This is a genomic window from Paraburkholderia sp. SOS3 (assembly GCF_001922345.1).
Classification (GTDB): domain Bacteria; phylum Pseudomonadota; class Gammaproteobacteria; order Burkholderiales; family Burkholderiaceae; genus Paraburkholderia.
In genome coordinates, this window is sequence record NZ_CP018811.1 from 802898 (window position 1) to 916894 (window position 113997).

The following is a 113997-nucleotide window of genomic DNA, read 5'->3' on the forward strand; positions in this document are numbered from 1 at the left end:
ATGCCGACCGTGAGCGCGCTGATCTGGAAGAACATGATCCTGCACCCCGTATACGGCCTCGTGGCCGATGCGATGCGTGCACTCGGCCTGACACCGATCGACTGGTTCGCGACCTATCCGTTGACATCGGTGATCATCATCGTCGCGTGGCAGTGGCTGCCGTTCGCGTTTCTGATTCTGTTCACCGCGATCCAGTCGCTCGATCAGGAGCAGAAGGAAGCGGCGAAGATCGACGGCGCCGGGCCGTTCGCGATGTTCTTCTTCATCACGCTGCCGCATCTGCGACGCGCGATCGCCGTGGTCGTGATGATGGAGACGATTTTCCTGCTGTCGATCTTCGCTGAAATCTATACGACGACCGGCGGCGGCCCCGGCAACGCCACGACCAACCTGTCGTACCTGATCTATGCGCTGGGCCTGCAGCAGTTCGACGTCGGCCTCGCATCGGCGGGCGGCATTCTGGCGGTCGTCGTCGCGAACATCGTGTCGTTCTTCCTCGTGAAGATGCTCGCGAAGAACCTGAAAGGGGAGTACGAAAAATGAGTCAAGTCGCCGCTACACCCGTTACGAGCGCAACGACAGCGCCCGCGGCCTCGCCGTTCGCCGTCGTGCGCCGCAGTATTCCCGGCGTTCTCGCGTGGCTGATCTCGATCGCGCTGTTTTTCCCGATCTTCTGGATGACGATCACGGCATTCAAGACCGAACAGCAGGCGTACTCGTCGTCGGTGTTTTTCACGCCGACACTGGAGAGCTTTCGCGAGGTGTTCGCGCGCAGCAATTACTTCGGCTTCGCGTGGAACTCGGTGCTGATCTCGGTCGGCGTGACGATCGTGTGTCTCGCGCTCGCGGTGCCTGCCGCGTATGCGATGGCATTTTTCCCGAGCAAGCGCACGCAGCAAACGCTGTTGTGGATGCTGTCGACGAAGATGATGCCGTCGGTCGGCGTGCTCGTGCCGATTTATCTGCTGTGGAAGGACAGCGGTCTGCTCGATACGGTGACGGGGCTCATCATCGTCTATACGCTGATCAATCTGCCGATTGCCGTGTGGATGGCGTTCACGTACTTCAACGAGATTCCGCGCGACATTCTCGAAGCGGGCCGCATCGACGGCGCCGCGACATGGCAGGAAATCGTCTACCTGCTGATGCCGATGGCGTTGCCGGGACTTGCTTCGACGGCGCTGCTGCTCGTGATTCTGTCGTGGAACGAAGCGTTCTGGAGCATCAACCTGTCGAGTTCGAACGCGGCGCCGCTGACCGTGTTTATCGCGTCGTATTCGAGCCCCGAGGGGCTGTTCTGGGCGAAGCTGTCGGCGGCGTCGCTGCTCGCGGTCGCGCCGATCCTGATCGTCGGCTGGCTGTCGCAGAAGCAGCTCGTGCGCGGTCTCACGTTCGGGGCGGTCAAGTGACGAACACGCAGACGCAAACCCGGACGGAATTTCATATGGAAACAGCGCTCGCATTGATCTGCGATTGCGACGGCGTGCTGATCGACAGCGAAGCGGTCGCGGCCGCGATGCTCGTGCGCGAACTCGAAGCGCGCTGGCCCGACGCCGATGTCGCACCCGTCGTGATGCCGCTGCTCGGCCTGCGCATCGAGCGCGTGCTCGAAGGCACGGCCGCGCAGCTCGGCAGGCAGTTCGCCGACGGCGATATCGGCGCGATTCGAGCCAGGGTCGAGGCGGCGGCCGTGCAGGCGCCGACGGTCGATGGCATCGGCGAAGCGCTCGCGGCGATTCCGTTGACGAAAGCGTGTGCGAGCAACAGCTTTCGCCCGTACGTCGAAGCGGCGCTCGCGCGCACCGGTCTCGCGAAGTTCTTCGGCGGCCGGCTGTTCTGCGCGGATGCGGTCGAGCGGCCGAAGCCCGCGCCCGATGTCTATCTGGCGGCAGCGCGCGGCCTCGACGTGACGCCCGACGCATGCCTCGTCGTCGAAGACAGCGTGACGGGCGTGACCGCGGCGACGGCGGCCGGCATGACGGTGATCGGCTTCGTCGGCGGCGGCCATGCGAACGATGCGCAGGTCGGCGCATTGCGCGCAGCCGGCGCGCGGCACATCTTCGACGACATGCGGCAACTGCCGGAACTGGTCGCGGTCTGGACGCAGCATCGCAACATCACGCAACAGCAGCAATAGCAAGCAACATTGGAGACACATCATGGCTAGCCTGGCATTGCGCAATATCAGCAAGCGCTACGACGACAACGAAGTGATGCGCAACATCAACCTCGACATCGCGGATGGCGAGTTCGTCGTGTTCGTCGGTCCGAGCGGCTGCGGAAAGTCGACGCTGATGCGGATGATCGCGGGACTCGAGGACATCAGCAGCGGCGATCTGAGCATCGACGGCGCGCGCGTGAACGAGGTGCCGCCTGCAAAGCGCGGCATCGCGATGGTGTTCCAGTCATATGCGCTGTATCCGCATATGACGCTCTACGACAACATGGCGTTCGGTCTGAAGCTGGCCGGCGCGAAAAAGCCGGAGATCGATCAGGCCGTGCGCAATGCGGCGAAGATCCTGCACATCGACCATCTGCTCGAACGCAAGCCGAAACAGCTGTCGGGCGGCCAGCGCCAGCGCGTCGCGATCGGACGCGCGATTACGCGCAAGCCGAAGGTGTTTCTGTTCGACGAGCCGTTGTCGAACCTCGATGCCGCGCTGCGCGTGAAGATGCGCCTCGAGTTCGCGCGTCTGCACGACGAGCTGAAGACGACGATGATCTACGTGACGCACGACCAGGTCGAAGCGATGACGCTGGCCGACAAGATCGTCGTGCTGTCGGCCGGTAATCTCGAACAGGTCGGCACGCCTAACACGCTGTATCACGCGCCCGCGAACCGCTTTGTCGCCGGCTTCATCGGCTCGCCGAAAATGAACTTCATGGACGGCGTCGTGCAGACGGTTGCGCCGGACGGCGTGCTCGTGCGCTATCAGACGGGCGAGACGCAACGCGTCGCGGTCGAACCCGGCAGCGCGAAGGAAGGCGACAAGGTGACGGTCGGCATCCGGCCCGAGCATCTGCACGTCGATTCGACCGAATTCGGCATATCGGCGAATGTGATGGCGGTCGAGTCGCTCGGCGATGCCGCGTATCTGTACGCGGAGTCCACCGTTGCGCCCGAGGGTTTGATCGCGCGGATTCCGCCGCTCGAACGGCATGCGAAAGGCAAGGCCGTCAAGCTCGGCGCGGCGCCGGACCATTGCCATCTGTTCGACAGCGACGGGCAGGCATTCCGTCGCAGGATTGCGCAGGAACTGGCGGCGTGAGCGACCGGGGCGCGCGCGGCTTTAGCGCGCGCTCTATATATATAGTCAAACGAACCAATTGAACGACGCGGTCAGCACGAACGGCCGCGCGGACCGGTCGGACCGCGAACCGTTCGCAGGTCAAAGCGGTGCCGGCGCGGCCAGGCGCACGCTGCAACAAGGCCGGACGGGCGACATCCGGCTGTTCATCTCGCTCCCCCTTTCGCGGTGAGCTTCATTACCAACGCCTTTCCGTCTTATAACGTTGGATGACGGCTATTCACGCCGCCTTATTCAAACGATAAAAAAGATTGATTTTTGCTGCAGCACAAAACGCTCCACCATCGACGGGCGTCAACTGCATCCCGTTCGGTACTACCTGCATCGCATGTGTCTCCGTAACCCGAGCATCGACGTCCCAACAGAAGCCATTAACGGAGACGACTCTTGCGACAGCCAGTCAACGCTCAAGACGGCGATGCAAAACGCCATTCAAGCCGCCAGCCCAGCCGATGGATGCAACTCGCGATCGGCGTCATCTGCATGGGCCTCGTCGCGAATCTTCAGTACGCATGGACCCTGTTCGTCGAGCCGATGAATGCCGCGCATCATTGGGGTCTCGCATCGATTCAAACCGCTTTCTCCATTTTTATCGTCACCGAAACGTGGCTCGTGCCGATTGAAGGCTATCTGGTCGACCGCTTCGGGCCTCGTCCCGTCGTGATCGGCGGCGGCATTTGCGCGGGCCTCGGCTGGATACTCGATGCGTACGCGCCGAACCTCGGCGTGCTCTATCTCGCCGCGGTGATTTCGGGCGTCGGCGCGGGCTGTGTGTATGGCACCTGCGTCGGCAATGCGCTCAAGTGGTTTCCGGACCGGCGCGGTCTCGCCGCCGGCCTGACGGCCGCCGGCTTCGGCGCGGGCGCCGCGCTGACCGTGATTCCGATCGCGTCGATGATCGAGCATTCGGGCTACCAGCACGCGCTGATCTTCTTCGGCTGCCTGCAAGGCGGCGTGATTCTGCTGCTCGCGACCATGCTGGTGCGCCCGCAGCCGCCCGAGTTCGCGCGCAATGTCAGGCGCATCGTCGCGACCAAGATCGACTATACGACGGGCGAAATGGTCCGCGCGCCGGTGTTCTGGGTGCTGTATGCGATGTTCGTCTGCGTCGCGACGGGCGGCATCATCGCGACCGCCCAGATCGGTCCGATCGCGAAGGAGTACGGCTTCGCCGAAACGCCGATTGCGTTCTTCGCCGCGACCTTGCCGCTGCTCACGCTCACGCTGTCGATCAACAACGTCTGCAACGGCTTCACGCGCCCGATTTGCGGCGCGATCTCCGACCGCATCGGCCGCGAGAACACGATGTTCCTCACGTTCCTCGGCGAAGGACTCGCGCTGCTCGGGCTCATGCACTTCGGTCACAACCCGTATCTGTTCATGACGTTCTCCGGGCTGATCTTCGTGTTCTACGGCGACATCTTCTCGAACTTCCCGGCGACCTGCGCGGACACGTTCGGCGCGAAATACGCAGCAGGCAATGCGGGCACGCTGTACACGGCGAAGGGCACGGCCGCGTTGCTGGTGCCGGTCGCCTCGCTGTTGTCCGAGCATGGCGGCTGGAACACGGTGTTCATCTTCTGCGCGTGTATCGCGATCGCGGGCAGCGTGTCGGCGAAGTTCGTGCTCACGCCGATGCGGCAGCGGTGGATCGAGAATTCGGCGAAGGAGAGCGAGCGGCTCGCCTATGCCGCCGGCTCCAATGCGGCCAACGCTCGTAGTACCTACCGGCCGACGCCACTGGGGTCCAACGAGTAATGGACGACGCAACCTTGACGTTGCCGGCGTCGCCGGCCTCTTCGGAGGCGCGTGCGGCGCCTTTTGCGCTCTCGCTGCAGCCGCTGAATCCTGGCGCGTCGCTGCGCGATCTCGCGTATGCGAAGCTGCGTCAGGCAATCGCGGAAGCCGACATTTACGGCTCGCGCGAACCGATCCGGCTCGACGAACGCACGATTACCGAAGCGCTCGGCGTAAGCCGCACGCCGATCCGCGAGGCGATGACGCTGCTCGAGCAGGAGGGTTTTCTGCGCGCGGTGCCTCGGCGCGGCGTGTTTATCCGGCGCAAGACGCGCCGCGAGATCGTCGAGATGATCCAGATGTGGGCGGCGCTCGAAAGCATGGCGGCGCGCCTCGCGACGCTGAAGGCCACCGACGACGAGATCGCCGACCTGCGGCGCCTGTTCGACCGCTTCCGCGACGCGCAGCAGGCGCCTGCGCGGCATATCGACGAATACTCGGAGGCGAACATCACGTTTCACGAGGCGCTCGTGAAGCTGTCGAAGTCGCATTCGATCGCGCACACGATTCGCAACGTGTTCGCGCATGTGCGTGCGATCCGCAAGCTGACGATTTCGCAAAGCGACCGCGCGTCGCGCTCGATTACCGATCACATGCAGATCATCGAGGCGCTCGAAGCGCGCGACACCGAAGGCGCGGAACGGCTCGCGCGGCAGCACTCGCTCGAGCTCGCGACCTACGTGGACGGGCATTGCGACTTCCTCGAGTGAGGCGGGGTAGAAAGTTCGAGAATGGATTGACCAGCGCGTGTCGGTCGCGCGCCGAAACGGCCCTGACGGGCCTTTGTTTGTGGCAATGTGATATATCACATTCCAGATATCGTCAGACGTCTTGTTGTGCTGCACAAAAAGTCAGCGAAAGGAGCAGGCCACTGAAATTATTGGAGTTTTTATGGGAAGGCCGTCAGCGAAAGGTGAGATTTGTCGGCTTTCATGCTGCGTAAGCCAACGCCCTAAGGGCAAAAAGCTATTGAATCCAACTTGGTGTGTGATATATGGTATATCACAGTGCTGCGAAGAGTCCGACCGAAGGTCCTCGGGCACCGATTGCCAACACACGAGACGCGACGGCCTAAACAGTCATAACGATCTGGAGATGAGTGAATGTCTACTGTTGAAATTGCGCGCCCTGATGCCACGACCGCTCAGGGGAGCGACCAAGCCGCCACGACCGACGGCTTTCACCTTGTCATCGATGCGCTGAAGCTCAACGACATCGATACGATTTTCGGTCTCGTCGGCATTCCGATCACCGACCTCGCGCGTCTCGCGCAGGCCGAAGGAATGCGTTTCATCGGCTTTCGTCACGAGCAGAACGCGGGTAATGCGGCCGCGATTCACGGCTATATGACGCAAAAGCCGGGCATCTGTCTGACGGTGTCGGCGCCGGGCTTCCTGAACGGTCTGACTGCGCTGGCCAATGCGACGACGAACTGCTTCCCGATGATCCTGATCAGCGGCTCGAGCGAGCGCGAGATCGTCGACCTGCAGCAAGGCGATTACGAAGAGATGGACCAGCTGAACGCAGCGAAGCCGTATGCGAAGGCCGCGTACCGCGTGCTGCACGCCGAAGACATCGGCGTTGGCGTGGCGCGCGCGATTCGCGCAGCCGTGTCGGGTCGTCCGGGCGGTGTCTATCTGGACCTGCCGGCCAAGCTGCTGGCGCAAACCATCGACGCCGTGAAGGCGAAGCAGTCGCTCATCAAGGTCGTCGACGCCGCGCCGCGTCAACTGCCGGCCCCGGACTCGGTCAAGCGCGCGCTCGACGTGATCAAGGGCGCGAAGCGTCCGCTGATTCTGCTCGGCAAGGGCGCCGCGTACGCGCAGGCCGACAAGCAGATTCGCGAGCTGGTCGAGAAGAGCGGCATTCCGTATCTGCCGATGTCGATGGCCAAGGGCCTGCTGCCCGACACGCATGAGCAATCGGCGTCGGCCGCGCGCTCGTTCGTGCTGCAGGAGTCGGACTGCGTCGTGCTGATCGGCGCGCGTCTGAACTGGCTGCTCGCGCACGGCAAGGGCAAGACCTGGGGCGCCGCACCGAAGCGCTTCGTGCAGATCGACATCGCGCCGACCGAAATCGACAGCAACGTCGCCATCGAGGCGCCGCTGATCGGCGACATCGGTTCGTGCGTCTCGGAACTCGTCGCCGGCATGGGCACGAGCTTCCCGAAGCCGCCGTCGGAGTGGATCTCCGCCGTCACCGAGAAGAAGAACAAGAACCTCGAAAAGATGGCCGCGACGCTGGCAAAGAATCCGTCGCCGATGAGCTTCCACAGCGCGCTGCGCGCCATCCGCGACGTGCTGAAGACGCGTCCCGACATCAACGTCGTCAACGAAGGCGCGAACACGCTCGACTACGCGCGTGCCGTGATCGACATGTACGAACCGCGCCGCCGTTTCGACTCGGGCACGTGGGGCATCATGGGCATCGGCATGGGCTTCGCGATCGGCGCGGCCGTGACGAGCGGCACGCAAGTCGTTGCGATCGAAGGCGATAGCGCGTTCGGTTTCAGCGGCATGGAACTCGAAACGATCTGCCGCTACGACCTGCCGGTCTGCACGATCGTGTTCAACAACAACGGCGTCTACAAGGGCACCGACGTGAACCCGACCGGCGGCAAGGACGTCGCGCCGACCGTGTTCGTGAAGGGCGCGCGTTACGACAAGATGATCGAAGCATTCGGCGGTGTCGGCTTCAACGCGACGACGCCCGAAGAATTGACCAAGGCACTGCAGGAAGCGATCAAGTCGGGCAAGCCCACCCTGATCAACGCAGTGATCGACGAAGCGGCCGGTACCGAAAGCGGCCGATTGACCAACCTTAACCCGCAAAGCGGCGTGAAGAAGTAAGCCCCGGCCCACTGGAGAAGACGAATGAGTAATAAACCCCTTGAAGGAATCAAGATCATCGACTTTACGCACGTTCAGGCCGGTCCGGCGTGCACGCAGTTGCTTGCGTGGTTCGGCGCGGACGTGATCAAGGTCGAGCGTCCGGGTTCGGGCGACGTCACGCGTAACCAGCTGCGCGACATTCCCGATGCCGACGCGCTGTACTTCACGATGCTCAACAGCAACAAGCGCTCGTTGACGCTCGACACGAAGACGGCAGCGGGCAAGGAAGTGCTGGAAAAGCTGATCAAGGAATCGGACGTGCTGGTCGAAAACTTCGGCCCGGGCGCGCTCGACCGGATGGGTTTCTCGTGGGAACGCATCAACGAACTGAATCCGAAGATGATCGTCGCGTCGGTGAAGGGCTTCAGCGACGGCCACCACTACCAGGACCTGAAGGTCTATGAAAACGTCGCACAGTGCGCAGGCGGCGCCGCTTCGACGACCGGCTTCTGGGACGGCCCGCCGACGGTCAGCGCCGCAGCGCTCGGCGACAGCAACACCGGCATGCACCTCGCGATCGGCATTCTGACCGCGATCATCGGCCGCCAGCAGACGGGCAAGGGCCAGAAAGTGGCCGTGTCGATGCAGGACAGCGTGCTGAACCTGTGCCGCGTGAAGCTGCGCGACCAGCAGCGTCTCGATCGCCTCGGCTACCTCGAAGAGTATCCGCAGTACCCGCACGGCACGTTCAGCGACGTGGTGCCGCGCGGCGGCAACGCGGGCGGCGGCGGCCAGCCGGGATGGGTGCTGAAGTGCAAGGGCTGGGAAACCGATCCGAACGCATACATCTACTTCACGGTTCAGGGCCACGCGTGGGAGCCGATCTGCCGCGCAATCGGCAAGCCGGAATGGATCGACGATCCGAACTACAAGACGGCCGAAGCGCGTCAGCCGCACATCTTCGATATCTTCGCGACGATCGAAGGGTGGCTCGCCGACAAGACGAAGTTCGAGGCCGTCGACATCCTGCGCAAGTTCGACATTCCGTGCGCGCCGGTGCTGACGATGAAGGAACTCGCGAACGACGAATCGCTGCGCGCGAGCGGCTCGATCGTGGAAGTGGACCATAAGGTGCGCGGTACGTACCTGACGGTCGGCAGCCCGATCAAGTTCTCGGATCTGAAGCCCGAAATTACGGGGTCGCCGCTGCTCGGCGAGCATACCGACGAAGTGCTGGCGGAGCTCGGTTATAGCAACGACCAGATCGCATCGATGCGCGAAGCGCGTGCGGTTTGAACGCCGCATCGGTAACACGCAGCAGGCAACACGCTGTAGGTAACACGCTGTAGGTAACAAGCATCAAGCAGCAAACGGCCGCCGTTCCTTTTTGCATCAGAAGCAGAAAACCGGAACGGCGGCCGAACAATGAACGAGAGACACTGGGACATCGTGCTCGCAACGCGGGCATCGCCCACAGCCCCGGACGACAGACTATGGCCCCCACCATCGATTTTGAACAGCTGGTCAATGCAATCGGCGACGCCGTCATCGTCTCCGGTCCGGACGGCGCGATCACGCTATGGAACCCCGCAGCCGAGCGCATGTTCGGCTTCACGCAGGAAGAAGCGCTGGGCAAGTCGCTCGATCTGATCATTCCCGAGCGGCTGCGCGGCCGCCACTGGGAGGGCTACAGCAAGACGATGGCGACCGGGCAGACCCGCTACGGCCACGATCTGCTGAAAGTGCCGGCTGTCGACAAGGCGGGACGCGCGATGTCGATCGCGTTTACGGTTGCCCTATTGCATGCGCCCGATGGCGCGGTGAGCGGCATCGTTGCGATCATCCGCGACGAAAGCGTGCGCTTTGCCGAAGACCGTGCGCTGAAGAAGCGCGTGGCCGAGCTGGAGGCAAAAGCGGGCGCCTGATGCGCTAGCAGTGAAGCACGGTCCATTGCCCCCGATGGACCACTGCGCGGGCCGGCATACGGGCCGCACCTGAAAGACCGCCGAACGACCGTACCTCGGCGGCTGACCGACCATTTGACAACAGGATTTCGGACCTTGCGAAGGCATGCCGCCGGCGCAAGGCGCGAGCGGCTGCGCGCGCGATGCGTGCAATCGCGCGGCATTCCGCGCGCCGCAGAACAGGATTTGAAACGTCGATTGGGAGCATTGCCATGCCGATGATGATTGGAGTACCGCGGGAGCGCTATCCGGGCGAGCGTCGTGTCGCATTGACGCCGGAGGTGATCGGGCATCTGTCGAAGCTCGGTTTTAACGTAACGGTCGAGACAGGCGCGGGCGAACTCGCTGCGTTTTCCGACGATTCGTATCGCGCCGCCGGCGCGCAGATCGCCGAAAACGCAACGGCGCTGCACGCAGCAGCCGACATCGTGCTGAAGGTGCGCGCGCCGTTGCCCGAGGCCGCGGGCGGTGTCGATGAAATCGCGCTGCTGCGCGAAGGCACGACGCTGATCTGCTTTATCTGGCCCGCGCAGAATCCGGAGCTGCTCGAGCGGCTGTGCGCGCGCAACGTCACCGTGCTCGCGATGGATTGCGTGCCGCGCATCTCGCGTGCGCAGAAGATCGACGCGCTGAGCTCGATGGCGAATATGGCCGGCTATCGCGCCATCATCGAAGCCGCGCATCAGTTCGGCCGCGGATTCATGGGGCAGATCACGGCGGCAGGCAAGATCGCGCCGGCGAAAGTGATGGTGATCGGCGCCGGCGTCGCGGGGCTGGCCGCAATCGGCGCGGCACGCAGTCTCGGCGCGATCGTGCGCGCCTTCGACACGCGGCCGGAAGTACGGCAGCAGGTCGAGAGCATGGGCGCCGAATTCCTCGAGCTCGACTACGAGGAAGACGGCAGCGGGACCGGCGGCTACGCGAAGGAAATGAGCGCCGCGTTTATCGAAGCGGAAATGGCGCTGTTTGCCGCGCAGGCGAAGGAAGTCGACGTGATCGTGACGACCGCGCTGATTCCGGGCAAGCCCGCGCCAAAGCTCATCACGAAGGACATGGTGCGCAGCATGCGCTACGGCAGCGTGATCGTCGATCTCGCGGCCGAGCAGGGCGGCAACTGCGAATTCACGCAGCCTGGCGTGACGGCGCAGGCCGAAGGCGTGACGGTGATCGGCTACACCGATCTGCCATCGCGGATGGCGACGCAATCGAGCCAGCTGTACGGCACGAACCTGCGGCATCTGCTTACCGACATGACGCCGGAAAAGAACGGCGAGATCGTCGTCAACCTCGATGACGAAGTGATCGCCGGCATGACCGTGATCCGCCACGGCGAAAACAAGTGGCCCACGCCGAAGCGCGCGGCGCCGGCGCCCGCGCCTGCTGCGGCAGCGAATGCAGGGGCGCCGCAGCCGAAGCAGGGGGGCCACGGTGCGGGCGCCGCGGTGACCGAGGAACAGCGGCGCCGCGCCGCGACGCTCGGCATCGTCGGACTGATCGTCGCCGCCGTGCTGATCGTCGCCTTGGGCGCGGTCGCGCCGCCCGCGTTCGTCGCGCACTTCACCGTGTTCGTGCTGGCGATTTTCGTCGGCTACCAGGTGGTGTGGAACGTGACGCCGGCGCTGCATACGCCGCTCATGAGCGTCACCAATGCGATCAGCGGGATCATCGTGATCGGCGCGCTGCTGCAGGTCGGCACGCCGAACTCGCTCGTCGTCGTGCTTGCGGGTCTCGCGCTGCTGATCGCCACGATCAATATCGCGGGCGGGTTTCTCGTGACCCAACGCATGCTGAACATGTTCCAGCGCGGCGAATAAGGAGACCGACATGCAAATCGGAACAAGCAGCGGAATCGGCAGCATGGCCTATCTGGCCGCAAGCGCGCTCTTCATCTTGAGCTTGCGCGGCCTGAGCCACCCCGCGTCCGCACGGCGCGGCAATCTGTATGGCGTGGCCGGCATGGCGATCGCGATCGTCACGACGCTATGGCTGTCGGGCGGCGCTGCGCTGCCGGTCGTCGTCGCGCTGATGGCGATCGGCGTCGCGGGCGGTGCGGTGCTCGCGCGGCGCGTCGAGATGACGCAAATGCCGCAACTCGTCGCGGCCTTGCACAGCTTCGTCGGCCTCGCGGCGGTGCTCGTCGCGATCGCGAGCTATCTGTCGCCGGCCGCGGAGAATGCGGCGAGCTTCAGCGGCGCCGGGCAATCGATCCACGACGTCGAAATCTATCTTGGCGTGTTTATCGGCGCCGTGACGTTCACCGGATCGATCGTCGCGTTCCTGAAGCTGCAAGGCACGATCGGCGGCAAGCCGCTGATTCTGCCGATGCGGCATCTGCTCAACATCGTCGGCATACTGGCGTGCGTTGCGCTCGGCTATCTGTTCCTGACGGCGCCGCAGCCTGCGCAAGGCATCGGACCGCTGCTGACGATGACCGCGATCGCCGCGCTGATCGGCGTGCATCTCGTGATGGCGATCGGCGGCGCGGACATGCCGGTGGTCGTGTCGATGCTCAACAGCTACTCGGGTTGGGCGGCGGCGGCGACGGGCTTCATGCTCAGCAACGATCTGCTGATCGTGACCGGCGCACTGGTCGGATCGAGCGGCGCGATTCTGAGCTACATCATGTGCCGCGCGATGAACCGCAAATTCGTGTCGGTGATTTTCGGCGGCTTCGGCACCGTGTCGACGACGGCCGCGGCCATCGAAGGCGAAGTCGTGCCCGTCTCGGTCGATGAAGTCGGCGCGCTGTTGCGCGATGCGACGGAAGTCGTGATCGTGCCCGGCTACGGCATGGCGGTCGCGCAGGCGCAAACGACGATCAGCGAGATCACGCGCAAGCTGCGCGACAAGGGCGTGAAAGTGCGCTTCGGCATTCACCCGGTCGCCGGTCGCCTGCCTGGTCATATGAACGTGCTGCTCGCGGAAGCGAAGGTGCCGTACGACATCGTGCTCGAAATGGACGAGATCAACGACGACTTCAAGAGCACCGACGTCGTGCTCGTGATCGGCGCGAACGACATCGTGAATCCGGCCGCGCTCGAGGATGCGGGCAGTCCGATTGCCGGCATGCCGGTGCTCGAGGTGTGGAAGGCGAACACCGTGATCGTGTCGAAACGCAGCATGGCGAGTGGCTACGCGGGCGTCGACAATCCGCTCTTCTACAAGGAGAACACGCGGATGCTGTTCGGCGACGCGAAGCGCAGCGTCGAGGCACTGCTCGCGCAGTTGAGCGCGTGAAGCGGACCTATGAATCTGGACACATGAACCCGCAGACATGAACCCGGGCACGTGAAGTCGAGCACGCGTCATGGAGCGGATAAGGCCGGGCACTGAGAATCCTTATCCGCTTCGCAAAAACAGGCCCCTTTTGACTGGAGATTCTCATGCACATCGAAACGCTTGGACGATATCAACTCGTACTGTCGGCGATGCAGTCGATTCAGAACGGCGGCTGGACCGCGTACGCAGCGGTGCGCACCATGTCGACGCAGACCGCTGAGGATGCCGAGATCCTGCCGTATCAGCGCGTGGAGAGCGACACGCTCTATGCGAGCGAGGCCGCGGCGATCGAAAGCGCGCGCAGCGCGGCGTTGCAGGCGATCGCATCGGGCGCGAAGGTCGCGGCAAGCGGCGCGATGTGACGATCGCGGGCGCGCTTCGCGTGTGCCCGTGCGCGTCGCGCGAGACGCGCGAATAGTGTGGGCGATTGCCTTGGGCGCGGGCTCGTGAGTGCCTAAGCTGTCCGATGTGCTGCGCCCGTGCGGGCAGCGCTACCGACGGGGCCGCGCCATGACCATTGCGCAGAGAATCATCGACTCGCACCTCCATTTCTTCGATCACACGCAAAACCGGCATCCGTTCTTCGAACGCCGCGATCCGGGGTTCGAAGCATTCGTCGGCAATTACGATGCGCTGCCGCGCTGCTATCTGCCGGCCGACTATCTCGCCGATGTCGCCGGTGCGGATGGCGAATATCGCGCCGAAGGCGCGGTCTGGCATGAGTTTCTTTCGACGGACGCCCACAAGGAAGCCGCCTGGGCGCAACAGATCGCCAACGAGAGCGAGCGCTCGGGGCTGCGTATCGCGTTGTGCGCGCTTGTCGAGTTCCTCGACCCCGAACTCGAATCGAAGCTCGACCAGTTCGCGAGCCTGCCGAACCTGACCGCGGTTCGCGAGCATGTGATCTGGGACGACACGAACCCGCTCAGGCGTTTTTCGACGCATCCGCACGTGATGCGCGACCCGGCATGGCGCGAACGGCTCGCTTTGCTAAAGCGCTATGACCTCAAGTGCGGGTTATATGCATTCGCGCATCAATTGCCCGATGTCATCGAAGTGGTGCGCGCGAATCCCGACATCGGCTTCACGTCCGCCTTGATGGGCTGGCCGCTCGATCTTTCGGACGCAGGCTTCGCGAGCTGGAAGCGAAGCCTGACCGAACTGGCCGCATGCGATAACGTACGGATGGACATTTCCGCGCTCGAATGCCTGTTCGGCATGCAATGGCAGGTGGACGAAGCAGCGCGATGGGTATCGACGACAATCGAAACGATCGGCGTGTCGCGCTGCATGTTCGGCAGCCATATGCCGATCGCGGGGCTTTCTGTCGGTTTCGCCGAGGTCTATCGACGCTATGCCGAGATGCTCCGGGCGTTCTCGGCGAACGAAGCCGACGAGATGTTCTACGGCGTCGCGAACCGCTGGTTCATGCCGTCCTCCTGAGCGTCAGGCGCGTTGTGCACGCTGTCCTGCCGTTGCGCGATAAACCGTTCGCATGCGTCTGCATCCGACCACCACGGGAAGAACGACGGCGGATCATCGAAGCCGTTGACGATCGCGCTCGCGATCGCCGGCGACCGCACCGCTGCATCGAGCAGGCGCAAACGATACTGCGGCGGCGGCATCAGCAGCGAATTCGTCCACTGCGTGACCGCCTGCGCGTACGTCCAGTAGCGTTCGAAGGTTTGCTCCATCCAGTCGCGTGTGAACGGCGCATCGCCATGCGCGAGAATCGCGTCGAGATAAACCTTGCTCGCGTGCGTGGCGCTGCTCGAGCCTTGACCCGAAATCGGATCGTTGGTCACAACCGCGTCGCCAAGCCCGAAGACGTGGCGCCCCGATGGCAATTGCAGCACCGGCTTGCGCACGACGGGCGCGAACGCGCCGCTCAGCACGCCGCGCGCGTCGGTCAGTTCCGCGCGCTTCGCGCGATCGGCCTCACGCGGCAGCCAGGTACGCAACAGCTGTTTGGCCGCATCGAGATGTTCGCCCGGCGTGAGCGCTTGGCGCCCCATATCGAAGGGCCCCTGCGGAATGCCTTCGAAGAACATGATGTGGCACGGTCCGCTTAGCGTGAGCGCCGGCATCACGAAGTATTCGCCGACCGACGGGACGACGTTGAATGAAACCCGCGCGTAATCGTCCGCCTCCGTGAGTCCGTGCACATAGGTCAGCGAAAGCACTCGCTGCGGCGCATCGAACGTCGAACGCGATGCATCGCGTTCGAACAGTTGCACGACCTCGCCCTTACCGGCGGACACGATCACGAGATCATGCGTATCGGCCAGCGCTTCGAGCTCCGCAACGCCGGCTTTCTGGACCAGCACGCGCGCACCGCGCGATTCGAGCTGCGCGAGCCACGCGGACATCTTGATACGCTGATCGACCGACTGTGCCGGCCGATCGAGCCGCGCCTTCCAGTCGATCAACGGACCGCCGCCCGGATCGGGGCTTTGCAGCGAGAACGAAATGCCGTCGACCGGCGGACACGTTGCGTCCCAATCGTCGATGCCCAGATCGCGTTCGATCTGCAGCGCCGCGCCGAACATGCATTGCGAGGACAGCACATTGCCGCCGCGAATCTGATCCGGCGTGCGATCCGATACGACGGTCACCTCATAGCCCTTGTCGAGCAGTCCGAAGGCGAGCGGCAAGCCCGCCTGGCCCGCGCCCACAATCGCGATTCGATGCATTCGACTTCTCCTCCGTTAGTCAGCGTTCGAAGCTACCTAACAATGGGGCATCGGCGATACAGACGATACGAAAGCATCGACAGGCCAGCGAACCCGCGGCGATGTTATGAGGAACGCTGAACGGCCGAGCATGCCGGCCGTGCGAGGTGCGAGGTGCGAGGTGCGAGGTGCGGCATCCGGCAGGCGGCCGCAGAAGAAAGACTAACGCGCGGTTTCGTGGACCCCGGCATCGACCGCCTCGTCGAGCGCGGCGCGCGCGCAGGTCTCGTCGGTCACGAGCCCGGAGAGCCAGCCGCCCTTGAGCGCCGCAATGATGGCCGTGCGCTTGCGTTCGCCGCAGGCGAAGCCGATCGTGGGCCGCTTCGGCGGGGAAACAGGACGAATACTGGTTACGCGCCGTTCGGTAGGCGATTCGATACGCGCGCCGTCCGCCGAAATCGGCAAGCCGTGCAGTTCGGCGACCGCGCCGACCTGCATCAACTCGGCGACTTCATCGGACGTGATGAACCCGTCTTCGTACAGCGGACACTGCGGCCCGATATTGCCGATGCCGACGAACGCGACATCGGCTTCGCCCGAAAGCGATTCGACGATTCGATAGAGCCGGTGATTGCACCACTGCGCGCGTTCCGCTTCGCTATCGGCGATCAGCGGAGCAGGCAACAGAAAGTATTTGCCGCCGGTCTTTTCCGAGATGTGAAGCGCGACGTCGTAACGATTCGACGAGCCGTCGTGCGCGATCGCGCCGACCATCGACACGAGCCGATGCTGCGGCCGCTCGAGTTGCGCGACCTGGTCGACCACGGCCTTCAGCGTTCGCCCGCTGCTGACCGCGACGACCATCGGCCTTTCCTCGCCGAGAAACCGCTCCATGACCTGCGCGCCGGCGACCGCGAGCTTGCGGTCGATTTCTTCCTGCGTATCGTTGTCGACGGGCACGACTTCGCACATCGACAGCCCGTAGCGTTTCGATAGCTCATCGGCGAGCGCGAGGCACTCGGCGAGCTGATGATCGACGCGCACGCGAATCAGGTTCTTCTCGACCGCGAACGCCACGAGCCGCTGCGCGACGGGCCGCGACACCTGCAGCTTCTCGGCGATCTCGTTCTGCGTGTTGCCGGCCACGTAGTAGAGCCAGGCGGCACGCGTCGCGAGATCGAGTTTTTCGCTGGACTTGGGCACGATGAATGGATGCGAGGGCTTCAGCCTGACACGCGATTCGAACGGAACGTCATGCTTGCGGGTCGCTCGTCGCCGTTTGCGCGAACAGCGGTTTCAGTTGCCGGTACAGCGCGCGGTAATGCTCGAGGCGCCGGCGCAGCACCGCATGCCGCTGTGGATTCGGCGTGAACTCGATCTCGACAGGCGGTTTGGTCAGCACCTGCGCGGGGTCGCCGCCGGCCGCGAGCCAGCCAAGACGAGCCGCGCCCAAAGCCGCGCCCGTTTCGCCGCCGCCATGTTTGCGCGTATTCGTATTGAGCGCGTCCGCGAGCAGTTGGCCCCAGTAGTTGCTGCGCGCGCCGCCGCCGAGCAGCGACAACGCGTTCGCTTCGGTGCCGGCCGCTTTCAACGCGTCGAGCCCGTCGGTCAATGCGAGCGTGACGCCTTCGAGCACCGCGTAACCGAGCAGCGCGCGATCGGTCGCATGCGTCATGCCGAAGAACACGCCTTGCGCATACGGGTCGTTATGCGGCGTGCGTTCGCCCGACAGATACGGCAGAAAGATCGGCGCATGCGTGAGCGCTGCTTCGGGCAGCGCTTCGATTTCGGGCAGTAGCGACGTCTCGTTCGTGCCGGTCAGCTTGCAGACCCAGCGCAGGCAGCTCGCTGCCGACAGTACGACGCTCATCTGATGCCAGCGATGCGGAATCGCATGACAGAACGCATGCACGGCCGACTCGGGGTTCGGCCGGAAGCTGTCGCCGATCACGCACAGCACGCCCGACGTGCCGAGCGACACGAAACCGTCGCCCGGTTGCGTCGCGCCGATGCCGATCGCGCTCGTCGCGTTATCGCCGCCGCCGGCCGCCACGACGACCGGTTCGCGCAAGCCGAGTTCGCGCGCGAGCTCGGGCTTCAACATGCCCGACGGCGCGCTGCCTTCCGCGAGAGCCGGCATGTGCGCGCGCGAAAGATTGCACGCGGCGAGCAACGAATCGGACCAGTCGCGCTTCGCAACATCGAGCCACAACGTGCCGGCCGCATCCGATGGATCGGACACCTTGCCGCCCGTCAGTTGCAGACGCAAGTAGTCTTTCGGCAGCAGCACGCATGCGGTCTGCCTGAAAATCTCGGGCTCGTGCCGCGCGACCCACAGCAGTTTCGGCGCGGTGAAGCCCGGCATGGCGAGGTTGCCGGCCACACGATGCAGTTCGGGCGCGCGCTCGGTCAGCTCCGCGCACTCTTCGACGCTGCGCATGTCGTTCCAAAGAATGGCCGGCCGCAGCACGCGGTCTTGCGCATCGAGCAGCACGGCGCCGTGCATCTGGCCCGACAGGCCGATGCCGCGAATCTGCGCGAATTCGCCGGGGTGCCGCTCGCGCAGCGCGAAGAGCGCGGCGCGCGTGCCTTCCCACCAGTCGACCGGATTCTGCTCGGACCAACGCGGATGCGGGCGCGACACGGTAAACGGTGAGCCCGCGGTGCCGATCACGCGTCCGTCGGACGCGAGCAGCAGGACTTTTACTTCGGACGTGCCGAGATCGATGCCGAGATACATGTGCGCGGTACCTTCGTCGATAAAGATGCGCTACTTTAGCCGCATGCGGCGGCCGATGCCATGCGCGTTAGACCTTAAACGCGTCCTTGAACGTGCTCTTAAACGCGTTTCTCGAGCCATGCGTCGACACGCGCAAGGGCCGCGCGCACCGTGTTCTCGAGCTGCGGCGTCTGCGCCATGCGGCCCCACAGCAGCCGGTCCGCGCAGTACGCCTTGAGCGGGTCGGCGGCCGCGAAGAAACTGCGCGCGACCTTTTCGTCCATCACGCCGTCCTGGTATGTGTACGGCAGCTTGCCTTGCTGCCAGCGGTCGAGAAAGCGGAAGAACAGCGCGGGCAGCATCGCGGTCGCGGCCGGTGTCTTGCCGCGCGCGAAGGTTTCGGAAAGCGTCGGCGCGATAAAGCCGGGAATCTTCGAAAAGCCGTCGGCCGCGACGCGCTGGTTCGTGTCCTCGATAAACGGATTGCTGAAGCGCTCGAGCACGACATCGCGATAGCGTCCGAGGTCGATCGGGCTCGGCGTGAGACACGGAATCACGTCTTGCGTCACGTAGTCGTGCGCGAACTGCTGGATCTCGCGGTCGATCGTGCCTTCGTGGATATAGCGCAAGCCGATCAGCGTGCCCGCCCACGCGATGCAGCTATGCGTCGCGTTCAGGATGCGGATTTTCGCCTCTTCATAAGGCACGACCGAGTCGACCAGTTCCGCGCCGACTTTTTCCCACGCGGGGCGCCCCGCGCAAAACCGGTCTTCGATCACCCACTGGATAAACGATTCGCCCATCACCGGGCACGCATCGTCGATGCCGGTCGCCGCGCGCACGCGCTCGCGCACATCGGGCGTGGGCCGCGGCGTAATGCGGTCGACCATCGAACTCGGGCTCGCAGTGTTCGCATCGAACCACGCGCGCAGCGCGGTCGCGCCGCGCCGGTCGAGAAACGCGGTCATGCCCGCGTGAAAGCGGTGGCCATTGCTGCGCAGGTTATCGCAGGTCTGCAGCGTGACCGGACCGGCGTCGCGCTGCATGCGCGCTTCGAGAATCGCGGCGAGCGCGCCGTAGATGGTCGTGCGTGCGCCGTTCAGATCGGCCGCGAGGTCGGGGTTCGCCGTATCGAGGTGATCGTGTTCGTCGAGGTAATAGCCGCCTTCGGTGACGGTGAACGAGATGATCTTGCATGCCGGATCGGCACCCGCCTCGATGAGCGCTTCGAGATTTGCCGACCAGGGCAGCACGCGCGTGATCGAATGAATCGCCTCGTAGGCGCGCTCGCCTTGCGGGGTGACGGTCTCGAGCGTATAGGCGCCGTTTTGCGCAGCCAGCGCGTCCATCACGGCATTCATGTCGCTGCGGATATTGCCGACGGAAAGCGACCAGTGCGGCTCGCCTTCGACGCGCGCTTCGTTGAGCCGGTGCAGATACCACGCCTGGTGCGCGCGGTGAAACGAGCCTGCGCCGATATGCAGGATCACGTGCGCATTCGCGCCGCTGCCGCTCGGGACGCTGTTCATGATGTGTCTCCTAAGTCTTTTCTGCGCGTGGCCGTGGGTGGGCGCGGCCCGCGTCGATTTCGTGCTGTATGTGTTGCCGGTGCTGCGAAGCGGGTCAGTGCGCGAACGAGCCATGCGTTACGCGCCCGATGGAGCGGACGCGCAAACGGACCGGTAGCCGAGCCGGTAAGCAGATTCGCAAACCGGATTCACAAACCGGCTCGCACGCGGAGCATTTGCTCAGTTTGTGAACTTATGATCGTATTCGCTGCGATGAAAGTCAAGGCGGCGCGACGAGGTTTTCGTGCGGCGGTGCGGCATGAAGGCGCAGACAGGCAGGCGTGCGCGGGGCTAAAGCACCGTACGGACGTGCCACAGTTCGGGAAACAGCACGACGTCGAGCATCTTGCGCAGGTACGACACACCCGGCGTGCCGCCCGTGCCTCGCTTGAGGCCGATGATCCGCTCGACCGTCGTCACATGCCGGAAGCGCCATTGGCGAAACTCGTCTTCGAGGTCGACCAGTTCTTCGGCCATTTCGTACAGATCCCAATGCCGGGACGGATTGCGATACACCTGCAGCCACGCGGCCTCGACGCTCGCGTCGTATTCGGTCGGCTTCGTCCAGTCGCGCGCGAGACGTTCCGGCGCGATCGCGAGGCCGCGCCGCGCAAGCAGGCGCACCACCTCGTCGTAGAACGACGGCGCGTCGAACAAGGCGCGAATCGCTTGCATCGCTTCGGGCCGTTGCGTATGAAGCGTCAGCATTTCCGCGTGCTTGTTGCCGAGCAGAAATTCGAGTTCGCGATACTGGAACGACTGAAACCCCGACGAACCGCCGAGGTACGGCCGCATCGACGTGTATTCGGAAGGCGTCAGCGTTGCCAGTACGTCCCACGCCTGGACGAGCTGCTCGAAGATGCGCGACACGCGCGCCAGCATCTTGAACGCGCGCGGCAGCTCGTCGCGATGCACGGCGGCGAGCGCGCCGCGCAGTTCGTGGAGCGCGAGCTTGAGCCATAGCTCGCTTGTCTGATGCTGGATGATGAACAGCATCTCGTTGGAGTCGGGCGACAGCGGGTGCTGCGCGGACAGCAGCGTATCGAGCGACAGGTAGTCCGAATAGGTCATCGATCCGGGCGCAGCGCCGGCTTTGCCGGCCTCCCGGCCGGCGTCCTCGCCGGTGCGCTCGCCGTTGTCGTTGCCGTCGCCGGCAGCCATATGCGGCGCGTGCGGACTACGCTGTGCATGCGCCCTGGGCTGCGCGTGCGGCTCGCTCGGGCGCTCGTCGTCCTGCAGCTTCATCGGGTCGGTGACCATCGTATGCTCCTCGTCTGCGGCTTGGACTTGCTGCTTGGACTTGCTGCCTGGACTTGCCGCGCGATCTGCCACGCTGCGCTGCTTGCCCGTTCACGTCACCGCGGTGCGCTGCGCGAATTCCGCGGCCCGCCAGGTTTCGTTCGCGAGCACGTCGCGCAGCGTCTCGACGGCGTCCCATACATCGACGTAGCGTGTGTAGAGCGGCGTACAGCCGAAGCGCAGCACATGCGGCTCGCGATAATCGCCGATCACGCCGCGCGCGATCAGCGCCTGCATCACTTCATAGCCGTTCGGATGCGCGAAGCTCGCCTGCGAACCGCGCTGCGCATGCTCGCGCGGCGTGATCAGACGCAACGGAAACGCATCGCAGCGCGTTTCGACGAGTTCGATGAAGAGGTCCGTCAACGCCAGCGATTTCCGGCGAATCTCGCGCATGTCCGTTTGCAGGAACACGTCGAGGCCGCATTCGACGAGCGCCATCGAGACGATCGGCTGCGTGCCGCTCAGAAAGCGGCCGATGCCGTCCTCGGGTTCGAAAACCGGGTTCATCGCGAACGGCGCGCGGTGTCCCCACCAGCCGGAAAGCGGCTGCGCGAAGACATTCTGATGCCGGTGCGGCACCCAGACGAAAGCGGGCGAACCGGGACCGCCGTTCAGATACTTGTACGTGCAGCCGAGCGCGCAGTCCGCGCCGACGCCGTTCAGATCGAGCGGCACCGCGCCCGCCGAATGCGCGAGGTCCCAGAGCGCGAGCGCGCCTTTCTGGTGAATCAGTTGCGTGATAGCGGCCATATCGTGCATATAGCCGCTGCGGTAGTTGACGTGAGTCAGCATCGCGACCGCGGTGTCCGCTTGCAGCGCGGCAGCCAGTTCGGACGGATCGTCGATCAGACGCAGCTCGTACGCGCCGTCGAACTGTGCGACGAGGCCTTGCGCGATATACAGATCGTTCGGGAAGTCGCCGCGCTCGGCGACGATCACGCGCCGTTTCGGATCGCGTTGCTGCTGAAAACGCAAAGTGGCCGACAGCAGCTTGAACAGGTTCACCGAAATCGAATCGGTGACGACGATTTCGTTGTGCGCGGCGCCGACGAGCGGAGCAAGCTTGTTGCCAAGGCGCTTCGCGAGCGCAAACCAGCCCGCCGTGTTCCAGCTGCGCACGAGTCCTTCGCCCCATTCGGCCGCGATCACGACCTGCGCGCGCTGCGCGGCGGCCGCGGGCGGCACGCCAAGCGAATTGCCGTTCAGATAGATCGTGTCGGCAGCGAGCGCAAACTGCGCGCGCAGCGGCGCGAGCGGATCGCTTGCGTCGAGGGCTACGGCTTCGTCTCGGGTATTCATGGTGGCTCCGTCCCTCACAGTCGGTCGCATCGATCGGCAATCGCTTCGTCAGCCATGCGGCTTCGGGCGCGATGCGCCGTTCAGCGCACGCAGCACGGCACGTACCGGGCTCGCATCGAGCGTCGTCAATTTGAGCGGCAGCGCGATCAACTCGTAGTCGCCCGCTTCGACATCGTCGAGCACGATGCCTTCGAGGATCGCCATGCCGTGTGCGCGCACGCGCAAGTGCGCGTCCATCGTTTTCGAGTCTTGCGGATCGAGCGACGGGGTGTCGATGCCGATCAACCTGACGCCGTGCGCGGCCAGCAGATCGATTGTCGCCGGTGCAACCGCGCAGAACGCACGGTCCCATTCGTGCAGCGGCGCGTGCGCGTAAGTACGCAGCAACACGCGGGCCGGGACGTCGCCGAGCGCCGCCTGAACGTGTTCCGGCGTGACGAGCGGCGCCGCGCCGATGCAATGAATCACGCGACACGGGCCGAGATACGCGTCGAGCGGAACCTCGCCGATTGCCGCGCCTTCGGGGTCGTAGTGAAGCGGCGCATCGGTATGCGCGCCGGTATGCGGCGACAGCGTCAGCCGGGCGACGTTGACGGGCGAACCCGCTTCGATGCGCCAGACCCGTTCGATGCCGACCGGCGTGTCGCCGGGCCAGACGGGCGTGGTCACATCGACTGCAGGCGTGATGTCCCACAATGCGCGGCTGCCACGGTGTTTTTTTGCTGTCGTATCCATGATCTCGATGATAGGCCGGCCCGCACGAAATAGGGTTGCGAAAAAAACTCGTTATTTCCGCTTGTTTGGAACATAATTTGGCAAGAACGGGAAAGGGAGACCGAAAATGAACGCGATCTCGCTCGACGCCACCGATTGCCGTATCTTGACGGTGCTTCAGCACGAAGGACGAATCAGCAATCTCGATCTGGCGGAGCGAATCTCGCTGTCGCCGTCTGCCTGTTTGCGGCGATTGCGCCTGCTCGAAGAACAGGGTGTCATCGAACGCTATCGCGCGTGCCTCAATCGCGAAGTGCTCGGCTTCGAACTCGAAGCTTTCGTGCAGGTATCCATGCGCAACGAGCAGGAAAACTGGCACGAGCGTTTTGCGGAAGCGGTGCGCGAGTGGCCCGAAGTGATCGGCGCGTTCGTCGTGACGGGCGAGACGCATTATTTACTGCACGTGCTCGCGCATCATCTCAAACACTATTCGGATTTCGTGCTGACGCGCCTCTACAAGGCGCCAGGCGTGCTCGATATCCGCTCGAATATCGTGCTGCAGACGCTAAAAGAAGATTCAGGCGTGCCGGTCAGCCTGCTGCCGGGCGTGAAGACCTAGCGCGAGCGGCGCGAGTGGCGCCCGCGCGCACGTTACAGCGGCTTGAGCGTATGGAATTCGCCGTTCTGGAATACGAGCGGCCCGGCCTGCCGCGCATCGTCGCGCACGCCGCAGCGCTCCACCTCGCCGACGAAAATCACATGGTCGCCTTCTTCATAACGGCTGCGGTTATGGCACTCGAACCACGCCAGCGCGCCGTCCAGCACCGGCATGCCGCTGTCGCCGGCCGCATGCGAGACACCCTCGAACCGATCGCCCTTTAGCGTCGCGAAGCGTTTGCACAAATCCAGTTGCGATGCGGCGAGCACATTGACCACATAATGGCTATTCGTGCGGAATACCGGCATCGACGCCGAGCGCGTGGCCAGACTCCAGAGCACAAGCGGCGGCGACAGCGAAACCGAATTGAACGAACTGGCGGTGATGCCGATGAGCGCGCCCGTCGGCGCGCGAGTCGTGACGACGGTGACGCCAGTGGCGAATTCGCCTAATGCGCTGCGAAACGCGGCGGCGTCGAAATTGGGCGGCACGGCGCGTTTCATCGGTTCGGGAACCCCTGCGATGTTTGCGCCTCGCGAGCGGTGTGTTCCGCGTGAATGGAAAAAACTGGATTGAAGGTCATGTAGATTTTCTGCGAATTGACCCAATTTTAGCGGAATCGCGCGGCCATCCCGCCAAGGCCCTACGATTGCGTAGCAAGCTTCGTGCGGCGCAATGCGTGCGTGGAACAGTTGGTGCATCAGTCGCAAGACAGAACTCGATCAAGGAGCGAGCAGCATGAGTCAGTCAGTCGAAACCGCCACGCTGGGCGGCGGATGTTTCTGGTGTCTCGAAGCGGTCTACCTCGACGTCGACGGCGTCGTCTCGGTGGAGTCCGGTTACGCGGGCGGCCACGTCGACCATCCGTCGTACGAACAGGTGTGCGACGGCAATACGGGCCACGCGGAAGTCGTGAAGGTCGAGTTCGATCCGTCGAAAATCAGTTATCGCGAGATTCTCGATATCTTCTTTGCGATTCACGATCCGACGCAGTTGAACCGCCAGGGTAACGATGTCGGTACGCAGTACCGGTCGGTGATTTTTACGCACTCCGATGCGCAGCGCGATACCGCGTTGCAGGCGATTCGCCAGATCGGCGCGGAAGGCATTTACGACGGCCAGCTCGTCACGCAGGTGCTGCCGCTGGACGGCAATTACTGGCCGGCCGAGGCCTATCATCAGAACTATTTCGCGCAGCATCCGAATCAGGGTTATTGCTCGTTTGTCGTCGCGCCGAAAGTCGCGAAGTTCCGGCAGAAGTTCGTGCACCGGATCAAGAGCAGCCGCGCGTAAGTGCAAGCGGGCGCGCGTCGTTTCGAGGCGCGCGTGCTGCGTTCGTCCCGCGTGGTTGCGTCACGCGCCGGCGGTGGCCGGCGCAGCGCTTTCCGCCGTGCTTTCCGCTGTGTTTTCCGCTGTGTTTTCTTCACGCAGCCGCACACATGCGGCTGCAATCTCGCGCCCGAGCTCGATGCAGCTTAGCGGCGCCGAACCCTCCGCCTTGTTGTTCACCGCAATCAGCACCGGCTGGCCCGCGATCGCGTAGCGCGCCGCGAGTTCGGCGAGCGCCGTGCGCGTGGCCGGGTCTTCGTCGACGAGTTTGTCGAACGGATCGTATTTCGCCTTCGCCTGTTCGTACCTGAAGCCGCTGTGCAGGCTCCAGCGTACGATCAGCGGGCCGGCCGGCACTTCATCGAGCAGCGCGAGCGCGGCCGCCTGCCGCAGCGTGTCCGGCATTCGCGCGTGCAAGCCGACGCAATAGCGGACGCCCGCCGCTTTCAGCATGCGGATAAAGCGCGGCGTCAGCACGCATGCGTCGCGGATTTCGACTGCATAGCAACTGCCTTCGGGCAGCACCGGCAGCGCGGCAAAAAACGCGGCAAGCCGCTCGATCAGTTCCGCCGGCTGCGCGAGCATCGCATCCGGTAGCGGCGAGAACTGGAACACGAGCGCGCCGGCTTTCGCGCCGAGACCGTCGATGCACGGCCGCACGAATTCATCGGTTGCAAGCTGCGCGTTCAGAAAACATGGGTTCGGCGATACGGACTCGCCGCGTTCGGCGCGCACGGTCGCGTCGGTGACGAGCGCGGGCGCTTTCACGATAAAGCGGAAGTGCTCGGGCACCTGTTGCGCATAGCGCAGATATTCGGCGAGCGTGAGCGGCGTGTAGAACGAACGGTCGATGCTGACCGTGCGTAGCAGCGGATGCGCGCCGTACGCGCTCAGGCCGTCGCGCGACAGCTTGCTGTTGCTGTAGTCGTCGCCATAGACGATGCCGCGCCAGCCCGGAAACGACCATGTCGATGTGCCGAGATGCACATGAGGCGGCAGTCCGGCGGCGATGGCGATTGTTTCGGCGTCGGGTTCGGCGGCGAGTACGCCTTTGGCGCGGGGCTTCCTCGGTTCTGCCGAAGCGGGTTGCCGAGCCGCTTCCGCACGAGCGGGCGCATGGTCTGCCGCTGCGCCGAACATATCGAGCTGGGCGGCAGATACGTTGTCGTCGCGTTCGTGGTCGCGGGGGCGCGCCGGTTCTTCCATCGATCGTTATTGCATTTGTGCAAGCGCCGGATCGCGTCTACGACGCGTCCGGCGCATCAGATGCTTCACGGTTGCATGAACGTGCATGACGTGAACCGCATTACGCTTGCAAAGCGGACTTCGTCAAGGCAACCGCTCAAAGCGGCGTGTCGTAAATATACCGGCGCGACCACGGCAGCGTCTTCGCACTGCGCCCAGCACGTCGGCATATCACCTGGTAAAGCGACACGTCGTCGTGTTCGAACGCATACGAGCAGCCCGCGAGATACACACGCCAGATGCGGAATTTCTCGTCGTCGACGAGTTTCTTCGCCTCGGCCGCTTTCGCCTCGAAGTTCTCGGTCCAGATATCGAGCGTGCGCGCGTAGTGGCGGCGCAGGCTTTCGATGTCGATCGCCTCGATGCCGCCGCGCTGCATCGATTCGAGCACGAGACCGATATGCGGCAGTTCGCCGTCCGGGAACACGTAGCGGTCGATAAACTCGCCGCCGCCCAGCGACGTCTCGCCACTGTCCGCATCGCTCGAGGTGATGCCGTGATTCATCGCGACACCGTCTTCGACGAGCAGATCGTGGATCTTTTTGAAGTAGGCAGGCAGATTTTTGCGCCCGACGTGCTCGAACATGCCGACGCTCGTGATGCGGTCGAATTGTCCTTCGACATCGCGATAGTCCTGCAGGCGAATTTCGATCTTGTCCGAGAGGCCCGCGGCCTTCACGCGCTCGGTCGCGAGATCGAACTGGTTCTGCGACAACGTGACGCCCACGCACTGCGCGCCGAACTTCTGCGCCGCGCGCAGCACGAGCGCGCCCCAGCCACAGCCGATATCGAGCAGCCGCTGGCCCGGCTGCACCTGGATCTTGCGCAGGATATGGTCGATCTTCTTCAACTGCGCGGTGCCCAGATCTTCGTCGCCGTTCTCGAAGTACGCGCACGAGTACACCATGTTCTCGTCGAGCCACAGCTTGTAGAACTCGTTCGATACGTCGTAGTGGTACTGGATCGCCTTCTTGTCCGACGACTTCGTGTGATTGAAGTAGCGCGTCACGCGCGCGAGCTTGCTCGTATTCGTGACCGTGCTGCGCGCAAGCGAATAGCCGATGTCGATGACGTCCGAAAGCTTGCCCTCGATGTCGATCTTGCCTTTCACATAGGCCTCGCCGAGATTGTCGAGGCTTGGGTCGAGCAGCAGCGGCATGGCCGACGCGCTATTCACTTTCAACGTCACCTGCGGCTCGGTGAACTGGCCGAAGTCGTGTTTCTGACCGTCCCATAGCACGAGACGGGCGGGCAGGTTGGATGTTGTCCGCACTTCGTCGACCCACTGCGCGAGCTTCTTTTCCCAGAACATGCGATCTCTCCGTATCCTTTGAATCAAAGCAAAGCCTGCCGAATCGGCCAACGCCTGCGGATGCCGTGCAGCGTGCGCGGCGGTGAGCGCGATCCGGACGGCGTATGCGGCCGCTTGCAAATACTTGCAGCCGCGCCCTCTTGCCGGTATTGCCGGTCTTACTATGTAAAGCTTGAGATCAGGACGACATCACAGCCACACGCGCGCGGCCACATTCGCGGTCGCACGGTCGTATTCATGGCGCGAGGCGAGCGATGCGCCAGGCGCCGCTGCCGCCGTCGCGCGTGTAGCGCATCCGGTCGTGCAGCCGCGAAGGCCGGCCTTGCCAGAATTCGATCGCTTCGGGCACCACGCGATAGCCACCCCAGTGCGGCGGGCGCGGCGGATGGTCGCCATAGCGCGCGATGATTTCGCGTTCGCGGGCCTCGAGCGCAGCGCGGCTTTCAATTTCCTGACTTTGTTCCGATGCCCATGCGCCAATTCGCGATTCGAGCGGCCGCGACGCGTAATACGCATCGCTCTGCGCGGCGCTTGTCATTTCGACGCTGCCCTCGATGCGCACCTGGCGCTCGAGTTCGATCCAGTGGAACAGCAGGCTCGCGCGCGGGTTATCCGCGATCTCGCGCCCCTTGCGGCTCTCGTAATTGGTGAAGAACACGAACCCGCGCGCATCGACGCCTTTGATCAGAACGATACGTGCCGACGGATGGCCGCGCGAGTCGACGGTGGCGAGCGTCATCGCATTCGGCTCGGGCAACTGGGCCTTGATCGCTTGAGCAAACCACTTTTCGAACTGGCGGATCGGGTCGCGATCCAGATCGGCTTCGTCGAGCGAGCCGAGCGAATAGTTTTTTCGAAGTTCAGCAAGTGAGCTCATGTTGTTATGCAAGCGCTACAGTGGGGCCAGTATAGCGAAGGACGCATTTTCTTGTAGCCAACCCGATCAATAAGTCTGTTTACTGTGGCGCGGAAATGATCGGCAGAACCGGGCGTTCGCGAAGGGCCGACCGCCCAATGCGATACGAGCGGCTGCGTCACGTCGCCATAATCGTGCCTGGAGCGACCGGCGCAGCAGCGGGCGCGGAAATCGGCCATTGCCCGATCAGGCAGAATAGAGCCTTCGCACGCTTTTGCGTATGTTTTGGCCTTCGTTTCCGCGCCGGCTTGCGCCTCCATGAGCCGTCGCAGTTTGCCTAATCTCAAGCCGATCATGTCAGCCTCTCACGTCGCCGCGCCTATCGATGTTACTACCAGCCACACCGGTGCAGAAGCCGACCGCGCGCGGCGCTTCGGCGGCATCGCGCGGCTCTACGGCGCGCCGGCGCTTGCGGCATTCGAGCGCGCGCATGTGGCGGTGATCGGCATCGGCGGCGTCGGGTCGTGGGCTGTCGAGGCGCTCGCGCGCAGCGCGATCGGCACGCTGACACTCGTCGATCTCGACAACGTCGCCGAAAGCAATACGAACCGGCAGATTCACGCGCTCGACGGCAACTACGGCAAGCCGAAGGTCGATGCGATGGCCGAGCGCATCGCGCTGATCGATCCGCAATGCGACGTGCGCGTGGTCGAAGACTTCATCGAACCCGGCAATTTCGACAGGGTGCTGGGCGGCGGCTTCGATTATGTGATCGACGCGATCGACAGCGTGCGGACTAAAACCGCGCTGATCGCATGGTGCGTCGAGCGCGGACAGCCGCTCATCACGGTAGGCGGGGCGGGTGGTCAGCTCGACCCGACGCGCATTCGCATCGACGACCTCGCGCAGACCATTCAGGATCCGCTGCTATCCAAGGTGCGCGCGCAATTGCGCAAGCAGCACGGCTTTCCGCGCGGGCCGAAGGCGAAGTTCAAGGTCAGCGCCGTCTATTCGGACGAGCCGCTGATCTATCCGGAAGCCGCCGTTTGCGATATCGACGAAGAAGCCGAGCATGTCGCGACGTCGCCGGGGCATGCGGGGCCGGTTGGGCTCAACTGTGCGGGGTTCGGCTCGAGCGTTTGCGTGACCGCGAGCTTCGGGCTCGCGGCCGTTTCGTATGTGCTGCGCGCGATTGCGCAGCGGGTTGCGGTTTAGCCGGCAGCTCGAGCCACTGCCTGAGTTTTGAGAAGGCCGCGCGGCGAAATCAGAACAGCGACGCGCTAAGCTTGCGCCGCCATTTCGCCACCAGCTCCGGGTTGTGTGCCGCGAGATCGAACACCGACAGCATCGTCTTGCGGCCGATGTCTTCGCGGAAGTTGCGATCGCGTTTGACGATCTCAAGCAACTGCTCCAGCGCCCCTTCATATTTATGGCGCGCGATAAATGCGCTCGCCAGATCGAAACGCGCTTCGAGATCGTCCGGATGCTCGGCTACTTTTGTTTCGAGCGCATCGGTTGGCGGCAGGTCGGCTGCGGCGTCGAGCGCATCGAGGCGCGTCTTGATCGCGTTGAAGCGCGCATCGATGCCCTGCGTCGTTTTCGGCGACAGCAGGCCGATCTGCTGTTTCGCTTCGTCGACGCGGCTGTCCGCGAGCAGCAGCTCGATCAGGTCCATGCGCGCGTCTTCAAAACCCGGATCCAGCGCGAGCGCTTCTTTAAGGAAATCGTAAGCCGTGTCGCGTTGACCTTCCGCGACAGCCGCGGCGGCGGCGGCGCGCGCCGCTTCCGCGCCATTCGGCACGAGCCGGTCGAGAAACGCGCGCAACTGGCCTTCGGGCAGCACGCCGATAAACTGATCGACGGGCCGGCCATCGGCGAATGCCACGACGTGCGGGATGCTGCGCACCTGGAAGTGCGCGGCGAGTTCCTGATTTTCATCGACGTTGACCTTGACGAGCTTCCATTTGCCGTCGTATTCGGCTTCGAGCCGCTCGAGCATTGGGCTCAAACTCTTGCAAGGCCCGCACCACGGTGCCCAGAAGTCGACCAGCACCGGCGCGAGCGTCGAACCGGCGATTACGTCTTTTTCGAAAGTGGCCAGTGTGGTGTCCATCGCATCCTCGTCGTCAAACTGTTCAGCAGGTTAATCGGGCGCATGAATCGGGCGCATGAAACGGCCGCATGAAAATGCGGGGAATAATTGTAGGCAAAAAGCGCCGATTCAATATCGTATGACCAGCAAGCGGCTTGCCTTGCCGCGTTCGGAGACAGGTTCCGGCGCCGCTTCACTTTCTCACCGGCAGCGGAATCCATTCGGTTTCGCCGGGCACCTGGCCCATTTGCTGATTCGTCCACGCCTCTTTCGCGCGTTCTATCTTGTCGCGCGAGCTCGAGACGAAATTCCATTCGATGAAGCGCTCGCCTTCGAGTTTGTCGCCGCCGAGCAGCATGACGGTCGCGCCGTCGCGGCTCGCGAGCGTCACGGTCTCGCCGGGCGCGAGCACGGCCATCTGCTCCGGTTCGAGCGGTGTGCCGTCGATCGACAGATCGCCTTCGACGAGATACACGCCGCGTTCGTCGTGTTCGGGCTCGAGCGCAAGCGCACCGCCAGGCGCGAAGCGCGCCGCGACGTACAGCGTGCCCGAGAACGTGCGCGCGGGCGCAGTGTGGCCGAACGCGGTGCCGGCGATCACGCGCAGCGTCACGCCGTTGCGCTCGAACTGCGGCAGCGTATGCGCCGCATGATGCTCGAATGACGGCGCGCAGTCTTCGTCGGCGCGCGGCAGCGCGACCCAGGTCTGGATGCCGTGCACGCGCGAACCGCGTGCACGTTCTTCGTCGGGCGTGCGTTCCGAATGAACGATGCCGGCGCCGGCCGTCATCCAGTTGACGTCGCCTGGCACGATCTTCTGTTCCGAGCCGATACTGTCGCGATGCATGATCGCGCCGTCGAACAGATAGGTGACGGTGGCGAGTCCGATATGCGGATGTGGACGCACGTCGAGGCCGGTGCCAGCCGGCAGCGTAGCCGGGCCCATATGATCGAAGAAGATGAACGGACCGACGAGCCGTGCGGCCATTGCCGGCAGCACGCGGCGCACGGCGAGGTTGCCGATATCGCGCAAGTGGGGCTTCAGAACCGCTTTGATCGATGAGGGCGATGAGGACATGGTGACGGACGCTCGGTCGGTGGGGCGGGATGGTCATTCTACTGCCCGAAGGTTCCATCACGCAGGCATCGCGTGCGTCGGCATGCGCCGTTTCGCGCTTACGTCATCCGGCTCTTCGCGAGCGGCGGGTTCGCCGCGAAATAGCGCTTGATGCCGTTCATGATCGCGTTTGCCATGCGGTCGCGATACGCGTCGTCGTTGAGGCGCCGCTCTTCGTCCGGGTTGCTGATGAATGCGGTCTCGACGAGGATCGACGGAATATCGGGCGCCTTCAGCACCGCAAACCCAGCCTGCTCGACCGAGCCCTTGTGCAGCTTGTTGACCTCGCCGACTTCCTTCAGCACGAAGGTGCCGTAGCGCAGCGAGTCGCGAATCTGGGCAGTGGTCGACATATCGAAGAGTGCGCGGTTCACCGCCGCGTCGGTCGACTTGATATTGATGCCGCCGATCTGATCCGACGAGTTCTCCTTGTTCGCCATCCAGCGCGCCGCGGCGCTCGATGCACCGTGCTCCGACAGCGCGAACACCGATGAACCGTGTGCTTCGGGCGTCGTAAACGCGTCGGCGTGAATCGACACGAAGAGGTCCGCGCCGACGCGCCGCGCCTTCTGCACCCGCACGTTGAGCGGCACGAAGAAGTCCTGGTCGCGCGTCATCATTGCGCGCATGTTCGGCTGCGCGTCGATCTTCGCGCGCAGCTTCTTCGCGATATCGAGCGCGACGTGCTTCTCGTACGTGCCGCCGCCGCCGATCGCGCCCGGATCTTCGCCGCCGTGGCCGGGGTCGATCGCGACCGTCAGCAGCCGCACGGTGTTGCTCTTGCCCTTCGGCGTGGTGAAGGTGTAGGTGTCCTCGGCGTCGGTGTCCGCGCTGTTGTCGTCGTTGCGCGCGAGGGCCGACGGCGGCTGCGCCGGCTTCGCGGGCGCGTGCGGCGCCGGGTTGATGCGTGCCTGCGCCTGCGCTTGAGTGCGCGGCGCGAGCGGCGCGCCAGGCGCCGCCGCGGACGGTCCCGAAGGCGCGGGCGTGTCGTTTTGCGCGTATTTCTGGAAGAACGCGTCGCTGTTGTCCGCCGAGGCGGGCGGCGACGACGGACCGTTGAGCGTCGCATTCGGCGGCGCGCTTTGCTCCTGCAGACGCTGCTCCTTGCGCTCGGTCTGCGCGAGCAGATCCATCAGCGGATCGGGCGCGACGGCCGGGTACAGGTCGAACACGAGCCGGTACTTGTACGAGCCGACCGGCGTGAGCGTAAAGACTTGCGGCTTCACCGAGCCCTTGAGGTCGAACACCATCCGCACGACATGCGGTTGATACTGACCGACGCGCACCGATTGAATTTGCGGATCGTTCGGCGCGATCTTCGACACGAGGTCTTTCAGCGCCTGGTCGAGGTCGAGACCGTTCAGGTCGACGACGAGCCGGTCCGGGCCTTGCAGCAATTGCTGGCTCGTCTGCAGCGGCTGGTCCGATTCGATCGTCACGCGCGTGTAGTCGCGCGCGGGCCAGACGCGCACGCCGAGCACCGAGCTTGCCCATGCGAGGCGCGGCGCCGATACCGAGAGGCCCAGTACGAGGGTCGAGGCGCCGGCGCGCAGAATCTGGCGACGCCGCCAGTTGTGCGTAGCGGTGGCGGCGGATTCGATCGAGCGGAACGGTTTGATCAACATCTTTCGAGACATGCTTTTCCTGGTTCGCTATACGCCCGGGCGGTCAACCTGCGTCCGTCGCCTTCCACGTCGAGCGAGAAGACGAGATCCGGCACACCGAGCAAAGCGCCTGCACGCTGCGGCCATTCGACGAGACAGATCGCACCGCTGTCGAAATATTCGCGAAAGCCCGCATCGGCCCATTCGGCCGGATCGTTGAAACGGTACAGATCGAAGTGATAGACCGCGAGTTCCCTGCCGGCATTGCCGTTGGGCTCCGCGCGGGACCCCGTGTCGGGCAATTCGACCGTATACGGCTCGACGAGCGTATAGGTCGGGCTGCGTACGCGGCCGGTGTGACCGAGTGCGCGAAGCGTGGCGCGCACGAGCGTGGTCTTGCCGGCGCCGAGGTCGCCGATCAGTTGCACCTGCAAACCCTTGAACGCGTACTCGCCTATGCGCCGTTCGCTGCGCACGGCTTCGAGCGCGCGCGCGAATCGTTCGCCGAATGCCGCGGTGGCGGCTTCGTCCGCGAGCATCGTGGTGCGCTCGAGCAGGACGTCGGCAGCAGGCAGTGTCGCGTGATCGGGTTGAACGGGCATTCTCGTAAAATGACGTGATGGACCGAAGCCAGCAGCATCCCGTTTCCGGCACGCCCGACTCCACCGGCGGCCCGCGCGCGACACATCGTCTTGCACATCCTTTCGATGCAGCCGATGAAGCCGCGCTGGCTGCGCTCGCGTCGCGCATCAAGACGTGGGGACGCGAGCTGGGTTTCGGCGAGGTGGGTATCAGCGATACGAACCTCGCGCATGCCGAAGCGGGCCTCGCGGCATGGCTTCACGCGGGCTGGCACGGCGAGATGGATTATATGGCCAAACATGGGATGAAACGTGCACGGCCTGCCGAGCTTGTGGCCGGAACGCTACGCGTGATTACCGCGCGAATGGCTTATTTGCCCGCTTCGACAGATGCCGGAAAGGGTGGTGAAAGCGGGCGTGAAAGCGGGCATGTCCGTGCCGAACCGGCTCGTGCTGCGGGTCGAACACCGAGCGCGACGTTGAGCGGGAAACAGCGCGCAGCACTGCCGGGCGAGCCTGATTGGCGCAGTCGCGAGTACGCACGCCTTGCCGATCCGGCGGCGGCCGTCGTGTCGATCTACGCGCGCGGCCGTGACTATCACAAGGTGATGCGTAACCGTCTGCAACAGCTGGCAGAGTGCATCGAGGCCGAAATCGGTCCTTTTGGTTTTCGCGTGTTCACCGATTCGGCGCCCGTGCTCGAGGTCGAGCTCGCGCAGAAAGCCGGCGTCGGCTGGCGCGGCAAGCATACGCTGCTGTTGCAGCGCGACGCGGGGTCGCTGTTCTTTCTCGGCGAGATCTATGTCGATCTGCCGCTGCCGACCGACGCGCAAAGCGCGCCCGAGCGCGCGCCGCAAACCGCGGGCGCGCATTGCGGCCACTGCACGCGCTGCATCGAGGCGTGCCCGACCGGCGCGATCGTCGGACCGTACAAGGTCGATGCGCGACGCTGTATCTCGTATCTGACGATCGAGCTGAAGGGCAGTATTCCCGAGGATTTACGGCCGCTGATCGGCAATCGTATTTACGGCTGCGACGACTGCCAGCTCGTGTGTCCATGGAACAAGTTCGCGAAGGCGGCGCCGGTCGCGGACTTCGATGTGCGGCACGGGCTCGAACGCGCATCGTTGACCGAGCTGTTCGGCTGGAGCGCGGCGGATTTCGATACGCGGATGCAAGGCAGCGCGATTCGACGGATCGGCTACGAATGCTGGCTGCGCAATCTCGCGGTCGGCATGGGCAATGCGCTGCGTGCGGACCCGGCCACGCTTGCGCCGCATGTGCGTGCCGGTATTGTCGATGCGCTGCGCGGCCGCGCCGACGATTCCTCGCCGCTCGTGCGCGAGCACGTGCAATGGGCGCTGGAGGCGGCGTAGCGTGTCGAGGCTCGCGAGCGGTGAAAGGGCTCAAGCGTGTGACGGTCGCTGTCGCGCGCCGGCGCGCTCGCGCATGATGCGGGTAACAGGCGCGGCATTTGGGAGGAAACGTTCATCATGTACAACGCTGTGATCGATGCGCCGTTCGGCAAGATCGGCATTCGTGTCGAAGCAGGCCATGTGCGCGAGATTGTCTATCTGCCGGCCTCCGAGCAAAACGTCGAGCCCGACACGGCGCTCGCGAAGGAAGCGGTCAGGCAGATCGAGCGGTATCTCGAGCGCGCCTCGGCGACATTCGACTTGCCGCTCGCCGCGCGCGGCACGGCGTTCCAGCAGCGCGTGTGGCGGGGCATCAGCGCGATTCCGGCCGGTGCCGTGCTCACTTACGGACAGCTCGCGAAGGAGATCGGCAGCGTGCCGCGCGCAGTCGGCCAGGCCTGCGGGTCGAACCCGCACCCGATTGTCATTCCGTGCCATCGAGTGGTGGCGTCGGGCGGTATCGGCGGCTTTGCGCATCACGGCGACGATGGCTATTACCGCAAGGTCAAGCGCTGGCTGCTTGCTCACGAAGGCGTGAGTGACCTATGAGCGACGCCGTGATCACCGACTCGACGGGCGCCCCGGTGGCGTCGCCATTGTTCCAGACGAGCAGCGCCTCGATCGATGCGTTCTGCGACGCGTTGTGGCTCGAGCATGGCCTGTCGCGTAACACGCTCGATGCGTATCGGCGCGATTTGCGATTGTTCGCCGAATGGCTCGCGGCGACGCGCAGTGCCTCGCTCGACACGGCCGGCGAGGCCGACCTGACCGCCTATAGCGCGGCGCGCCAGAAGGACAAGTCGACTTCCGCGAACCGGCGCCTGTCGGTATTCCGGCGCTACTACGCGTGGGCGGTGCGCGAGCATCGCGCGTCCGCCGATCCGACGCTGCGCATCCGTTCGGCAAAACAGCCGCCGCGTTTCCCGTCGACGCTGACCGAAGCGCAGGTCGAGGCGCTGCTCGGTGCGCCCGATATCGATACGCCGCTTGGTTTGCGCGACCGCACGATGCTCGAGCTCATGTATGCGAGCGGGTTGCGCGTGACCGAGCTCGTCACGTTGAAGACCGTCGAGGTCGGTCTCAACGAGGGTGTCGTGCGTGTGTTGGGCAAGGGTGCGAAAGAGCGGCTGATTCCATTCGGCGAAGAGGCGCACGGCTGGATCGAGCGGTATCTGCGCGATTCGCGGCCGGCGCTGCTGGGCGTGCGCCCGGCCGATGCGCTGTTCGTCACGACGCGCGCGGAGGGCATGACGCGCCAGCAGTTCTGGAACATCATCAAGCGCCATGCGGCCGCGGCCGGTGTGCATGCGCCGCTGTCGCCTCATACGTTGCGACACGCGTTCGCGACGCATCTGCTGAATCACGGAGCGGACTTGCGCGTCGTGCAGCTGCTGCTCGGGCATACCGATATTTCGACGACGCAGATTTATACGCACGTCGCGCGCGAGCGGTTGAGGTCGCTGCATGCGGCGCATCATCCGCGAGGGTGAGCGGGGGTGGCGGGTCGTGCCGGGGGAGCCGGTGGCAAGCGCGTCGGTCTTGCCTACGCCAGTTCGCGCAACTTGTGCTTCAGTATCTTGCCAGTCGACGCCGCGGGCAGCGCATGGAGCAGCTTGACTTCGGCAGGCCGCTTGTACGGCGCAAGCCGGGTTCCGCACCATTCGATCAGTTGCTCCGGCCCCACGCGTGCGCCGGCCGCCAGTTCGACGAACGCAACCACTTCTTCATTGCCATCGGCCGCCGGACGGCCGATCACCGCCGATTGCACGACATCCGGATGCGCGTTCAACACCTGCTCGACTTCCGCCGGATAGACGTTGAAGCCCGAGCGGATGATCAACTCCTTGCTGCGCCCGACGATATGCAGCGCGCCGTCGGCGTCCTGCCGCGCGAGGTCGCCGGTCTTGAGCCAGCCATCGTCGGTGATGGCAGCGCGCGTCAGGGCGGCGTCGCGATAGTAGCCGAGCATCACATTCGGGCCGCGCACCCCTAGCTCGCCGACTTCGCCGCTCGCGACATCGATCCCATCGGACGACATCAAGCGCACGGCGATGCCCGGAATCGGCGGGCCGACCGAGCAATCGGCGCGCGGTGCATCGAGCATCGTTTGCGCGACGGTCGGACTGGTCTCGGTCAACCCGTAACCGTTGTGCAGCGCGACGCCGTACACATTTTCGACGCGCGCTTTCAGCGCCGCATCGAGCGGCGAGCCGCCCGAGTACGCAAAGCGCAAGTGCGGCGCGCGCCACGGCAGCCGTTGCGTCTGCAGATACTCGAGCAGCTTCGCATGCATCGCGGGCACGCCCTGGAAGATCGAGATGCGTTGTTCCGCGAGCGCGTGATGCACGGCCTGCGGTGCGAAGCGTGGCGCGAGCCGCAAGGTGGCGCCTGCGTACAGGCTTCCGAGGCACACGGAAGCGAGCCCATACACATGCGAGATCGGCAGTACCGTGTACACCACGTCGCCTGGACCGACGCGGCGCTGCGTGCTCGACATCGCCGCGATAAAAAGCAGATTTCGATGCGACAGCATCACGCCTTTCGGCGCGCCCGTCGTGCCGGTGGTGTAAATCAGCGCTGCGCATTGACGATCTGCCGCGGATTCCAAAGGCTCGGCCGACGCAGTGGCATCGAGTGTGAACGACCACGCGCCGATATCGGTTTCAAGCACCGACGCGCGTTGCGCACCAGAGCGCTGCGCGTGCCGCCCGGCATCGGGCGACAGGTCCGTCGCGAACGCGGTCAGGCGCGGCCTCGCATGTGCGACGATCGCGTCGAGTTCCGCCGGCGCGAGCCGCGCGTTGCATGGCAGCGCCCAGGCGTCGAGTTGCGCTGCCGCGAACAGCAGCACGATTTGCGCAGTGCAGTTTTCCGCGACGATCATCACGCGATCGCCGCCGCGCACGCCGAGTTCGCGCAAGCGTGCGGCCGCTTCGCTCGTCGCGGCGGCCAGTTCCGCATAGGTGAGACGCCGCGCATCTTCGATCAGTGCGAGGTGCTCGGGGTCGCGTGCGGCACCGCGTGCCGGAATGTCGGCGATGCGCGCAGGCAGCGATGCGACGAGCGCCGTGGCATCGATAGCGACCTTCGCGGGTGCCCGATGTGGGGCAGTCGCTTCTGATGCAGACGCGGACGGCGGGTGCGGCGAATGACTCAATGCGGATCTCCTTGCGGCGAGGCGGATAGGGCAGGGACAGCTGGGAAACACCAGCGGTCCTTCGTCAATCCACCGACGAATCGCGGAAAATCGTGCCATAGGCGCCAAGACCGCACAATCCTGGCCGTTCGGCAGATGGCGCGTCACGGCAGACCGACATTACAATCCCCCGGATGAGCAAATCCAGACACGTGTCCGAGACGCCCGCAACGCAGTTCCTGCGACGCCACGGCGTTGAATTCGGCGAGCATCCCTATGATTACGTCGAGCATGGCGGCACCGGGGAATCGGCGCGTCAGCTTGGCGTCGACGAGCATCACGTCGTGAAGACGCTCGTGATGGAAGACGAGCACGCGAAGCCACTGATCGTGCTGATGCACGGAGACCGCACGGTATCGACGAAAAACCTCGCGCGGCAGATCGGCGCGAAGCGCGTCGAGCCATGCAAGCCCGACGTCGCAAACCGGCACTCGGGGTATCTGATCGGCGGTACCTCGCCGTTCGGCACGCGCAAGACGATGCCGGTCTACGTCGAGTCCTCCATTCTGGAACTGGAGCGGATATGGATCAACGGAGGACGGCGTGGGTTTCTCGTCAGTATCGAGCCGTCGGTGGTAACGCGATTGCTTCGCGCGCAGCCGGTGCAGTGCGCGAGCGTCGATTGAGCAGCGCGGACCACGCATGCGCGTTCCGCTCGCGCAGACCGCCGCTGCGAGCTTCGGTAGAATGTGCGCCGTCCCGAATGCGGGGCATCGCGCTTTGTCATTCCTAAATGAGTTTCGACATGGAAAACCTGATTGTCGCCGTCGTGGCCTATCTGATCGGCTCGGTGTCGTTCGCCGTGATCGTGAGTGCGGCGATGGGGCTCGCCGACCCGCGCTCATACGGCTCCGGCAACCCTGGCGCGACGAATGTGCTGCGCACCGGCAACAAGAAGGCCGCGGTGCTGACACTGATCGGCGATGCGTTCAAGGGCTGGGTAGCGGTATGGCTCGTCGGACATTTCAGTGCGCGCTTCGGTCTCGACGAGTCGGCCATCGCGCTTGCCGCCATCGCCGTGTTCCTCGGCCATCTCTACCCGGTGTTCTTCCGCTTCAAAGGGGGCAAGGGCGTGGCAACCGCGGCGGGCGTGCTGCTCGCGATCAACCCGATACTCGGCGTCGCGACGCTTCTGACCTGGCTCATCGTCGCGTTCTTCACGCGGTACTCGTCGCTCGCGGCCATTTGTGCGGCCGTGTTCGCGCCGCTTTTCGACGGCTTTCTGTTCGGTGCGAACGTAATTGCGCTTGCCGTCGTGGCGATGAGCGCGCTGCTGGTCTGGCGTCATCGCGGGAACATCGCGAAGCTCGTGGCGGGCAAGGAAAGCCGCATTGGCGACAGGAAGAAAGAGGCCGCGGCCGGCGCGGCTGGCGGCACGGGGCCACACAAGTCTTAGTCGCACGCCGTGGCGGCGAAGCCCTGGCCGTGAAGCCGTGACATGGAGGCCGCGGCAGGCTCACCGTGCTGCGCGCGCGCTCAGTCCCGGAAGTTATTGAAGTCGAGCGGCGTATCCGTCACGTCCTTGCGCAGCATCGCGATCACGCTTTGCAGATCGTCGCGTTTGGCGCCGGTCACGCGCACAGCGTCGCCTTGAATGCTTGCCTGGACCTTGATCTTGCTGTCTTTTACGAGCTTGACGATTTTCTTCGCCAGGTCGCCCGACACGCCTTTCTTGATCGTGATGACCTGCTTGACCTTGTCGCCGCCGATCTTCTCGATCTTGCCGTAGTCGAGGAAGCGCACGTCGACGCTGCGCTTGGCCATTTTGCCGAGCAGCACGTCCTTCACCTGGCCGAGTTTGAACTCGTCGTCGGCATACGCAGTCAGCTCGCGTTCCTTCTGCTCGACGCGTGCATCGGATCCCTTGAAGTCGAAGCGCGTCGAAATTTCCTTGTTCGACTGCTCGATCGCATTCTTCACCTCAACCATGTTGGCTTCGCAGACGACGTCGAACGATGGCATCTTTTTCTCCCATAGTGCCGCGGTGCCCCCATGCCGCCCACCGGGCGCGCGCGATGCACTCGCTATAATCACGAACCGATGTCATTTTACCGACGCCGTCTGGTTTGCCCAAGTTTGCCCCAGGTTCGCACGTCGCCGTTATGGCTTTCCGTATCGATTTTCGTGGCGGCCAGCCTCGGCGCCGGGTTCATGCCGAAGCGCTCCTGAACGACCTCAACCGTTCCGAAACGCACCTGAAACCCGCCGATATCCGTTAGTCCGACACCTTGCCGATTCCTGCCCCGATGTCTGAAACCGCCTCCGTCCCCGGCTCCGTCCTGTTTCTTGCCGACTATCCGCTGCGCGCGCACAACACCTTCGGCTTCGACGTGCGCGCAAAGCTGGCGTGCCGGATCGAACGCGAAGAACAGTTGCTCGCGGCCGTGCGCGACCCGCGCGCCGCGCGGCTGCCGCGGCTCGTGCTCGGCGGCGGCAGCAATGTCGTGCTGACGCGCGATTTCGCCGGGCTCGTGCTGCTGATCGCGCTGCGTGGCCGGCGCGTCGTGGGTGAAGATGCCGATGCCTGGCTGGTCGAGGCGGCGGCCGGCGAGAACTGGCACGAGTTCGTCGCATGGACACTCGCGCACGGTTTGCCCGGGCTCGAGAATCTTGCGCTGATTCCCGGCACGGTCGGCGCGGCGCCGATCCAGAACATCGGTGCATACGGGCTCGAAATGGCCGAGCGTTTTGCCACGCTGCGCGCGGTCGATCTCGCGTCCGGCGAGACCGTCGAGATGGACGCAAGCGCGTGCCGGTTCGGCTATCGCGATAGCGTCTTCAAGCGGGAAGGGCGCGATCGCTTCGTGATCACCTCGGTGAGGTTCCGCTTGCCGAAGGTGTGGTCCCCGCGCGCCGGCTATGCCGATGTTGCGCGAGAGCTGGCCGCTCGACAGCATGGCAGTGGCAACGTTTATGGAAGCGCGGCCGCTGCCGTTACCACGCCGGGCGCGCAGGCGATTTTCGATGCGGTGGTCCGGGTGCGCCGCGCGAAACTGCCGGACCCGCTCACACTCGGCAATGCCGGCAGCTTCTTCAAGAACCCCGTCGTGGATGCGGCGCAATTCGATGCGCTGCTCGAGCGGGAGCCGGCGTTGGTGTCGTATCCGCAGCCTGATGGGCGCGTAAAGCTGGCGGCGGGTTGGCTCATCGACCGTTGCGGATGGAAGGGGCGCGCGCTTGGCGCGGCGGCCGTTCACGACCGTCAGGCGCTGGTGCTCGTCAACCGCGGCGGCGCGACAGGCGCTGACGTGCTTGCGCTTGCGACGGCGATTCAGCGTGACGTCGCCGGGCGCTTCGGTATCGATCTCGAGCCTGAGCCGATTTTTATCTGACGGTGGCGGGGCGCGCGCGAGAGATCCGCTTGAACCCGCTGCTTCGAGCCCGCACGAATCGCGCGTGAAGCGAAAAATAAAGCGCGAAATAACGCGAGCAATAAGCGAGAAATAAGCGAGAAATAAGCGAGAAATAAGCGAGAAATAAAAAGCGCCGATGCAGGTCCATGCATCGGCGCTTCCTAGATGCTTAAACCCGGGTTTAACGAAACGCCGAGCCTTAAGCGCAAGACCTACGCGTCGCGCTTGCGCCGCGCATTTTCTGCGATCCGCATCCGCAGCGCATTGAGCTTGATAAAGCCGCCGGCGTCTGCCTGGTTATACGCGCCGCCGTCGTCGTCGAAGGTGGCGATGGTCTTGTCGAACAGCGTGTCCTTCGAATCGCGCGCGACGACCGACACACTGCCCTTGTACAGCTTGACGCGCACCCAGCCGTTGACCTTTTCCTGCGTATGGTCGATCAGCACCTGAATCGCGCGGCGCTCCGGGCTCCACCAGTAACCGTTGTAAATCAGCGAGGCGTAGCGCGCCATCAGGTCGTCTTTCAGATGCGCGACTTCGCGGTCGAGCGTGATGGATTCGATGCCGCGGTGCGCCTTCAGCATGATCGTGCCGCCCGGCGTTTCATAGCAGCCGCGCGACTTCATGCCGACATAGCGGTTTTCGACCAGGTCGAGACGGCCGATGCCGTGCTTGCCGCCGAGGCGGTTCAGTTCGGTCAGCATGTCGGCCGGCGACAGGCGTTTGCCGTTCAGCGCGACCGGGTCGCCGTGCTCGTACTCGATATCGACGAACTCGGGCTGGTCCGGCGCCGCTTCCGGCGCCACCGTCCAGCGCCACATGTCCGCTTCGGCTTCGGCTTTCGGGTCTTCGAGGTGGCGGCCCTCGAACGAAATATGCAGCAGGTTCGCGTCCATCGAGTACGGCGCGCCGCCTTGCTTATGCTTCATCTCGATCGGAATACCCGACTTTTCCGCGTAGGCAAGCAGCTTCTCGCGCGACAGCAGATCCCATTCGCGCCACGGCGCGATGACCTTGATGCCGGGTTCGAGCGCGTAGTAGCCGAGCTCGAACCGGACCTGGTCGTTGCCCTTGCCGGTCGCGCCGTGCGATACCGCCTGTGCGCCCGTCGCGCGCGCGATTTCGATCTGGCGCTTCGCGATCAGCGGACGCGCGATCGACGTGCCGAGCAGATACTCGCCTTCGTAAATCGTATTGGCGCGAAACATCGGGAACACGAAGTCGCGCACGAATTCTTCGCGCAAGTCGTCGATAAAGATGTTTTCCTGCTTGATGCCGAGTTGCAGCGCTTTCTTGCGCGCCGGCTCCAGCTCTTCGCCCTGACCGATGTCGGCCGTAAACGTGACGACTTCGGCGTCGTAGTTGTCCTGCAACCACTTCAGGATGACGGAGGTGTCGAGGCCGCCCGAATAGGCGAGCACGACTTTCTTGATATCGCTCATGATGGACTCGTAGCTGGAAGACTAGTGCGCGCCGGCGGCCCCGGAGCGCGGAAAATCGCTATTTTGACACTAAACCGGCCCATGTCCCGCGTTTTGGACGGCGCTGACGGGTGCGAGGGACGCTGCCGCTGCGGCGGCGTGCCTCTGCAATTGGCGCCGAAGCTCAGTGATTGAGCTTGCCGAGCAGCAAAAACTCCATCAGCGCCTTCTGCACATGCAGACGGTTTTCCGCTTCGTCCCAGACGACGCTTTGCGGGCCGTCGATGACTTCCGCGCTGACTTCCTCGCCGCGATGCGCGGGCAGGCAATGCATGAAGAGCGCGTCCTTATTGGCGCGCGCCATCATGTCGGCATCGACGCACCAGTCCGCGAACGCTTTCTTGCGCGCTTCGTTTTCGGCTTCGAAACCCATGCTGGTCCAGACGTCGGTGGTGACGAGATCGGCGCCGGCGCAGGCTTCGTGCGGATCGTCGAACTCCTGATAGAACGGGGCGCTTTCGGACGCAACGAGTGCGCGGTCGAGTTTGTAGCCTGGCGGCGTGGACAGGCGCAGCTTGAAACCGAGAATCTGCGCGGCCTCGATCCACGTGTACAGCATGTTGTTCGCGTCGCCGACCCACGCGACCGTCCGGTCGCGAATCGGCCCGCGGTGCTCGTAGTACGTGAAGATATCGGCCAGCACCTGGCACGGGTGATATTCGTTCGTGAGCCCGTTGATTACCGGCACGCGCGAGTTTTCGGCAAAGCGCTCGATGATGTCCTGGCCGAACGTGCGGATCATGATGATGTCGACCATCCGCGAGATCACTTGCGCGGCGTCTTCGATCGGTTCGCCGCGGCCCAGCTGCGTATCGCGCGTGCTCATGAACACCGCATGGCCGCCAAGCTGGAAGATGCCTGCTTCGAACGACAGGCGCGTGCGCGTCGAGTTTTTCTCGAAGATCATCGCGAGCGTGCGGTCGTGCAGCGGGTGATAGGTTTCGTAGTTCTTGAACTTGCGTTTCAGAATGCGCGCGCGTTCGAGCACGTATTCATAGTCGTCGAGCGAGAAGTCCTTGAACTGCAAATAGTGGCGAATAGTTTTGGCGGTCATGAAACAAATACGGCGGGTTCACCCGGCTTCGAAAGCCGGACGGCGCCGCCGTCGTTTGTGATAAGTCAATGCAGCATAAAGGATTTTCCGAGGTTTGACGAGTCAGCCGACCCGGTGATCGGCCATCTGGCCGATCACCGGGACTGTAAGAAAATTGTTGCCGAATCGTTCGCGAAAGTCTTGTGTGCAGTGCGGAAAAAGGCTCGCTGCGCTATAATCGACGGGTTTTTCAAAGCCCAGCAGGCAGGCTCCATGCTTGCGGAACACGGCTTACAGATAAGACGCGGCGTGTGAGTGCACGGAGGAGTGCGCGCGGGGACAGGCCTGACAGGTGCCGACAGGTGACCTCGAAGGTGGTACCGCAGTTGGCCTCGACACGCCAAAGCGTTGCGATGAACATTTCAAGCGTATCGTACGCATCAGATACGCGTATGGATCTCGCGTGGTCGTGTTTCAGGTAGCTTTTCCGTTGGCGCTCCGCTGGGCAGTCACTCAGGGTTTCCTACATGGCCGACACACCCCCAACCGAGTTCTTCATTCAAGGCATCACCAGCACGGGAAAGAAGTTTCGGCCGAGCGACTGGTCGGAGCGTCTCGCTGGCGTGATGTCGGGTTTCGGTCCGGGGGCGCGGGGGCCGAATGCGCGCCTGCAATATTCGCTGTACGTGCGGCCAACCATCCTGGGCGACCTCAAGTGCGTGATCCTCGACTCCCGGTTGCGCGATATCGAGCCGATGGCGTTTGACTTCGTGATGAACTTCGCGAAAGACAACGATCTCGTCGTCACCGAAGCGTGCGAATTGCCGCCGCATCACGGGACACAGCAAGGCAGGACGTTCTAAGGATCAGATCCGATCGAACCCGGAACCCGCATAGCGGGTTTTTTATGCCCGAGCCGCATGCGCCAGTTTTCTTCCGGCGTATGCCCGTGTCCGACTGACACGGAACCCCCACCCGAACCCGAACCCATACCGCGGCGACCAACAAAAAAGCCCGCCGAGGCGGGCTTCAATGTAGCAGCGGAAACAGGAAACAACCCGCACGACGCGGGTTGGCAGGACTTGCGAATTTACTGTGCTGCGGGGGCTTGCAGGCCCTTGACGGCTGCAGCCAGGCGGCTCTTGTGACGAGCGGCCTTGTTCTTGTGAACGATCTTCTTGTCGGCAATGATGTCGATGGTTTTCGACGATGCCTTGAAAATTTCAGCAGCCTTCGCTGCGTCGCCTGCGTCGATTGCCTTGCGCACGGCCTTGATCGCCGTACGGAACTTCGAGCGCAGCGCCGAGTTATGCGAGTTGGCCTTGGCGGCCTGACGGGCGCGCTTGCGTGCTTGTTTGGTGTTAGCCATGACGTGGTTCCTTATCCTGTTCCTGTTTCCAGTGCCGGCCCATTCGACTGACCGATGGCCGTCGGAAGACCCGGCGCTGCTTCTGGATGCAACCCGCGGAAGCGATTGCCCGCGAGCGTCGATCTGATTCGAGGTACGACAACGACGCGAAGATTGGCCTATGCCCCGCCTTTCATGCCGGATAGGCGAAAGAGGGAAGGCAAGCTTCGAAACGGGCGATTATAGCAACAGAACCGCGCACCTGACAAGGCACGCAAATTCCTGCCGAAATCACGCCCCGCGCGAGCGTTTATAGCGAACGTCCTGCTCGCGGATAGGTCCGAATCGCGTTTCGACACGCTCTTCCCTCTGGACGGACCCGTATAATAAGCGCCCCATGAATCTATTCCGAGCCCTGTTGACGGTCAGCGGCTTCACGCTGCTGTCCCGCGTGACCGGACTGGCCCGCGAGACGCTGATCGCCCGCGCGTTCGGCGCCAGTCAATACACCGACGCGTTCTACGTCGCCTTCCGCATTCCGAACCTGTTGCGCCGCATCTCCGCCGAGGGGGCATTCTCCCAGGCCTTCGTGCCGATTCTGGCCGAGTTCAAGAACCAGCAGGGCCACGACGCGACGAAGGCGCTCGTCGACGCCACCTCGACCGTGCTGGCGTGGGTGCTCGTGGTCCTGTCGCTGCTCGGCGTTGCTGCGGCGTCGTGGGTCGTGCTCGTCGTCGCGTCGGGCTTGCGCACCGACGGCAATGCATTCCCGCTCGCGGTCACGATGACGCGGATCATGTTCCCGTACATCGTCTTTATCTCGCTGACCTCGCTTGCATCGAGCGTGCTCAATACCTACAAGCACTTCTCGATGCCGGCGTTCGCGCCGGTGCTGCTCAACGTTGCGTTCATCTCCGCAGCGGTGTTCGTCGCGCCGCATCTGCGCACGCCTGTCTATGCGCTCGCGTGGGCTGTGATCGCGGGCGGTATCCTGCAATTCGTCGTGCAGTTGCCGGTGTTGAAGAAGATCGACATGCTGCCGCGCTTCGGGCTCAATCCGGTTCGCGCGCTCGCGCATCGCGGCGTGAAGCGCGTGCTCGCGAAGATGGTGCCGTCGATGTTCGCCGTCTCGGTGGCGCAGATCAGCCTCATCATCAACACGAATATCGCGTCGCATATCGGGCCGGGCGCGGTGTCGTGGATCAACTACGCTGACCGGCTCATGGAATTCCCGACCGCGTTGCTCGGCGTCGCGCTCGGCACGATCCTGCTGCCGAGCCTTTCGAAAGCGCACGTCGATGCCGACACGCACGAGTATTCGGCGCTGCTCGACTGGGGCTTGCGCGTGACGTTTCTGCTCGCCGCACCGAGCGCGATCGCGCTGTTTTTTTTCGCCGAGCCGCTGACCGCGACGCTCTTTCACTATGGCAAGTTCGACGGCAACGCGGTCGTGATGGTCGGGCGCGCGCTCGCCGCGTACGGCGTCGGCCTCGTGGGACTGATTCTGATCAAGATTCTCGCGCCGGGCTTTTATGCAAAGCAGGACATCAAGACACCGGTCAAGATCGGCATCGGCGTGCTGGTTTTCACGCAGGCATGCAACTATGTCTTCGTGCCGATTTTCTCGCATGCGGGGCTCACGCTGTCGGTCGGGCTCGGCGCTTGCATGAACGCGTTGTTTCTGTTCATCGGCTTGCGGCGTCGGGGCATCTATATGCCATCGGCCGGCTGGACGCGCTTTTTCGTGCAACTGCTCGGCGCGTGTCTCGTGCTGGCCGGCGTGATGCGATGGCTTTCCGCGAGCTTCGACTGGATCGGCATGCACGACATGCCGCTCATGCGAATCGTGCTGCTCGGCGCATGCCTCGTTCTGTTCGCCGCGCTATATTTCGGTATGCTGTGGCTGATGGGCTTCAAATACGCGTATTTCAGAAGGCGAGTGAAGTGATCACGATGACGCGGGTTCTCGATTATTTCGGCACGCTTGTCGCCGAGGACGAAAGCCTTCCGCTGACGGAAGCCGCGCTTTCGCTCGCGCAGGACGCCTACCCCGATCTCGATCTGCAGGGTACGCTCGCGGAGATCGACGAACTGGTGCTGCGTCTGCAGCGGCGCATGCCCGACGATGCCGACGTAAAGCAGAAAGTCGGCATCCTGAACCGGTTCTTCTTTCGCGAGCTCGGCTTTGCGGCCAACGTCAACGACTATTACGATCCCGACAACAGTCATCTCAACGTTGTGCTCAAGCGGCGGCGCGGAATTCCGATTTCGCTTGCGGTGCTATATCTCGAGATTGCAAGCCAGGTCGATATTCCGGTGCGCGGCGTATCGTTTCCGGGGCACTTCCTGTTGCGTGTGACGACGCCCGAGGGCGATGTGATGCTCGATCCGACCAGCGGACACTCGTTGTCCGAATCGGAAATGGTCGAGATGCTCGAGCCGTATGTCGCGAAGGCCGGCGACTCGGTCGGCCGCGCGCTGCGCATGTTGCTGCAGCCGGCGACACGCCGCGAGATCATCGCGCGCATGCTGCGCAATCTGAAGTCCACCTATTTGCAGACCGAGCGTTGGCAACGTCTGCTCGCGGTGCAGCAGCGACTCGTGATTCTGCTGCCGGACAGCATCGAGGAAGTGCGCGACCGCGGCTTCGCCTATGCGCGGCTCGACTATCTGCGGCCCGCGCTCGAAGATCTCGAGCGTTATCTCGGCGACCGGCCCGATGCCGACGATGCAACGGTCGTCGAATCGCAGCTCGAGGAAATTCGCCAGCGCACGCAGCATAACGATCGGGACTGACGGCGTCCGTCCCGTCGCACGCAAAACGCGACGCAAGAAGGTGCGAAGAATAGAAAGAAAAGCCTGCAGGCGAACACATTTCGTGTGCAGGCTTTTTCAATTTTCATTTACGCATCGGCGACAGGCAATGGGTGGCGACCGTTGCTTCAGTTACTTCGGCTGCATGCGAATCGCGCCATCGAGACGAATCACTTCGCCGTTCAGCATCGGGTTGTCGAAAATCTGCTTGGCGAGCAGCGCGTATTCGACCGGTTTGCCGAGACGCGGCGGGAACGGCACCATCGCGCCAAGCGAATCCTGCACTTCCTGCGGCATGCCGAGCAGCATTGGCGTTTCGAAGATGCCTGGCGCAATCGTCATCACGCGGATGCCGTTGCGCGACAGATCGCGCGCGATCGGCAAGGTCATGCCGGCGACGCCCGCTTTCGATGCAGCGTAGGCGGCCTGGCCGATTTGCCCGTCGAAAGCGGCGACCGACGCCGTATTGACGATCACGCCGCGCTCGCCGCCCGCATTCGGTTCGAGTTTCGCCATCGCGGCGGCGGCGAGGCGGATCATGTTGAAGGTGCCGATCAGGTTGATCGCGATGGTCTTCGAAAATGCGTCGAGCGAATGCGGGCCGTCCTTACCGACGGTTTTCATGGCCGGCGCGACGCCTGCACAGTTGACGAGTCCGCGCAGCGCACCCAGCTTCGCCGCCGCGTCGACTGCTTGCACCGCGTCGTCTTCGCGTGTGACGTCGCATTTGACGAACACGCCGCCGAGTTCCTTCGCGAGTTGCGTACCGGCTGCTTCATTCAGATCGGCGAGCACGACCTTGCCGCCGTTTTCGGCGAAGAGGCGCGCGGTGGCCGCGCCGAGCCCCGATGCGCCGCCTGTGATCAGAAATGCGTTGTCGCGGATATCCATACATTCTCCTTGGCCGGTTTGCCGCGTCCGACTTGCGGCTGCGTGTCGAGCAACGATTGTAGCGGGTGCCGTTGGCACATAAAAGGCGGTATGGCATGTCGCCGCGTTCGGCAATTTGCCGTACCAATCGTCCGACAATGATTCGGATCTCTGATCAAAAGCCGGTGGCGGTTCGCGATATGTCGCGGCAACAAAAAACCGCCCACTTTAGGGGCGGTTTCCGCAAATCGCTGCAAGCGGCGGGTGATGCGCCTGTACGCCTACTTCAATGCATCGAACACGCGCGTGCGGATCTCGTCGACCGTGCCGAGCCCCGAAATACGCCGATACGCGGGCGCTTTGAGCGCGGTGGACGGATCGCCTTTCTGCGCCCAGGCCTGGTAGTAGTCGATGAGCGGCTTCGTCTGCGCGACATAGACATCCAGACGTTTGCGCACGGTTTCTTCCTTGTCGTCGTCGCGCTGGATCAGCGGCTCGCCGGTCACGTCGTCGACGTTCGCGACCTTCGGCGGATTGAACTTCACGTGATACGTGCGGCCCGACGGCGCGTGCACACGGCGGCCGCTCATACGGACGATGATCTCGTCGAACGGCACGTCGATCTCGACCACGTAGTCGATCGCGACGCCCGCCTGCTTCATCGCTTCGGCTTGCGGCAGCGTGCGTGGAAAGCCGTCGAACAGGTAGCCGTTCTTGCAGTCGGGCTCGAGCAGACGCTCCTTCACGAGGTTGATGATCAGTTCATCGGTGACGAGTTCGCCGGCGTCCATATAGCGCTTCGCTTCGATGCCGAGCGGCGTGCCCGCTTTCACCGCCGCGCGCAGCATGTCGCCCGTCGAAATCTGCGGAATGCCGAACTTGTCCTTGATGAAGTTTGCCTGGGTGCCCTTGCCCGCTCCAGGCGCGCCCAACAGGATCAAACGCATGTGATATCTCCAGATCTGTATGTGAATTCTGTTCGGCCCGCAGCGCATCCGCACTCGTCGCACTGCTTTTTTCCCGGTGCCTCTGCTGCGGCGTCCGCTGCTTCGACGGTTGCCTTGCCCGCGGTGTCGCCCTTAAGCCACCGCGCGGTACTCGGACGGACCAGAAGCCGCGCTGCACGTCGCGCGCAATGCGCGACGGCGCTGCAGCATGCGAAGGTGGACTGCACAACGAGCGGACAAGCGGCACAAGCGGCACAAGCGGCACAAGCGGCACAAGCGACACAAACGGGACATGCGACACACTGCGATTGCGAACGGCGATTGCAGACTGCAATAGCGAACGGCCTTGCCGGTGGTTCGCTAACCGTCCCGATTATGCCACGGGTTTTTACGCGGACGACCCGAAAAACGCCTGCACGCGCGCCAGATCGGCCGGTGTATCGACACCCGGCAGCGGCGTATCGGGTGTGACGAGCACCGCGATCCGTTCGCCATGCCACATCGCGCGCAACTGCTCGAGCGCTTCGGTTTGCTCGATCGGCGAAAGCGTCAGGGACGGAAACGCGCGCAAAAATTTCGCGCGGTAAGCGTAGAGGCCGATATGCCGGTAGACGGTCGCGGACGCAGGCGGCGCCGGCATTTCGGCGAGATTGGGCAACTGCGCGGGCGAGCGCGGTTGCCACGCGTCGCGTGCCCATGGGATCGGCGCGCGCGAGAAGTAAAGCGCAACGCCGCGGGCGTCGAGCACGACCTTCACGACGTTCGGATTGAATACTTCCATGGGATCGCAGATCGGATGCGCGGCGGTCGCGATCGCGCATCCTTCGCTCGCCGCGAGGTGCGACGCAACGCCGCGCACGAGCGCCGGATCGATCAGCGGTTCGTCGCCTTGCACGTTGACGACGATCGTGTCGTCGCTCCATCCGTGCTGCACCGCGACTTCGGCAAGCCGGTCGGTGCCCGACGGATGATCGGCGCGCGTCAGCACCGCATCGAAGCCGTGTTCGCGTGCGGCCGCGAACACTTGCGGCGCGTCGGTCGCGATCAGCACCTGCTGTGCGCCCGACTCGCGCGCGCGTTCGGCAACGCGCACGACCATCGGCTTGCCGCCGAGATCGGCGAGCGGCTTGTTCGGTAAGCGGGTGGAAGCGAGGCGGGCCGGAACGACGGCAATGAACGGCGGGGCGGCGACAGACGAGCCGCTCGCGGAACCGCTTGTTGAACTGCTCACTAAACCGCTCGTTGAGCTGTCCATTGAACTGCTCATTGAGCTGCTCACGCAACCGACCCCGGATTCAGGTCGACGGGCGTACCTTCGACGGTCTGCCGTGCTTCTTCGACAAGCATGACGGGAATGCCGTCGCGAATCGGATAAGCGAGCTTGTCGGCGTTGCAGATGAGCTCCTGCGCCGAACGATCGTAGCTGAGCGGGCCCTTACAGATCGGGCAGACGAGGATTTCAAGCAGACGGGCGTCCACGGAGTTTCTCCACAACGGATTCGATAAGGCGATGATCGAGCGCGGCTTCGACCGGCACGACCCAGATTCGCGCGTCACGCCAAGTCCCTAATTTTACCGCATCCTTTTCGGTGACCAGGATCGCGTCGGCCTCGACGTCGGCGAATGGATTCGTGGTGAATGCGTAGTGGTCGGGCAGCGCGCGCGTATCGGGCGTTATGCCGGCCGCGCGCAGCGTGGCGAAGAAGCGCTCCGGTGCGCCGATGCCGGCCGCGGCCAGCACCTTGACGCCAGTGAACTGCGCAAGCGGCCGCCGCAGGTGCGGATTGTCGAGATGCCACGCGTCGCCGGGCGTCAAGTGCAGCGCGTACGTGTTCGGCCACGGCGGCAGCGTGCGTTCGTAGGGGCTGTTGACGAGCGTCGCATCGCGGTGGCGCGACAGCGGTTCGCGCAGCGGACCCGCCGGCAGCAGAAAGCCGTTGCCGCCGAGCCGATGGTCGAACACGACGAGCTCGACGTCGCGCGCGAGACGATAGTGCTGCAAGCCATCGTCGCTGACGATCACGTCGACCTCGCGATGCGCGGCAGTCAGCGCACGCGCCGCCGCGACGCGGTCGGGACAGACGCACACCGGCGCGCCGGTGCGCCGCGCGATCAGCAGCGGCTCGTCGCCGGCTTGCGAAGCGGGCGAGGCGGGCGTGACGGCGGTCGGCGTGCGCACGCGCGCGCCGTAGCCGCGCGACACGACGCCTGGCGTGAAGCCGGCAGCGCGCAACGCTTCGACGAGCGCGATCACGGTCGGTGTTTTGCCGGTACCGCCCACGGTGACATTGCCGACCACCACGACTGGCACGCCTATCCTCACGCGCTCGAGCCAGCCCGCCGCGAATGCGCCGCGGCGTGCGGCCGCGATGGCGCCGAACCCACAGGCAAGCGGCGATAGCGCCCAGGCGAACGGACCGCGCCGCTGCCATTCGCGCGCGATATACGACTCGATGCGGGCGCGCAGCGCGCTCATGCGTGTACGGCTACCACTGGACGGCGCGAGCGCTCGCTACAGGCGAGCAGCGGGCGAGGCGCGCGTGACACGATGAACGCGGATGGCATCGGCAAGTTTCTCCAGGCGATTCTGATTGCAGCGGGCTGCCGCTGACGGTGAATACGACGACGCTACGACGCGGCGGCATATGCGAACCGCCAGTGGCCGGGACCCGGCACTCTATCGCGCGAAGCCGCGTCGCGGCAAGTCGCCGGCGACAGCATCGTCCGCGCCAGCGGCCGTTTTGCGCACCTCGGCGTAGCGCGGTCCGCCTGTGGATAACTTTGTGGAAAATCTGCCCCGCATTCAACCGCAAGCGCCGCCGCGCAAGCCCCGGGCCGGTATAGGAAATCATTTAAGAGATAAAAAATCCATAAAAATCAGTAGCTTATTTCGAATTCATTGACGTTTTCGGGGCGTTTTCGACCCCTCATACTTAGCATCCCGACATGTGGACACTTTTAACAACGTGACTAACCCGGTCCCTCGAAGGGTGGACGCGGCTGGCCACTCGGTCTATCGTCTGTTCGGCCTGGCGAAACTGCCCCGATTTGCGTCCGACGATCCGATCCCATCCAGACACCCGCATGAATTCAGATAGTCCTTTCGCTTCATCCATTCCGGGCAGCGGCGATGCCGTCGTGCCGGTGTCCGCGCTGAATCGCGCGATTGGCACGATGCTCGAGCGCTCGTTCCCGCTCGTGTGGGTAGCGGGCGAAGTGTCGAATTTCACGCGCGCCGCAAGCGGTCACTGGTACTTCTCGATCAAGGATGCGCAAGCGCAGATGCGCTGCGTGATGTTCCGCGGCCGCGCGCAGTACGCCGAGTTCACGCCGCGCGAAGGCGATCGCATCGAAGTGCGTGCGCTCGTGACGATGTACGAGCCGCGCGGCGAACTGCAGCTCAATGTCGAAGCAGTGCGGCGCACGGGTCAGGGGCGCCTGTACGAAGCGTTCCTGAAGCTGAAGGCGCAACTCGAAGCCGAGGGTCTGTTCGACGCCGGGCGCAAGCGCGCGCTGCCCGCGCATCCACGTTCGATCGGCATCGTCACGTCGCTGCAAGCGGCGGCGCTACGCGATGTGCTGACCACGCTTTCGCGCCGCGCGCCGCATGTTCCGGTGATCGTTTATCCCGCACCGGTGCAAGGCGTGGGTGTCGCAGCGAAGCTCGCCGCAATGGTCGAAACGGCGAATGCGCGGCGCGAGGTCGACGTGCTGATCGTGTGCCGCGGCGGCGGCTCGATCGAAGACCTGTGGGCGTTCAACGAAGAAGTGCTCGCGCGCGCGATCGCGGCGAGCCGCGTGCCGGTCGTGAGCGGCGTCGGTCACGAAACCGACTTCACGATCGCCGACTTCGCGGCCGACGTGCGTGCGCCGACGCCGACCGGCGCCGCCGAACTCGTGAGCCCGCAACGCGTGCTGTTGCTGCGCGAACTCGACCATCGGCATGCGGCGCTCGCGCGCGGTTTCGGCCGGATGATGGAGCGCCGCGCGCAGCAACTCGACTGGCTGGCGCGGCGTCTCGTGTCGCCGGCCGAGCGGCTCGCCCGGCAACGCACGCATTTGCATCAGTTGAGCGTGCGGCTGGCGTCGGCCGGCGCACGTCCGGTGCGCGATGCGCGGGCGCGCTTTGCATTGCTGCGCGTGCGCTGGCAACGCTGGTGTCCGGACGTCGCCGTGCATCGCAGCGCATTGGGCCGCCTCGACGAACGTTTGCGCAGCGCATTCGTGCGGCGTGATGAACGCGATGCCGCGCATATCGCGGCGCTCGCGGCGCGGCTCGAAGTGCTGAGTCCGCAACGCACGTTCGAACGCGGTTATGCCGCGTTGCTCGACGCGCAAAACGGCCGCGCACTGCGTGCGCCAGCTGCATTGAAACCGGGGCGCCGCCTGACCGTGCATCTCGCGGAGGGCTCGGCGGACATCGCGCTATCCGACGTGCAGCCGCGTCTGACGGAAGGCTTCTGAGCGCATCGGTTCGAAGTAGATTTGACCTCGTCGCAATGCGCGGGCAAGAAGCAATTGCACTCATTACCGCGATTCATATATCGCGTGAATTCGCGCAGTAATTGCGCAGACGGGCGAGGCACTGGAACGCCGATATAAAGGCCTATAAAGACGTAGACGGAACATTCGTAAGATCGCAATCACGGTCCGGGTACGCGGCTTGATACCGTTCAGATACAACGCCGGATTGCAGGATTCTCCGCGATCGGCTGCGACGTCGCGCGACGTGAAGATCTGCGATCACGACTCGCGCGTGCCGCGTGAATTTCATGGGCCGGCGCCGCCATTGACACCCCTGTGGTCAAAAGACCGTTGGTTTGCGGGGTTATCCCAAGTCGCCTACAATCCATTGCTCGACAAGCGTTGTCCGCAGACTTCCCCATAAACAGATAGAAGGAAAGCACCATGGAACATCAGCTCCCGCCTCTGCCGTTCGCGAAAAACGCACTCGCGCCGCACATGTCCGAAGAGACGCTCGAGTTTCATTACGGCAAGCATCACCAGACCTATGTGACTAACCTGAATAATCTGATCAAGGGTACCGAGTACGAAAATCTGACGCTTGAAGAAATCGTCAAGAAATCGTCGGGCGGCGTGTTCAACAATTCCGCCCAGGTGTGGAATCACACGTTCTTCTGGAATAGCCTGAAGCCGCAAGGCGGCGGCCAGCCGAGCGGCGCGCTTGCAGAAGCGATCAACAAGAAGTGGGGTTCCTTCGACAAGTTCAAGGAAGAGTTCACGAAGACGGCAGTCGGCACGTTCGGCTCGGGCTGGGCCTGGCTCGTGAAGAAGCCCGACGGCTCGCTCGATCTCGTTTCGACGAGCAATGCCGCCACGCCGCTCACCACCGATGCGAAGCCGCTGCTCACGATCGACGTGTGGGAGCACGCGTACTACATCGACTATCGCAACGCGCGTCCGAAGTTCGTCGAGGCGTACTGGAACATCGTGAACTGGGACTTCGCAGCGAAGAACTTCGGCTGATACTGATACGAAAGCGCGCCAACCGCGCCACATCGAATCGCGGCCTCATCGCGTAGCGAGCCCGCAGTCGGCAAACGATCTGTAGTTAAAATGAAAGCCCTCCATTGCGAGGGCTTTTGTGTTTTTGTATTCGTATGTTGTCCGTATCCAACCGCGCCGATTCATCCGGCTGCCGTCCATCGCGTTTTTGGCAATTGCCGTTCCATATTCCGATGTGATCGCGATGTCGTCGTTCTGCGCACTGCCTTTTCGCGTTTTACGAAACCTCCTTCCTTGTTTGAATGCATTGTCATGCATGAAGACGCGTCGTGTCTTTTTCGTGCAATACCGCACCCGGCGTGCGTGCTTGATGGTGAAAAAATATCTCAGTACACTCACTTGCGACGCGATGACTGCGGCAAGGCGAGCAATGCAAAGAGGCCTTCGCGGTCGCAGTCAATCTGCGTCCGGTGTCTTATGGCGTGATGCCCACTGCGCCGCTGCCCGATGGCGGGCAGTCCATGCGCGTAGCCGGGGCTCGGACGGTTCGTGCCGCGCGCGCAGCAAGCGTGCGCAATCACTGAGGTCTCTTCTTAAGGAGCGTCGCATCCGCGAGGCGTACGGCTTCGCGTGTCGGCATGCCCAGGTGATGGTGTCGTCCGTGGTGTTCGCAACGTTCGATTCATCCATGCCCATGCGCTCTACTAACTATCGTGGCCTGAGTAGTCAATGACACCCGAACTCGATTCCCCCAATCTGCTCGACACGATCCCCGCATTGATCTGGAACGGTTCGCCCGACGGCGGCGCGTCGTCCCTCAACGCGGCCTGGACGCGTTTTACCGGCAGGCCCCCAGCCGAGTTGCTCGGCTTCGGCTGGCAGCGCCTGCTGCATCCCGACGACATCTACTGCGTGCAGGAAGGTTGTGCACGCGCGCATGGCGGCGGCGCCGACCGGCGCATGCACGTGCGCATCCTCGACGCGAGCGGCCGTTATCAGCGCTTTCTCGTCAGCATCAGTGCGAACGGCGCGGACTACGACGCGCCCGGCGGCTTCGCGGCCGCGGCGATCCGGTTCATCGACAGCAGAGCGGACAAGCCCACCGATTGCATGGGCGAACGCGACCTGCGCTTTCCGTGGGGCCATGTGCCGGTGATGGTCTGGAGCACCCAGGCGGACGGCTACCTCGATTTCGTCAACGACCATTGGGTGCGTTTCACCGGCATGCCGCTCGAACGCGCGCAGGGTTGGGGCTGGCAGGAAGCCGTGCATCCGGACGATCGCGAGCGATCGATGCGCGTGTGGCGGCAGCTGCTGGAAAGCGGTCTCGAGGGCTCGTGCGAATGCAGGCTCGGCAACCACGAGCGCGGCTACCGCTGGTGCATGTCGATCGTGAAACCGAGGCGCGACGCGACGGGGCGCATCGTGCGCTGGTATGGAGCGATCCTCGATATCGAAGACCGCAAGCGCGCCGAAGACGCCTTGCGGTTGAGCGAAGCATATCTGACCGACGCGCAGCGTTTGAGCCATACCGGCAGCTTCGCGCTGAACCCGCACACGGGCGCGCTTTACTGGTCGCCCGAAATGTACCGGCTCTACGAATACGAGCCGGGTACGAAGGTCGATTTGCGTGCGGTGTTCGCGCGCACGCATCCCGACGATCTCGACGAGGCGACGCGCGCGTTCGCGCGGATCGGCGCCGGCGATCTCGAAGTCGACACGACGCATCGGCTCATGATGCCTGACGGTCGCGTCAAAGATATTCGCCTGCTCGCGCATCCGGTCGACTATCAGGCCGGCAAATCCGAGTATGCGGGCGCGGTCATCGACATCAGCGAAGCGAAGCAGGCCGAACGGCGTCTGCAGCAGGCGCACGACGACCTCGCGCACGCCACGCGCATCGCCACGCTCGGCGAACTGACCGCCTCGATTGCGCACGAGGTGAGTCAGCCGCTCGCGGCGATCGCCGCGAACGGCGCGGCCGGCCTGCGCTGGCTTGCGCGCGGCGAGCCCGATGTCGGCGAGGCGTGGCTCGCGGTCGAACGGATGATCAAGGATGCGCAGCGTGCCACCGACGTGGTTCGGCAACTGCGCGCACTGGCGCGCAAAGACGGCACCGCGCGCAAGTTCGACGACGTCAATCGCATCATTCAGGAGACGGTGCTGCTCGCGCAGCCCCAGCTATCGAAGAATCGCGTCGTGCTGAAGCTCGAGTTGTGTGCGCAACTGCCGCGCGTCGAAGTGCATGCGGTGCAGCTGCAGCAGGTGCTGATCAATCTGATGACGAACGGCAGCCAGTCGATGGACGGCGTCGACGGCGCGCGCGTGCTGACGGTGACTTCGTCGGCGAGCGCGGACGGCGGCGTGCGCGTGGTCGTGCGCGACGTCGGCACCGGTTTCGCGGCGCACGATCATGAAAAGCTCTTTTCGCCGTTCTTCACCACGAAGCAGGACGGCATGGGAATGGGGCTGTCGATTTGCAAGACGATCATCGAGAGCCACGGCGGCACGATCATGGCCTGCAATAACGCGGGGCCCGGCGCGCAGGTCACGGTGGAATTGCCGGGCGCCTGCCGGCCTGAGCGATATGCGAGCGCAAGCAGCCGCAAAGCCGACGACGCAAACTCGCGCGTCTAGTCGTCGAGTGCGCGGCGGCACGCCGTAAGGCCGTGCCGCGCGTCATGGAATGCCTAGCGGTCGAGCGCGAGTTTGGCGCCGAGCGCAATCAGGATCGTGCCCATCGAACCGTCGACAATCTTGCGGATGCGGCCGTAGCCGTTCTGCACACGCTGCATCGAGAAAACGATGGCCATCGCGTTGAACCAGCCAAGCGACACCACGGTGACGACGCCGACCGTCGCCGCATGCACCCATGACGGCGCATGCGCGGGCAGCACGGTGACGAACAATCCGCCGAAAAACGCGGCACCCTTCGGATTGGTCAGGCCAACCAGAAGACCGCGCCGATAGGCGCCGAGTGCGCTGGACGCGGCCGCGGCGCGCGCTTCGAGCCGGCCCGCGGGCTGGCGCAAACCGGCTAGCATTCTGATGCCGAGATAGATCAGATAAAGTGCGCCCGCCACGCGGATCGCGCCATAGAGCCATGCGAGTTGCGCCAGGATCAAACCGAGCCCGAAGATCGCAAGCGTGGCCCACAACGCATGCGACGTGGCGATGCCGCATGCGGCGAAGAGCCCGGCGCGGCGCCTCGCCAATGCCTGCGACGTGACGGCCATCAGGTCGGGCCCGGGACTCGCGCACGCGAGCAGCATGACGCCGCCAACCAGCGCGAGTTGTGGCAGATAGCTCATCGGGACGATCATTCCGTACCTGCCGTTGCGATTGTCCCTTTGCGCGGACGCCGCCCGCGAGACGTCGATTTGCGCGCCGTCTTGCCGGCTTTCGCCGCTTTCGCCGCTTCCGCCGAGCCGCTTGCAGCGGCGGAAGCCGTGGCTTCTTCGTGCTGCGATTCCCGCGAGTCCTGTGGCTCGTGCGACTCGCGCTGCTCGTGTCGCTCGTGTTGCTCGTGCGGTGCTTCCGCGTGGAACGGCAACTCCGCATTGACGGGCCCGGCCGATTCCGCGGACTGAGCTCCTTCCGCCGTTTCCTTCCTCAGCTTCTTCGCTTTTTTCGCGGCCGGTTTGCGTTCCGTGCGCGTCTTGCCGCGCGTGCTGGCGTGTTCGGCCGGTGCTTCGCCTGCCGCAGCCCGTCCACTGCGTCCACCGCGCCCGCCGCGTCCACCGCGTTCGCGAGGCTCCCGTTCCACTTCCGCTGCCGCTTCGAGAGGAGAGGCCGCAAGCGTGGCCTGCGGACCGTCGATGACTTCGCGCAGCACCTCCACGGCGGCTTGCGATTCGCTTGCGCCGCGACTCGCGCGCTCGCCTGCAGGTTCGCCGTGGGTCTCGACCGCGGCCTCTACCGACGAATCCACCGCCGCCTCCCCAATCGGCCCCGCTGCCACGTTGCGATACACGTAAGTGCCCGACTTCTCGTCGCGGCCCACTTCGAACAGGCCACGCGCCTGCGCTTCTTCGAGCAGATTGCCGAACGCGCGAAAGCCGTAATACGTTTCGTTGAAATCGGGCTTGCGCCGTTTGATCGCGTTTTTCAGCACCGACGCCCAGATCTTGCCGCTATCGCCGCGTTCGGACGCAAGCGCGTCGAAGGTCTGCACGGCGATTTCGATCGCCTTCGTCTTGCGCGTATCGAGATCTTCCTTGCGCTGCTTGTCGCCATCGGGCGCGCGCTTCGCCGACGGCTGCGGCGCGCGTGCCGCTTCGCGTTTGGCGGCGGCGCGCTGGCTTTCGCGGACCAGATCGTCGTAGAAAATAAACTCGTCGCAATTCGCGGTCAGCAGGTCGGATGTCGAACGCTGCACGCCGACGCCGATCACCTGCTTCGCGTTCTCGCGCAATTTCGACACGAGCGGCGAGAAGTCCGAATCGCCGCTGATAATCACGAAGGTGTTCACGTGCGACTTCGTATAGCAGAGGTCGAGCGCATCGACGACCAGGCGAATATCGGCCGAATTCTTGCCCGATTGCCGCACGTGCGGAATCTCGATCAGCTCGAAGTTCGCCTCGTGCATCGCCGCCTTGAAGCCTTTGTAGCGCTCCCAGTCGCAGTACGCCTTCTTGACGACGATGCTGCCTTTGAGCAGCAGACGCTCGAGTACGAGCTTGATGTCGAACTTCTCGTACTTCGCATCGCGTACGCCGAGCGCGACGTTTTCGAAGTCGCAGAACAGCGCCATACTGACGTTGTCGAAAGATGACGCCATGGGTTTTTCTCCATTGGAATGCCTGCCCGCTTTGCGAGGCCGCGGTCAGAAACAGAGAAAGTACTCGATCGCGCGCAGCACCGCAACGGCAAGCATCGATCGACAAAAAAGCCCTCGCGACGAGGGCTTCTGTTTCACTCATTGCATCCGGCCGTGCCGCGACGACCCGACGGGCCGCAAGGCGGGCGCTTATCGCGCGTTTGCGTTGGCATCGGCATCGCGCGCGAGGGCCGCGCGTGTTTCGAGCACATCGTCGATGAGCCCATACGTTTTTGCGGCGTCGGCCGACATGAAGTTATCGCGGTCGGTGTCGGTTTCGATTTGCGCGACGGTCTGGCCGGTACGCTCGGCAAGCAGCGCGTTCAACCGCTCGCGCAGGTAAAGCACTTCTTTGGCCTGAATCTCGACGTCGGACGCCGTGCCTTGTCCGCCGCCCGACGGCTGGTGGATCATGATTCGCGCGTTCGGCAACGCATAGCGTTTTCCCTTTGTGCCGGCCGCCAGCAGAAAAGTGCCCATGCTCGCGGCAAAGCCGGTGCACAGCGTCGACACGTCGGGCGTGATGAACTGCATCGTGTCGTAGATCGCAAGACCGTCATAGACGGAGCCGCCTGGCGAATTGATGTAGAACGCAATATCCTTGTCGGGGTTCTCCGATTCGAGAAACAGCAGTTGCGCGACGATCAGGCTGGCCGACTGCTCGTTGACCGGACCGACCAGAAACACGATGCGTTCGCGCAGCAGCCGCGAGTAGATGTCGTAAGCACGCTCGCCGCGGCCCGACTGTTCGATGACGGTCGGCACGAGGTTGAGGCCGGAGGCCGGAGCTGACAGGGTGGGGTAGTGCATGCGCATGAAGTCCTCGCTGGGTCCGATAAGAAAAATCAATTCACCTGAAGGAGTCGCACACGGGTTGGCGCGATTCCTGTCAGCGAAGACGCGTCGGCGAGAGCGGACGTGACGTGGAAATTTTTCTGATCGGCTGTCACGCACGGGCGAACGTGTGCGTCTACAGGTAGCGGAGCATGGTCCGATGGGCCAAAGGGTTCCGGCGACGATCGAGGAGCATGGCGAATGGATAACGACGCGCAACGCACGCAGGCGAGCGGAATGGACGGAACAGATCAGGCAAACGGCACAGAGGGCGTGAGCGGGCGAGCGGCGCCCCGGTCCGACGCAACTTTCGAAGCGCTGCGCCGCAAGCTCGTCGCGCACGCGCAACGCATGCTCGGCAGCCGCGCCGAAGCCGAAGATGTCGTGCAGGACGCGTGGCTCAAGTGGCACGGTGCGTCGGCCGCGGAGGTCCGCTCGCCCGACGCGTGGCTCACGACGGTCACGACGCGCCTCGCGATCGACCGCCTGCGCCGCTTGCGGACCGAGCGCGCATCGCACGTGTCCGGGAAGCTGCCCCATACGTGGCTGGCCGATGCGCTTGCTCCCGCCGCCGACGAACGCGCATTGCACGCATCGGACATGTCATATGGCGTCATGTTGCTGCTCGATCGTTTAAAGCCTGACGAGCGTGCGGCGTTCGTGTTGCACGAAGCGCTCGACTGCGATTACGCGGAAATTGCGAAGATTCTGGCGAAGACGCCCGTTCATTGCCGCCAGATCGTGCATCGTGCGAAAGAGCGGTTGCGGCGTGCGGGCGCGCCATCGAAAGCAGCAGATCCGGCTGAGCATGCGCGCCTTGTCGAACGCTTGCGCGCGGCCATCGACGCCCAGGATCGCATCGAACTCGTGCGTCTGTTCAGCGTCGGAGTGCAGATCGGGGACCGTGACGGGCGCGGCAAAGGCTTGTCGACGAGGGTCGCTTGCGCATCGGCGAGATCGATGTCGATGTCGATGCCGACGTCGCTACCTCGCGCAGAAGCGATACAGCAGGCCCTCAGCCTGTCCGCGATCCGCCGCCTGCTGCGGCAAATTGCGGATCAGCCCTCGTCATGGACGCGGTGCGGCGCCGTCCCAGTTGATATCGACGCATAGCACCTGCATGCCGTGCGCGGCCTGCGAGGCGATCGACGCGGTCACGCACAGGTGCGCTTCGTTGATCGACAGATACGGCGGTGTCAGTTGCACGCGTCCGGGCGCGCGTACGGCCTGGATGAAATAAGGCCGGCGTTCCCAGCTCGCGCCTTCGGAATGCAACAGCGGACGGAAGCGCTTTGCGCGCTGCGAAGCGCGCCCGCTCGGCAGCACGTTGTCGCCGATCTGCCGGCCCGAGCCGTCCAGCAGGAAGCAGCGCGCCGTTTCCCGCAGCGCGAGCAGCGGCGCGGTTGCCGCTGACATCGTCGCGCCTTCGGCAAGTTGCGCGCTCGCCTGCTCGAGCGCCTCGACGAACGGTGCGAGCCGCTCGGCCTGCGCCTGCTCGCGCGCCGCGACGCGCTTGCGCAGCGCCGCCGAAAGGTCGTCCATCAGGCTCACGGCGACCTGCGGCTTGACCGGTTCGACGCTCGGCGATGCGAAGAACGTGCCCTGCACGAAGTCGACGTTGCATTCGAGCGCGATCAGCGCGTCGTTTTCGGTGGTCAGATTGCCCATCAGCACGAGCTGCCCCGATTCGTGCAACAGCGACACGATGCCCGGCAACACGCGCTCGATATGCGAATGCTCGGTGGCCTGCGCGAGAATGCCGCGGTCGAGCGTGACGATGTCGGGCCGCAGCGTCCAGACGCGGTCGATATTCGAATGCTTCGCGCCAAAGCCGTCGAGCGCAATCAGAAAGCCCGACTTGCGCAGCGCGTCGATGATTTCCGCAAAGCGCGTGGTTTCGCCGCCCGCCTGCTCGCTGACTTCGAGCACGACGCGCTGCGGCGGCAGACCGAGCGCCTTGAGGCCGGCAAGCAGCGCGTCGCCATAGCTCATATCCATCAGCGCGGCCGGATGCAGGCTCAGGAAGAGCCACTCGTCGTGACTGTCGAACGCATTGAAATTGCCGAGGTGCAACGATTCGGCAAGCCGCCCGAGTTCGAGCAGATCGCCGCGCCGCGCGGCTTGCGAAAACACTTCGTGCGACGGCACCTGCATCGCGTTTTCGTCGTGCACGCGCAGCGACGCGTGATAGCCGATCGCGCGGCGATGCGATACCGAAAACACCGGTTGAAACACGCTGAACACGGTATAGCCGCCGTAGCGGACCGTGCGGCGGGAACCTTCCTCCCCCGCGACAGGGCGCGGCGGCTGAAAACCGGGAGGGTCGAGTTCGACCATGCTCATCGTGTCGATCATTCGCGGGTATGCGCAAGTGCGCGGAGTGCTCAGTTTACAGGATCGGCCAGCAAGAAACATGCGAGCGGACAATCTGCCGCGTCGTCCGACCGATGGCTTGCCGGCAAGGCCTGGCGCGGCTTCAGCGCGCGCCGCATGCGCCGCAGGCGCCGGTTGGCGGCACATCGATGGTGCAACAGCGTGCGTCGCGCCCCGTTGCGGTTCGCTGCGGTCCGTCGCGACCGCCCGCGATACTCGCGCGCAGGATCAGGTCCGCTCCGACGGATCGGTTTTCGCCGCGGGCCGTCGGATGTCCTGAGCGAGTTGCGCGAAAATCCATGACGTGCCCGCGGTGATGATGCCCACGCAAACGAATGTCGCGTGAAACGCGGGCAGCGTGTTCGCTTCGGTGACGCGCGGAATGATGCCGGTGAACGTCGTCAGCATCGCGCCCGCGACGGTGACGCCGAGGCTCATCGACAGCATTTGCACGAGCGAAAAGAGACTATTGCCGCTGCTTGCGCCGCCCGTGCCGAGGTCCTTCAGTGTCAGCGTATTCATCGCGGTGAACTGGATCGAATTCACGCCGCCGAAGAACGCAAGCTGAACGAGCCGCAGCCATAGCGGCTGGTTCGGCCCGGTCAGCGCGAAGCTCGCCATCGCGAGGCCGACCAGCACGGTGTTCGTGACGAGCACACGCCGGTAGCCGTAACGGAAGATCAGACGTGTGACGAGCCGCTTCGAGGTCATGCCGGCCGCGGCGACCGGCAGCATCATCAGGCCTGCTTCGAATGCGCTGTAGCCGAGGCTCACCTGCAGCAGCAGCGGCAGCAGATACGGCATCGCGCCGCTGCCGATCCGCGCGAACAGGTTGCCGAGTATCCCCACGCTGAATGTATGGATCCTGAAGAGGTCGAGCGAGAAGATCGGCTGCGGCACGCGCACCGCGTGCAGTCCGTATGCGGTGAAAAAGCCGAGGCTCAGGATCAGCAGCACGAGCACCGTGGCATGGGCGAAGCCGAATTCGCCGCGGCCGTCGAGCGCCATCGAAATCGAGATCATTGCGACGATGAGCAGCAGATAGCCTTTCAGATCGAACTTCGCGGTGTCCGGATTGCGCGAGTCCGGCATGAAGACAAAGGTGGCGATCACGCCGATCACGCCGACGGGCACGTTGATCAGAAAGATCCAGTGCCACGAAGCGATCTTCACGAGCCAGCCGCCGAGCGTCGGTCCGATCAGCGGACCGATCAGCCCCGGTATCGCAACGAAGGACAGCGCGGGCAGATAGCGTTCCGCGGGAAATACGCGCAGCACGGCGAGACGTCCGACCGGCAGCAGCATCGCGCCGCCGGCGCCCTGCAAGATGCGCCATAGCACGAGCTGTGGCAGCGTATGCGCGCTCGCGCACAGCAGCGAGCCGAGCGAGAACACGAAGATCGCGCTCATGAACACCCGCCGCGTGCCGAGTTTGTCGGCGAGCCATCCGGACACAGGGATCATCACCGCCATCGTCAGCGAATACGCGATCACGACCGATTGCAGATGCAGCGGCAATTCGCCGAGGCTCGTCGCCATTGCCGGCAACGCGGTGTTGACGATCGTCGAATCGAGCGTCTGCATGAAGAAGCCGGTCGCGACGATCCACAGCATGACCGTGAGCGATCGGGCGGAGGGCTTGACGGGAGATGTCTCGGAGCTTGTCGTTTGTGCCATGAGTGCGAAGGCGAGCCGGTGGAACCGGTCGGGCGATATTTTAAGCAAAAACTGTATCGGCGCGCAGAGGTTGCGCGTGCCGACACGCATCGGCTGCAAGCGGCGAGCCTGTAAGGACAGCGATGCATGCTGCATCGGCATCGGTCGATACGGATGCGTGAGGTCTTTCGTGTTCTATTGGATGGAACGTACGTGCCTGCGCATCGGCGTCGGCCCCGGATGGTGCACGAGTGGAAAGCGCGTTGCGCGGCGCTGGGCTTTACAGCTTGGCCGCCGCCTCGAAAAAGGCCAGCGCGCGCGGGTCCTGCGTGTAGGCGGCATTGATGCGAATCCACGGGCACGTTTCGGCATTCGGACGGAAGTAGTGTCCGGGCGCGACGGTCACGCCGAGCGGCGCACCGCATTCGGCGAGCACGCGCGAATCGTCGATATGCGGCACGCGCGCCCAGATCAGATTGCCGCCGAGCGGCTTTTCGAACACCTCCCAGCCGGCGGCCTCGAGCATCTGCACCGACGCGCCGAGCGCTTCGCCCATGCGCCGGCGCAGCCGTTCGATGTGCTTGCGATACACGCCGCGTTCGAGCATCGCGACGGCCACGGCTTCCGTGAACCGCGAGCCGCCCACGCTCGTCAGCATCTTGATGTCGGCGAGATCCTTGATGATCGCCTGGCTCGCGATCGTATAGCCGATGCGCAGCGACGACGACAAGGTCTTCGATAGACCGCCGATGTAAATCACATGTTCGAACTGATCGAGCGTCGCGAGCCGGTCGGTTGTTTCATTCTGGAAGTCGGCGAAGATGTCGTCTTCGATAATCGTGAAATCGTAGTCGCGCGCCATTTGCAGCAGGCGAAACGCCACATGCGGCGCGACCGTCGTGCCGGTCGGGTTGTGGAACACGCTGTTGACGAAAAACAGCTTCGGCCGGTGCTGCGCGAGTTGCAACTGCAGTGCGTCGAGGTCCGGGCCGCTGCGCGTGCGCGGAATGCCGACGAGCTTTACGCCATGCAGTTTGAGCAGACCGAACAGATTGTAGTAACCGGGGTCTTCGACGAACATCGTGTCGCCTGCTTTCAGCATGTAGCGCATCAGCAGGTCGAGCGCCTGGCTTGCGCCTTGCGTCACGAGAATCTGCGATGCATCGACGTCCATGCCGAGCTGCGCCGAGCGGCTGCGCAAATGCTCGCGCAATGTCGCGTTGCCGAGCGGCGTCGCGTAATCGACAAGACTCGCGGCGTCGGTGCGCGACACGTGGCGGACAGCCTGCGCGAGACTGTCCATATCGCGCCATCCCTCGGGAATAAAGCCGCTGCCGAGCTTTAACGTTCCACCCGGATGGTTCATCTGCTGCAGCAGATGAAACGACTCTTCTTCGGCGCGCCGCGGGTCCGACGTGCCCTGGCAGCGGTCGACGCCCGCGCGTGCGCGCTGCGCGACATAGAACCCCGAGCCGTGCCGCGAATCGAGATAGCCGAGCGACACGAGCCGGTCGTACGCCTCGATGACCGGGAAGCGGCTGATCGCGTGGTCGGCGGCGAACTGTCGGATCGACGGCAGCTTCGTGCCCGCGTGCGCGGTGCGCGAGCCGATCCATTGCGTGACGCCACTGACGATCTGCTCGGTGAGCGGCACGCCGCTTTCGCGATCGAGTTCGATATCGAGCTTCATGCGCCTCCTTGTTCGGGCCGTCGGCTTTCGCTTGCACTTCGCAAAAGTGTCCGTTTTTTCAACTGCACAGTTCCGTTGAAAGTGTTCGGTACTGTGCATGTGATTGGCGACATCGTACGTCAATAATCGACGTACTGAAATGCTTTGCAAGGAGCACTGCGATGCGCGAAATCCGAACTTTCGAACTCGAGCACGGCGAGCCGGCGGCCGCGTGGCGTGTCGCGCAGCCGCTTCTGCTCAAAGTAACGGCCGGCGAGGTGTGGCTGACGATGGAAGGCGACGCCGAAGACTATTGGCTCGCGCGCGGCGACACAGTCAGGCTGCCGCGCGGCGTGACCGCCTGGCTCAGCGCCGGCGATCAGGGCGCGCGCGTCGTGCTGTCGGGCAACCGGCGCATGACGGGTTGGCCTTTGACGCGCACGTCGGCGTGGAGCTGGCTGCCGCGGTGGTTGCTGGCGGTTTGAGTTGTGGGCTCAAGTCGCCGCTTCGAGTTACACGATCCGTGCGGCAAATGGATGTGGCCAACGAGGCGCTTCAACTATTTGTATCGTACGCGCCGATATAGCGGGCGCGCGGGCGAATGAGCCTGCCGTCCGCTGTCTGTTCGATCGCATGCGCGATCCAGCCCGCAACGCGGCCCACCGCAAATAGCGTGAACGCTGCGCCCGACGGCAATGCGAGCACGCGTTCGATTGCAGCCAACGCATAGTCGACGGTCGGCTCGACGCCGGCCGTGTCGTGCATGGACGCGGCAAGCCGTTGCACTTCCACGAGCGGCGAACGCGCGGGCGCGCAGTCGGCGAGCATCTCGAGCAGCAGCCTGGCACGCGGGTCGCCGTCCGGATACAGAGGATGGCCGAAGCCCGGCAGCGGCGGACGCAGCGCGAGCGTTTCCTGCGTGCCGGCGCTGCTTGCGTCGCTGTGTTCCTCGTGAGCGAGACGCGTGGCGAGGAAGCGATCGAGGTCGGCGGCGCGCGAGGCGTCGTCGAACAGTGCCGCGACGCGCACTGTCTCGCCGCCGTGCCGCGGCCCCGCGAGCGCGGCAAGGCCGCCTGCGATCGCGCCGAACAGATGTGTGCCGGTCGATGTGATGCAGCGCACCGTGAAGGTCGACGCGTTCAATTCGTGATCGGCGCACGCGACGAGTGCGGCGCGCAGCAGGTTGATCTGCGGCCGGGTGCGTACGCCCCACGCGGCGGCGAGTTGCCGATGCAGCGGATCGTTCGACGGAGCAGCCGAAATCATGGCGGCCGCGACGAGGCGCAGCAGCACACAGGCGGTGTCGAGCTGCGCGTCGCGCCCGAGCGCCCAGACGCGCGGCATTTGCGCCGCGGCGGCCGGCAGCAGCACGAGCGCGCGATCGAGCGGCGTGCTGTCGCTCCACAATTTCAGCCAAGCGGACCACTGCGCGGCGGCGATCGGCGCCGCCGGCGCCTGCGCGATGCGCCGTTCGCTGCACGCCCACAGCAACGCGGCCGTGTCTTCCAGCGAGGCAGTGCGAGCCAGTTCGATCGCGTCATGTCCGCGATAGAAGAGCCGGCCGTCGGCGATTAGCGTGATTGCCGATTCAAGCACCGGCACGCCCCAGTCGAGTACTTTCTGCGCGACTTTGCCTGCGCGCTTGCCGTCGGCCTTGCGGCGCGCGAGGCGCCGCACTTCGTCGGCATCGTAGAGGCGGCGTTTCGAATTTGCATCGGGCGACGAGCGCAGCATGCCACGGCTGACATAGGCGTATAGCGTCGGCAAGCTGATGCCGAGTGCTTGCGCGGCTTCATCGGCGCAGAGGTAGCGCTTCGACGAAGAACTGCTGGCAGGACGGGAGGAGGGCATAAGCGGCGGCAAAAACCGGACAAATCAATATACATTGATTCTAACAATCAAGATTGATCGACGTGAGGCTGAATTCTAGACTGGTCGCCATTCCCACCGTCGGCGCGAAGCCGCTCCCACCATGACGCCTCTTATTGCACTGGACCATCTGTGGACCGCGGCCGGCGGCGACGCCGCGGCGCTCGACGCCGTTTCGATCACCGGCAACGATCCTGCGTTGCCGTCGGTGTTCCGCGTCGGCACGCTCGCGGCTGCGACGATCGCGGCGACGGGGCTGGCCGCCGCCGAGTGTCATCGGTTGCAAACCGGGCAGCAAAGCGGGTTACAACGCGGGTTACGACGCGGGCTGCAGAGCGGTCAGCGGCAACGCGTTCACGTCGACGTGCAGCGTGCGCTGACCGCGTTTCGCAGCGAACGGTACCTGCGCGTGAACGATGGCCCGCCGCTCGACATGCGCAATCCGATCTTCGGCTTCTTCGAGACGCGCGACGGCCGCTGGGTTCAGTTGCACACGAATTTTCCGCATCACCTCGAAGGTGTGCTGAAAATCCTCGGTTGCGCGAACGACCGGTCTTCTGTGGCACAGGCGATTCGCGATTGGGACGGCGCCATCCTCGATCAGACGCTCGCCGATGCGGGCTTGCCCGCCGCGCTGATTCGCACGCCGCGCGAATGGGCAGCGCTCGAGCAGGCGAAGGCGATTGCGAATCTGCCGCTGTTCGAGATCGAGCGGATTGGCGATGCGCCGCCGCAGCCGATTGCGTCGTCAAGCCGTGCCGGCGCCGGGGGGCTTGCTCGAGCGGCCCAAGCGGCCCAAGCGGCCCAAGCGGCCCAAGCGGCCCAAGCACCCGGCCAGCCGCTTTCCGGCGTGCGCGTGCTCGATCTGTCGCGGATCATCGCGGGGCCGGTCGCGGGCCGCGCGCTCGCATCGCACGGCGCACAGGTGCTGCTCGTCAATGGCCCGCATCTGCCGAACATTGCGCCGCTCGTGATCGACACGGGCCGCGGCAAGCGTTCGGCGACGCTCGATCTGCGCGAAGCAGCGGGCCGCGCTCGACTCGAGGCGCTCACGCGCGATGCCGATGTGTTCCTGCAGGCCTACCGGCCGGGCGCACTCGCCGCGCGTGGCTTCGGACCGGAGGCACTCGCGCGGTTGAGGCCCGGCATCGTCTGCGTGTCGATCTCCGCATATGGGCATACAGGGCCGTGGGCCGCGCGGCGCGGTTTCGACAGCCTCGTGCAGTCGGCGAGCGGCATTGCGCATACGGAGGCGCACGCGGCCGGCGTCGATGGGCCGAAGCACCTGCCGTGTCAGGCGCTCGATCACGGCACCGGCTACCTGGCCGCGTTCGGTGCGATGGTGGCACTGGCGCGCCGCGCGACCGAGGGCGGCAGCTGGCATGTGCGGCTGTCGCTTGCGCAAACGGGCCGCTGGTTGCAGTCGCTCGGGCAGATCGAGGATGGCTGGCGCGTGCCGGAAGTGAATTTCGACGATGTGAAGGATTCACTCGACGCGGTCGATTCGCCGTTTGGCCGCGTGCTCGGCACGCCGCCCGCCGAACAGCTTTCGGAGACGCCGGCGCGCTACGGCCGGCCGCCGGTGCCGATCGGCGCTGATGACGCGCGCTGGGAAAGCTAGCGCGTCGCGACCGGCGGGGGCGGTGTCGCACGAGCATGTTGTCCGCGGTGCGGTGCAACTGACTGTTCGCCCGCTGCCCGGCGCGTCGGTCTGCCCGGCGGATCGCCTGCGCCGCGAACGATGCCTGGGCCGCGCAGCGGTCCACTACTTCCGCAGCTCGGCCACGAAGTCGTAGTAGTCGTTACGGCAATAGGTATCGGTCAGTTCAATCGCGCGCTGGTCCGACGTATAACCGACGCGTGTAATCAGCAGCAGCGCTTCGTTCTGCGCAATGCTCATTTGCTGTGCGATTTCCTCGCTCGCATTGACCGCGCGAAAGTGTTGCAGCGCGCGTACGATCGACAAACCGCGCTGCTCGAGATACGAATACAACGAATCGCCGATCGCATGCGGATCGGGAATCACCGAAGCGGGGAACGTCGAATTCTCGACGGCCATCACGATGCCGTCCGCAAGCCGCAAGCGGCGCAAGCGCGTGACGGCGGCCGCCGGCGACAGCCCGAGGCGGATCACTTCATCGCGGTTCGCCGGCACGATCTCGCGCGAAAGCCATTGCGAACTGGGGGTGAAACCGCGCCGGCGCAGCATCTCGCTGAAGCTTGACAGGCGCGACAACGGATCTTCGTAGCGCGGCGTAATGAAGCTGCCCGCGCCTTGCGTGCGGCGGATCAAACCCTGTTCGACGAGCAGCGCGATCGCCTTGCGCGCGGTAATGCGCGACACGCCAAGCGCGTCGGACAGCACACGCTCCGAGGGCAATGCTTCCCCGGGGTTCCAGCGGTTGTCATGAATGGCATGGCCGAGCTTGCGGGCGAGTTGCAAGTAAAGCGGCGTATCGTTTTCCGGGTCCGGGCGCAAATCGCGCCAGCGGTCTTCCGTGGTTGAGTTCATGACTTGTGCGCAAGAAGGGCAAGCGGCAATTCTATGATATTGGCGCGCGGCGTTATAGCGGGCTTTTGCCTGGTCGCCGATGCGCTGCCGGCCAAAACGCTACACTCGCAGCAGCGCAACGCAACCCGTTTCAGGAGAAATCAATGACGACCGATATCGCCACCGTGACGTTACCCGACGGCGAGCGCATCCCGAAGCTGGGGCAGGGCACGTGGGAGATGGGCGAGCGCACGTCGCAGCGCGCGGCGGAAATCGCGGCGCTGCGCGAAGGCATCGAACTCGGCATGACGCTCATCGATACCGCGGAGATGTACGGCGAAGGCTCGACTGAATCGCTGCTCGGCGAGGCGCTGGCGGGCGTTCGCGACGACGTGTTTCTCGTCAGCAAGGTGTATCCGCATAACGCGAGCCGGCGCGGCGTGCAGGCGGCGTGCGAACGCTCGCTCAAGCGCCTGAAGACCGACCGGCTCGACTTGTACCTGCTGCACTGGCGCGGTTCGGAGCCGCTCGAAGAAACCGTCGCGGGCTTCGAAGCGCTGCGTCAGGCCGGCAAGATCCGCCACTGGGGCGTGAGCAACTTCGACGCCGACGATATGGACGAACTCGCCGCCGTGCCGCACGGCGATGCGTGCGCGACGAATCAGATTCTGTACAACGTCGCGCGGCGCGGGCCGGAATTCGATCTCCTGCCGTGGCTCAAGGCGCGCAATATTCCGGCAATGGCTTATAGCCCCGTCGATCACGCGCGTTTGCCGAAGCGTTCGCCGCTTGACGACATTGCGGCCGCGCATGGGGTATCGGTGTTCCAGATCGCGCTTGCGTGGGTGCTGCAGCAGCCCGATGTGTTCGCGATTCCGAAGGCGGGACGCGTCGAACATGTGCGCGATAACCGGCGCGCCGCGGATATCGCATTGAGCGCCGACGATTGCGCGGCGATCGATGCGCATTTCCGTCCGCCGCTGCGCAAGCAGCCGCTCGAGATGTTGTGAGCGCGGCGCCGCGCGCGGCGTGCGGGGTGCGGGGTGCGGCCATCGGGCGCCGCTATCGGATGTCGCTGTCGGTCGGCAGCCTCGCGGCCATCAGTTGCACGGATGATGCATGTGTACGGAGCCGAGCAGGGCGACCTCGGCGGGCGTGTCCTTCAGCGCAGCGGCATCGACCTGATTCGCATCGGCAAGATAGTCGTCGATGATCGACGAAAGCTTCACGTCGTGCAGGCACAGCGACGCGCGTTGTGTTTCACCTGCGGACAGTTGCGCGTGTTGCGCGAGAAACTGCACGCCATATTGATAGCCATGAATGATGCCGCGAACGGCGCCGAGGCATTGGCCCTGCGCGACGGCGTCGTTTTTGCGCGCGCATAGCCGCTCGAGCGTGTAGGCGGAAAAGGTCGGATCGGTCGTTGGCATCGGATGCGACTGAGCGGATTGCAGTCTTGCTTGCACAACCGATCGAGCCGGTACCCCGAAGGCGTTTGCATCGGCTTGCGCAAGCGGCACGAGAGACACGCACAGCGCGGCGCAAAGCAGGCCGGCGGCAACGCGCGCGGCAGCGCGACGTGGAGTTTGTTGCATGGCGAGCGCTCATCGAACGGCGACTCAAGTCTGAGACGCCCGGCGCGCTTTGGTTCCGTTGCTGCGCGTGGACGGCATTCGGCGCGCAATCGTGTCGACTGATGTGTCGAATGAGGTGTCAACTGAGGCAGTCGCGGTCCGGGCGGTGACGTTCGACCGGGGGGATCCAAACGTCACCGCCGCCGCTGGCAGGCGATGGCCGCCGCCAGGCTGCGCGCTTGCTGGCGGATCACGCGAATCGCCGCGTGGCACGGCTGGGAGAACGATGCGCGCGCATCGTTCGACGGGCTTAGTGCCCGCCACCGTGACCGCCACCGCCACTGCCCGAGCCGCCACCATAGCCGCCGTGGCCGCCACCGAAGCCGCCGCCAAAGCCGCCGCCAAAGCCGCCGCCAAAGCCGCCGCCGTGGCCGCTACCGAAGCCGCCTCCACCAAAGCCGCCACCGTGGCCGCTACCCGCGCTGCTTCCACCAAAGCCACCTCCACCAAAGCCACCACCACCAAAGCCACCACCATGGCCGCCGCCATGGCCACTGCCGTGACCGCCGCTCGGACCGCCAGCGCCTGCATTGCCGCCGCCGCAACCATCGCCACCACCGGCGTGACCGCCACCGCCGTGGCCACTGCCACCGCCATGACCACTGCCACCGCCACCGCCGCCATTACCACCGCCGCCATTACCACCGCCGCCGCCACCGCCACCGCCACCGCCACCGCCACCGCCACCGCCACCGCCACCGCCACCGCCACCGCCACCGCCACCGCCACCGCCACCGCCACCGCCGCCATGACCACCACCACTGCCCGCATTGCTACTACCGGCGCTGCCACCAGCATTACTACCTGCTCCACTGCCCGTCGAGCCGCCTGCGCTGCCCGCCGAGCCACTGCCGCCCGCGGCTGCGGCGCCGGCCGCCGCAGCACCCGAACTGCCTCGAGCGCCGCCGTGCGTATAAGGACTGCAGTTGTTCTGGTTGCCAACGCAACTATCTGGCGTGAACACCGCGGCGGCGTCATCGGCGGCCGTCGAAGGTGTCGCATCGATGGGAAATTGACCGGCGGCCATAGGGTCGCCGCGCGTGTCGGCTTCGCCGCTCCCGGGCAGCGCAGCGATCGAGATGCTGCTTGCCGGCACTGCCGCATCCGCGAGCACGAGCCATTGTGGAATCACTTCGTCCGTGCTCGACGCTCGTGCGGCCGTCCATGGCGGCGCGCCGATCACCACGACGAGGGCCGCGCCGAGGGCGACCTTCACCACCGCTCTACGTCCTGAAGAATCGTAGTGCGTAATAAATTTTGCGGGATCCATCGCACATCTCCCTGGAATCTGCAGCCCCGTTGTTGTCGCTGCGACTCCCTTGTTCCAATCGTGTCGGCGGGCGGACCGCGTGACTTGACCGTCACCCGACCCGCCGCCTTGATTGCCCCGTAGCCTGTTTTTGCAGACCGCGCCGCACTTCGCGCGCGGCTAGCCACGCTCCCTGTGGATCGCCGCGCGAGCGTCGATCCGCGTGCCTGCCGATTCACGTTGATCGACTTGACGACATTGATCGAACGAAAGCGGACGCCCGCCATATAGCGATAAACATGCCATTGCGCGCAAAGGCGCGTCGCGCGTGGCACGCAGCGGCGAGCATCGAGTGCGTCGATGGGAAAACCGGAGAAAAACGTTTCTGCGCTGAAACGAGGGCGCGAAATCAGCTCGCGCGATGTTTCATCGGCGACGTTGAAGCGAGCGAAGCTCGTCGATGGGGATATGGCAGCGGATGCGGTGGCCGTCGCCGGCATCGGAAAACGGCGGGTCCTGCTGTTCGCAGATCGCGCCGATCTTGCGCGGGCAGCGAGTATGAAACACGCATCCTGACGGCGGTTCTGCGGGACTCGGCGGTTCGCCCTCGAGACGAATGCGCTCGCGGCCCAACTTCGTTGCATGCGCATCGAGTGTCGGTACCGACGAGAGCAGTGCCTCCGTGTACGGATGGTGCGGTCCATCGAACACAGCAGCGGCGGGCCCGATTTCGAGCAGCCTGCCGACGTACAGCACGGCGATGCGGTCCGACAGATAGCGGACCACGTGCAGATCGTGCGAAATGAATATGTAGCTCACCTGATGCTCGCGCTGCAAATCCGCGAGCAGGTTCAGGATTGCGGCCTGCACCGATACATCGAGTGCGGAAGTCGGTTCGTCGCAGACGACGACCCGCGGATCGCCCGCGAATGCGCGCGCGATCGCCACGCGCTGCTTGAGGCCGCCGGACAATTGCCGCGTGCGTGCGCCCAGATAGCGGTCCGGCAAGCGCACGGCTTCCACGAGCGTCGTCAACCGTTCTTCGCGCGCGAGCGCATGCAGCGAAGTCAGCCGCGACAGCGCGCGGCCGATCAGACGCTTCACCGAATGCGCGCGATTGAGCGCCGAATCGGGGTTCTGAAACACGATCTGCAGCGACTTCACCTGCTCGTCGTTGCGGCGTGTCACGCGCGAGGCCAAGGGTTCGCCGTCGAGTTCGAGCACGCCGCCCGCGTCGGGTTCGATGAGACCGAGCAGCATTTTGGCGAGTGTCGTCTTCCCGCTGCCCGATTCGCCGACGAGGCCCAGTGTTTCGCCGGCCGCGAGGTCGAGCGATACCGAATCGACCGCGCGCAATGCGACGCCGGATGCATGGAAGGTCTTCGAGACGTGTCCGGCGCGCAGCACGCGCCCAGCGCCGTTGGGCTTTGCAGCGACGGGCGGCGCGCGAGTGTGCGCTTGCGTTTGACTCGAATCGGCGGACTGCGCCGCCTGCCCGGTTTGCTGCGGCGCATTCGCATTCGCCCGCGGCAACTCGATCGCGCGCTCATGATAGTGACAGCGCGACATCTGGTCGCCATGCTGCGCGCTCATCCTGTACGGCGGCGGCGCATCGCGGCGGCAGCGATCGTCGGCGAGCCGGCAACGGTCTGCGTAAATGCAGCCCTGTGTGATCGAACCGGGCGTCGGCAAGCTGCCCGCGATCGTATCGAGCCGGTCCCGATCCTTGCTGCGGCCCGGGCTCGGCAGGCAGCGCAACAGACCAACCGTATAAGGATGACGCGGCCGGCTGAACACGTCGCGTGTCGCGCCTTCCTCGACGAGCTTGCCCGCGTACAGCACGCCGACGCGCTCGCACATCTTGCCGATCACCGCGAGGTTGTGGCTGATAAACAGCACTGCGGTGCCATATTCCTTGCGCAGTTGCGCGATCAGATCGAGCACGTCCGCTTCGACGGTCGCGTCGAGTCCGGTCGTCGGTTCGTCGAGAATCAGCAGCGCGGGGTTCGACGCGAGCGCCATCGCGATCACGACGCGCTGCTGCATGCCGCCCGACAATTCGTGCGGATAACTATCCATCACGCGTTCGGGCGCCCCGATGCGCACGCGCCGCAGCATCTCGAGCGTGCGTTGCATCGCCTCGTCGTAGGTCGCGCCCGATACTTCGAACGCTTCGGCGACCTGGCGAGCGATCGTCAGCGAAGGGTTCAGCGCGCGCGACGGGTCCTGATAGACCATCGAGATCGCATTCGCGCGCATGGCGCGCAGCGCGGCCGTATCGAGCGATTCGACATCCTCGCCGTCGATCGCGATGCGGCCCGCCTTGACCCGGCCATTGCGCGCGAGATAGCGCAGCACGGCCATCGCAACCGTCGATTTGCCGCAGCCCGATTCGCCGACGAGACCATAGGCTTCGCCGCGCCGCACGCGAAACGACACGTCCTGCAACACCTCCCGATCGCGGCCGCGCACACGGTAAGCAACCGTGAGGCCGACGATCGTCAGCGCATCGGAACGGTCGCGCTTCGACACATCGAACGCGGGAAATGCTGCGGCCGGCGACGCGCTCATCGGTCCAATACTCCTTCGACGCTGTCGGCAATCAGATTCACGCCGACCACCAGCGATGCGATTGCCGCGGCGTCGAACACGACGGTCCACCATGCGCCGCCGGCCATCAGCGTGTACGAATCGGAGAGCGCGAGCCCCCAGTCCGCGGAAGGCGGCTGGATGCCGAAGCCGAGAAACGACAGCGTCGCGACCGAGAAGATCGCATAGCCGAGACGCACGGTCGCTTCGACGATGATCGGCGGCAGCACGTTCGGCAGAATCTCGGCGAACATGATGTAAACCGCATGCTCGCCGCGCAGCTGCGCCGCGGCGACATAGTCGAGATGGCGTTCGGCGAGCACCGCGGCGCGCACGGTACGCGCGGTGATCGGCATGAACGTGATGCCGATCACGAGTATCACCGTGAGGTTCGACGCGCCGACCGCGGCGAGCGCGAGCAGCGCGACGATCACGAGCGGCAACGCGAGCACGGCGTCGATCGCGCGGCCGATCACATGATCGACCCAGCCGCCGAAATAGCCGACGGTCAGCCCGAGCGCGGTGCCCGCGACGGTGCCGACGAGCGTCGCGAGCGGCGCGATCGTCAGGATGTCGCGCGCGCCGACAATCACGCGTGAACAGACATCGCGGCCGAGCTGATCGGTGCCGAACCAGTGCGTGCGATCGGGCGGCAGCAGCGAATTGAGCGGATCGGATGCGTAAGCGTCGTGCGGCGCGATCCATGTGCCGGCGATCGCGCAGGCTACCCACCACAGCACGATGAGCAAACCGATCACGAAGCCCGGCGAGCGCAGCAGCAACAGCAGCCGCTCGTAGCGCGGATCCTGCGCGCGCGGCGGCGGCGCGGCGGAGGTCGTCGCAGTCGTCGCGACCGCCACGGCGCCCGGTGTGGCGCCCGCCTCGCGCGCTTCGGGTGTACCCGGTGCGGCGCTCGTCATAAGGTGCTCCTCATTCGGCGCTCCGTACGCGCAGACGCGGATTCAACGTCACGTGCAGCGCATCCGCGATGAAATTGGCGACTGTATAGACGACGCCGACCGTCAGCACGCCAGCCTCGAGCATCGGAAAGTCCTTCGCTTTCGCGGCGCTGTAGATCAGCGAGCCGATGCCTTCGTAGTGAAACAGCGTCTCGACGACGACGAGCCCGCCGATCATATAGCCGAGCTGCGTCGCCGCGACGGTGATGGTCGGCAGCAGCGCATTGCGCAGTACGTGCCGGAAAATCACGACGTGCGGCGGCAAGCCTTTCAGGATCGCTGTGCGCGTGTAGTCCGCATCGAGCGCTTCGACAGTGCCCGCGCGCGCCATGCGCGCGATATAGCCGAAAAAGATCAGCACGAGTGGCAGCACCGGCAGGATCAGATGCCGCAACTGTTCGAGCGCGCCCGCGCCCGGCGGCGCGGCCGCTTCGATCGGCAGCCAGCGCAGCCAGATGCCGAACACGAGTATCAGCACGATCGACGAAACGAATTCCGGCACCACGGTCGCCGATAGCCCGGCGACGCTGATCGTGCGGTCGATCCAGCGCCCTTCGTGCAAGGCGGCCCATACGCCGCCCGCGATGCCGAGCGGCACGACGACGATAAACGCGAGCAGGCCGAGCTTCGCGGAATTGGCGAGCGCGCTGCCGATAAACGGCGCAACCGGTTCGCGAAACGCGTACGACGTGCCCATATCGCCGTGCAGCAGATGCGTGATCCATTGCGTGTACTGCGTGAGCAGCGGGCGGTCCGCGCCGAGCTGATGGTTGAGCGCGGCGACCGCGCGTGCGTCGGCGAGCGGGCCGAGTATCGCGCGGCCGACGTCGCCGGGCAGCAGCTGCCCGCCGGCGAACACGAGTACCGAAAGCAGCCACAACGTGACGAGCGCAAGTGCGAGACGCGCCGCGAGAAAGCGCGCCACGCGCGCCGCATTGCCCGAAGTGCCACGCCCGGCGGCGGAAGCGGAAGAGGCGGAGGTCGACATCGGAGCCGGCTACGCGGCAATCACCGCGCGATCGAAATACAACTGCGCGAGCGCAGTGAAACGCACGCCGTTCAGCTTCGCGCGTGCCGCTATCAACTGATCGTAGAAGAACGGAATGATCACCGGAGTTTCATCGAGCAGCAGCGTCTGGATCTGGGCGGAGATGCGCTTTTGCGACGTGATGTCGAGCGCCGCATCGAAATTCGCCACGAGCCGGTCGTATTGCGGATTCCGGAAGTGCGCAGCATTCCACGTACCTGTGCTCGTCAACGGCGCTTTCAGGAATACGTTCGGCACGCCCCGCGCGCCGTAATCGGTGATGCCGAGCGGCGAGTCGAGCCAGTCGGACTTGCCCGGTGCGCCCGCGCCGTAATACATCGACTGGCTTTCCACCTTCAGGTTGATGCGCACGCCGATCGCCTTCGCGTAGTTCTGCACGACGACCGCGAGATCGGGCAGCTCCATGTACTTTTCAGTGGTCAGCGTAATGTCGAAGCCGTTCGGCACGCCAGCTTGCGCGAGCAGCTGTTTGGCCTTCGCGACATCGATCCTGCGTTGCGGCACGCCCGCGTCGGACGACGGAAACACCGGCGCGAACGGGCTGTCGTTGCCGACCTGCGCGCGGCCCTGAAAGAGCCCGCGCACGATCACATCGCGATCGATCGCGAGTGCCAGTGCCTGGCGCACGCGTTTGTCCTTGAACTGCGGGCTGTCGTTGCGCATGTGAATCTGCCGGTGCGCGCTCGACTTCACGCCGATTACCTTGAATTCGGGGTTGTTCAGAAGCCCGCGGCCGCCCTGCACGGTGAACGTGCCCATCACATCGGCCTGACGGCCTTGCAGCGCGAGAATCTGCGCCTGCTGATCCGCGTAGAACGTGAACTGCAGGCGTTCGGGCAGCGCTTTTTCGCCCCAGTAGTCGGGATTGCGCACGAAAGACGCGCCGACCTTCGGCTGATACTTTTCGAGCTTGAATGCGCCGGTGCCGACGAAGGTCTTTTCGTAATCGCCTTGATAGCTCGCCGGCAGAATGATCGCGTTGTAGTTGTCCGACGAAACGTAGTACGGAAAGTTGCCCGTGGGCGCGTCGAGATGAAACTCGACCGTGTGATCGTCGACCACCTTGGTCGCGCCCTTCGACAGTACGCCCTTGAAGACCGACAGCGCGGCCGAGCCGGCTGCCGGGTCGGTCAGCCGGTCGAACGTCGCGGCGACGTCCTTCGCGGTGAACGGTTCGCCGTTGCTGAACTTGACGTTCTGACGCAGCTTGAAGGTCCACACGCTGCCCTTGTCGTCCGGTTTCCACGACAGGGCGAGCGCGGGCCGCAGCATAAGCTTTTCGCTGTCGTCGTCGACGAGGAATTCACCGGTTTGATTGAGCAGCGCGAGGCCGCCGGCGTCGGTCACGGTGAGCGGATCGACGGCGCCGGCCGGCATCAGATGCGCGATGCGGATCGTCGCGTTCGTCGCGCCTTGCGCACGCGCTTCGCGCGCGGCGAAAAGCCCCGTGCCCGCGAGCGAAAGTCCGATTACGCTCGCGTAGCGCAACAGTTCGCGGCGTGACAGGCGGCCAGCGAGGAATTCGTCGATTGCATGATTGCCGTACGGGTCGGCTTCATTGCGGGCGGTGTCGAGAGTCCGTCGTAGTGACGGCAGGTACGGGTGGTCCGCGGGGATCTTCATCGATAGATAGTCCGGTCCGTTCTGTTGAGCGTCGCGCGCGGCCTCGCGAGAAAGCCAGGGCGGCGCGGCGGTGCGAGCGGTACTGCGACGAGGGATGAGGACTCAGTGTAAGCGATTGCCTTGCACTGCGGCGTGTTTGCGGCCGTGAACCGCCGTGCGGATCGCGAGAAACCGGAGCGGCTTGTCTCGCGCTGACAACGGTCGGGGTTCGATTGCGCGGGCTTGCGCGTTCAACCGCGTGCTTCACCGCGCGATAAAGCATGCGGTAAAGCACGGAAAACTTGCGGCGCTGCCTGCGATGGCGAATGCGTCGTTGTTGCAGAGCGCGCTACGCTTGCGGCGCTTATGGCACTTTTGACACTTTTGGCACTAACCGCCGTTATTGCAGCTACCTTGCCGACGGTGCGCGCCGCCAGCGGTGAAACAGGATCGACCCGATCCAGCACGCCATGAAGGTCGCGACGATGCCGTAACCGAGCGTGCCGAACTGTGCGTTGACCGCGCCGATTGCATCCCATGCGCGGCCGGACAAGCCGAGCTTGTCGGCGATGAGGCCGAGCGCCTCGACGCCGCCGATCGCGATGGCGACGAGTGCCGACACGAAGGTGATGCTCGCGTTGTAGTAAAGCTTGCGCTTCGGGTCGTCCATGGCCCAGCCGTACGCGTGGACCATCAGTACATTGTCGGTCGAGTCGACGAGCGTCATGCCCGCGGTGAAGAGCGCCGGAAACACGAGAATCGAATAGAGCGGCAGACCTTTGCCGGCCTCGGCCGCGGCGATCGCGAGCAAGCCGATTTCGGTCGCGGTGTCGAAGCCAAGGCCGAATAGCACGCCGACCGGATACATATGCCAGCTTTTCGTGACGATGCGAAAGAGCGGCTTCAGCGCGCGCGACAGCAATCCGGCCGGCGCGGCCGCATGGGCCGCGGCTTCGAGGCTCGCATCGGCCGCTGCTTTGCCGCCATCGGCGTGGCCGCCATGGGTGCCGCCGCTGCGTTGCACATGCCGATAACGGCGCCACACATCGCGCAGGATCGTCAGATTGACGCCCGCGAGCACGAGCAGAAATACCGCCGATACCATCGTGCCGATCGTGCCGCCGACGGCCTTGAACGCGTCGAAGCGGCTATGCAGCGACAACGCCGTGATCGCGATGCCGATCGTCGCGGCGATCACGATCGTCGAATGGCCGAGCGAAAATGCGAGGCCGACGCCGAGCGGCCGCTTGCCCTGCTGCATGAGCTTGCGCGTGACCGCATCGATCGCCGCGATATGGTCCGCGTCGACGGCGTGCCGCAAACCGAAGCCGTACGCGAGCAGCGCGGTGCCGAGCAGCAGCGGATAGTGGCGTAAAGCGACGAGCGCCCACGCCCATGCGCCGAGGTTCGCGGCAATCAGCACCGCGTAGAGCGTGACGATCTGTCGTGTCGGAGGACGAAGGCGCGTGGCGGTCGGCGTCATGAGGCGGTCGTGCGGAAAAGGGCGGTGGTGTTTCAGTGCTGGTGCGGATGCTTGTGGATCGGATCGACCCAGTAGACCGTCTCCGGCTGCTCGACGGCGTCGATATTGAGGTTCACGACGACTGCCTCGTTGTCGCTGCGCACGAGCACGCATTCGAGCGGGTCGTCGGTGCTCGCATTGATCTCCTGATGCGGCACATACGGCGGCACGAAGATGAAGTCGCCCGGGCCTGCTTCGGCGGTGAATTCGAGGTGCTCGCCCCAGCGCATCCGCGCGTGGCCGCGCACGACGTAGATCACGCTTTCGAGCGCGCCGTGATGATGCGCGCCCGTCTTCGCATTCGGATGGATCGTCACCGTGCCAGCCCAGATTTTCTGCGCGCCGACGCGCGCCGCGTTGATCGCGGCCGCGCGGTTCATGCCCGGCGTTTGCGCCGTATTCGTGTCGAGCTGGTCGCCGCGGATCACCTTGACGCCGTGCTCGCGCCAGTCGATCGGCTGATCGTGCTGTTCGTGCGCGGCATCATTGCCGTCGCCGTGGTGATCGTGATCGTGGTCGTGGCTCATCGGTTGTCTCCTTGCGCGACGCCTTGGGCCGCGCGGTCCATTCTGACATGACCAAAATTGACACGCACGCTCGCTGACATGGCGGCGCGTGCGCAGGCGAAAAAAAGCCCGTTCGTGAAGAACGGGCCTTCGGAACGAGCTTTCGCTACAGCGGCGAATACCGGTTACTTATGCTTCGAGTTGATGATCGCTTCGGACACGTTGTTCGGCGTTTCGGCGTAGTGCTTGAATTCCATCGTGTACGTCGCGCGGCCCTGCGTGAGCGAACGCAGCGACGTCGAATAGCCGAACATCTCCGCAAGCGGCACTTCGGCGCGCACGAGCTTGCCGCCGCCGCCCGCGATGTCTTCCATGCCCTGCACGATGCCGCGCCGCCCGGACAGGTCGCCCATCACGTTGCCCATGAACTCTTCGGGCGTTTCCACTTCGACGGCCATCATCGGTTCGAGCAGCACCGGCTTGGCCTTGCGCATCGCGTCCTTGAACGCCATCGAGCCGGCCATGCGGAACGCGTTTTCGTTCGAGTCGACGTCGTGATACGAACCGAACGTCAGCGTGACCTTCGTATCGACGACCGGATAACCCGCGAGCACGCCCGCTTTCAGCGTGTCCTGGATGCCCTTGTCGACCGCCGGAATGTATTCGCGCGGGATCACGCCGCCCTTGATCGCGTCGACGAATTCATAGCCCTTCGTCGGATTCGGCTCGAGCGTGATCACCGCGTGGCCGTACTGGCCGCGGCCGCCCGACTGCTTGACGAACTTGCCTTCGACGTCTTCGACCTTCGTGCGCACCGTTTCGCGATATGCGACCTGTGGCTTGCCGACCGTCGCCTCGACGCCGAACTCGCGCTTCATCCGGTCGACGAGAATTTCGAGGTGCAGCTCGCCCATGCCGGAGATGATCGTCTGGCCCGATTCCTCGTCGGTGTTGACGCGGAACGACGGGTCTTCCTGCGCGAGGCGGTTCAGCGCAATGCCCATCTTTTCCTGGTCGGCCTTTGTCTTCGGTTCGACAGCCTGCGAGATGACGGGCTCCGGGAAAATCATCCGCTCGAGGATGATCACTTTGTTCGGATCGCAAAGCGTATCGCCAGTGGTCGCTTCCTTGAGGCCGACGGCGGCCGCGATATCGCCCGCGCGCACTTCCTTGATTTCCTTGCGCTCGTTCGCGTGCATCTGAAGGATACGGCCGAGGCGCTCCTTCTTTTCCTTGATCGCGTTGTAGACGGTATCGCCCGACTCGACGACGCCCGAATACACGCGGAAGAAGATCAGCTGACCGACGAACGGGTCCGTCATGATCTTGAACGCGAGCGCGGAGAACGGCTCGTCGTCGCTCGGATGGCGTTCCGCTTCGTTGTCGTTTTCGTCGTGGCCCAGAATGGCGGGCACGTCGACCGGCGACGGCAGATAGTCGATCACCGCGTCGAGCATGGCCTGCACGCCCTTGTTCTTGAACGCGCTGCCGCACAGCATCGGCACGATCTCATTGGCGATCGTGCGCTTTCTGAGCGCGCCCTTGATTTCCTCCTCGGTCAGGCTCTCGTGGTCTTCGAGGTACTTTTCGAGCAGCGCTTCATCGGCTTCGGCCGCGGCCTCGACCATCTTTTCGCGCCACTCGTTCGCGAGCTCGACGAGATTCGCCGGAATGTCCCGGTACTCGAACTTGATGCCCTGGCTTTCGTCGTCCCAGACAATCGCCTTCATCTTGACGAGGTCGACCACGCCTTCGAAATGCTCTTCGGCGCCGACCGGAATCTGGATCGGCACCGCGACACCCTTCAGGCGCTCGCCGATCTGCTTCTGCACGCGGAAGAAATCGGCGCCGACGCGGTCCATCTTGTTGACGAACGCAATGCGCGGCACCTTGTACTTGTTTGCCTGGCGCCAGACGGTTTCCGACTGCGGCTGTACGCCGCCGACCGAGTCGTACACCATGCACGCGCCGTCGAGCACGCGCATCGAGCGCTCGACTTCGATCGTGAAGTCGACGTGACCCGGGGTGTCGATGATGTTGATCCGGTGCTCCGGATAATTGCCGGCCATGCCCTTCCAGAAGGCCGTCGTGGCAGCCGACGTGATCGTGATGCCGCGCTCCTGTTCCTGCTCCATCCAGTCCATCGTCGCCGCGCCGTCGTGAACCTCGCCGATCTTGTGAGTCACGCCGGTGTAAAAAAGGATGCGCTCGGTGGTGGTAGTTTTGCCGGCATCGATGTGAGCGCTGATCCCGATGTTCCGATAGCGCTCGATAGGAGTCTTGCGGGGCACGTGAACCTCCATGAAATAGCGCGCCGCCCCTTTTCCGCCGGTGGGTGACCTACCCGTCCGGTCGGCTGCGGCGCGTCTGGCAGAGAATATAAGGATAGCGTGTCGGGTCCCCTTTTGCTTGAATCTTCCGCGTTGCGGCAAGCGGGTGGGGCGCGCGGAGTCTGTTGTGCCGTAATTGCGGGAAGTCGGGTGCGGCAGCATGTAGAAGCAAAAAAGCCGGTTTGCACACCCTGTGTACAAAACCGGCTTTATGCCGTGACCGCTTCGCGCGCTGCGGGAATCGAGTTGGCTATTCGAGCCTGCGCGCCGGCGCGGTGCGCGCGTCGGCTGCCTGCTGTGCTGCCTACTGCGGCTGCGGCAGACCCTGAATCTTCATGCCGGGCTTGATGCCCTTCGACTCGAACCAGCCCTTGCTCATCTCGAGCGCGTAGACGCCATTGTTGCGCGGGCAATGGTTGTTCTCGGTTTCGGCCTGCATCTCGTCGATATCGGTGATCGTGCCGTCCGCGCGGATAAACGCGATCGACAGCGGAATCAGCGTGTTCTTCATCCAGAAGCAGTGCACCGCGGTCTCGTTGAACACGAACAGCATGCCCTCGTTCGGCCTGAGCTCCGTGCGATACATGAGGCCTTGCTCGCGATCCGGATCGTTCGCGGCGACGGCAGCGTCGATCACGAACATGCCGGCCGTCAGTTTCACGCGCGGGAAGTCGCCGGGCTGTTTCGCGCCGGGAGGAATTTGCGCAAACGCGTCGCGCGCCGGCAAGGCGGCAAACGACAACGCGACGACCGACAACGCAACGGCAAGCGCGAGGCGCGCCGCAAAATTCGCCCATAGCGAGCGCGGGTTGAATCGCACGACGGTGCTCCTTCTCCAGAGATGAACCGCGAATGTTACGCGAGCGCGCAGAAAAAGAAAAAGGCAGACGGCCTTGCGGCGATCTGCCTTTCAACGCCGTAAGAACGGCAGGTATGGCTTGTTCTTGACTGCGTTATTTCTTCGAACTTATTCCGAAGCGGCCGAAGCTGCAGCTGCCGGTGCTGCCTTCTTCTTCGAAGCGTGCTTCGTGTGCTTCTTCGTTGCCTTGTGTGCCGACGAAGCCGGAGCCATTGCGCCAGCAGCCGGAGCCGAAGCTTGTGCGAAAGCAGCCGATGCGAAGAGGCCAGCGACCAGAGCGGCGATGAGCTTGTTCATTGTGTGAAATCCTCAGCTTTAGTTAATTAACCAGATGACCCGTGGGTCGAGTCATGTCGTTCAACGTGCCATCCACCTTTCGGTTGACAGCCGGTTCGTCAAATTTCCGCGGAAATTTTCGTGAACCGGTTGCGAGCTGCGAGACGCGCGCGACACGCGGCAACGATGTGCCGGGTGGTGCGAACGGCTTGCGGGGCTGAATGCCGGACAGCTCGCGGCATCTGGGTCGTGTAACGTGCGATGCCGCGACGCGGTTGACGAAACGGTGGACGAAAGCGCGCGAATTTTTGCGGCACACGCCGGGTGCCGCGAGTTGGACGACGCCGTTTAGGCGAGTCCGTCCCACGGCGCGCGTGCGGACAGTTCGGTCGACTCGCCCGGTTCGAGGCCGAGCGCGAAGATGTCGAGCGCGCCGATGCCGACACGCACGAGACGCAAGGTTGGGAAGCCGACTGCGGCCGTCATTCGACGCACCTGGCGGTTCTTGCCTTCGGTGATCGACAGTTCGATCCACGTCGTCGGAATGGCCGCGCGGTAGCGGATCGGCGGATTGCGCGGCCATAACGTGGCGGGCGGTTCGACGAACTCCGCGCGACACGGGCGCGTCACATAGTCGCCGAGATCGATGCCGCGCGCGAGCGTCTTCAGGTCCGCGGTGCACGGCGTGCCTTCGACTTGCGCCCAGTAGCGTTTGACAAGTTTGTGACGCGGCTCGGCGATGCGCGTCTGCAGCGCGCCATCGTCGGTGAGGAGCAGCAGTCCTTCGCTGTCGGAATCGAGCCGGCCCGCCGGATAGACCCCGGGCACGCGCACGCAGTCCGCCAGCGACGCGCGCGTTTCGTGCGGCGAAAACTGACAGATCATGCCGTAGGGCTTGTTCAGAGCGAGCAGCGTCATGCGTGGAATCTGTGCGTATCAATGAATGGGGTTAGTAACGTCGAATGGCGGCGTTCGCGCCGTAAAGGCGCGAGAATAAGTCGCAGGAGGTGAACGCGCCGAGGTACGCCGCGACCATGGTAAATGGCGCGATATTAATGCATAATACGAAGCGCTCAGTCTTATGTCTTATATAAGACCTAAGACATCGCGCTTCTGAGCAGGCATGCTGGTGTCTTTTTGCTTTCCCGCGAGGGTCCGTCTGACCGTGCTGGCCTTTCTCCAGTCTCTGCCCGGCCTTTGCCGTCCGGGCCGCGGCAGCGTGCCCGCACGGCGGTGGGCTAGAATAGCGGCCTGGCGCCTCACGGACGTCAGGCATGCGCGGTAAGAGGAATACCCGGAGTGCCCGGGAGTGCCCGGTTTTGCAGGTCCCCAATCTGCTTTCACAGCACAGCCATCCATCACTGGAGTCCGATCATGGCGTATCAGCACATCAAGGTTCCGACGGGCGGTGACAAGATCGCCGTCAACGCGGATTTCTCGCTCACGGTTTCCGACCAGCCAATCATTCCGTACATCGAAGGCGACGGCACGGGTGTCGATATCACGCCGGTGATGATCAAGGTCGTCGATGCGGCGGTCGAGAAGGCGTATGGCGGCAAGAAAAAGATCCACTGGATGGAAGTTTTTGCCGGCGAGAAGGCGACCCGCGTGTATGGTCCCGATGTGTGGCTGCCTGAAGAAACGCTCGCTGCGGTCAAGGAATACGTAGTGTCGATCAAGGGCCCGCTGACCACGCCGGTCGGCGGCGGCATCCGCTCGCTGAACGTCGCGCTGCGCCAGGAGCTGGACCTGTACGTATGCCTGCGCCCGGTGCAGTACTTCAAAGGCGTGCCGTCGCCGGTGCGCGAGCCGGAAAAAACCAACATGGTGATCTTCCGCGAGAACTCGGAAGACATCTACGCGGGCATCGAATGGGCCGCGGAATCGGAGCAGGCAAAGAAGGTCATCAAGTTCCTGCGCGACGAAATGGGCGTGAAGAAAATCCGTTTCCCGGACACGTCGGCGATCGGCGTGAAGCCGGTGTCCAAGGAAGGCACCGAGCGCCTCGTGCGCAAGGCGATCCAGTACGCGATCGATAACGACCGCCGTTCGGTCACGCTCGTACACAAAGGCAACATCATGAAATTCACCGAGGGCGCGTTCCGTGACTACGGCTATGCGCTTGCGCAGAAGGAATTCGGCGCGGAGCTCGTGGACGGCGGCCCGTGGATGAAATTCAAGAACCCGAAGTCCGGTAACGACATCGTCATCAAGGACGTGATCGCCGACGCGTTCCTGCAGCAGATCCTGCTGCGTCCCGCCGAGTACGACGTGATCGCGACGCTGAACCTGAACGGCGACTACATTTCCGACGCGCTCGCCGCGCAAGTCGGCGGCATCGGCATCGCGCCCGGCGCGAACATGTCGGATTCGGTCGCGATGTTCGAAGCGACGCACGGCACCGCGCCGAAGTACGCGGGCAAGGACTACGTGAACCCGGGATCGGAAATTCTCTCGGCGGAAATGATGCTGCGCCATCTTGGCTGGACCGAAGCGGCCGACGTGATCATTTCGTCGATGGAGAAGTCGATTCTGCAGAAGCGCGTGACGTACGACTTCGCGCGTCTGATGGAAGGCGCGACTCAAGTGTCGTGCTCGGGCTTCGGTCAGGTCATGATCGAGAATATGTAATCGCGGTTCGGGTCTCGATTGCGGCTGTTTCGCGCGGCCTGAATCGAGCGATTGAACCCGATTGAACCCGATTGAACCCGATTGAACCCCGGTGGATCGCGTCGCGATTGCCGGGGTTTATTTTTCGAACACGGCTCAAGATCGCGCTTTTTCGCTTTCGTTGCGCGCGCATCGAGTTCGCGCCATGCGTTCCGCTTCGGCACGCGAACCCAGGAGCTGCGTTATGCTTGGCGCTCGCCGCGCATGAACGCCTGATCGCCCGATCTGCGGGAAACGAATACGTTGGCGCACATCGTCATCGTGCTGTCACTTGCCATGCTCGCGATGCAACGTTGCGGTATGAACAGGGAAACAACCGATGATTCGCAGGGAATTTCTGGCTCGTGCGCTGAGCGCCGCCGTCGCATCTGCCGCAGGGTCCTTCGGCATGCGCGATGCGCTCGCGCAGCACGCCGGGCACGATATGCAGGACATGCCGGGCATGGAAGGCATGGGCGACATGCACGGCATGCACGATACGGACGCCATGCGCGGCATGGCGTCGCATGCGGGCAGCGCGAACGACGCAGGCGTTGCGCTCGCATCGCCGAACGCATTGCCGTCCGGCGCGCCGCTCGCGACGTTGCGCCGCCTCGCCAACGAAAGCAGCGATCCGGGCACGTTTCGCGCAACGCTCGTCGCGCAGCCGGTGCGCCGGCAACTGATGCCCGGTAAGGCGACGCTGTTCTGGCTGTACGGCGACGCGGCGCAAGGTCCGGTCGCGGGTCCGCTGATCGAAGTGAACGAAGAAGATACCGTCGAAATACGCTTCGTGAACCGCTTGCCGCAGCCGTCGACCGTGCACTGGCACGGCCTGCCGGTGCCGCCCGACCAGGACGGCAATCCGTTCGATCCCGTCGCACCGGGCGAATCGCGCGTCTATCGCTTCACGTTGCCGCGCGGCAGCGCCGGCACATACTGGTATCACCCGCATCCGCATATGTTGTCGGCAGGGCAGGTGTACCGCGGCCTTGCCGGGCCGATCGTCGTGCGCGCGGCCGACGACCCGCTCGCCGCATTGCCCGAACGCCATCTGTTCCTGACCGACCTCAAACTGGCCGCCGACGGCTCGATCGCGCCGAACGACATGATGGACTGGATGAATGGCCGTGAGGGCCAGTTCGTGCTGGTCAACGGCGCGCCGCGCCCGCGCATCGTGGTCGCGCGCGACGAGCGGTGGCGTGTCTGGAACGCGTGCAATGCGAGGTATCTGCGGCTGTCGCTTGGCGTCAATTACCCGTTCGTGCAGGTCGGCACCGACGGCGGGTTGCTCGGCGATGCGCGCGACGGTCTGACCGAACTGCTGCTGGCGCCCGGTGAGCGCGCCGAGCTGGTGGTGCGCGCGGGCCAATGGCCGTCGCAGAGCGCGCTGACGGCCGCCGTCTACGACCGCCGCAAAATGGCGATGGGCTCAGGCAGCGAGCACGGCAGTTTGCCGCCCGATCCAGCCCGTGTGCTCGCGGACGTGCGTTTCTCACCGGCGGGCGGCGCGGGCGCAGGCGCCGAGCCGACGCTGCATCCGCTTCCTTCGCCGCTTCGTACGATCGAAGCGCTGGCGCCTGCGGCGGGCGCCACGGCGCCGCGAAAATCCGTCGTCTTCTCCGAAGAGATGGATATGACGGCGATGCATCGACCGGGCGCGACGATGCACGAGATGCCGGCCGGGATGAAATTTCTGATCAACGGCGAAACCTTCGATGCGTCACGCATTGCGCTAACGAGCCGCAGCGGCGAGGTCGAGCATTGGTCGATTGAAAATCGTACCGACATGGACCATCCGTTCCACCTGCACGGCACGCAGTTTCAGGTTGTCGAGCGGGAGCGAAACGGCAAACGGACGCCGGAGCCGTACCTCGCGTGGCGCGACACGGTCAATGTTCAGCCCGGTGAAACAGTGCGCATTGCCACGGTGCAGAAAATGCCGGGCGAGCGGATGTTTCACTGCCATATTCTCGAACACGAAGATCTCGGAATGATGGCGACGCTGAAAGTCGTCTAGACCGCCGCGTTCAATGGCGCGCCGATTTTGATTCTTAACAGCGAAAAAGAAAAACCCGGCGCGAGGCCGGGTCTCAATAACTGGGCTTTCAAACGTGCCGTGCTTCAAAAGCCGTCACGCTTTGTAAATGAGGAACCCGGCATGAAGCCGGGTTCTTTAAAGGGTACGGGAATCGAACAAATTCAGGCAGCAGCCTGGATGTTCGATGCCTGTTTGCCTTTGGGGCCTTGCACGACCTCGAAACTCACCTTCTGGCCTTCCTTGAGGGTTTTGAACCCGTTCATCTGGATAGCCGAAAAGTGTGCAAACAGATCCTCACCGCCTTCGTCGGGCGTAATGAATCCGAAACCTTTCGCGTCATTGAACCATTTGACCGTACCGGTTGCCATACCAACTTCCCCTGTATCTCAATCACACGAGCCCTCGAAAAGCCCAACGACCGCGAAATGCAGCCGCCCCTCCTCACAAGCTCACCAACGGCATTTTTTCGTATAGACCGCACATTGAAAAAAGTGCCAGCTTGATTGTTGAGTCTCTTTATTCGAGTGTCAAGGAAATTTTGAGACGCTATGTGCGCCGTTGTAAAGAACCAATTTCCAGGGTTTTTCCTTCTTTTCTTGTGTGCGGTCGCCCAAGCGGCCCATCTTGAAAAGTCGCATAATCGACTCACATGCCGCGTGTAGCCGAGCTTTTCGAGGCGGGTGCCGTCGGACGCCTCTGCATTCGCGGCGAGCTTAACGTCCGCTGGCGCAGGTTGTGCGATACTCGTTTCGGACAGCGGCCTTTGCGCCGCGAACTGGAACGAATGAGGACATACCGGAGGGCTGGTTCCGCGATCGGCCCCGCGCATTGCGCAAGCGCGACGGGCCAACGCCCGCGGGTCCCGGCCGATGTATTACCGGCCGTGGCCGGCTGGTCGGCCGGTTGGGTTTTGACAGGATTGCGGGCCTGTCCGAGTTGTTTAGAATGGGTGTATGGCGATTATCCCGGACAAGCAGGACAACACGGTACTGGAGCGGCAGGAACAAAAGCTGAAACCGCCGGCCATGTACAAGGTAGTGCTGTTGAATGACGACTTCACGCCGATGGAATTCGTCGTGATGATCGTGCAGGAATATTTCAATAAAGATCGTGAGACCGCTACGCAGATAATGCTGAAGGTGCATCGCGAAGGCAGGGGAGTTTGTGGGGTCTACACGCGGGACATCGCGTCGACCAAAGTCGAGCAAGTCGTTACCCACGCACGGCAGGCCGGGCATCCGCTGCAGTGTGTGATGGAGGAAGCATGATTGCCCAGGAACTGGAAGTCAGCCTGCACATGGCGTTTATGGAAGCACGTCAGGCGCGGCATGAGTTCATCACGGTCGAACATCTTTTGCTGGCGCTGTTGGACAACCCAACGGCTGCCGAAGTGCTGCGCGCCTGCGCGGCCAACATCGAAGACCTGCGGCAGAACCTGCGCAACTTCATTCATGACAACACGCCTACCGTGCCAGGCACGGATGACGTCGACACGCAGCCCACGCTGGGTTTCCAGCGTGTGATCCAGCGCGCGATCATGCACGTGCAGTCCACGTCGAACGGCAAGAAGGAAGTGACGGGCGCGAACGTGCTCGTCGCGATCTTCGGCGAGAAGGATTCGCACGCGGTGTACTACCTGCAGCAGCAGGGCGTCACGCGCCTCGACGTGGTGAATTTCATCTCGCATGGCATCGCGAAGACGAACAGCACCGATGCGGCGAAGGCGAGCGATTCGAACACCGAATCGGACGAAGCAGCCGCGCAGAAGGAAACGCCGCTCGCGCAGTTCACGCAGAACCTGAACCAGATGGCGAAAGACGGCCGCATCGATCCGCTGATCGGACGCGAGGCGGAAGTCGAGCGCGTGGTGCAGGTGCTGTGCCGCCGGCGCAAGAACAATCCGCTGCTGGTCGGAGAGGCCGGCGTCGGCAAGACCGCGATCGCCGAAGGCCTTGCGTGGCGCATCATGCGCGGCGAGGTGCCCGATATCCTGGCCGATGCGCAGGTGTATTCGCTCGATATGGGCGCGCTGCTGGCCGGCACGAAATATCGCGGCGACTTCGAGCAGCGTCTGAAGACCGTGCTGAAGGAACTGAAAGAGCGTCCGCACGCCATTCTGTTCATCGATGAAATTCATACGCTGATCGGCGCCGGTGCCGCATCGGGCGGCACGCTCGATGCGTCGAATCTGCTGAAGCCGGCGTTGTCGTCGGGCACGCTCAAGTGCATCGGCGCGACGACGTTCACCGAATTCCGCGGCATCTTCGAGAAAGACGCAGCGCTGTCGCGCCGTTTCCAGAAGATCGACGTCACGGAACCGACGGTCGAGCAGACGGTTGCGATTCTGCGCGGCCTCAAGTCGCGCTTCGAAGAGCACCACGGCGTGAAGTATTCGTCGGGTGCGCTGTCGGCCGCGGCCGAACTGTCGGCGCGGTTCATTACGGACCGTCACTTGCCGGACAAGGCGATCGATGTGATCGACGAAGCGGGTGCGGCGCAACGGATTCTGCCGAAGTCGAAGCAGAAGCGCACGATCGGCAAGGGCGAGATCGAGGAAATCATCTCGAAGATCGCGCGCGTTCCGGCGCAAAGCGTGTCGCAGGACGATCGTAGCAAGCTGCAAACGCTCGATCGCGACCTGAAAGCGGTTGTCTTCGGCCAGGATCCGGCTATCGACGCGTTGTCTGCATCGATCAAGATGGCGCGCGCGGGTCTCGGCAAGACCGATAAGCCGATTGGCGCATTCCTGTTCTCGGGCCCGACCGGCGTCGGCAAGACCGAAGTGGCGCGGCAACTTGCGTTCACGCTCGGTATCGAGCTGATCCGCTTCGATATGTCCGAGTACATGGAGCGTCACGCGGTTAGCCGTCTGATCGGCGCGCCGCCCGGATATGTCGGTTTCGACCAGGGCGGTCTGCTGACCGAAGCCGTGACGAAGAAGCCGCATTGCGTGCTGCTGCTCGACGAAATCGAGAAGGCGCATCCGGACATCTTCAACGTGCTGCTGCAGGTGATGGACCACGGCACGCTGACCGATAACAACGGGCGCAAGGCGGACTTCCGCAACGTGATCATCATCATGACCACCAACGCGGGCGCGGAGGCGATGCAGAAGTCGTCGATGGGCTTTACGAATCGCCGCGAAACCGGCGACGAAATGGCCGACATCAAGCGCATGTTCACGCCGGAGTTCCGTAATCGTCTCGATGCGACGATCAGCTTCCGCTCGCTCGATGAAGAAATCATCATGCGCGTGGTCGACAAGTTCCTGATGCAGCTCGAAGACCAGTTGCATGAGAAGAAGGTCGACGCGCTCTTCACCGACAACCTGCGCAAGCATCTCGCGAAGCACGGTTTCGATCCGCTGATGGGCGCGCGTCCGATGCAGCGTCTGATCCAGGATACGATCCGCCGCGCGCTGGCCGACGAACTGCTGTTCGGCAAGCTGATGAACGGCGGCCGTGTGACGGTCGATGTCGATCAGGAAGACAAGGTCCAGCTGACATTCGACGAACAGTCGCTGCCGCCGCGCAATCCGAATCCGGAAGCGGTGGAAGTGGACTGAAGTCGTCCGCCTTCTTTGGAAAAAAACGGCGCGGGTTGAAGAACCCGCGCCGTTTTTATCTTGTCTTCCGCACGTCGGGCCAACGCAAGTAAAGCGTCGTTACCGCGTCCGCGTCGCAAGTCAGTGCTTGCCGGTACTCCCGAACCCGCCCTCACCGCGCTCGCTCACGGCGAACTCGTCGACGATATTGAACTGTGCCTGCACGACGGGCACGATCACGAGCTGCGCAAGCCGCTCCATGGGGTTCAGCGTGAACGTCGTTTGCCCGCGGTTCCACGTCGAAATCATTAGCTGGCCCTGGTAATCCGAGTCGATCAGACCGACGAGATTGCCGAGCACGACGCCGTGTTTGTGACCCAGCCCCGAACGCGGCAAGATCAGCGCCGCATAGCCGGGGTCGCCGACATGCACGGCGAGGCCGGTCGGCACGAGTGCCGTGCCGCCGGGCGCGAGCGTCAGCGGTTCATCGAGGCAGGCGCGCAGGTCGAGGCCCGCGCTGCCCGGCGTGGCGTAGGCGGGCAGATAGTCGCGCATGCGCGCGTCGAGAATCTTCAGGTCGAGTTTCATGCAGGTCGAATTTACGTTCGGGTTTGGAATGAAGTGGGGAGACCGGGGCGCAGTATCCGGGTCCGCTTAGCGACCGAGCTCGAACGCCTCGGCGAGCAGTTGATAAGAACGCAGCCGCGCTTCGTAACTGCCCGCGACGGTCAGCACGATCAATTCATCGGCCTCGAACTGTTCCTGCAGCGCGCGCATGCGCTCGGTCACCGACTCCGGCGTGCCGATAATGCTGCGCGGCTTCTCGCGATCGATGATCAACTGCTCACGCGCGCCGTACTCTTGCGCAACGCCTTGCGCGATCGACGGAATCGGCGCGTTGAGTCCATACGCCATCTGCACGCGGCGCAGATCGACGGCTTTTTCGAGGTCCGCGGCCTCGCGCTCGGTATCGGCGCAGATCACAAACACGGCGGCGGCGAGATACGGCTTCGCCTCGTGACCCGCCTGAAAGCGTTCGCGATACGCCTGCGCGACCGCATGTCCGAAATGCGCATTGATGAAATGCGCAAACGAAAAGCGGATACCGAGCTGCGCCGCGAGCATGCCGCCGAAGTCGCTGGAACCGAGCATCCACAACTGCGGACGCGTGTCGATTTGAGGCTGCAGCAGCACACCGTGCGCGACGTGATCCGAAGGCAGCGTGCCGTCCATCAAGCCGATCAGATCGGCCACCTGCTGCGGGAAAATATCGCCGCGATTGTACGTGCCTGCCGCGACCGCCTGCGCGGTGCGCATATCGCCGCCGGGCGCGCGGCCGACACCGAGATCGATGCGATTCGGGAACAGCGCCTCGAGCATCAGGAACTGCTCGGCGATCTTGAACGGACTGTAGTAAGGCAGCATCACGCCGCCCGAGCCGATGCGAATCCGCTTCGTCACGCTGCCGAGGTGCGCGAGCATCACTTCAGGGCACGGATTCGACACGCCGCGCAAGCCGTGATGCTCGGCACACCAGTACCGTGTGTAGCCGAGATCGTCGGCCAGTTGCGCGAGTTCGACCGTTGCGGCAATCGCATCGGCCACCGAGTGCCCGTCGATCACGGGCGTCTGGTCGAGCACGGAGAGTAGCGTCATGACAGCAGCGCTCCTGGATAGCTAGAGTGCGGGAGGCACGCGAAGGCGAGCGCGAAGTTCACGGCGGCCGTTAGCCGATCAGGCTCGCGTCCGGCAGACGCCGCGCGATTTCGGCGATCAGCGCGCGAGCGAGCGCCTGTTTGCCGGCGCGCGGCAGCCGCGTGATGCCGCCTGCCTCGAACAGCGCGACTTCGTTATCGTCGCGGCCGAACGTCAGCGGCCCGAGGTTGCCGATCAGCAGCGGCACGTTCTTGCGCACGCGTTTTTCTTCGCCATGCACGTCGAGCTCGCCGCTCTCGGCGGCAAAGCCGACGCAATACGGCGCATGCGTGAGATGGGCGACTGTGGACAGAATGTCCGGGTTTTCGACGAACGTGAACGCAGGCACCGCACGATCCGCGGTTTTCTTGATCTTGTGCTCGCTCACGTGTTCGGCGCGCCAATCCGCCACCGCGGCGACGCCGATAAAGATGTCGTAGTCGGGTACCGCGCGCATCACCGCTTCATACATCTGCTGAGCGGTTTGCACGTCTTCGCGGTAGACGCCCCACGGCGTATCGAGCGCGACCGGACCCGCGACCAGATGCACGTCCGCGCCGGCCTCTTGCGCAGCACGGGCGAGCGCGAAACCCATCTTGCCGCTCGAGCGGTTCGTGATACCGCGCACCGGGTCGAGCGGCTCGAAGGTCGGACCCGCGGTCAGCAGCACGCGGCGGCCGGCGAGCACCTTCGGCTCGAAAAACGAAACGATCGCCTCGTAGGTGGCGTCGGGCTCGAGCATCCGGCCGTCGCCGATCTCGCCGCACGCCTGCGCGCCGGAGTCGGGCCCCAGCACCTGCACGCCGTCGCCGCGCAGCAGCGCGACATTGCGCTGCGTCGCCGGGTTCATCCACATCTGACGGTTCATGGCGGGCACCACGAGCAGCGGACAGTCGCGCGCGATGCACAGCGTGGACAGCAGATCGTCGGCCATGCCGTGCGCGAGCTTCGCGAGAAAGTCGGTGGAGGCCGGCGCGATGACGATCGCGTCCGCTTCACGCGACAGATCGATATGCGGCATGTTGTTCGCGATACGCGCATCCCACTGGCTCGTGTAGACGGGGCGCCCGGACAGCGCCTGCATCGTGACCGGCGTGATGAATTGCGTCGCCGCCTCGGTCATCGCGATCTGCACGGTGGCGCCGGCTTTCACGAGCAGGCGCGTGAGTTCGGCGATCTTGTAGCACGCGATGCCGCCCGTCATGCCGAGCACCAGATGCTTGCCGGCGAGCTCGCCGGCGATCGCGGACTCGGGCACAGCGGATGTGTCGCGCGCATCATCGCGTTGCTCGGTCGACGCGGCGAGCGCGTCGTTGGTCAGCTTGTTTGCCACTGAAGTCTCCGACTAAACGTCGACCCTACCCGCGCATTTCGGCGCCTGTGCCAGCGCATGTCTGAGCGCGTACCCCAGCACACCCTCAGCACACGTCCGAGCACCCGTCAGCGTGCCCCGCGCACGCGCCGCAATTCGTCGATCACGAGCAGCACGGCGCCGATCGTAATGGCGCTGTCGGCAAGATTGAACGCGGGCCAATGCCATCCGCCGACGTGGAAATCGAGAAAATCGATCACGTGGCCGTACATCAGCCGGTCGATCACATTGCCGAGCGCGCCGCCGAGAATCAGCGCGAGCGCGGTGCAGAACATTCTTTGCGTGCCGTGGCGCTTGAGCAGATAGCAGATCACGAGCGCCGCGACGATACCGAGCAGCGTGAACGCCCAGCGCTGCCAGCCGCCCGCCATCGCGAGAAAACTGAACGCCGCGCCGCGGTTGAACACAAGCACGAGGTTGAAGAACGGCGTTATCACGTGCGACTCGCCGTACGCGAACACCTTCGCGATCGCGATCTTCGTCAGCTGGTCGGCAAGGATCACGATCAGCGCGACGCCGAGCCATGGCGCAAGCGACCCGCTCGCCGATTTCGACAGGCTTCTGGACATTATGCCGCGCTCCTTGCTTCGCCGTTGCCGAACAGGTTGTTCACGCAGCGGTCGCACAGCGTCGGATGGTCGGCATCGGCGCCGACGTCCGCGCGATAGTGCCAGCAGCGCTCGCATTTCAGATACTTCGACGCAATCACTTCGACGCCTTCGTCCGTCTCGCTCTCCACCTTGACGACGTTCGCCGCCGACGTGATCAGCACGAACTTCAGATCGTCTTCGAGGCTGGCCAGCGCATCGTAGCGCGCGCCGCTCGCGCGCAACTCGACTTCGGCCTGCAGCGACGAGCCGATCAGGTTCGCGACGCGCGCTTCCTCGAGCGCCTTCGTCACGTCGCCGCGCACCGCGCGCAGGAGCGCCCATTTGTCGAGCAGCGCGGCACCGTCCGGCACCTCGGGGTAAGCGTGATAAAGCTCGGTGAAGATGGTCTCGCTTTGCGGCTGAAACACCTTCCATGCTTCTTCGGCGGTGAACGACAGGAACGGCGCCATCAGACGCAGCAGCCCGTTCGCGATGTGATACAGCGCGGTTTGCGCGGAACGGCGCGCGGCCGAGTCGGGCGCGGTCGTGTAGAGGCGGTCCTTCAGCACGTCGAGGTAGAAGCCGCCGAGGTCTTCCGAGCAGAACGTCTGCAGCTTTGCGACCACCGGATGGAACTCGTACCTGTCGTAGTGCGCGAGGACGTCGGTTTGCAGGCTCGCCGTCAGCGCGAGCGCGTAGCGGTCGATCTCGAGCCATTCGCCAACGGGCCGCGCGTGCTGCGCGTAATCGAAGTCCGACAGATTGGCGAGCAGAAAGCGCAGCGTATTGCGGATGCGCCGATAGCTTTCGGTCACGCGCTTCAGGATTTCCTCGGAAATCGCGAGCTCGCCCGAATAGTCGGTCGACGCAATCCACAGACGGATGATTTCCGCGCCGAGCCGGTTCGACACTTCATGCGGATCGATGCCGTTGCCAAGCGACTTGCTCATCTTGCGGCCTTCGCCGTCGACGGTGAACCCGTGCGTGAGCAGCGCGTTGTACGGCGGCCGGCCGTCGAGCATCGACGCGGTCAGCAGCGACGAGTGGAACCAGCCGCGGTGCTGGTCCGAACCTTCGAGGTACAGGTCGGCCGGGAACTGCAGTTCATCTTTGTGCGAGCCGCGCAGCACATGCCAGTGCGTCGTGCCCGAATCGAACCAGACGTCGAGCGTATCGCGGTTCTTGTCGTACAGGTTCGCGTCGTCGCCGATCAGTTCGCGCGGATCGAGCGTTTGCCACGCTTCGATGCCGGACACCTCGACGCGTTTCGCGACTTCCTCGAGCAGTTCGAGCGTGCGCGGATGCAGCTCGCCCGTTTCCTTGTGCACGAAGAATGCCATCGGCACGCCCCATTGGCGCTGGCGCGACAGCGTCCAGTCCGGGCGATTCGCGATCATCGCGAACAGGCGCTGCTTGCCCCACGACGGAAAGAACGCGGTTGCCTCGATGCCTTCGAGCGCGGTTTCGCGCAGCGTCCTGCCGCCGTCGCGCGGCTTCACGTCCATGCCGGCGAACCATTGCGACGTCGCGCGGTAGATGATCGGCGTCTTGTGGCGCCAGCAGTGCATATAGCTGTGCGTGTACTTCTCGCTGCGCAGCAGCGTGCCGGCCTCGCGCAGCGCGTCGACGATTTTCGGATTCGCCACCCAGATCGACAGCCCGCCGAACAGCGCGAGCGATTCGATATAGCGGCCGTCGCCCATCACCGGGCTGATGATGTCGGAGTCCGCCATGCCGTGCGCCTTGCACGAGACAAAGTCTTCGACGCCATACGCCGGCGACGAGTGAACGATGCCGGTGCCGGTATCGGTCGTTACGTAATCGCCGAGATAGACGGGCGACGTGCGCTTGTAGCCCGGATGCGCCGACGACAGCGGATGATGGAAGCGCAGGTTCGCCAGTGCGGCGCCGGGCGCGGTCGCGATCACGCGGCCCTGCAGGTTGAAGTCCTTCATGCACGCTTCGACGCGCTCTTCGGCGAGGATCAGCAAGCCGCGCTGCGTATCGACGAGCGCGTAGACCACTTCGGGGTGCACGTTCAGCGCCTGGTTCGCGGGGATCGTCCACGGCGTCGTGGTCCAGATCACGATGCCGCCTTCGGCGCGCGGCAGCGCCGCAAGACCGAATGCCTGCGCGGTCTTGTCCGGTTCCGCGAACGCGAACAGCACGTCGATGGTCGGATCGGTCTTGTCCTTGTACTCGACTTCCGCTTCGGCGAGCGCCGAGCCGCAGTCGAAGCACCAGTTCACGGGCTTCAGGCCGCGAAACACATAGCCCTTTTCCATGATCTTCGCGAGCGCGCGGATTTCGCCGGCCTCGTTCGCGAAGTTCATCGTCTTGTACGGGTTGTCCCATTCGCCGAGCACGCCGAGGCGCCGGAAGCCCGCCTTCTGCTTCTCGATCTGCTCGGTTGCGTACGCGCGCGCCTTCTGCATCACTTCGGCGGCCGGCAGCGACTTGCCGAACTGCTTTTCGATCTGGATTTCGATCGGCATGCCGTGGCAATCCCAACCCGGCACATAGACCGCGTCGAAGCCCGCCATATTGCGCGCCTTGACGATCATGTCCTTCAGGATCTTGTTCACTGCATGGCCGAGGTGGATGTCGCCGTTCGCATACGGCGGGCCGTCGTGCAGGATGAATTTCGCGCGGCCCTTCGAGGCGGCGCGGATTTTCTCGTAGACCTTGCGCTCCTGCCAGTCCTTGACCCATTGCGGCTCGCGCTTCGGCAGGTCGCCGCGCATCGGGAACGGCGTGTCCAGCAGGTTGACCGGATACTTGGCTTGCGGTTTCGAATCGGCTTTCTTGTTGCTCATGGTGACGTAGCGGTGAATACGGTGTTGGCGCCCGTGTCGGCGGTCGGCGCGGATTTGCCCGGGATTGCGCGACCGGTAGTACGAGGCGGCGCGGCTTGCGAACCGTCGGGCCCGTCCGGCGGACTGTGCCGGCTGCGGGTCGAACCCGTCGGTTCAGAACGCTTCGGTGCGCACGGCTCCGTTCCGCACGCACGATGGCCGTTTATCTAATTCGGTCGGTCGCCGAGGTCGAGAAGTTCGTTGACCGGCTGCCCGGCGCGCGACCCGGCTCGAGCGCTTCGAACCATGCGCGCGCGCTCGCGACATCGCGCGCGATCGCGGCAGACAGTTTTTCGAGGTCGACATACTTCTCCTCGTCGCGCAGCTTCTTCAGAAACTCGACGCGCACGAGTTTGCCATAGGCGTCGCCATGCCAGTCGAGCAGATGCACTTCGAGCAGCACGCGGCCGGAATCGTCGACGGTCGGACGCAGCCCGAGGCTCGCGACGCCGGGCAGCGGCTTGTCTTCGACGCCATGCACGCGCACGACGAAAATGCCCGACAGCGCGGGCCGCTTATGCGCGATCGGCAGATTCAGCGTCGGAAAGCCGAGGTCGCGGCCGAGCTTGAGCCCATGCACGACATGCCCGCTGATCACGTAATCGCGGCCGAGCGCGGCGCGCGCCGCGTCGAGGTCGCCGGCGACCAATGCCGCTCGCACACCCGAGCTCGAGATACGCGCGCCAGAGGGATCCGCCACCGTCGGCATCTGCTCGGCTTCGAAGCCGAAGCGCTCGCCGGCCGCTTTCAGCGATGCGAAGTCGCCGGCGCGCTTTGCGCCGTAGCGGAAATCGTCGCCGATCATGACCCAGCGCGTGTGCAGCCCGTTGACGATGATCCGCTCGACGAACGCATCGGGCGACTGGCTTGCGAACCGTTGATTGAAGTGCTCGACGACGACGCGGTCGACACCGTTCATCCGCAGCGCTTCGAGCTTGTCGCGCAGCATCGCGATGCGCGGCGGCGCGCCGGCCGGGTTGAAGAATTCGCGCGGGTGCGGCTCGAAGGTCATCACGCAGACGGGCAAGCCGCGTGCATCGGCGGCTGCGCGCACGTGCGCGAGCAACGCCTGATGGCCGCGGTGGACACCGTCGAAATTGCCGATGGTCAGCGCGCAGGGCGCACGGCTTTCGGCATTGGGAAGACCCCGAAAAACTCTCACGATAGCGGGCTGCGGTAAATGCCTGAGGTTAGTACCCGTCGTCGATACCGGGTTGATGAGGCCGGTGATGCGATCAATGAAGCGCGACCGATCCCCGCAAAACACACGATTATAAACGCTCAAGGCCGCCGACGGCTTCGCGTCGCGGTCCGCGCGGTGCCGGATGGTAAAATCCGCCGATGAAAAAACTCGTCATTCTGATTTCCGGACGGGGCAGCAACATGCAGGCGATCGCGAACGCCTGCGCGCGCGAGCGCTGGCCGGCGCAAGTCGCCGCCGTGATTGCCAACCGCCCGGACGCCGCCGGGCTGCAGTTTGCAGCGTCGCAAGGCATTCCCACCGCGGTGGTCGACCACCGCCAGTTTCCCGACCGACAGTCGTTCGACATCGCGCTCGCCAACATGATCGACGCCTATGCGCCCGATCTGCTGGTGCTGGCCGGCTTCATGCGCGTCTTGACCGATGGCTTCGTCGAACGTTACGCGGGCCGCATGCTGAACGTCCATCCGTCGCTGTTGCCGAGCTTTCCGGGCCTGAAAACGCATCAGCAGGCGCTCGACGCCGGCGTGCGCGTGCACGGCGCGTCCGTGCATTTCGTCACGCCCCGGCTCGATCACGGGCCGATTGTCGCGCAGGCGGCCGTGCCGGTGCGCGCCGGCGACGACGCAACGGCGCTCGCCGCGCGCGTGCTCGCGACCGAGCATCGGATTTACCCGCGCGCGGTGCGCTGGTTCGTCGAAGGGCGGCTCGCGCTCGATGGCGAGCGCGTCGTTCTGACGCCGCCCGAGCCGCAAGCGTTTTTCTTCGACGATATGGGCCGCGCAAATGACGCGGCCGACTGCAACGCCACCGCGGAGGGTGCATGAGGCTGCATGGTTTTCTGATTGGCCAGACCGAGACGCTGCTCGCCGAAGTCTTGAAGTTCACCGGCCCCGCCGACGCGACGACGAGCCGCTTTTTCCGCGCGCATCCGAAGCTCGGCCACAGCGAGCGCGGCGTGATTGCCGAAGCGGTGTTCGCGGTGCTGCGCCGGCGCATGGAATTCGCGCATCTGGCCGAGAGCGGCAGCGGCAGCCCGGCGCGACGTCTGGCGCTGCTCGGTCTGATGCAGACGGCCGGCCGCACGGCGTTGAAGCCGTTCGTGAGCGAAGCGGAGGGCGAATGGCTCGAACGCGTATCGAAGATCGACCCGGCGAGCTTGCCGCAGCGCATTCGCATGAATTTGCCGGACTGGATCTACGACGCGCTCGCGAAGCGTTTCGAGCCTGAGGAGCTGGTGCAACTGGCTGCGGCGCTCAACTATCCGGCGCCGCTCGATCTGCGCGCCAATCCGATAAAGGCGAGCCGCGATGATGTGTTGCAGGCGCTCGAAAAGGCCGGCATCGACGCGGGCGCGATGCCGTTCGCGCCGCTCGGCGTGCGCGTGGCCGACAAGCCGCCGCTCACGAAGCTCGATGCATTCCAGAACGGCTGGATCGAGGTGCAGGACGAGGGCAGCCAGCTGCTGTGCTCGCTCGTGGCGCCGCGGCGCGGCGAGATGATCGTCGACTTTTGTGCGGGAGCGGGCGGCAAGACGCTCGCGCTCGGTGCGATGATGCGCTCGACCGGGCGGCTCTACGCGTTCGATATCTCCGAGCGGCGTCTTGCGAAGCTGAAACCGCGCCTCGCGCGCAGCGGCCTGTCGAACGTGAACCCGGTGCTGATCGACAGCGAGCACGACGCGAAGATCAAGCGCCTCGCGGGCAAGATCGACCGCGTGCTCGTCGATGCGCCGTGCAGCGGCCTCGGCACGCTGCGCCGCAATCCGGACCTGAAGTGGCGGCAGTCGCCCGAATCGATCGGCGAACTGACGCCGAAGCAGGCCTCGATTCTCGCGAGCGCGGCGCGTCTCGTGAAAAAAGGCGGCCGGCTCGTCTATGCGACGTGCAGCATTCTCGAAGCGGAGAACGAGGCGGTGGTCGCGCAGTTCCTGGCCGAGCATCCGGAGTTCGCGCTGGTTCCCGCGCGCGACGTGCTGGCCGAGCAGCGCATCGACCTGGAAATGGGCGACTATCTGTCGCTGTGGCCGCATCGGCATGCGACCGACGGTTTCTTTGCCGCCGTGCTCGAGCGGCGCGATTGAAGTCGACCGAAGATCACCCAGGCAGTCGCGCGTAGCAGGTGATCGAAGCGCCGCCCCACTGACCGAACGGAACCGCATACGTCCTGACCATGCAGAACACGCCGTTCTTCGAACCGCTGACCGACCTGCTGCGCGATCTCGGCGAGCGCGCGACGCTGTGGCAGGTCGCCGTGCTGGTCGGCGCGCTCGTGCTCGCGTGGCTGGCTGCGCGGCTGTTGCGCCGCACGCTGGACGCGCGGCGCGAGACGCGCTACCAGGCGTTGCGCTTCGGCGCGGAGGCGCTCAATCGCGCGTTCTTCCCGCTGATCGGTGCGTTCTTCGTATGGATTGCGCGCGCGGTGGCCGGACGCTTCATCCATACGACGCTGCTCGATCTCGCGCTGGTGCCGCTGGTCGGCATCGGCCTCATCTACATCGTGTTCTTCTTCGCGCGGCGCGCGTTCGGCCGCGACGGGCACACGCACACGTGGCTCGCGCTCGTCGAACGCGTCGTGTCGCTCGTCGTCTGGGTCGGCATGGGGCTGACGGTGATGGGTATTCAGGGCAACGTGCTGACCTGGATGGCCGGGGTCAGCTTTCGCGTTGCGAATACGCAGATCACGCTGCTGTCGCTGCTGTCCGGGTTGCTGTGGGTGTGCGTGACGATGGTGGTGGCAATGTGGCTCGGCGCCGCCTTCGAAGAACGCGTGATGCGCTCGAGCACGCTCGATGCGAATCTGAAGGTCGTGCTCGCGCGCGTCGGCCGAGCGCTGTTCGTCCTGGCGGCGGTGCTGATCAGCCTGTCGCTGGTCGGCATCGATATCACCGTGCTCGGCGTGTTCGGCGGCGCGCTCGGTGTCGGGCTCGGCTTCGGGCTGCAGAAGATCGCAAGCAACTATGTGTCCGGCTTCATCATTCTGCTCGACCGGTCGCTGCGCATCGGCGACACGATCAATGTCGGCGCGCTGCAAGGGCAGGTCACGCAGATCCGCACGCGCTATACGGTCGTGCGCGGCCTCGACGGCATCGAGACGCTGATTCCCAACGAGCGGCTCATCACCGACGTCGTGCAGAACCAGTCGTCGTATCTGACGCGCGGATTTCAGAAGACCGCCGTGCACGTGGCCTATACGACCGACGTCGAAAAGGCGATGGCGCTGCTCGCGCAGGCCGCGACCGGTGTCGAGCGCGTGCTCGAGGATCCGGCACCATCGGCGAATCTGGTCGGTTTCGGGCCGGACGGCATCAATCTCGAGCTCGGTTATTGGGTCGCGGATGCTGCGACTGGCACGTCGGGCGTGCGCTCGGCGGTCAATCGCAATATCTGGCGGCTTTTTACCGAAAACGGCATTTCGATTCCGTATGCACAACGCGATGTGCGGATCGTCGGAGCGGGCACTGCGGATGCGCACACTGTTAACGTGGCCGCGCCCGCCGCGAACGAGCCGGGAACCGCCGCCTGATGTGTTGTACAAAGCATTTATCGGTGCGCGACGGTTCGACGCACGGCGGTCGTTGCCGGTGGAGTTCATCATGTGACGTGCAGCGCCAGCACCCGCATCGACGGGGCCTGCGCGCCGCATATAGTGATGACCCGAATTGATGCGGCACAACAAATTTCTTATTTTTTACAACGACTTGGAACCCTTCAAGTAGAATGTCGTCCAACTCGGCCGCATGCTTTCACTTTCTTGACACGCGTCGTTGTATGCTTCTGCAGTGGCGTTCGCGCTGTCTCTCCGTCTCACAGGTAAATAGCCTTGCTCAACTCGCTGCTTGATTTCATCGCTCATGGGCTGCTTCGCTTTTCGTGGTGGCAACTCCTGCTCTACACCCTCGCGGTTACGCACGTCACGATTATCGGCGTGACGGTTTATCTGCACCGTTGCCAGGCGCATCGCGCACTCGATTTGCACCCTGCAGTCAGTCATTTCTTCCGATTCTGGCTGTGGATGACCACCGGCATGCTGACGGGCCAGTGGGCGGCGATTCACCGCAAACATCACGCGAAGTGCGAGACCGAAGAAGATCCGCACAGCCCGCAAACGCGCGGCATCTGGAAGGTGCTGCTCGAAGGCGCCGAACTCTATCGCACCGAAGCGAAGAACGAAGAGACGATGCGCAAGTTCGGCCACGGTACGCCGAACGACTGGATGGAGCGCAACGTCTACACGAAGTATCCGATCCTCGGCGTAAGCCTGATGATGGTGGTCAACGTCGCGCTGTTCGGCGTGGTCGGCCTGTCCGTATGGGCCGTGCAGATGATCTGGATTCCGTTCTGGGCGGCGGGTGTCGTCAACGGTCTCGCGCACTTCTGGGGTTATCGCAACTTCAATTCGGCGGACGCCAGCACGAACATCTTCCCGTGGGGCATTCTGATCGGCGGCGAGGAACTGCATAACAATCACCACACGTACGCAACTTCGGCGAAGCTGTCGAACAAGTGGTTCGAGATCGATATCGGCTGGATGTACATTCGCGTCCTGTCCGCATGCCGGCTCGCCACGGTCAAGAAGATTGCGCCTACGCCGCGTTTGGGATCCGGCAAGCTCGTGCTCGATCAGGACACGCTGCAAGCCGTGCTCGCAAACCGCTATGAAGTCATGGCGCGCTACGGCAAGGCGCTCAAGCGCGCGTATCGCCAGGAACTGGCGCATCTGAAGGAAGTCGGCGCACGCGAGAAGTATCAGCTGATGCGCGGTGCGCGCAACTGGTTCCACAAGGAAGAGGCGGGGCTCGACGAGCCGCAGAAGCGCCAGCTGCCGCAAATCTTCGCGAACAGCCAGAAACTGCGCACGTATATCGAACTGCGCAACGAGCTTGCGGCGATGTGGGAGCGTTCGAACGCGTCGCGCGAACAGCTTCTCGCGCAATTGCAGGACTGGTGCCATCGCGCCGAGCAAAGCGGCATCAAGGCGCTGCAGGAATTCGCGCTGCGTCTGCGGCGCTACGCCTGATTGGGCGAAATCCATTAAACTCTGACTACGTCACAGAAGAACCCCGCGTTGGCGGGGTTTTTCGCATTCTGGGCCCCGAAATGCACAAGAATGACGTGGTGGCCGCGTTTGATCAGCACCAGTCAGGACTGAGGAAATGATGAATGAGGTAATCAGGACCGTCGAGTACGATCGGCCGCTCGCGCAGGGGATGACCTGCGGCGTCGGCGAAGCGTGGGCCAAGGTGCCACAGGCGCCCTCGCCCGAGGAAAGACGTGCGCTGAAAGAGCGCATTCGCGCATTGCTCAAGCGCGAAAAAGCCGTGCTCGTCGCACATTACTACGTCGACGCGGAACTGCAGGAGCTGGCTGACGAAACCGGCGGCTGCGTAGCCGATTCGCTTGAAATGGCGCGCTTCGGCCGCGACAACGATGCGCAAACGCTCGTGGTGGCCGGCGTCCGGTTTATGGGCGAAACGGCGAAGATTCTGAGCCCCGGCAAGCGCATTCTGATGCCCGATCTCGACGCGACGTGTTCGCTCGACCTCGGCTGTCCTGCAGACGAATTTTCGGCGTTTTGCGACGCGCATCCGGACCGCACGGTGGTTGTCTATGCGAACACGAGCGCCGCGGTGAAAGCGCGCGCCGACTGGATGGTCACGTCGTCGATCGGGCTCGAGATCGTCGCCGATCTGCATGCGCGCGGCGAAAAAATCATCTGGGCGCCGGACCGGCATCTCGGCGGCTACATCCAGAAAAAGACCGGCGCGGACATGTTGCTGTGGCAGGGCTCGTGCCTTGTTCACGACGAATTCAAAGGCATCGAACTCGAGGTGCTGTGCGCCGAATATCCGCACGCGAAGGTGCTCGTTCATCCGGAGTCGCCGGAAAGCGTGGTCGCGCTGGCCGACGTGGTCGGCTCGACGACGCAACTGATCGACGCGGCGCAACGGCTCGATGCGACGCACTTTATCGTTGCAACCGATCTCGGCATTCTGCACAAGATGCGACTCGCGGCGCCGGGCAAAACGTTCATCGAAGCGCCGACCGCCGGCAACAGCGCGACTTGCAAGAGCTGCGCGCATTGCCCGTGGATGGCAATGAACGGACTCGCCAATCTTGCCGAGGTGCTCGAACGCGGCCACAACGAGATTTTCGTCGACCCCGCCATCGGCGAGCGCGCAAAGCTTCCGATCGACCGGATGCTCGACTTTGCCGCGCGCCAAAAGAAGCGCGTGCAGGCAAGCGGCGATCTCGCGCGTGACGGCGCACTGTTTTCGAACGTGGGAGCGGCCTGATGGGTGCCATGGTGGGTGCCGGCGAGCAACCTGGCTATCTTGGCGATGTCGTGTCGCCGCTCTTCGCGGAAATCCGCGCGCAATACGGCGATGCGCTCGATGCGGCGCTTGCGCGCAACGTCACGGACGCGCTTGCCGAAGACGTCGGCAGCGGCGACCTGACCGGATATCTCGTGCCCGCCGACGAAATGCGCGACGCGCGGATCATCGTGCGCGAAGAGGCGGTGCTGTGCGGCGTGATGTGGTTCGGCGAAGTGATGCGTCGCGTCGATCCGCGTATCGACGTGCGCTGGCGCTATCGCGAAGGCGACCGGATGACGGCGGACACGACGGTCTGCGCGCTGCGCGGCCCGGCGCGCTCGCTGCTGACTGCCGAGCGCAACGCGCTGAACTTCCTGCAACTGCTGTCAGGCGTCGCGACGGCGACGCGGCGTTTCGCCGATGCGATCAGCCATACGCCGGCGAAGGTGCTCGATACGCGCAAGACGCTGCCGGGGCTGCGGCTCGCGCAGAAGTACGCGGTGCGCGTCGGAGGCGGTGCGAACCAGCGGCTTGCGCTGTATGACGGCATTCTGATCAAGGAAAACCATATCGCAGCGGCCGGCGGCGTCGGTGCGGCCATGCAGGCCGCGCTTGCCCTGGACGCGAAAGTGTCGATCCAGATCGAAGTGGAAACGCTCGAGCAACTCGAAACGGCGCTTGCACACGGTGCCCGCTCCGTGCTGCTCGATAATTTCACGTTCGAAGCGATGCGTGACGCGGTCCGTATGACGGCGGGGCGCGCGGTGCTCGAAGTGTCGGGTGGCGTGAACTTCGAGACGATTCGCACGATTGCCGAAACTGGAGTCGACCGTATTTCGGTGGGCTCGTTGACGAAGGACGTGCGCGCGACCGATTACTCGATGCGGATCATTTAGGCGCCGGCGCGGCAAGCAAACAAGGCCATCGCGTACACGCTGTGCGCGATGGCCTTTCGTTTTGATGGCCGCGTTACAGCGTGCGCTTCGACGTGCGTTTCGGCGTGAGCACGGACGGCAGTGCTTTGGGCAATGCGTCTGGCCAATCGCGGCTGAAGTGCAGACCGCGGCTTTCGCGCCGCGACCGCGCGCCTTCGACGATCAGCGACGCGACGTCGACGAGGTTGCGCAGTTCGAGCAGGTCGCGACTGACCTTGAAGTTAGCGTAAAACTCGTGGATCTCGTCGCGCAACAACGAGATCCGATGCTTGGCGCGCGCGAGACGCTTGTCGGTGCGCACGATGCCGACGTAATTCCACATGAGCCGCCGCAATTCGTCCCAGTTGTGCGCGACCACGACTTCCTCGTCCGGGTCCGACACGCGGCTCTCGTCCCACTCGGGCAACTGCGCGTGGACGGCTGCGCGAAAGCCTTCCTGTTCGATTGCCGCAGCGGCCGAGCGGCCGATCACGAGGCACTCGAGCAGCGAGTTGCTGGCGAGTCGATTTGCGCCGTGCAGACCGGTGCAGGACGTTTCGCCGACCGCATAGAGACCCGCGACGTCGGTGCGGCCCGCGAGATCCGTCACCACGCCGCCGCAGGTGTAGTGCGCCGCGGGCACGACCGGAATGGGCTGCTTCGTGATGTCGATGCCAAACTCGAGGCAACGCGCGAGGATGGTCGGGAAGTGCTCGTGCAGGAACGCGGCCGGCTGATGACTGATGTCGAGATACACGCAATCGATGCCGCGTTTCTTGATTTCGAAGTCGATCGCCCGCGCGACGATATCGCGCGGCGCCAGTTCGGCGCGCTCGTCGTGAGCGGGCATGAAACGCGTGCCGTCCGGCAGCTTCAGCAGGCCGCCTTCGCCGCGCACCGCTTCGGTAATCAGAAACGACTTCGCGTATGGGTGGAACAGGCACGTCGGATGGAACTGGATGAACTCCATGTTCGAAACGCGGCAGCCCGCGCGCCATGCCATCGCGATGCCATCGCCGGTCGCGGTGTCGGGGTTGGTCGTGTACAGGTACACCTTGCCCGCGCCGCCCGTGGCGAGCACCGTGTGCGGCGCTTCGATCGTGACCGTGCGGCCCGTATTGAGATCGAGCGCGTAGAGGCCGTGGCAGCGGCGGCCCGGTAGACCAAGGCGATCTGACGTGATCAGATCGATCGCATGGTGGTCTTCGAGCAGCGTGATGTTCGGATGCGCGCGAACCCGTTCGGTGAGCGTCGCAACGACCGCGTGGCCGGTTGCGTCCGCTGCATGAATAATGCGCCGATGACTGTGGCCGCCTTCGCGCGTGAGGTGAAAGCCGAGCTCGGCCGCGTCGTCTTTGGTGAACGGCACACCTTGTGCAATCAGCCATTCGATCGCTTCGCGGCCATGCTCGACGATAAAGCGCGTAGCCGCTTCGTCGCATAGCCCACCGCCCGCAACCAGCGTGTCGCGCACATGGTTTTCGACGCTGTCGGCGGAATCGAGCACTGCTGCGATGCCGCCTTGCGCCCAGTCGCTCGCGCCATCGGTCAGCGACCGTTTGGCGATGACCGCCACCCGCCGCGACTGCGCGAGGTTCAGCGCGACGCTCAATCCGGCAAGACCGCTTCCGACAATCGCTACATCGAAATTCATCTGCTGCATCTCCATCATGTTTTTGCTGGCGCGGCGATGGGTATGCCGCTTGGCCGTAGGAAATCAAAGAGCATACGCGCCACTGACCCCGAGGGAAAGCTGGCCGAACGGCCGATGGGGAAAACCAGCAAGCGTAGGCAAGAGTCGGCAAGAGTCGGCGGACGGCGCCGATAGCGGTGAATCGACCCGCAAAAATAAAAATGCCCCGCACTGGGCGGGGCATTTTTTGAAGGAACAAGACTTACTTGATCTTGGTTTCCTTGTACGCGACATGCTTGCGTATGACGGGATCGAACTTCTTGATCTCCATCTTTTCGGGCATGTTGCGCTTGTTCTTCGTGGTCGTATAGAAGTGACCCGTGCCGGCGGTGGATTCCAGCTTGATCTTGTCGCGTGCGCCTTTGGCCATGATTTAGCTCCTTACGCTTCGCCGCGTGCGCGCAGGTCGGCGAGCACAGCGTCGATACCGTTCTTGTCGATCAGGCGCAGGCCGGCGGTCGAAACGCGCAGGCGCACCCAACGATTCTCGCTTTCAACCCAGAAACGGCGGCTTTGCAGATTCGGAAGAAAACGACGCTTGGTCTTGTTGTTCGCGTGGGAAACGTTGTTGCCGCTCATCGGCGCTTTCCCAGTTACTTGGCATACGCGTGCCATGAGAGCACTCCTAATACGCTTTAAATTCTGAGCCCGAACGCCGTATAAGCTTCTGGAATGAGGCGCCGGGGCGACTGTTCGCTCTGACTGCGCTGCCAGAAACAACACGCTGTGAAGTTCCGCGCCGCCATGCGATTCTGCCGTTGATTCCCGTCCATTCCGGAAGACCTTGGAAGGCGCTTCGAACAGGGTTACAGGTTGGAAAGAGGCAAACCGCGATTCTAGCAGAAAAAAACCCGCAAAATCAAACTTTTTGCCAGCCGGGAATCGCGCGAAGTGGTCGCCGAATAAGTTCAAAGCGGCAGTCAAGGCAGGAGTCAAAGCAGGCCATTGCGGGCGAAGGAGTATACGTCTTTCGCACCGACCACGACATGATCGAGCAATCGCACGTCGACGAGCGCGAGCGCGTCGCGCAGCATTCGTGTGAGTTGCCTGTCGGCGGCGCTCGGCTTCGCCGCGCCCGATGGATGATTGTGCGCGACGATCAGGCCCGCCGCGTTCAGCAGCAGCGCGCGCCGCACGATTTCGCGCGGGTAGACGGCCATCTGCGTGAGCGAACCGCGCGTAAGCTCTTCCGCCCGGATCAGCCGGTGCCGCGCGTCGAGATAGAGGCAGTAGAACACTTCGTGCGGCTGACCGCCGATCGTCAGACGCAAATAGTCGTCGACGGCCTGTGGCGAGTCGAGCAGCGAGCGGGTTTCGAGTTCCTCGAGGAGCGCGCGCCGGACCATTTCGATGACGGCGAGCAACTGCGCGATCTTGGCGCGGCCAATGCCGTGCAGGCCTTCGAAGTCGTCTTCGGTTGCCGTGAGGATGGCCCGCATCGAACCGAAGCGCCCCACCAGCGTGCGCGCCATCTCGAACACGTTGTGGCCCGTCTGGCCGGTGCAAAGCATGACCGCGATCAGATCCGCGTTCGACAACACGCTCGGTCCCTGCTTGAGCAGCCGCTCGCGCGGCAAGTCGTCCTTCGGCGACGAGCGCCGCCGGCGGCCTGTGGCCTGTTTCGCAGGCAGGGCCACGCGGTCGACCGACGCCGGGGCTGCCGAGGCGGACTCAGCCAACGCAGGGTCGGGCAGCGCAGAATCTTGCGACACCGGCAAAAAGCCCGGCGCCGCGTGTTCGCGCGCGATGCAGATACCGTCGTTCATTTCAGCAGCCTCCCCGGCGAAGTGTTACGCGGCTTCTCGCCGCAGGTGAGCGGTCCGAACCGGTCACGGATATGTGGCTTACAATAGATCCTTTGCGCGAGGTGCCCCGACATGGGGCGCGCTCGCGTAAGACACCCCGGCGCCGCGCTACACGCGCAGCCGCAGGGCGCGCCGGATGCACCGCGGCGCACGCGCACTGCCGAGGGCCGCCTTGCTGACGGCCGCTTGGCGCTGCGGCGCCCGGCGCCTTCCGACCGAACGAGTACTGCATGAGCATCATCGACATCTCCGAAGTGAAACCGGGTTCGCACGTCACGCTTCATTACCGGCTTTCGCTTGCCGAGGGCGCCGAGATCGTCAACACCTTCGCCGACAAGCCGGCCACGCTGCTTTTGGGGGCAGGCCAACTGGCGCCGCCGCTGGAAGATATTCTGCTGGGATTGAAGGTCGGCCACCATTCGACCTTTCGGCTAACGCCCGAGCAGGCCTTCGGTCCGCGCAATCCGGATCTGATCCAGCGCGTGTCGCTTGCCACGCTGCGCGAAAACAGCATGATCGGTGAGGATTTTTCTCCCGGCGATCTCGTCGAATTCAATGCGCCCGGTGGCGGCCGCTACGCGGGCGTGCTGAAAGAGGTCGGCGAAACCTCGGCCCTGTTCGATTTCAATCACCCGCTCGCCGGCCAGGCGCTGGCGTTTGAAGTGAAAATCATCGGAATCCTGTAAACATGAGCATCATGGACACGACTCTCGCCGAAACGGAAATCCTGCTGGCGCAGCCACGCGGCTTCTGTGCCGGCGTCGACCGCGCGATCGAGATCGTCGAGCGCGCGATCAAACTGTATGGCTCGCCGATCTACGTGCGCCATGAAATCGTCCATAACGCGTATGTGGTCGAGGACCTGCG

101 protein-coding genes (2 of these 101 only partly in view) are annotated in these 113997 nt (G+C 64.1%); 45 read left to right on the plus strand and 56 right to left on the minus strand.

What is annotated here, in order from left to right; translation table 11 throughout:
• From BTO02_RS03655 to BTO02_RS03715, 13 genes are all read left to right on the plus strand, one after another.
• Positions 1–543 carry the 3' portion of a carbohydrate ABC transporter permease gene (locus BTO02_RS03655; RefSeq protein WP_075155880.1) on the plus strand. 393 nt of this gene lie to the left of the window's left edge, so 543 of the gene's 936 nt are visible here — the last part of the coding sequence; its start codon lies beyond the left edge, outside the window; the stop codon is at positions 541–543.
• Complete coding sequence (locus BTO02_RS03660; RefSeq protein WP_075155881.1) at positions 540–1409, plus strand: carbohydrate ABC transporter permease; 870 nt, start codon at positions 540–542, stop codon at positions 1407–1409. Before BTO02_RS03655 ends, BTO02_RS03660 begins: the two co-directional genes overlap by 4 nt.
• A gap of 35 nt (positions 1410–1444) precedes the next feature.
• Positions 1445–2137, plus strand: a complete 693-nt coding sequence (locus BTO02_RS03665) for an HAD family hydrolase (protein WP_075155882.1) — start codon at positions 1445–1447, stop codon at positions 2135–2137.
• Between the two features lie 22 nt (positions 2138–2159).
• Positions 2160–3269, plus strand: coding sequence for an ABC transporter ATP-binding protein (locus tag BTO02_RS03670; protein WP_075155883.1), 1110 nt, complete (start codon positions 2160–2162; stop codon positions 3267–3269).
• 495 nt (positions 3270–3764) lie between these two features.
• Positions 3765–5066, plus strand: coding sequence for an oxalate/formate MFS antiporter (gene oxlT, locus BTO02_RS03675; RefSeq protein ID WP_075155884.1), 1302 nt, complete (start codon positions 3765–3767; stop codon positions 5064–5066).
• On the plus strand, positions 5066–5815 hold the full coding sequence (locus BTO02_RS03680; RefSeq protein ID WP_075155885.1) for a GntR family transcriptional regulator: 750 nt from the start codon (positions 5066–5068) through the stop codon (positions 5813–5815). The genes oxlT and BTO02_RS03680 overlap by 1 nt, the downstream gene beginning before the upstream one ends.
• Before the next feature lie 393 nt (positions 5816–6208).
• Complete coding sequence (oxc, locus tag BTO02_RS03685; protein WP_075155886.1) at positions 6209–7954, plus strand: oxalyl-CoA decarboxylase; 1746 nt, start codon at positions 6209–6211, stop codon at positions 7952–7954.
• Between the two features lie 24 nt (positions 7955–7978).
• Positions 7979–9232, plus strand: coding sequence for a formyl-CoA transferase (gene frc / locus BTO02_RS03690; protein WP_075155887.1), 1254 nt, complete (start codon positions 7979–7981; stop codon positions 9230–9232).
• A 197-nt stretch (positions 9233–9429) separates the two neighbouring features.
• Positions 9430–9861 carry a PAS domain S-box protein gene (locus BTO02_RS03695; RefSeq protein WP_075155888.1) on the plus strand — a complete coding sequence of 144 codons (432 nt, stop codon included), beginning with the start codon at positions 9430–9432 and terminating at the stop codon, positions 9859–9861.
• A gap of 251 nt (positions 9862–10112) precedes the next feature.
• Positions 10113–11714: a Re/Si-specific NAD(P)(+) transhydrogenase subunit alpha gene (locus BTO02_RS03700; RefSeq protein WP_075155889.1), complete on the plus strand. Its 1602-nt coding sequence runs from the start codon at positions 10113–10115 to the stop codon at positions 11712–11714.
• 10 nt (positions 11715–11724) lie between these two features.
• Positions 11725–13137, plus strand: coding sequence for an NAD(P)(+) transhydrogenase (Re/Si-specific) subunit beta (locus tag BTO02_RS03705; protein ID WP_075155890.1), 1413 nt, complete (start codon positions 11725–11727; stop codon positions 13135–13137).
• Between the two features lie 146 nt (positions 13138–13283).
• Positions 13284–13541, plus strand: coding sequence for a hypothetical protein (locus BTO02_RS03710; protein ID WP_075155891.1), 258 nt, complete (start codon positions 13284–13286; stop codon positions 13539–13541).
• Positions 13542–13689: 148 nt separating this feature from the next.
• Complete coding sequence (locus BTO02_RS03715; protein WP_075155892.1) at positions 13690–14622, plus strand: amidohydrolase family protein; 933 nt, start codon at positions 13690–13692, stop codon at positions 14620–14622.
• On the opposite strand, the gene BTO02_RS03720 is transcribed toward BTO02_RS03715, so the two are convergent.
• From BTO02_RS03720 to kynB, 7 genes are all read right to left on the minus strand, one after another.
• Positions 14583–15872, minus strand: a complete 1290-nt coding sequence (locus BTO02_RS03720; RefSeq protein ID WP_075155893.1) for a styrene monooxygenase/indole monooxygenase family protein — start codon at positions 15870–15872, stop codon at positions 14583–14585. The genes BTO02_RS03715 and BTO02_RS03720 overlap by 40 nt on opposite strands.
• A gap of 201 nt (positions 15873–16073) precedes the next feature.
• The gene (locus tag BTO02_RS03725) at positions 16074–17054 is read right to left on the minus strand and encodes a sugar-binding transcriptional regulator (RefSeq protein ID WP_075155894.1); all 981 of its coding nucleotides are present in this window, start codon (positions 17052–17054) and stop codon (positions 16074–16076) included.
• Between the two features lie 49 nt (positions 17055–17103).
• A complete protein-coding gene (gene xylB / locus BTO02_RS03730) occupies positions 17104–18591 on the minus strand; it encodes a xylulokinase (protein ID WP_075155895.1) in 1488 nt (495 codons plus the stop codon).
• 98 nt (positions 18592–18689) lie between these two features.
• A complete protein-coding gene (gene dalD, locus BTO02_RS03735) occupies positions 18690–20099 on the minus strand; it encodes a D-arabinitol 4-dehydrogenase (protein WP_075155896.1) in 1410 nt (469 codons plus the stop codon).
• Positions 20100–20429: 330 nt separating this feature from the next.
• Positions 20430–21398: a tryptophan 2,3-dioxygenase gene (kynA, locus tag BTO02_RS03740; RefSeq protein ID WP_075155897.1), complete on the minus strand. Its 969-nt coding sequence runs from the start codon at positions 21396–21398 to the stop codon at positions 20430–20432.
• 90 nt (positions 21399–21488) lie between these two features.
• On the minus strand, positions 21489–22739 hold the full coding sequence (gene kynU, locus BTO02_RS03745; protein ID WP_075155898.1) for a kynureninase: 1251 nt from the start codon (positions 22737–22739) through the stop codon (positions 21489–21491).
• 48 nt (positions 22740–22787) lie between these two features.
• Positions 22788–23474, minus strand: a complete 687-nt coding sequence (gene kynB / locus BTO02_RS03750; RefSeq protein ID WP_075155899.1) for an arylformamidase — start codon at positions 23472–23474, stop codon at positions 22788–22790.
• Positions 23475–23580: 106 nt separating this feature from the next.
• Here kynB and BTO02_RS03755 point away from each other — a divergent pair, with 106 nt between their 5' ends.
• Positions 23581–24072 carry an Lrp/AsnC family transcriptional regulator gene (locus BTO02_RS03755; RefSeq protein WP_075155900.1) on the plus strand — a complete coding sequence of 164 codons (492 nt, stop codon included), beginning with the start codon at positions 23581–23583 and terminating at the stop codon, positions 24070–24072.
• A 32-nt stretch (positions 24073–24104) separates the two neighbouring features.
• Here BTO02_RS03755 and BTO02_RS03760 read toward each other — a convergent pair whose 3' ends face one another.
• The gene (locus BTO02_RS03760) at positions 24105–24614 is read right to left on the minus strand and encodes a flavin reductase family protein (protein WP_075155901.1); all 510 of its coding nucleotides are present in this window, start codon (positions 24612–24614) and stop codon (positions 24105–24107) included.
• A gap of 235 nt (positions 24615–24849) precedes the next feature.
• Between BTO02_RS03760 and msrA the strand changes: the two genes are divergently transcribed.
• Positions 24850–25404: a peptide-methionine (S)-S-oxide reductase MsrA gene (gene msrA / locus BTO02_RS03765; RefSeq protein ID WP_075158563.1), complete on the plus strand. Its 555-nt coding sequence runs from the start codon at positions 24850–24852 to the stop codon at positions 25402–25404.
• Positions 25405–25464: 60 nt separating this feature from the next.
• Here the strand turns inward: msrA and BTO02_RS03770 are convergent, their stop codons facing one another.
• The 3 genes from BTO02_RS03770 to pdxH all read right to left on the minus strand — a co-directional run bounded on the left by BTO02_RS03770 (position 25465) and on the right by pdxH (position 28874).
• Positions 25465–26646, minus strand: a complete 1182-nt coding sequence (locus BTO02_RS03770) for a DUF72 domain-containing protein (RefSeq protein ID WP_075155902.1) — start codon at positions 26644–26646, stop codon at positions 25465–25467.
• Between the two features lie 136 nt (positions 26647–26782).
• Entirely contained in the window at positions 26783–27997 is a 1215-nt protein-coding gene (locus tag BTO02_RS03775; protein WP_075155903.1) for an SAM-dependent methyltransferase, read from the minus strand.
• A 235-nt stretch (positions 27998–28232) separates the two neighbouring features.
• A complete protein-coding gene (gene pdxH, locus BTO02_RS03780; protein ID WP_075158564.1) occupies positions 28233–28874 on the minus strand; it encodes a pyridoxamine 5'-phosphate oxidase in 642 nt (213 codons plus the stop codon).
• A gap of 333 nt (positions 28875–29207) precedes the next feature.
• Here pdxH and BTO02_RS03785 point away from each other — a divergent pair, with 333 nt between their 5' ends.
• Entirely contained in the window at positions 29208–30068 is an 861-nt protein-coding gene (locus BTO02_RS03785; RefSeq protein WP_075158565.1) for a tRNA threonylcarbamoyladenosine dehydratase, read from the plus strand.
• Positions 30069–30117: 49 nt separating this feature from the next.
• On the opposite strand, the gene trxA is transcribed toward BTO02_RS03785, so the two are convergent.
• The 4 genes from trxA to tsaE form a co-directional block, all read right to left on the minus strand.
• A complete protein-coding gene (gene trxA, locus BTO02_RS03790) occupies positions 30118–30966 on the minus strand; it encodes a thioredoxin (RefSeq protein ID WP_075155904.1) in 849 nt (282 codons plus the stop codon).
• Positions 30967–31138: 172 nt separating this feature from the next.
• Complete coding sequence (locus tag BTO02_RS03795) at positions 31139–32023, minus strand: pirin family protein (protein ID WP_075155905.1); 885 nt, start codon at positions 32021–32023, stop codon at positions 31139–31141.
• A gap of 98 nt (positions 32024–32121) precedes the next feature.
• Entirely contained in the window at positions 32122–33699 is a 1578-nt protein-coding gene (locus tag BTO02_RS03800) for an N-acetylmuramoyl-L-alanine amidase (protein WP_075155906.1), read from the minus strand.
• The gene (tsaE, locus tag BTO02_RS03805) at positions 33681–34268 is read right to left on the minus strand and encodes a tRNA (adenosine(37)-N6)-threonylcarbamoyltransferase complex ATPase subunit type 1 TsaE (protein WP_075155907.1); all 588 of its coding nucleotides are present in this window, start codon (positions 34266–34268) and stop codon (positions 33681–33683) included. Before tsaE ends, BTO02_RS03800 begins: the two co-directional genes overlap by 19 nt.
• 17 nt (positions 34269–34285) lie before the next feature.
• On the opposite strand from tsaE, the gene queG reads away from it, so the two are divergent.
• The 3 genes from queG to xerD all read left to right on the plus strand — a co-directional run bounded on the left by queG (position 34286) and on the right by xerD (position 37152).
• Positions 34286–35623, plus strand: coding sequence for a tRNA epoxyqueuosine(34) reductase QueG (gene queG, locus BTO02_RS03810; protein ID WP_075155908.1), 1338 nt, complete (start codon positions 34286–34288; stop codon positions 35621–35623).
• Positions 35624–35740: 117 nt separating this feature from the next.
• On the plus strand, positions 35741–36211 hold the full coding sequence (locus BTO02_RS03815; protein WP_075155909.1) for a methylated-DNA--[protein]-cysteine S-methyltransferase: 471 nt from the start codon (positions 35741–35743) through the stop codon (positions 36209–36211).
• Positions 36208–37152 (plus strand): site-specific tyrosine recombinase XerD, encoded by a 945-nt coding sequence (gene xerD, locus BTO02_RS03820; RefSeq protein ID WP_075155910.1) that lies wholly within the window; start codon positions 36208–36210, stop codon positions 37150–37152. The genes BTO02_RS03815 and xerD overlap by 4 nt, the downstream gene beginning before the upstream one ends.
• A 53-nt stretch (positions 37153–37205) precedes the next feature.
• On the opposite strand, the gene BTO02_RS03825 is transcribed toward xerD, so the two are convergent.
• Positions 37206–38741, minus strand: coding sequence for a class I adenylate-forming enzyme family protein (locus BTO02_RS03825; RefSeq protein ID WP_075158566.1), 1536 nt, complete (start codon positions 38739–38741; stop codon positions 37206–37208).
• A 251-nt stretch (positions 38742–38992) separates the two neighbouring features.
• Here BTO02_RS03825 and ybaK point away from each other — a divergent pair, with 251 nt between their 5' ends.
• Both ybaK and plsY read left to right on the plus strand, forming a co-directional pair.
• The gene (ybaK, locus tag BTO02_RS03830; RefSeq protein ID WP_075155911.1) at positions 38993–39484 is read left to right on the plus strand and encodes a Cys-tRNA(Pro) deacylase; all 492 of its coding nucleotides are present in this window, start codon (positions 38993–38995) and stop codon (positions 39482–39484) included.
• A 119-nt stretch (positions 39485–39603) separates the two neighbouring features.
• Positions 39604–40254: a glycerol-3-phosphate 1-O-acyltransferase PlsY gene (gene plsY / locus BTO02_RS03835; protein WP_075158567.1), complete on the plus strand. Its 651-nt coding sequence runs from the start codon at positions 39604–39606 to the stop codon at positions 40252–40254.
• Between the two features lie 80 nt (positions 40255–40334).
• On the opposite strand, the gene BTO02_RS03840 is transcribed toward plsY, so the two are convergent.
• Positions 40335–40820 carry a YajQ family cyclic di-GMP-binding protein gene (locus tag BTO02_RS03840; protein WP_075155912.1) on the minus strand — a complete coding sequence of 162 codons (486 nt, stop codon included), beginning with the start codon at positions 40818–40820 and terminating at the stop codon, positions 40335–40337.
• Positions 40821–41104: 284 nt separating this feature from the next.
• On the opposite strand from BTO02_RS03840, the gene murB reads away from it, so the two are divergent.
• Positions 41105–42190, plus strand: coding sequence for a UDP-N-acetylmuramate dehydrogenase (murB, locus tag BTO02_RS03845; protein WP_075155913.1), 1086 nt, complete (start codon positions 41105–41107; stop codon positions 42188–42190).
• Between the two features lie 233 nt (positions 42191–42423).
• Here the strand turns inward: murB and BTO02_RS03850 are convergent, their stop codons facing one another.
• Positions 42424–43653 (minus strand): argininosuccinate synthase, encoded by a 1230-nt coding sequence (locus tag BTO02_RS03850; RefSeq protein WP_075155914.1) that lies wholly within the window; start codon positions 43651–43653, stop codon positions 42424–42426.
• Positions 43654–43816: 163 nt separating this feature from the next.
• Positions 43817–44746, minus strand: coding sequence for an ornithine carbamoyltransferase (gene argF / locus BTO02_RS03855; protein WP_075155915.1), 930 nt, complete (start codon positions 44744–44746; stop codon positions 43817–43819).
• Positions 44747–45252: 506 nt separating this feature from the next.
• On the opposite strand from argF, the gene BTO02_RS03865 reads away from it, so the two are divergent.
• Positions 45253–45588 carry a DUF3579 domain-containing protein gene (locus BTO02_RS03865; protein WP_075155917.1) on the plus strand — a complete coding sequence of 112 codons (336 nt, stop codon included), beginning with the start codon at positions 45253–45255 and terminating at the stop codon, positions 45586–45588.
• Positions 45589–45815: 227 nt separating this feature from the next.
• On the opposite strand, the gene rpsT is transcribed toward BTO02_RS03865, so the two are convergent.
• A complete protein-coding gene (rpsT, locus tag BTO02_RS03870; RefSeq protein ID WP_075155918.1) occupies positions 45816–46094 on the minus strand; it encodes a 30S ribosomal protein S20 in 279 nt (92 codons plus the stop codon).
• A 376-nt stretch (positions 46095–46470) separates the two neighbouring features.
• On the opposite strand from rpsT, the gene murJ reads away from it, so the two are divergent.
• Positions 46471–48021: a murein biosynthesis integral membrane protein MurJ gene (gene murJ, locus BTO02_RS03875; RefSeq protein WP_075155919.1), complete on the plus strand. Its 1551-nt coding sequence runs from the start codon at positions 46471–46473 to the stop codon at positions 48019–48021.
• Between the two features lie 5 nt (positions 48022–48026).
• Complete coding sequence (locus BTO02_RS03880; RefSeq protein ID WP_075158568.1) at positions 48027–48869, plus strand: SirB1 family protein; 843 nt, start codon at positions 48027–48029, stop codon at positions 48867–48869.
• A 150-nt stretch (positions 48870–49019) separates the two neighbouring features.
• On the opposite strand, the gene BTO02_RS03885 is transcribed toward BTO02_RS03880, so the two are convergent.
• From BTO02_RS03885 to lpxK, 5 genes are all read right to left on the minus strand, one after another.
• Positions 49020–49778 (minus strand): 3-hydroxyacyl-CoA dehydrogenase, encoded by a 759-nt coding sequence (locus BTO02_RS03885; protein WP_075155920.1) that lies wholly within the window; start codon positions 49776–49778, stop codon positions 49020–49022.
• Positions 49779–50038: 260 nt separating this feature from the next.
• Positions 50039–50704, minus strand: coding sequence for an adenylate kinase (gene adk, locus BTO02_RS03890; RefSeq protein WP_075155921.1), 666 nt, complete (start codon positions 50702–50704; stop codon positions 50039–50041).
• Positions 50705–51092: 388 nt separating this feature from the next.
• Entirely contained in the window at positions 51093–51935 is an 843-nt protein-coding gene (gene kdsB / locus BTO02_RS03895) for a 3-deoxy-manno-octulosonate cytidylyltransferase (RefSeq protein ID WP_075155922.1), read from the minus strand.
• A gap of 44 nt (positions 51936–51979) precedes the next feature.
• Positions 51980–52183: a Trm112 family protein gene (locus BTO02_RS03900; RefSeq protein WP_075155923.1), complete on the minus strand. Its 204-nt coding sequence runs from the start codon at positions 52181–52183 to the stop codon at positions 51980–51982.
• Positions 52164–53180, minus strand: coding sequence for a tetraacyldisaccharide 4'-kinase (gene lpxK / locus BTO02_RS03905; RefSeq protein ID WP_075155924.1), 1017 nt, complete (start codon positions 53178–53180; stop codon positions 52164–52166). Before lpxK ends, BTO02_RS03900 begins: the two co-directional genes overlap by 20 nt.
• 608 nt (positions 53181–53788) lie before the next feature.
• Between lpxK and xseA the strand changes: the two genes are divergently transcribed.
• Both xseA and BTO02_RS03915 read left to right on the plus strand, forming a co-directional pair.
• Positions 53789–55168 carry an exodeoxyribonuclease VII large subunit gene (xseA, locus tag BTO02_RS03910; RefSeq protein WP_075155925.1) on the plus strand — a complete coding sequence of 460 codons (1380 nt, stop codon included), beginning with the start codon at positions 53789–53791 and terminating at the stop codon, positions 55166–55168.
• 444 nt (positions 55169–55612) lie between these two features.
• Complete coding sequence (locus BTO02_RS03915; protein ID WP_075155926.1) at positions 55613–56191, plus strand: superoxide dismutase; 579 nt, start codon at positions 55613–55615, stop codon at positions 56189–56191.
• A 45-nt stretch (positions 56192–56236) separates the two neighbouring features.
• Here the strand turns inward: BTO02_RS03915 and BTO02_RS34090 are convergent, their stop codons facing one another.
• Positions 56237–56488, minus strand: a complete 252-nt coding sequence (locus tag BTO02_RS34090) for a hypothetical protein (protein ID WP_156883739.1) — start codon at positions 56486–56488, stop codon at positions 56237–56239.
• 411 nt (positions 56489–56899) lie between these two features.
• Between BTO02_RS34090 and BTO02_RS03920 the strand changes: the two genes are divergently transcribed.
• On the plus strand, positions 56900–58807 hold the full coding sequence (locus BTO02_RS03920; protein WP_075155927.1) for a PAS domain-containing sensor histidine kinase: 1908 nt from the start codon (positions 56900–56902) through the stop codon (positions 58805–58807).
• 53 nt (positions 58808–58860) lie between these two features.
• On the opposite strand, the gene BTO02_RS03925 is transcribed toward BTO02_RS03920, so the two are convergent.
• The 3 genes from BTO02_RS03925 to clpP all read right to left on the minus strand — a co-directional run bounded on the left by BTO02_RS03925 (position 58861) and on the right by clpP (position 61805).
• A complete protein-coding gene (locus tag BTO02_RS03925) occupies positions 58861–59481 on the minus strand; it encodes a LysE family translocator (RefSeq protein ID WP_075158569.1) in 621 nt (206 codons plus the stop codon).
• A gap of 8 nt (positions 59482–59489) precedes the next feature.
• Positions 59490–60950 (minus strand): NYN domain-containing protein, encoded by a 1461-nt coding sequence (locus tag BTO02_RS03930; RefSeq protein WP_075155928.1) that lies wholly within the window; start codon positions 60948–60950, stop codon positions 59490–59492.
• 189 nt (positions 60951–61139) lie between these two features.
• The gene (gene clpP, locus BTO02_RS03935; protein WP_156883740.1) at positions 61140–61805 is read right to left on the minus strand and encodes an ATP-dependent Clp endopeptidase proteolytic subunit ClpP; all 666 of its coding nucleotides are present in this window, start codon (positions 61803–61805) and stop codon (positions 61140–61142) included.
• 219 nt (positions 61806–62024) lie between these two features.
• On the opposite strand from clpP, the gene BTO02_RS03940 reads away from it, so the two are divergent.
• Entirely contained in the window at positions 62025–62936 is a 912-nt protein-coding gene (locus tag BTO02_RS03940; RefSeq protein WP_332262256.1) for a sigma-70 family RNA polymerase sigma factor, read from the plus strand.
• On the opposite strand, the gene BTO02_RS03945 is transcribed toward BTO02_RS03940, so the two are convergent.
• The 3 genes from BTO02_RS03945 to BTO02_RS03955 form a co-directional block, all read right to left on the minus strand.
• On the minus strand, positions 62892–64166 hold the full coding sequence (locus BTO02_RS03945) for an EAL domain-containing protein (RefSeq protein ID WP_075158571.1): 1275 nt from the start codon (positions 64164–64166) through the stop codon (positions 62892–62894). The genes BTO02_RS03940 and BTO02_RS03945 overlap by 45 nt on opposite strands.
• A gap of 258 nt (positions 64167–64424) precedes the next feature.
• Positions 64425–65873 (minus strand): multidrug transporter subunit MdtD, encoded by a 1449-nt coding sequence (gene mdtD / locus BTO02_RS03950; RefSeq protein WP_075158572.1) that lies wholly within the window; start codon positions 65871–65873, stop codon positions 64425–64427.
• A gap of 259 nt (positions 65874–66132) precedes the next feature.
• Positions 66133–67542 (minus strand): aminotransferase-like domain-containing protein, encoded by a 1410-nt coding sequence (locus BTO02_RS03955; RefSeq protein WP_075155929.1) that lies wholly within the window; start codon positions 67540–67542, stop codon positions 66133–66135.
• A gap of 161 nt (positions 67543–67703) precedes the next feature.
• On the opposite strand from BTO02_RS03955, the gene BTO02_RS03960 reads away from it, so the two are divergent.
• On the plus strand, positions 67704–68006 hold the full coding sequence (locus tag BTO02_RS03960; protein ID WP_075155930.1) for a DUF2917 domain-containing protein: 303 nt from the start codon (positions 67704–67706) through the stop codon (positions 68004–68006).
• Between the two features lie 70 nt (positions 68007–68076).
• Here the strand turns inward: BTO02_RS03960 and BTO02_RS03965 are convergent, their stop codons facing one another.
• Complete coding sequence (locus BTO02_RS03965; protein WP_075155931.1) at positions 68077–69372, minus strand: citrate/2-methylcitrate synthase; 1296 nt, start codon at positions 69370–69372, stop codon at positions 68077–68079.
• A gap of 121 nt (positions 69373–69493) precedes the next feature.
• On the opposite strand from BTO02_RS03965, the gene BTO02_RS03970 reads away from it, so the two are divergent.
• Positions 69494–71011, plus strand: coding sequence for a CoA transferase (locus BTO02_RS03970; protein ID WP_075155932.1), 1518 nt, complete (start codon positions 69494–69496; stop codon positions 71009–71011).
• 144 nt (positions 71012–71155) lie between these two features.
• Here the strand turns inward: BTO02_RS03970 and BTO02_RS03975 are convergent, their stop codons facing one another.
• Positions 71156–71902, minus strand: coding sequence for a GntR family transcriptional regulator (locus tag BTO02_RS03975; protein WP_075155933.1), 747 nt, complete (start codon positions 71900–71902; stop codon positions 71156–71158).
• Positions 71903–72045: 143 nt separating this feature from the next.
• Between BTO02_RS03975 and BTO02_RS03980 the strand changes: the two genes are divergently transcribed.
• Entirely contained in the window at positions 72046–72891 is an 846-nt protein-coding gene (locus BTO02_RS03980) for an aldo/keto reductase (protein ID WP_075155934.1), read from the plus strand.
• A 90-nt stretch (positions 72892–72981) separates the two neighbouring features.
• On the opposite strand, the gene BTO02_RS03985 is transcribed toward BTO02_RS03980, so the two are convergent.
• Complete coding sequence (locus BTO02_RS03985) at positions 72982–73476, minus strand: hypothetical protein (protein WP_075155935.1); 495 nt, start codon at positions 73474–73476, stop codon at positions 72982–72984.
• Between the two features lie 346 nt (positions 73477–73822).
• Between BTO02_RS03985 and BTO02_RS34700 the strand changes: the two genes are divergently transcribed.
• Positions 73823–74749, plus strand: a complete 927-nt coding sequence (locus tag BTO02_RS34700; RefSeq protein ID WP_198039182.1) for a hypothetical protein — start codon at positions 73823–73825, stop codon at positions 74747–74749.
• Positions 74750–75190: 441 nt separating this feature from the next.
• On the opposite strand, the gene BTO02_RS04000 is transcribed toward BTO02_RS34700, so the two are convergent.
• The 10 genes from BTO02_RS04000 to BTO02_RS04045 all read right to left on the minus strand — a co-directional run bounded on the left by BTO02_RS04000 (position 75191) and on the right by BTO02_RS04045 (position 87373).
• Positions 75191–77335 (minus strand): dipeptide ABC transporter ATP-binding protein, encoded by a 2145-nt coding sequence (locus tag BTO02_RS04000; RefSeq protein WP_075155937.1) that lies wholly within the window; start codon positions 77333–77335, stop codon positions 75191–75193.
• The gene (locus BTO02_RS04005) at positions 77332–78273 is read right to left on the minus strand and encodes an ABC transporter permease (RefSeq protein ID WP_083614969.1); all 942 of its coding nucleotides are present in this window, start codon (positions 78271–78273) and stop codon (positions 77332–77334) included. Before BTO02_RS04005 ends, BTO02_RS04000 begins: the two co-directional genes overlap by 4 nt.
• A 10-nt stretch (positions 78274–78283) precedes the next feature.
• Positions 78284–79300 carry an ABC transporter permease gene (locus BTO02_RS04010; protein ID WP_075155938.1) on the minus strand — a complete coding sequence of 339 codons (1017 nt, stop codon included), beginning with the start codon at positions 79298–79300 and terminating at the stop codon, positions 78284–78286.
• A gap of 9 nt (positions 79301–79309) precedes the next feature.
• On the minus strand, positions 79310–80983 hold the full coding sequence (locus tag BTO02_RS04015) for an ABC transporter substrate-binding protein (RefSeq protein WP_075155939.1): 1674 nt from the start codon (positions 80981–80983) through the stop codon (positions 79310–79312).
• A 388-nt stretch (positions 80984–81371) separates the two neighbouring features.
• Positions 81372–82445, minus strand: coding sequence for a HoxN/HupN/NixA family nickel/cobalt transporter (locus tag BTO02_RS04020; protein ID WP_075155940.1), 1074 nt, complete (start codon positions 82443–82445; stop codon positions 81372–81374).
• 32 nt (positions 82446–82477) lie between these two features.
• A complete protein-coding gene (locus BTO02_RS04025) occupies positions 82478–83011 on the minus strand; it encodes a cupin domain-containing protein (RefSeq protein WP_075155941.1) in 534 nt (177 codons plus the stop codon).
• Between the two features lie 164 nt (positions 83012–83175).
• A complete protein-coding gene (fusA, locus tag BTO02_RS04030) occupies positions 83176–85281 on the minus strand; it encodes an elongation factor G (protein ID WP_075158574.1) in 2106 nt (701 codons plus the stop codon).
• A 343-nt stretch (positions 85282–85624) separates the two neighbouring features.
• Positions 85625–86140 carry a DUF192 domain-containing protein gene (locus BTO02_RS04035; RefSeq protein WP_075155942.1) on the minus strand — a complete coding sequence of 172 codons (516 nt, stop codon included), beginning with the start codon at positions 86138–86140 and terminating at the stop codon, positions 85625–85627.
• Positions 86141–86287: 147 nt separating this feature from the next.
• Complete coding sequence (locus BTO02_RS34990; RefSeq protein ID WP_075155943.1) at positions 86288–86476, minus strand: hypothetical protein; 189 nt, start codon at positions 86474–86476, stop codon at positions 86288–86290.
• A gap of 327 nt (positions 86477–86803) precedes the next feature.
• Positions 86804–87373: a pseudouridine synthase gene (locus tag BTO02_RS04045; RefSeq protein ID WP_075155944.1), complete on the minus strand. Its 570-nt coding sequence runs from the start codon at positions 87371–87373 to the stop codon at positions 86804–86806.
• Positions 87374–87829: 456 nt separating this feature from the next.
• On the opposite strand from BTO02_RS04045, the gene icd reads away from it, so the two are divergent.
• Positions 87830–89086: an NADP-dependent isocitrate dehydrogenase gene (icd, locus tag BTO02_RS04050; RefSeq protein ID WP_075155945.1), complete on the plus strand. Its 1257-nt coding sequence runs from the start codon at positions 87830–87832 to the stop codon at positions 89084–89086.
• 358 nt (positions 89087–89444) lie between these two features.
• Positions 89445–91124: a multicopper oxidase family protein gene (locus tag BTO02_RS04055; protein WP_075155946.1), complete on the plus strand. Its 1680-nt coding sequence runs from the start codon at positions 89445–89447 to the stop codon at positions 91122–91124.
• A 182-nt stretch (positions 91125–91306) separates the two neighbouring features.
• On the opposite strand, the gene cspD is transcribed toward BTO02_RS04055, so the two are convergent.
• The gene (cspD, locus tag BTO02_RS04060) at positions 91307–91513 is read right to left on the minus strand and encodes a cold shock domain-containing protein CspD (protein WP_017776809.1); all 207 of its coding nucleotides are present in this window, start codon (positions 91511–91513) and stop codon (positions 91307–91309) included.
• 585 nt (positions 91514–92098) lie between these two features.
• Here cspD and clpS point away from each other — a divergent pair.
• A complete protein-coding gene (gene clpS / locus BTO02_RS04065) occupies positions 92099–92413 on the plus strand; it encodes an ATP-dependent Clp protease adapter ClpS (protein WP_075155947.1) in 315 nt (104 codons plus the stop codon).
• Complete coding sequence (gene clpA / locus BTO02_RS04070; RefSeq protein WP_075155948.1) at positions 92410–94710, plus strand: ATP-dependent Clp protease ATP-binding subunit ClpA; 2301 nt, start codon at positions 92410–92412, stop codon at positions 94708–94710. Before clpS ends, clpA begins: the two co-directional genes overlap by 4 nt.
• Before the next feature lie 120 nt (positions 94711–94830).
• Here clpA and dut read toward each other — a convergent pair whose 3' ends face one another.
• The 6 genes from dut to BTO02_RS04100 form a co-directional block, all read right to left on the minus strand.
• The gene (gene dut / locus BTO02_RS04075; protein ID WP_075155949.1) at positions 94831–95277 is read right to left on the minus strand and encodes a dUTP diphosphatase; all 447 of its coding nucleotides are present in this window, start codon (positions 95275–95277) and stop codon (positions 94831–94833) included.
• 66 nt (positions 95278–95343) lie between these two features.
• Positions 95344–96345: an LLM class flavin-dependent oxidoreductase gene (locus tag BTO02_RS04080; protein WP_075155950.1), complete on the minus strand. Its 1002-nt coding sequence runs from the start codon at positions 96343–96345 to the stop codon at positions 95344–95346.
• 70 nt (positions 96346–96415) lie between these two features.
• Positions 96416–97627, minus strand: a complete 1212-nt coding sequence (gene coaBC, locus BTO02_RS04085) for a bifunctional phosphopantothenoylcysteine decarboxylase/phosphopantothenate--cysteine ligase CoaBC (RefSeq protein ID WP_075158575.1) — start codon at positions 97625–97627, stop codon at positions 96416–96418.
• A gap of 197 nt (positions 97628–97824) precedes the next feature.
• Entirely contained in the window at positions 97825–98325 is a 501-nt protein-coding gene (lspA, locus tag BTO02_RS04090; protein WP_075155951.1) for a signal peptidase II, read from the minus strand.
• Complete coding sequence (gene ileS / locus BTO02_RS04095) at positions 98325–101162, minus strand: isoleucine--tRNA ligase (RefSeq protein ID WP_075155952.1); 2838 nt, start codon at positions 101160–101162, stop codon at positions 98325–98327. The genes lspA and ileS overlap by 1 nt, the downstream gene beginning before the upstream one ends.
• Positions 101163–101364: 202 nt before the next feature.
• Entirely contained in the window at positions 101365–102363 is a 999-nt protein-coding gene (locus tag BTO02_RS04100; RefSeq protein WP_075155953.1) for a bifunctional riboflavin kinase/FAD synthetase, read from the minus strand.
• Between the two features lie 179 nt (positions 102364–102542).
• Here BTO02_RS04100 and purN point away from each other — a divergent pair, with 179 nt between their 5' ends.
• The 6 genes from purN to nadC all read left to right on the plus strand — a co-directional run bounded on the left by purN (position 102543) and on the right by nadC (position 109614).
• Positions 102543–103229, plus strand: coding sequence for a phosphoribosylglycinamide formyltransferase (gene purN / locus BTO02_RS04105; RefSeq protein ID WP_075155954.1), 687 nt, complete (start codon positions 102543–102545; stop codon positions 103227–103229).
• On the plus strand, positions 103226–104485 hold the full coding sequence (locus BTO02_RS04110) for an RsmB/NOP family class I SAM-dependent RNA methyltransferase (RefSeq protein WP_075155955.1): 1260 nt from the start codon (positions 103226–103228) through the stop codon (positions 104483–104485). The genes purN and BTO02_RS04110 overlap by 4 nt, the downstream gene beginning before the upstream one ends.
• 89 nt (positions 104486–104574) lie before the next feature.
• Positions 104575–105927 carry a mechanosensitive ion channel family protein gene (locus BTO02_RS04115; protein ID WP_075155956.1) on the plus strand — a complete coding sequence of 451 codons (1353 nt, stop codon included), beginning with the start codon at positions 104575–104577 and terminating at the stop codon, positions 105925–105927.
• 297 nt (positions 105928–106224) lie between these two features.
• A complete protein-coding gene (locus BTO02_RS04120; RefSeq protein ID WP_075155957.1) occupies positions 106225–107421 on the plus strand; it encodes a DesA family fatty acid desaturase in 1197 nt (398 codons plus the stop codon).
• A 139-nt stretch (positions 107422–107560) separates the two neighbouring features.
• Positions 107561–108697 (plus strand): quinolinate synthase NadA, encoded by a 1137-nt coding sequence (gene nadA / locus BTO02_RS04125; protein WP_075158576.1) that lies wholly within the window; start codon positions 107561–107563, stop codon positions 108695–108697.
• Entirely contained in the window at positions 108697–109614 is a 918-nt protein-coding gene (gene nadC, locus BTO02_RS04130) for a carboxylating nicotinate-nucleotide diphosphorylase (protein ID WP_075155958.1), read from the plus strand. The genes nadA and nadC overlap by 1 nt, the downstream gene beginning before the upstream one ends.
• A gap of 73 nt (positions 109615–109687) precedes the next feature.
• Here nadC and nadB read toward each other — a convergent pair whose 3' ends face one another.
• The 4 genes from nadB to radC form a co-directional block, all read right to left on the minus strand.
• A complete protein-coding gene (nadB, locus tag BTO02_RS04135) occupies positions 109688–111295 on the minus strand; it encodes an L-aspartate oxidase (RefSeq protein ID WP_269668022.1) in 1608 nt (535 codons plus the stop codon).
• 232 nt (positions 111296–111527) lie between these two features.
• Positions 111528–111695, minus strand: coding sequence for a 50S ribosomal protein L33 (gene rpmG / locus BTO02_RS04140; protein WP_075155959.1), 168 nt, complete (start codon positions 111693–111695; stop codon positions 111528–111530).
• A gap of 11 nt (positions 111696–111706) precedes the next feature.
• Positions 111707–111940, minus strand: a complete 234-nt coding sequence (rpmB, locus tag BTO02_RS04145; protein ID WP_075155960.1) for a 50S ribosomal protein L28 — start codon at positions 111938–111940, stop codon at positions 111707–111709.
• 317 nt (positions 111941–112257) lie between these two features.
• Positions 112258–113091 (minus strand): RadC family protein, encoded by an 834-nt coding sequence (gene radC, locus BTO02_RS04150; RefSeq protein ID WP_083614970.1) that lies wholly within the window; start codon positions 113089–113091, stop codon positions 112258–112260.
• A gap of 269 nt (positions 113092–113360) precedes the next feature.
• Here radC and BTO02_RS04155 point away from each other — a divergent pair, with 269 nt between their 5' ends.
• Together BTO02_RS04155 and ispH are read left to right on the plus strand one after the other, a co-directional pair.
• Positions 113361–113816 (plus strand): FKBP-type peptidyl-prolyl cis-trans isomerase, encoded by a 456-nt coding sequence (locus tag BTO02_RS04155; RefSeq protein WP_075155961.1) that lies wholly within the window; start codon positions 113361–113363, stop codon positions 113814–113816.
• A gap of 2 nt (positions 113817–113818) precedes the next feature.
• Positions 113819–113997, plus strand: partial view of a 4-hydroxy-3-methylbut-2-enyl diphosphate reductase gene (gene ispH / locus BTO02_RS04160; protein ID WP_075155962.1) — the 5' portion only. Its footprint extends 781 nt past the window's final position; the window shows 179 of its 960 coding nt (coding positions 1–179); the start codon lies at positions 113819–113821; its stop codon lies off the right edge, out of view.

What these genes read in the sequence shown, in the direction of transcription:
- BTO02_RS03660 (WP_075155881.1), top strand. Translation starts at nt 540, where the DNA reads ATGAGTCAAGTCGCCGCTACACCCGTTACGAGCGCAACGACAGCGCCC.
- BTO02_RS03665 (WP_075155882.1), top strand. Translation starts at nt 1,445, where the DNA reads ATGGAAACAGCGCTCGCATTGATCTGCGATTGCGACGGCGTGCTGATC.
- BTO02_RS03670 (WP_075155883.1), top strand. Translation starts at nt 2,160, where the DNA reads ATGGCTAGCCTGGCATTGCGCAATATCAGCAAGCGCTACGACGACAAC.
- oxlT (WP_075155884.1), top strand. Translation starts at nt 3,765, where the DNA reads ATGCAACTCGCGATCGGCGTCATCTGCATGGGCCTCGTCGCGAATCTT.
- BTO02_RS03680 (WP_075155885.1), top strand. Translation starts at nt 5,066, where the DNA reads ATGGACGACGCAACCTTGACGTTGCCGGCGTCGCCGGCCTCTTCGGAG.
- oxc (WP_075155886.1), top strand. Translation starts at nt 6,209, where the DNA reads ATGTCTACTGTTGAAATTGCGCGCCCTGATGCCACGACCGCTCAGGGG.
- frc (WP_075155887.1), top strand. Translation starts at nt 7,979, where the DNA reads ATGAGTAATAAACCCCTTGAAGGAATCAAGATCATCGACTTTACGCAC.
- BTO02_RS03695 (WP_075155888.1), top strand. Translation starts at nt 9,430, where the DNA reads ATGGCCCCCACCATCGATTTTGAACAGCTGGTCAATGCAATCGGCGAC.
- BTO02_RS03700 (WP_075155889.1), top strand. Translation starts at nt 10,113, where the DNA reads ATGCCGATGATGATTGGAGTACCGCGGGAGCGCTATCCGGGCGAGCGT.
- BTO02_RS03705 (WP_075155890.1), top strand. Translation starts at nt 11,725, where the DNA reads ATGCAAATCGGAACAAGCAGCGGAATCGGCAGCATGGCCTATCTGGCC.
- BTO02_RS03710 (WP_075155891.1), top strand. Translation starts at nt 13,284, where the DNA reads ATGCACATCGAAACGCTTGGACGATATCAACTCGTACTGTCGGCGATG.
- BTO02_RS03715 (WP_075155892.1), top strand. Translation starts at nt 13,690, where the DNA reads ATGACCATTGCGCAGAGAATCATCGACTCGCACCTCCATTTCTTCGAT.
- BTO02_RS03720 (WP_075155893.1), bottom strand. Translation starts at nt 15,872, where the DNA reads ATGCATCGAATCGCGATTGTGGGCGCGGGCCAGGCGGGCTTGCCGCTC.
- xylB (WP_075155895.1), bottom strand. Translation starts at nt 18,591, where the DNA reads ATGTATCTCGGCATCGATCTCGGCACGTCCGAAGTAAAAGTCCTGCTG.
- dalD (WP_075155896.1), bottom strand. Translation starts at nt 20,099, where the DNA reads ATGAACAGCGTCCCGAGCGGCAGCGGCGCGAATGCGCACGTGATCCTG.
- kynA (WP_075155897.1), bottom strand. Translation starts at nt 21,398, where the DNA reads ATGGTCACCGACCCGATGAAGCTGCAGGACGACGAGCGCCCGAGCGAG.
- kynU (WP_075155898.1), bottom strand. Translation starts at nt 22,739, where the DNA reads ATGAATACCCGAGACGAAGCCGTAGCCCTCGACGCAAGCGATCCGCTC.
- kynB (WP_075155899.1), bottom strand. Translation starts at nt 23,474, where the DNA reads ATGGATACGACAGCAAAAAAACACCGTGGCAGCCGCGCATTGTGGGAC.
- BTO02_RS03755 (WP_075155900.1), top strand. Translation starts at nt 23,581, where the DNA reads ATGAACGCGATCTCGCTCGACGCCACCGATTGCCGTATCTTGACGGTG.
- BTO02_RS03760 (WP_075155901.1), bottom strand. Translation starts at nt 24,614, where the DNA reads ATGAAACGCGCCGTGCCGCCCAATTTCGACGCCGCCGCGTTTCGCAGC.
- msrA (WP_075158563.1), top strand. Translation starts at nt 24,850, where the DNA reads ATGAGTCAGTCAGTCGAAACCGCCACGCTGGGCGGCGGATGTTTCTGG.
- BTO02_RS03770 (WP_075155902.1), bottom strand. Translation starts at nt 26,646, where the DNA reads ATGGAAGAACCGGCGCGCCCCCGCGACCACGAACGCGACGACAACGTA.
- BTO02_RS03775 (WP_075155903.1), bottom strand. Translation starts at nt 27,997, where the DNA reads ATGTTCTGGGAAAAGAAGCTCGCGCAGTGGGTCGACGAAGTGCGGACA.
- pdxH (WP_075158564.1), bottom strand. Translation starts at nt 28,874, where the DNA reads ATGAGCTCACTTGCTGAACTTCGAAAAAACTATTCGCTCGGCTCGCTC.
- BTO02_RS03785 (WP_075158565.1), top strand. Translation starts at nt 29,208, where the DNA reads ATGTCAGCCTCTCACGTCGCCGCGCCTATCGATGTTACTACCAGCCAC.
- trxA (WP_075155904.1), bottom strand. Translation starts at nt 30,966, where the DNA reads ATGGACACCACACTGGCCACTTTCGAAAAAGACGTAATCGCCGGTTCG.
- BTO02_RS03795 (WP_075155905.1), bottom strand. Translation starts at nt 32,023, where the DNA reads ATGTCCTCATCGCCCTCATCGATCAAAGCGGTTCTGAAGCCCCACTTG.
- BTO02_RS03800 (WP_075155906.1), bottom strand. Translation starts at nt 33,699, where the DNA reads ATGTCTCGAAAGATGTTGATCAAACCGTTCCGCTCGATCGAATCCGCC.
- tsaE (WP_075155907.1), bottom strand. Translation starts at nt 34,268, where the DNA reads ATGCCCGTTCAACCCGATCACGCGACACTGCCTGCTGCCGACGTCCTG.
- queG (WP_075155908.1), top strand. Translation starts at nt 34,286, where the DNA reads ATGGACCGAAGCCAGCAGCATCCCGTTTCCGGCACGCCCGACTCCACC.
- BTO02_RS03815 (WP_075155909.1), top strand. Translation starts at nt 35,741, where the DNA reads ATGTACAACGCTGTGATCGATGCGCCGTTCGGCAAGATCGGCATTCGT.
- xerD (WP_075155910.1), top strand. Translation starts at nt 36,208, where the DNA reads ATGAGCGACGCCGTGATCACCGACTCGACGGGCGCCCCGGTGGCGTCG.
- ybaK (WP_075155911.1), top strand. Translation starts at nt 38,993, where the DNA reads ATGAGCAAATCCAGACACGTGTCCGAGACGCCCGCAACGCAGTTCCTG.
- plsY (WP_075158567.1), top strand. Translation starts at nt 39,604, where the DNA reads ATGGAAAACCTGATTGTCGCCGTCGTGGCCTATCTGATCGGCTCGGTG.
- BTO02_RS03840 (WP_075155912.1), bottom strand. Translation starts at nt 40,820, where the DNA reads ATGCCATCGTTCGACGTCGTCTGCGAAGCCAACATGGTTGAGGTGAAG.
- murB (WP_075155913.1), top strand. Translation starts at nt 41,105, where the DNA reads ATGTCTGAAACCGCCTCCGTCCCCGGCTCCGTCCTGTTTCTTGCCGAC.
- BTO02_RS03850 (WP_075155914.1), bottom strand. Translation starts at nt 43,653, where the DNA reads ATGAGCGATATCAAGAAAGTCGTGCTCGCCTATTCGGGCGGCCTCGAC.
- argF (WP_075155915.1), bottom strand. Translation starts at nt 44,746, where the DNA reads ATGACCGCCAAAACTATTCGCCACTATTTGCAGTTCAAGGACTTCTCG.
- BTO02_RS03865 (WP_075155917.1), top strand. Translation starts at nt 45,253, where the DNA reads ATGGCCGACACACCCCCAACCGAGTTCTTCATTCAAGGCATCACCAGC.
- rpsT (WP_075155918.1), bottom strand. Translation starts at nt 46,094, where the DNA reads ATGGCTAACACCAAACAAGCACGCAAGCGCGCCCGTCAGGCCGCCAAG.
- murJ (WP_075155919.1), top strand. Translation starts at nt 46,471, where the DNA reads ATGAATCTATTCCGAGCCCTGTTGACGGTCAGCGGCTTCACGCTGCTG.
- BTO02_RS03880 (WP_075158568.1), top strand. Translation starts at nt 48,027, where the DNA reads ATGACGCGGGTTCTCGATTATTTCGGCACGCTTGTCGCCGAGGACGAA.
- BTO02_RS03885 (WP_075155920.1), bottom strand. Translation starts at nt 49,778, where the DNA reads ATGGATATCCGCGACAACGCATTTCTGATCACAGGCGGCGCATCGGGG.
- adk (WP_075155921.1), bottom strand. Translation starts at nt 50,704, where the DNA reads ATGCGTTTGATCCTGTTGGGCGCGCCTGGAGCGGGCAAGGGCACCCAG.
- lpxK (WP_075155924.1), bottom strand. Translation starts at nt 53,180, where the DNA reads ATGAGCGCGCTGCGCGCCCGCATCGAGTCGTATATCGCGCGCGAATGG.
- xseA (WP_075155925.1), top strand. Translation starts at nt 53,789, where the DNA reads ATGAATTCAGATAGTCCTTTCGCTTCATCCATTCCGGGCAGCGGCGAT.
- BTO02_RS03915 (WP_075155926.1), top strand. Translation starts at nt 55,613, where the DNA reads ATGGAACATCAGCTCCCGCCTCTGCCGTTCGCGAAAAACGCACTCGCG.
- BTO02_RS34090 (WP_156883739.1), bottom strand. Translation starts at nt 56,488, where the DNA reads ATGCATGACAATGCATTCAAACAAGGAAGGAGGTTTCGTAAAACGCGA.
- BTO02_RS03920 (WP_075155927.1), top strand. Translation starts at nt 56,900, where the DNA reads ATGACACCCGAACTCGATTCCCCCAATCTGCTCGACACGATCCCCGCA.
- BTO02_RS03925 (WP_075158569.1), bottom strand. Translation starts at nt 59,481, where the DNA reads ATGAGCTATCTGCCACAACTCGCGCTGGTTGGCGGCGTCATGCTGCTC.
- BTO02_RS03930 (WP_075155928.1), bottom strand. Translation starts at nt 60,950, where the DNA reads ATGGCGTCATCTTTCGACAACGTCAGTATGGCGCTGTTCTGCGACTTC.
- clpP (WP_156883740.1), bottom strand. Translation starts at nt 61,805, where the DNA reads ATGCGCATGCACTACCCCACCCTGTCAGCTCCGGCCTCCGGCCTCAAC.
- BTO02_RS03940 (WP_332262256.1), top strand. Translation starts at nt 62,025, where the DNA reads ATGGATAACGACGCGCAACGCACGCAGGCGAGCGGAATGGACGGAACA.
- BTO02_RS03945 (WP_075158571.1), bottom strand. Translation starts at nt 64,166, where the DNA reads ATGAGCATGGTCGAACTCGACCCTCCCGGTTTTCAGCCGCCGCGCCCT.
- mdtD (WP_075158572.1), bottom strand. Translation starts at nt 65,873, where the DNA reads ATGGCACAAACGACAAGCTCCGAGACATCTCCCGTCAAGCCCTCCGCC.
- BTO02_RS03955 (WP_075155929.1), bottom strand. Translation starts at nt 67,542, where the DNA reads ATGAAGCTCGATATCGAACTCGATCGCGAAAGCGGCGTGCCGCTCACC.
- BTO02_RS03960 (WP_075155930.1), top strand. Translation starts at nt 67,704, where the DNA reads ATGCGCGAAATCCGAACTTTCGAACTCGAGCACGGCGAGCCGGCGGCC.
- BTO02_RS03965 (WP_075155931.1), bottom strand. Translation starts at nt 69,372, where the DNA reads ATGCCCTCCTCCCGTCCTGCCAGCAGTTCTTCGTCGAAGCGCTACCTC.
- BTO02_RS03970 (WP_075155932.1), top strand. Translation starts at nt 69,494, where the DNA reads ATGACGCCTCTTATTGCACTGGACCATCTGTGGACCGCGGCCGGCGGC.
- BTO02_RS03975 (WP_075155933.1), bottom strand. Translation starts at nt 71,902, where the DNA reads ATGAACTCAACCACGGAAGACCGCTGGCGCGATTTGCGCCCGGACCCG.
- BTO02_RS03980 (WP_075155934.1), top strand. Translation starts at nt 72,046, where the DNA reads ATGACGACCGATATCGCCACCGTGACGTTACCCGACGGCGAGCGCATC.
- BTO02_RS03985 (WP_075155935.1), bottom strand. Translation starts at nt 73,476, where the DNA reads ATGCAACAAACTCCACGTCGCGCTGCCGCGCGCGTTGCCGCCGGCCTG.
- BTO02_RS04000 (WP_075155937.1), bottom strand. Translation starts at nt 77,335, where the DNA reads ATGAGCGCGTCGCCGGCCGCAGCATTTCCCGCGTTCGATGTGTCGAAG.
- BTO02_RS04005 (WP_083614969.1), bottom strand. Translation starts at nt 78,273, where the DNA reads ATGACGAGCGCCGCACCGGGTACACCCGAAGCGCGCGAGGCGGGCGCC.
- BTO02_RS04010 (WP_075155938.1), bottom strand. Translation starts at nt 79,300, where the DNA reads ATGTCGACCTCCGCCTCTTCCGCTTCCGCCGCCGGGCGTGGCACTTCG.
- BTO02_RS04015 (WP_075155939.1), bottom strand. Translation starts at nt 80,983, where the DNA reads ATGAAGATCCCCGCGGACCACCCGTACCTGCCGTCACTACGACGGACT.
- BTO02_RS04020 (WP_075155940.1), bottom strand. Translation starts at nt 82,445, where the DNA reads ATGACGCCGACCGCCACGCGCCTTCGTCCTCCGACACGACAGATCGTC.
- BTO02_RS04025 (WP_075155941.1), bottom strand. Translation starts at nt 83,011, where the DNA reads ATGAGCCACGACCACGATCACGATCACCACGGCGACGGCAATGATGCC.
- BTO02_RS34990 (WP_075155943.1), bottom strand. Translation starts at nt 86,476, where the DNA reads ATGAACAAGCTCATCGCCGCTCTGGTCGCTGGCCTCTTCGCATCGGCT.
- BTO02_RS04045 (WP_075155944.1), bottom strand. Translation starts at nt 87,373, where the DNA reads ATGACGCTGCTCGCTCTGAACAAGCCCTACGGCATGATCTGTCAGTTT.
- icd (WP_075155945.1), top strand. Translation starts at nt 87,830, where the DNA reads ATGGCGTATCAGCACATCAAGGTTCCGACGGGCGGTGACAAGATCGCC.
- BTO02_RS04055 (WP_075155946.1), top strand. Translation starts at nt 89,445, where the DNA reads ATGATTCGCAGGGAATTTCTGGCTCGTGCGCTGAGCGCCGCCGTCGCA.
- cspD (WP_017776809.1), bottom strand. Translation starts at nt 91,513, where the DNA reads ATGGCAACCGGTACGGTCAAATGGTTCAATGACGCGAAAGGTTTCGGA.
- clpS (WP_075155947.1), top strand. Translation starts at nt 92,099, where the DNA reads ATGGCGATTATCCCGGACAAGCAGGACAACACGGTACTGGAGCGGCAG.
- clpA (WP_075155948.1), top strand. Translation starts at nt 92,410, where the DNA reads ATGATTGCCCAGGAACTGGAAGTCAGCCTGCACATGGCGTTTATGGAA.
- dut (WP_075155949.1), bottom strand. Translation starts at nt 95,277, where the DNA reads ATGAAACTCGACCTGAAGATTCTCGACGCGCGCATGCGCGACTATCTG.
- BTO02_RS04080 (WP_075155950.1), bottom strand. Translation starts at nt 96,345, where the DNA reads ATGACGCTACTCTCCGTGCTCGACCAGACGCCCGTGATCGACGGGCAC.
- lspA (WP_075155951.1), bottom strand. Translation starts at nt 98,325, where the DNA reads ATGTCCAGAAGCCTGTCGAAATCGGCGAGCGGGTCGCTTGCGCCATGG.
- ileS (WP_075155952.1), bottom strand. Translation starts at nt 101,162, where the DNA reads ATGAGCAACAAGAAAGCCGATTCGAAACCGCAAGCCAAGTATCCGGTC.
- purN (WP_075155954.1), top strand. Translation starts at nt 102,543, where the DNA reads ATGAAAAAACTCGTCATTCTGATTTCCGGACGGGGCAGCAACATGCAG.
- BTO02_RS04110 (WP_075155955.1), top strand. Translation starts at nt 103,226, where the DNA reads ATGAGGCTGCATGGTTTTCTGATTGGCCAGACCGAGACGCTGCTCGCC.
- BTO02_RS04115 (WP_075155956.1), top strand. Translation starts at nt 104,575, where the DNA reads ATGCAGAACACGCCGTTCTTCGAACCGCTGACCGACCTGCTGCGCGAT.
- nadA (WP_075158576.1), top strand. Translation starts at nt 107,561, where the DNA reads ATGAATGAGGTAATCAGGACCGTCGAGTACGATCGGCCGCTCGCGCAG.
- nadC (WP_075155958.1), top strand. Translation starts at nt 108,697, where the DNA reads ATGGGTGCCATGGTGGGTGCCGGCGAGCAACCTGGCTATCTTGGCGAT.
- nadB (WP_269668022.1), bottom strand. Translation starts at nt 111,295, where the DNA reads ATGCAGCAGATGAATTTCGATGTAGCGATTGTCGGAAGCGGTCTTGCC.
- rpmG (WP_075155959.1), bottom strand. Translation starts at nt 111,695, where the DNA reads ATGGCCAAAGGCGCACGCGACAAGATCAAGCTGGAATCCACCGCCGGC.
- rpmB (WP_075155960.1), bottom strand. Translation starts at nt 111,940, where the DNA reads ATGGCACGCGTATGCCAAGTAACTGGGAAAGCGCCGATGAGCGGCAAC.
- radC (WP_083614970.1), bottom strand. Translation starts at nt 113,091, where the DNA reads ATGAACGACGGTATCTGCATCGCGCGCGAACACGCGGCGCCGGGCTTT.
- BTO02_RS04155 (WP_075155961.1), top strand. Translation starts at nt 113,361, where the DNA reads ATGAGCATCATCGACATCTCCGAAGTGAAACCGGGTTCGCACGTCACG.